The organism is Pedococcus sp. P2_E2, assembly GCF_056403955.1.
On sequence record NZ_JBFUEM010000003.1, the window covers coordinates 1 to 115,343 of the forward strand.

Annotated in this window: 89 protein-coding genes and 2 tRNA genes (1 of these 91 running past the window's edge); 30 read left to right on the top strand and 61 right to left on the bottom strand. The window is 70.4% G+C overall.

Annotation, left to right across the window (positions count from 1 at the left end; all coding sequences use genetic code 11):
• The 3 genes from AC1DWR_RS08340 to AC1DWR_RS08350 all read right to left on the bottom strand — a co-directional run.
• Positions 1-949: DUF222 domain-containing protein (locus tag AC1DWR_RS08340; RefSeq protein WP_477624238.1), on the bottom strand; the 949-nt coding region annotated here is incomplete at its 3' end.
• A gap of 140 nt (positions 950-1,089) precedes the next feature.
• Positions 1,090-1,320 (bottom strand): hypothetical protein, encoded by a 231-nt coding sequence (locus AC1DWR_RS08345; RefSeq protein ID WP_477614720.1) that lies wholly within the window; start codon positions 1,318-1,320, stop codon positions 1,090-1,092.
• A 52-nt stretch (positions 1,321-1,372) separates the two neighbouring features.
• Positions 1,373-2,239, bottom strand: coding sequence for a Bax inhibitor-1/YccA family protein (locus tag AC1DWR_RS08350; RefSeq protein ID WP_477614719.1), 867 nt, complete (start codon positions 2,237-2,239; stop codon positions 1,373-1,375).
• A 237-nt stretch (positions 2,240-2,476) separates the two neighbouring features.
• Here AC1DWR_RS08350 and AC1DWR_RS08355 point away from each other — a divergent pair, with 237 nt between their 5' ends.
• Positions 2,477-3,268, top strand: a complete 792-nt coding sequence (locus tag AC1DWR_RS08355; RefSeq protein WP_477614718.1) for a hypothetical protein — start codon at positions 2,477-2,479, stop codon at positions 3,266-3,268.
• A 48-nt stretch (positions 3,269-3,316) separates the two neighbouring features.
• Here the strand turns inward: AC1DWR_RS08355 and AC1DWR_RS08360 are convergent.
• Positions 3,317-3,391: transfer RNA gene (locus AC1DWR_RS08360), tRNA-Leu, on the bottom strand.
• Positions 3,392-3,473: 82 nt separating this feature from the next.
• On the opposite strand from AC1DWR_RS08360, the gene AC1DWR_RS08365 reads away from it, so the two are divergent.
• From AC1DWR_RS08365 to AC1DWR_RS08380, 4 genes are read left to right on the top strand one after another with little or no spacing between them, the layout of a single operon-like run.
• A complete protein-coding gene (locus AC1DWR_RS08365; RefSeq protein ID WP_477614717.1) occupies positions 3,474-4,268 on the top strand; it encodes a prolipoprotein diacylglyceryl transferase in 795 nt (264 codons plus the stop codon).
• Entirely contained in the window at positions 4,265-5,851 is a 1,587-nt protein-coding gene (locus tag AC1DWR_RS08370; protein WP_477614716.1) for a radical SAM protein, read from the top strand. Before AC1DWR_RS08365 ends, AC1DWR_RS08370 begins: the two co-directional genes overlap by 4 nt.
• A complete protein-coding gene (locus AC1DWR_RS08375) occupies positions 5,848-6,153 on the top strand; it encodes a hypothetical protein (RefSeq protein ID WP_477614715.1) in 306 nt (101 codons plus the stop codon). Before AC1DWR_RS08370 ends, AC1DWR_RS08375 begins: the two co-directional genes overlap by 4 nt.
• 12 nt (positions 6,154-6,165) lie before the next feature.
• Positions 6,166-6,639 (top strand): hypothetical protein, encoded by a 474-nt coding sequence (locus AC1DWR_RS08380; RefSeq protein WP_477614714.1) that lies wholly within the window; start codon positions 6,166-6,168, stop codon positions 6,637-6,639.
• A 78-nt stretch (positions 6,640-6,717) separates the two neighbouring features.
• Here the strand turns inward: AC1DWR_RS08380 and AC1DWR_RS08385 are convergent, their stop codons facing one another.
• Complete coding sequence (locus AC1DWR_RS08385; protein WP_477614713.1) at positions 6,718-7,587, bottom strand: SDR family NAD(P)-dependent oxidoreductase; 870 nt, start codon at positions 7,585-7,587, stop codon at positions 6,718-6,720.
• On the bottom strand, positions 7,571-9,127 hold the full coding sequence (locus tag AC1DWR_RS08390; protein ID WP_477614712.1) for a flavin-containing monooxygenase: 1,557 nt from the start codon (positions 9,125-9,127) through the stop codon (positions 7,571-7,573). The genes AC1DWR_RS08385 and AC1DWR_RS08390 overlap by 17 nt, the downstream gene beginning before the upstream one ends.
• 55 nt (positions 9,128-9,182) lie before the next feature.
• Here AC1DWR_RS08390 and AC1DWR_RS08395 point away from each other — a divergent pair, with 55 nt between their 5' ends.
• Complete coding sequence (locus AC1DWR_RS08395) at positions 9,183-9,845, top strand: TetR/AcrR family transcriptional regulator (RefSeq protein WP_477614711.1); 663 nt, start codon at positions 9,183-9,185, stop codon at positions 9,843-9,845.
• Positions 9,846-9,870: 25 nt separating this feature from the next.
• Here AC1DWR_RS08395 and AC1DWR_RS08400 read toward each other — a convergent pair whose 3' ends face one another.
• The 7 genes from AC1DWR_RS08400 to AC1DWR_RS08430 form a co-directional block, all read right to left on the bottom strand.
• Positions 9,871-10,815: a Ppx/GppA phosphatase family protein gene (locus AC1DWR_RS08400; RefSeq protein WP_477615299.1), complete on the bottom strand. Its 945-nt coding sequence runs from the start codon at positions 10,813-10,815 to the stop codon at positions 9,871-9,873.
• A 5-nt stretch (positions 10,816-10,820) separates the two neighbouring features.
• A complete protein-coding gene (locus tag AC1DWR_RS08405) occupies positions 10,821-11,360 on the bottom strand; it encodes a DUF501 domain-containing protein (protein ID WP_477614710.1) in 540 nt (179 codons plus the stop codon).
• The gene (locus tag AC1DWR_RS08410; protein ID WP_477614709.1) at positions 11,357-12,025 is read right to left on the bottom strand and encodes an FtsB family cell division protein; all 669 of its coding nucleotides are present in this window, start codon (positions 12,023-12,025) and stop codon (positions 11,357-11,359) included. The genes AC1DWR_RS08405 and AC1DWR_RS08410 overlap by 4 nt, the downstream gene beginning before the upstream one ends.
• Positions 12,026-12,071: 46 nt before the next feature.
• Complete coding sequence (gene eno / locus AC1DWR_RS08415; RefSeq protein ID WP_477614708.1) at positions 12,072-13,361, bottom strand: phosphopyruvate hydratase; 1,290 nt, start codon at positions 13,359-13,361, stop codon at positions 12,072-12,074.
• 169 nt (positions 13,362-13,530) lie between these two features.
• Entirely contained in the window at positions 13,531-14,454 is a 924-nt protein-coding gene (locus AC1DWR_RS08420) for a pseudouridine-5'-phosphate glycosidase (RefSeq protein WP_477614707.1), read from the bottom strand.
• Complete coding sequence (locus AC1DWR_RS08425) at positions 14,451-15,602, bottom strand: PfkB family carbohydrate kinase (RefSeq protein WP_477614706.1); 1,152 nt, start codon at positions 15,600-15,602, stop codon at positions 14,451-14,453. The genes AC1DWR_RS08420 and AC1DWR_RS08425 overlap by 4 nt, the downstream gene beginning before the upstream one ends.
• A gap of 162 nt (positions 15,603-15,764) precedes the next feature.
• The gene (locus AC1DWR_RS08430) at positions 15,765-16,082 is read right to left on the bottom strand and encodes a hypothetical protein (RefSeq protein WP_477614705.1); all 318 of its coding nucleotides are present in this window, start codon (positions 16,080-16,082) and stop codon (positions 15,765-15,767) included.
• A 152-nt stretch (positions 16,083-16,234) separates the two neighbouring features.
• On the opposite strand from AC1DWR_RS08430, the gene AC1DWR_RS08435 reads away from it, so the two are divergent.
• The 5 genes from AC1DWR_RS08435 to AC1DWR_RS08455 all read left to right on the top strand — a co-directional run bounded on the left by AC1DWR_RS08435 (position 16,235) and on the right by AC1DWR_RS08455 (position 33,740).
• Positions 16,235-20,413 (top strand): nSTAND1 domain-containing NTPase, encoded by a 4,179-nt coding sequence (locus tag AC1DWR_RS08435; protein WP_477624239.1) that lies wholly within the window; start codon positions 16,235-16,237, stop codon positions 20,411-20,413.
• A 145-nt stretch (positions 20,414-20,558) separates the two neighbouring features.
• Positions 20,559-24,710, top strand: a complete 4,152-nt coding sequence (locus tag AC1DWR_RS08440; RefSeq protein WP_477624240.1) for an nSTAND1 domain-containing NTPase — start codon at positions 20,559-20,561, stop codon at positions 24,708-24,710.
• Between the two features lie 4 nt (positions 24,711-24,714).
• The gene (locus AC1DWR_RS08445; RefSeq protein ID WP_477614702.1) at positions 24,715-28,941 is read left to right on the top strand and encodes an nSTAND1 domain-containing NTPase; all 4,227 of its coding nucleotides are present in this window, start codon (positions 24,715-24,717) and stop codon (positions 28,939-28,941) included.
• Between the two features lie 17 nt (positions 28,942-28,958).
• Positions 28,959-29,483 carry a 2'-5' RNA ligase family protein gene (locus AC1DWR_RS08450; protein ID WP_477614701.1) on the top strand — a complete coding sequence of 175 codons (525 nt, stop codon included), beginning with the start codon at positions 28,959-28,961 and terminating at the stop codon, positions 29,481-29,483.
• A gap of 90 nt (positions 29,484-29,573) precedes the next feature.
• Positions 29,574-33,740 carry an nSTAND1 domain-containing NTPase gene (locus AC1DWR_RS08455; RefSeq protein WP_477624241.1) on the top strand — a complete coding sequence of 1,389 codons (4,167 nt, stop codon included), beginning with the start codon at positions 29,574-29,576 and terminating at the stop codon, positions 33,738-33,740.
• On the opposite strand, the gene AC1DWR_RS08460 is transcribed toward AC1DWR_RS08455, so the two are convergent.
• The 3 genes from AC1DWR_RS08460 to mfd are packed head-to-tail and all read right to left on the bottom strand — an operon-like array spanning position 33,698 to position 38,902.
• Positions 33,698-34,714, bottom strand: coding sequence for a MazG family protein (locus AC1DWR_RS08460; RefSeq protein ID WP_477614699.1), 1,017 nt, complete (start codon positions 34,712-34,714; stop codon positions 33,698-33,700). The genes AC1DWR_RS08455 and AC1DWR_RS08460 overlap by 43 nt on opposite strands.
• Before the next feature lie 30 nt (positions 34,715-34,744).
• A complete protein-coding gene (locus AC1DWR_RS08465) occupies positions 34,745-35,269 on the bottom strand; it encodes a SurA N-terminal domain-containing protein (RefSeq protein ID WP_477614698.1) in 525 nt (174 codons plus the stop codon).
• 36 nt (positions 35,270-35,305) lie between these two features.
• Positions 35,306-38,902 carry a transcription-repair coupling factor gene (mfd, locus tag AC1DWR_RS08470; protein WP_477614697.1) on the bottom strand — a complete coding sequence of 1,199 codons (3,597 nt, stop codon included), beginning with the start codon at positions 38,900-38,902 and terminating at the stop codon, positions 35,306-35,308.
• A 287-nt stretch (positions 38,903-39,189) separates the two neighbouring features.
• Between mfd and AC1DWR_RS08475 the strand changes: the two genes are divergently transcribed.
• Positions 39,190-39,840, top strand: coding sequence for a hypothetical protein (locus AC1DWR_RS08475; protein ID WP_477614696.1), 651 nt, complete (start codon positions 39,190-39,192; stop codon positions 39,838-39,840).
• Positions 39,841-39,919: 79 nt separating this feature from the next.
• Here the strand turns inward: AC1DWR_RS08475 and AC1DWR_RS08480 are convergent, their stop codons facing one another.
• Both AC1DWR_RS08480 and AC1DWR_RS08485 read right to left on the bottom strand, forming a co-directional pair.
• Complete coding sequence (locus AC1DWR_RS08480; protein ID WP_477614695.1) at positions 39,920-41,506, bottom strand: right-handed parallel beta-helix repeat-containing protein; 1,587 nt, start codon at positions 41,504-41,506, stop codon at positions 39,920-39,922.
• Complete coding sequence (locus AC1DWR_RS08485; protein WP_477624242.1) at positions 41,503-42,198, bottom strand: phosphatase PAP2 family protein; 696 nt, start codon at positions 42,196-42,198, stop codon at positions 41,503-41,505. Before AC1DWR_RS08485 ends, AC1DWR_RS08480 begins: the two co-directional genes overlap by 4 nt.
• Positions 42,199-42,411: 213 nt before the next feature.
• Between AC1DWR_RS08485 and AC1DWR_RS08490 the strand changes: the two genes are divergently transcribed.
• A complete protein-coding gene (locus AC1DWR_RS08490) occupies positions 42,412-43,560 on the top strand; it encodes a glycosyltransferase family 4 protein (protein ID WP_477614693.1) in 1,149 nt (382 codons plus the stop codon).
• Between the two features lie 39 nt (positions 43,561-43,599).
• On the opposite strand, the gene AC1DWR_RS08495 is transcribed toward AC1DWR_RS08490, so the two are convergent.
• The 21 genes from AC1DWR_RS08495 to AC1DWR_RS08595 all read right to left on the bottom strand — a co-directional run bounded on the left by AC1DWR_RS08495 (position 43,600) and on the right by AC1DWR_RS08595 (position 77,687).
• Complete coding sequence (locus tag AC1DWR_RS08495; RefSeq protein ID WP_477614692.1) at positions 43,600-44,823, bottom strand: glycosyltransferase; 1,224 nt, start codon at positions 44,821-44,823, stop codon at positions 43,600-43,602.
• On the bottom strand, positions 44,820-46,070 hold the full coding sequence (locus AC1DWR_RS08500; protein ID WP_477624243.1) for an O-antigen ligase family protein: 1,251 nt from the start codon (positions 46,068-46,070) through the stop codon (positions 44,820-44,822). The genes AC1DWR_RS08495 and AC1DWR_RS08500 overlap by 4 nt, the downstream gene beginning before the upstream one ends.
• Positions 46,067-47,743: a GumC domain-containing protein gene (locus AC1DWR_RS08505; protein WP_477624244.1), complete on the bottom strand. Its 1,677-nt coding sequence runs from the start codon at positions 47,741-47,743 to the stop codon at positions 46,067-46,069. Before AC1DWR_RS08505 ends, AC1DWR_RS08500 begins: the two co-directional genes overlap by 4 nt.
• Complete coding sequence (locus AC1DWR_RS08510) at positions 47,740-49,320, bottom strand: hypothetical protein (protein ID WP_477624245.1); 1,581 nt, start codon at positions 49,318-49,320, stop codon at positions 47,740-47,742. The genes AC1DWR_RS08505 and AC1DWR_RS08510 overlap by 4 nt, the downstream gene beginning before the upstream one ends.
• Positions 49,317-51,392, bottom strand: a complete 2,076-nt coding sequence (locus AC1DWR_RS08515) for an alginate lyase family protein (RefSeq protein ID WP_477624246.1) — start codon at positions 51,390-51,392, stop codon at positions 49,317-49,319. Before AC1DWR_RS08515 ends, AC1DWR_RS08510 begins: the two co-directional genes overlap by 4 nt.
• A complete protein-coding gene (locus AC1DWR_RS08520) occupies positions 51,389-53,572 on the bottom strand; it encodes a bi-domain-containing oxidoreductase (protein ID WP_477624247.1) in 2,184 nt (727 codons plus the stop codon). The genes AC1DWR_RS08515 and AC1DWR_RS08520 overlap by 4 nt, the downstream gene beginning before the upstream one ends.
• Positions 53,573-53,648: 76 nt before the next feature.
• Positions 53,649-55,565 carry an asparagine synthase (glutamine-hydrolyzing) gene (asnB, locus tag AC1DWR_RS08525; RefSeq protein WP_477624248.1) on the bottom strand — a complete coding sequence of 639 codons (1,917 nt, stop codon included), beginning with the start codon at positions 55,563-55,565 and terminating at the stop codon, positions 53,649-53,651.
• Positions 55,566-55,567: 2 nt separating this feature from the next.
• Positions 55,568-56,854, bottom strand: coding sequence for a glycosyltransferase family 4 protein (locus AC1DWR_RS08530; RefSeq protein WP_477624326.1), 1,287 nt, complete (start codon positions 56,852-56,854; stop codon positions 55,568-55,570).
• Positions 56,854-58,176 (bottom strand): nucleotide sugar dehydrogenase, encoded by a 1,323-nt coding sequence (locus AC1DWR_RS08535; protein ID WP_477624249.1) that lies wholly within the window; start codon positions 58,174-58,176, stop codon positions 56,854-56,856. Before AC1DWR_RS08535 ends, AC1DWR_RS08530 begins: the two co-directional genes overlap by 1 nt.
• Before the next feature lie 229 nt (positions 58,177-58,405).
• Positions 58,406-59,923, bottom strand: coding sequence for a lipopolysaccharide biosynthesis protein (locus tag AC1DWR_RS08540; RefSeq protein WP_477624250.1), 1,518 nt, complete (start codon positions 59,921-59,923; stop codon positions 58,406-58,408).
• Between the two features lie 34 nt (positions 59,924-59,957).
• The gene (locus tag AC1DWR_RS08545) at positions 59,958-61,073 is read right to left on the bottom strand and encodes a DegT/DnrJ/EryC1/StrS family aminotransferase (protein ID WP_477614683.1); all 1,116 of its coding nucleotides are present in this window, start codon (positions 61,071-61,073) and stop codon (positions 59,958-59,960) included.
• Positions 61,074-61,170: 97 nt separating this feature from the next.
• Entirely contained in the window at positions 61,171-62,295 is a 1,125-nt protein-coding gene (locus AC1DWR_RS08550; protein ID WP_477615297.1) for a DegT/DnrJ/EryC1/StrS family aminotransferase, read from the bottom strand.
• A gap of 49 nt (positions 62,296-62,344) precedes the next feature.
• Complete coding sequence (locus tag AC1DWR_RS08555; RefSeq protein WP_477624251.1) at positions 62,345-63,478, bottom strand: glycosyltransferase family 2 protein; 1,134 nt, start codon at positions 63,476-63,478, stop codon at positions 62,345-62,347.
• A 48-nt stretch (positions 63,479-63,526) separates the two neighbouring features.
• Positions 63,527-70,360: a DUF4082 domain-containing protein gene (locus AC1DWR_RS08560; protein ID WP_477624252.1), complete on the bottom strand. Its 6,834-nt coding sequence runs from the start codon at positions 70,358-70,360 to the stop codon at positions 63,527-63,529.
• Complete coding sequence (locus AC1DWR_RS08565; RefSeq protein ID WP_477624253.1) at positions 70,357-71,349, bottom strand: NAD-dependent epimerase/dehydratase family protein; 993 nt, start codon at positions 71,347-71,349, stop codon at positions 70,357-70,359. The genes AC1DWR_RS08560 and AC1DWR_RS08565 overlap by 4 nt, the downstream gene beginning before the upstream one ends.
• On the bottom strand, positions 71,346-72,440 hold the full coding sequence (locus AC1DWR_RS08570) for a Gfo/Idh/MocA family protein (protein ID WP_477614678.1): 1,095 nt from the start codon (positions 72,438-72,440) through the stop codon (positions 71,346-71,348). Before AC1DWR_RS08570 ends, AC1DWR_RS08565 begins: the two co-directional genes overlap by 4 nt.
• A 131-nt stretch (positions 72,441-72,571) precedes the next feature.
• Positions 72,572-74,131: a sugar transferase gene (locus tag AC1DWR_RS08575; protein ID WP_477624254.1), complete on the bottom strand. Its 1,560-nt coding sequence runs from the start codon at positions 74,129-74,131 to the stop codon at positions 72,572-72,574.
• A 334-nt stretch (positions 74,132-74,465) separates the two neighbouring features.
• The gene (locus AC1DWR_RS08580) at positions 74,466-75,122 is read right to left on the bottom strand and encodes a NeuD/PglB/VioB family sugar acetyltransferase (RefSeq protein ID WP_477624255.1); all 657 of its coding nucleotides are present in this window, start codon (positions 75,120-75,122) and stop codon (positions 74,466-74,468) included.
• Positions 75,123-75,181: 59 nt separating this feature from the next.
• Complete coding sequence (pth, locus tag AC1DWR_RS08585) at positions 75,182-75,784, bottom strand: aminoacyl-tRNA hydrolase (protein WP_477624256.1); 603 nt, start codon at positions 75,782-75,784, stop codon at positions 75,182-75,184.
• An 84-nt stretch (positions 75,785-75,868) separates the two neighbouring features.
• The gene (locus AC1DWR_RS08590) at positions 75,869-76,561 is read right to left on the bottom strand and encodes a 50S ribosomal protein L25/general stress protein Ctc (RefSeq protein ID WP_477624257.1); all 693 of its coding nucleotides are present in this window, start codon (positions 76,559-76,561) and stop codon (positions 75,869-75,871) included.
• Between the two features lie 151 nt (positions 76,562-76,712).
• Positions 76,713-77,687, bottom strand: a complete 975-nt coding sequence (locus tag AC1DWR_RS08595) for an EamA family transporter (RefSeq protein ID WP_477624258.1) — start codon at positions 77,685-77,687, stop codon at positions 76,713-76,715.
• An 87-nt stretch (positions 77,688-77,774) separates the two neighbouring features.
• Here AC1DWR_RS08595 and AC1DWR_RS08600 point away from each other — a divergent pair, with 87 nt between their 5' ends.
• Together AC1DWR_RS08600 and AC1DWR_RS08605 are read left to right on the top strand one after the other, a co-directional pair.
• Positions 77,775-78,329, top strand: a complete 555-nt coding sequence (locus tag AC1DWR_RS08600; protein ID WP_477624259.1) for a CGNR zinc finger domain-containing protein — start codon at positions 77,775-77,777, stop codon at positions 78,327-78,329.
• 124 nt (positions 78,330-78,453) lie between these two features.
• Positions 78,454-79,377: a hypothetical protein gene (locus tag AC1DWR_RS08605; RefSeq protein ID WP_477624260.1), complete on the top strand. Its 924-nt coding sequence runs from the start codon at positions 78,454-78,456 to the stop codon at positions 79,375-79,377.
• Between the two features lie 117 nt (positions 79,378-79,494).
• Here AC1DWR_RS08605 and AC1DWR_RS08610 read toward each other — a convergent pair whose 3' ends face one another.
• From AC1DWR_RS08610 to AC1DWR_RS08620, 3 genes are all read right to left on the bottom strand, one after another.
• Positions 79,495-80,475, bottom strand: coding sequence for a ribose-phosphate diphosphokinase (locus tag AC1DWR_RS08610; protein ID WP_477624261.1), 981 nt, complete (start codon positions 80,473-80,475; stop codon positions 79,495-79,497).
• Complete coding sequence (gene glmU / locus AC1DWR_RS08615) at positions 80,472-81,953, bottom strand: bifunctional UDP-N-acetylglucosamine diphosphorylase/glucosamine-1-phosphate N-acetyltransferase GlmU (protein ID WP_477624262.1); 1,482 nt, start codon at positions 81,951-81,953, stop codon at positions 80,472-80,474. The genes AC1DWR_RS08610 and glmU overlap by 4 nt, the downstream gene beginning before the upstream one ends.
• Before the next feature lie 723 nt (positions 81,954-82,676).
• Entirely contained in the window at positions 82,677-82,946 is a 270-nt protein-coding gene (locus AC1DWR_RS08620) for a hypothetical protein (RefSeq protein WP_477624263.1), read from the bottom strand.
• Between the two features lie 13 nt (positions 82,947-82,959).
• On the opposite strand from AC1DWR_RS08620, the gene AC1DWR_RS08625 reads away from it, so the two are divergent.
• Complete coding sequence (locus AC1DWR_RS08625) at positions 82,960-83,547, top strand: glycoside hydrolase family 12 protein (RefSeq protein WP_477614667.1); 588 nt, start codon at positions 82,960-82,962, stop codon at positions 83,545-83,547.
• 87 nt (positions 83,548-83,634) lie between these two features.
• Here AC1DWR_RS08625 and AC1DWR_RS08630 read toward each other — a convergent pair whose 3' ends face one another.
• Entirely contained in the window at positions 83,635-83,901 is a 267-nt protein-coding gene (locus AC1DWR_RS08630) for a PspC domain-containing protein (RefSeq protein ID WP_477614666.1), read from the bottom strand.
• Between the two features lie 292 nt (positions 83,902-84,193).
• Here AC1DWR_RS08630 and AC1DWR_RS08635 point away from each other — a divergent pair, with 292 nt between their 5' ends.
• Positions 84,194-84,817 carry a hypothetical protein gene (locus AC1DWR_RS08635; protein WP_477614665.1) on the top strand — a complete coding sequence of 208 codons (624 nt, stop codon included), beginning with the start codon at positions 84,194-84,196 and terminating at the stop codon, positions 84,815-84,817.
• Positions 84,818-84,884: 67 nt separating this feature from the next.
• A complete protein-coding gene (locus AC1DWR_RS08640; protein ID WP_477614664.1) occupies positions 84,885-85,661 on the top strand; it encodes a maleylpyruvate isomerase N-terminal domain-containing protein in 777 nt (258 codons plus the stop codon).
• A 4-nt stretch (positions 85,662-85,665) separates the two neighbouring features.
• On the opposite strand, the gene AC1DWR_RS08645 is transcribed toward AC1DWR_RS08640, so the two are convergent.
• A tRNA-Gln gene (locus tag AC1DWR_RS08645) sits at positions 85,666-85,747 on the bottom strand.
• A gap of 154 nt (positions 85,748-85,901) precedes the next feature.
• Between AC1DWR_RS08645 and AC1DWR_RS08650 the strand changes: the two genes are divergently transcribed.
• Complete coding sequence (locus tag AC1DWR_RS08650; RefSeq protein WP_477614663.1) at positions 85,902-86,879, top strand: acyl-CoA desaturase; 978 nt, start codon at positions 85,902-85,904, stop codon at positions 86,877-86,879.
• A gap of 9 nt (positions 86,880-86,888) precedes the next feature.
• Here AC1DWR_RS08650 and AC1DWR_RS08655 read toward each other — a convergent pair whose 3' ends face one another.
• Positions 86,889-87,665: an N-acetylmuramoyl-L-alanine amidase gene (locus AC1DWR_RS08655; RefSeq protein WP_477614662.1), complete on the bottom strand. Its 777-nt coding sequence runs from the start codon at positions 87,663-87,665 to the stop codon at positions 86,889-86,891.
• Positions 87,666-87,748: 83 nt separating this feature from the next.
• On the opposite strand from AC1DWR_RS08655, the gene AC1DWR_RS08660 reads away from it, so the two are divergent.
• Both AC1DWR_RS08660 and AC1DWR_RS08665 read left to right on the top strand, forming a co-directional pair.
• On the top strand, positions 87,749-88,348 hold the full coding sequence (locus AC1DWR_RS08660) for a TetR/AcrR family transcriptional regulator (protein ID WP_477615295.1): 600 nt from the start codon (positions 87,749-87,751) through the stop codon (positions 88,346-88,348).
• 10 nt (positions 88,349-88,358) lie between these two features.
• Positions 88,359-89,012, top strand: coding sequence for an O-methyltransferase (locus AC1DWR_RS08665; protein ID WP_477614661.1), 654 nt, complete (start codon positions 88,359-88,361; stop codon positions 89,010-89,012).
• Positions 89,013-89,047: 35 nt separating this feature from the next.
• Here AC1DWR_RS08665 and AC1DWR_RS08670 read toward each other — a convergent pair whose 3' ends face one another.
• Entirely contained in the window at positions 89,048-89,386 is a 339-nt protein-coding gene (locus AC1DWR_RS08670) for a VOC family protein (RefSeq protein WP_477614660.1), read from the bottom strand.
• A 68-nt stretch (positions 89,387-89,454) separates the two neighbouring features.
• Positions 89,455-90,276: a methyltransferase domain-containing protein gene (locus AC1DWR_RS08675; protein WP_477614659.1), complete on the bottom strand. Its 822-nt coding sequence runs from the start codon at positions 90,274-90,276 to the stop codon at positions 89,455-89,457.
• A gap of 63 nt (positions 90,277-90,339) precedes the next feature.
• On the opposite strand from AC1DWR_RS08675, the gene AC1DWR_RS08680 reads away from it, so the two are divergent.
• The gene (locus AC1DWR_RS08680) at positions 90,340-90,840 is read left to right on the top strand and encodes a MarR family winged helix-turn-helix transcriptional regulator (protein WP_477614658.1); all 501 of its coding nucleotides are present in this window, start codon (positions 90,340-90,342) and stop codon (positions 90,838-90,840) included.
• 98 nt (positions 90,841-90,938) lie between these two features.
• On the opposite strand, the gene AC1DWR_RS08685 is transcribed toward AC1DWR_RS08680, so the two are convergent.
• Complete coding sequence (locus tag AC1DWR_RS08685; RefSeq protein WP_477614657.1) at positions 90,939-92,753, bottom strand: ABC-F family ATP-binding cassette domain-containing protein; 1,815 nt, start codon at positions 92,751-92,753, stop codon at positions 90,939-90,941.
• Positions 92,754-92,763: 10 nt separating this feature from the next.
• The gene (locus tag AC1DWR_RS08690; protein WP_477614656.1) at positions 92,764-93,699 is read right to left on the bottom strand and encodes a 4-(cytidine 5'-diphospho)-2-C-methyl-D-erythritol kinase; all 936 of its coding nucleotides are present in this window, start codon (positions 93,697-93,699) and stop codon (positions 92,764-92,766) included.
• A 110-nt stretch (positions 93,700-93,809) separates the two neighbouring features.
• Between AC1DWR_RS08690 and AC1DWR_RS08695 the strand changes: the two genes are divergently transcribed.
• Together AC1DWR_RS08695 and AC1DWR_RS08700 are read left to right on the top strand one after the other, a co-directional pair.
• Positions 93,810-94,499 (top strand): response regulator transcription factor, encoded by a 690-nt coding sequence (locus AC1DWR_RS08695; RefSeq protein ID WP_477614655.1) that lies wholly within the window; start codon positions 93,810-93,812, stop codon positions 94,497-94,499.
• The gene (locus AC1DWR_RS08700) at positions 94,496-96,991 is read left to right on the top strand and encodes a DUF4153 domain-containing protein (protein ID WP_477614654.1); all 2,496 of its coding nucleotides are present in this window, start codon (positions 94,496-94,498) and stop codon (positions 96,989-96,991) included. The genes AC1DWR_RS08695 and AC1DWR_RS08700 overlap by 4 nt, the downstream gene beginning before the upstream one ends.
• 15 nt (positions 96,992-97,006) lie before the next feature.
• Here AC1DWR_RS08700 and rsmA read toward each other — a convergent pair whose 3' ends face one another.
• The 4 genes from rsmA to metG all read right to left on the bottom strand — a co-directional run bounded on the left by rsmA (position 97,007) and on the right by metG (position 102,150).
• The gene (gene rsmA, locus AC1DWR_RS08705; protein WP_477614653.1) at positions 97,007-97,876 is read right to left on the bottom strand and encodes a 16S rRNA (adenine(1518)-N(6)/adenine(1519)-N(6))-dimethyltransferase RsmA; all 870 of its coding nucleotides are present in this window, start codon (positions 97,874-97,876) and stop codon (positions 97,007-97,009) included.
• 132 nt (positions 97,877-98,008) lie between these two features.
• Entirely contained in the window at positions 98,009-99,136 is a 1,128-nt protein-coding gene (locus AC1DWR_RS08710) for a ubiquitin-like domain-containing protein (protein WP_477614652.1), read from the bottom strand.
• A gap of 286 nt (positions 99,137-99,422) precedes the next feature.
• The gene (locus AC1DWR_RS08715; protein WP_477614651.1) at positions 99,423-100,289 is read right to left on the bottom strand and encodes a TatD family hydrolase; all 867 of its coding nucleotides are present in this window, start codon (positions 100,287-100,289) and stop codon (positions 99,423-99,425) included.
• Positions 100,273-102,150, bottom strand: a complete 1,878-nt coding sequence (gene metG, locus AC1DWR_RS08720) for a methionine--tRNA ligase (RefSeq protein WP_477614650.1) — start codon at positions 102,148-102,150, stop codon at positions 100,273-100,275. Before metG ends, AC1DWR_RS08715 begins: the two co-directional genes overlap by 17 nt.
• A gap of 47 nt (positions 102,151-102,197) precedes the next feature.
• Between metG and AC1DWR_RS08725 the strand changes: the two genes are divergently transcribed.
• On the top strand, positions 102,198-102,947 hold the full coding sequence (locus AC1DWR_RS08725) for a hypothetical protein (protein ID WP_477614649.1): 750 nt from the start codon (positions 102,198-102,200) through the stop codon (positions 102,945-102,947).
• Positions 102,948-103,003: 56 nt separating this feature from the next.
• The gene (locus AC1DWR_RS08730; RefSeq protein WP_477614648.1) at positions 103,004-103,567 is read left to right on the top strand and encodes a hypothetical protein; all 564 of its coding nucleotides are present in this window, start codon (positions 103,004-103,006) and stop codon (positions 103,565-103,567) included.
• 112 nt (positions 103,568-103,679) lie between these two features.
• Here the strand turns inward: AC1DWR_RS08730 and AC1DWR_RS08735 are convergent, their stop codons facing one another.
• The 3 genes from AC1DWR_RS08735 to AC1DWR_RS08745 all read right to left on the bottom strand — a co-directional run bounded on the left by AC1DWR_RS08735 (position 103,680) and on the right by AC1DWR_RS08745 (position 107,479).
• Positions 103,680-104,534 carry a glycerophosphodiester phosphodiesterase gene (locus tag AC1DWR_RS08735; RefSeq protein WP_477614647.1) on the bottom strand — a complete coding sequence of 285 codons (855 nt, stop codon included), beginning with the start codon at positions 104,532-104,534 and terminating at the stop codon, positions 103,680-103,682.
• 156 nt (positions 104,535-104,690) lie between these two features.
• Complete coding sequence (locus tag AC1DWR_RS08740) at positions 104,691-105,368, bottom strand: response regulator transcription factor (protein ID WP_477614646.1); 678 nt, start codon at positions 105,366-105,368, stop codon at positions 104,691-104,693.
• On the bottom strand, positions 105,365-107,479 hold the full coding sequence (locus AC1DWR_RS08745; protein WP_477614645.1) for a sensor histidine kinase: 2,115 nt from the start codon (positions 107,477-107,479) through the stop codon (positions 105,365-105,367). The genes AC1DWR_RS08740 and AC1DWR_RS08745 overlap by 4 nt, the downstream gene beginning before the upstream one ends.
• Before the next feature lie 203 nt (positions 107,480-107,682).
• On the opposite strand from AC1DWR_RS08745, the gene AC1DWR_RS08750 reads away from it, so the two are divergent.
• The 3 genes from AC1DWR_RS08750 (at position 107,683) to AC1DWR_RS08760 (ending at position 109,903) form a co-directional block, all read left to right on the top strand.
• On the top strand, positions 107,683-108,318 hold the full coding sequence (locus AC1DWR_RS08750; RefSeq protein WP_477614644.1) for a hypothetical protein: 636 nt from the start codon (positions 107,683-107,685) through the stop codon (positions 108,316-108,318).
• A 168-nt stretch (positions 108,319-108,486) separates the two neighbouring features.
• The gene (locus AC1DWR_RS08755) at positions 108,487-109,086 is read left to right on the top strand and encodes a DUF4126 domain-containing protein (RefSeq protein WP_477624264.1); all 600 of its coding nucleotides are present in this window, start codon (positions 108,487-108,489) and stop codon (positions 109,084-109,086) included.
• 46 nt (positions 109,087-109,132) lie between these two features.
• Entirely contained in the window at positions 109,133-109,903 is a 771-nt protein-coding gene (locus tag AC1DWR_RS08760; protein ID WP_477614643.1) for a CPBP family intramembrane glutamic endopeptidase, read from the top strand.
• Here AC1DWR_RS08760 and rsmI read toward each other — a convergent pair.
• Positions 109,896-110,771 carry a 16S rRNA (cytidine(1402)-2'-O)-methyltransferase gene (gene rsmI, locus AC1DWR_RS08765; protein WP_477615294.1) on the bottom strand — a complete coding sequence of 292 codons (876 nt, stop codon included), beginning with the start codon at positions 110,769-110,771 and terminating at the stop codon, positions 109,896-109,898. The genes AC1DWR_RS08760 and rsmI overlap by 8 nt on opposite strands.
• 86 nt (positions 110,772-110,857) lie before the next feature.
• Between rsmI and AC1DWR_RS08770 the strand changes: the two genes are divergently transcribed.
• On the top strand, positions 110,858-112,414 hold the full coding sequence (locus AC1DWR_RS08770) for a dolichyl-phosphate-mannose--protein mannosyltransferase (RefSeq protein WP_477614642.1): 1,557 nt from the start codon (positions 110,858-110,860) through the stop codon (positions 112,412-112,414).
• A 50-nt stretch (positions 112,415-112,464) separates the two neighbouring features.
• Here AC1DWR_RS08770 and AC1DWR_RS08775 read toward each other — a convergent pair whose 3' ends face one another.
• From AC1DWR_RS08775 to AC1DWR_RS08790, 4 genes are all read right to left on the bottom strand, one after another.
• A complete protein-coding gene (locus AC1DWR_RS08775; RefSeq protein ID WP_477614641.1) occupies positions 112,465-113,301 on the bottom strand; it encodes a class II fructose-bisphosphate aldolase in 837 nt (278 codons plus the stop codon).
• Complete coding sequence (locus AC1DWR_RS08780) at positions 113,298-114,224, bottom strand: 1-phosphofructokinase family hexose kinase (RefSeq protein WP_477614640.1); 927 nt, start codon at positions 114,222-114,224, stop codon at positions 113,298-113,300. The genes AC1DWR_RS08775 and AC1DWR_RS08780 overlap by 4 nt, the downstream gene beginning before the upstream one ends.
• On the bottom strand, positions 114,221-115,228 hold the full coding sequence (locus AC1DWR_RS08785; protein ID WP_477614639.1) for an ROK family protein: 1,008 nt from the start codon (positions 115,226-115,228) through the stop codon (positions 114,221-114,223). Before AC1DWR_RS08785 ends, AC1DWR_RS08780 begins: the two co-directional genes overlap by 4 nt.
• Before the next feature lie 69 nt (positions 115,229-115,297).
• Positions 115,298-115,343, bottom strand: partial view of an ROK family transcriptional regulator gene (locus AC1DWR_RS08790; protein ID WP_477614638.1) — the 3' portion only. The gene runs 1,178 nt beyond the window's last position; the window shows 46 of its 1,224 coding nt (coding positions 1,179-1,224); its start codon lies beyond the right edge, outside the window; its stop codon occupies positions 115,298-115,300.

The window sequence follows — 115,343 nt, forward strand, 5'->3', positions numbered from 1 at the left end:
CGGTGCCCAGCACCACCGGCACGACCCCGGCGTCACACGCGATCCGGCGGACCGTGTCCGGCCCGATCAGGGTGCCCGCCTCCCCCGACCCGAACACGGTCGCGGCATTCGACCGGGCCACCAGGTCCTCCAGCGACACCGTCACGAACAGCTCCGCCTTGGGGGTGGTGGCCACCCCACCGGCCGAGGCCACCCCGCGGCGCAGCACCTCCACCAGGGCGTCCATCCGCCGCTGCCCCGACGGCCGCCGGTCCGGCTCACCCTGCGCCGGCCGGGGCGCCGACAGTCCCTGCACGGCGGCCTCGATGACCGCCTTCGCCTCGGCGTCGACCACCATCGCGTACTCGAACACCCCGGTGCCGTGCCCGGACGGCTGCGACAACGACCGCTGCTCATGCGCCCGGTCCTGCTCACCCTGGAACTCACCCTCGGCCCCGTACTCCGCCACCAGGCGTTCGCGCAGCCCGCGCACATCCTTGGGACGCCCCCACGACGCCACCTCGACCAGCCCGCCCAGCACCGGCCCGTCCGCCCCGGCGGCCAGGCGCGGCGGGAGCCGCTCGAACTCCTCCACCACCACCGCCGCCGTCACCAACGGCACCCGGGCCTCACGCACGGCGGCGGTCAACCCGGCATACCGGTCGTCGTGGGCGGCCTGCGCCACCCGCACCACCCGCGCCGACCCACCCGCCCGCAGGGACGGCGACCGCTCGAGGAGCCAGGCGTGCGCCCCGGTCCGGCCCGACCCGGCCTCACCCCGGTCGACCGCCTCGGCCAGCACCTCCACCCGGGCCGCGTCGGCCCGCACCCCCAGCTGGTCGAGCAGCGACGCGAACCCACCCAGCTCGGCCCCGCCCGCCGCCCACAGCTCACCCTCGACACCGATCAGGGCACGGCACGCCAGCTCCACCGCCGCGCGCCGCTCCTCGAACGACATCCCCCCACCCATGAACCCAACCTAACAACCAGGTCTGACACTCCACCGATCACGAAACCCGTTGCAGCGCAACCAGATACGGCAGCAGATACGGCGCCGTTACGGCACCAGTTGTCCACAGCCGAAGCCCCAAGGCAACCAGGCGTGCCGGGTCAGGCGAGTTCGCGGAGCAGCTCACCGAGGCGCTGGGCCAGAGGGGGCGCCGCCGCCCCGCCCGCCTCGCACGCGTCGTAGACCAGGACGGTCAGCTGGTCCATGACCACCGCTGGTCCGAGGTCCGGAACCGGGCCAGCGGCGCCGGCGAGGTCGGCGAGCAGCACCCGCACCCGCGGCATACCCGACAACGCGCGGTCCAGCGGCAGCTGCTGCCACCGCCGGACCACGCGTTGAAGTTGCGCCGAAACCTCCTGCGGGACAGGTGATTTCGGGGCCACGCTAGTTGCTGCGCAGACGCCCGAGCAGGCGCAGGATCTCGAGGTAGAGCCACACGATCGTCACGATGAGGCCGTGCGCCAGCAGCCACGAGTACTTCTCGGGAGCTCCAGCGGCAATGGCCCGGTCGATCGAGTCGAAGTCGACCGCGAGCATCGCCGCGGCCAGCCCGATGGCGAACAGCGAGATGCCGATGCCCAACGCGCCGGTGCCACCGATCCCGAAGGCGTGGTTGCCGATCCAGGCGTAGGCGAGGTTGATCAGCGAGAAGATCGCGTAGCCGATCACGGCCATGGTGACGATGCGGCGGAACTTCGCGGTGACCTTGATGAGCCCCGTCTTGTAGGCCAGCAGGGTGCCGGCGAAGACGGACAGGGTCGCGATGACCGCCTGGGCCACGATTCCGCGGAAGATGTCGGTCTGCTCGGGCGGGTCGAAGGCCAGGCTGTAGTAGTTGCTGATCGCACCGACGAACAGGCCCTCGACCACGGCGTAGGTGACGATGAGCGGCACGCTGATCGTCTTCTTGAACGCGATGACCAGACCGAGGACGAGCGTCACGGCGATGCCGCCCAGCATGAGGCCGATGCCGTAGCGGGGGGTCAGCTGCCAGCCGACGACAGCCATGACGAGCACGATCGCGAACAGGCCGGTCGTCTTCATGACGACGTCGTCGATGGTGAGGCGCTTGGTCTGGACCGGGCCGGCGGCGGGCTGGTTGTAGAGGTCCTGCAGCTGCTGGCTGGTCATGCCGTCCGTCGCGGCCATGCCGGCCGGAGCCTGCTGGGCGGGTGCTCCACCGCGGCCGAACCCGGCGTAGCCCTGACGGGATTCCTTCTCGATCCGGTCGAACACCGGGTTGCTGGCCATGCGTGTCTCCTTGGAGGCGTAGGGCGGTCCTGCGGTCGGCCGCTCACCCCAGAGTACGTGCGGGGACACCCTGGAAGTTCCCATCCACAGGGTCGAGGCCAGCGCCGTGGTCCCATTTTCGCCATTTGGGTGACCTGTCCACCATTTGGGTGACGTGCCCTGATCCTTCTGAGGGACGTGGTGTGGCCGGGAGAGTGCAAATACTGGATCGTCCCCCTTTGAGAGCAGGTGAGAGCCATGTCCTTCGACGACGAGCCGGCACCGTACACCCCGGGCCGAGTCATCCTCCTGGTCCTCGCCTGCGTTCTCGCGCTGGTCCTGCCCTTGGTCGCGATGCGCCAGGTCTTCGGCGGCGACGACGGAGCCAGCCCTCGCCCCCCGGCTCCCACCACGGGGTATGCCGCGCCCCTCGGGGCCACCACCCCCGCCACCTCCAGCCCGTCGGCTGCCACGCCCAGCCAGACGCCGGCGGCCGTACCGACCGCAGCGGTGGGGCTGGCGGCGGCCGCTGAGACGTGCCGGCTGGCCAACCTGCGCCAACAGGCTCCGCTGAGCGCGGCAGAGGTGTCCCTGGCCCAGTTCGACAAGCACATCGACGCCATGAACCTGCTGGTCGCCGGCAAGATCTCCCTCTCGGTGGCGACGACCTTCTGGGACGAGACCCGCGTCAAGGCGACCCAGAACGCCAAGGCCTTCCGCCAAGCCGACAAGGAGCTCGCAGCGAACGCGGCCGTCTGTCCCGCGCTCGATCCGACCGTTGCCAACGCCGCGCCATATGGGGAGGTCGTCGCGATCAAGAGCTGCGGCAGTGCCATCACGGCCCGCAGCAAGGCACTCGCCAAGGCGCGCTCCGCCGTGTCCACGTGGGAACACCACGTGCACGACATGGAGATGCTGCGCATGGGTCACCTCACTCCTGCCCAGGCGACAGCCGCGTGGCGCAAGAACTGGAAGACCGGCGAGAAGCAGCTCGCCGCTTTTGACAAGGCCGCGGCGCAGGCCACCAAGATCCCGTGCTCCCTGGACTGACGGGGCTGGACTGACGGGGCTGGGCTGACGGGCGCCAGCCGCAGACGGTGCCCCCGACGGGGATCGAACCCGCACCTGTGGCGATTTTAAGTCGCCTGCCTCTGCCAGTTGGGCCACGGGGGCGGGCCAAGTATGCCGCGCGCGCGCCGCCGCCGTTCCGTGGTTCATCCGTGCCACGCTTGGCCCCGACCAGAAGGGGGCGGCCGTGTTTCCGACACTCGGGGACCTGCTCGGGTTCGAGCTCGACGTCGACACGCACGCTGTCTTCGTCGCGCTCGGGGTGCTGACGGCCATGGGCATCTTCGCGCTCGAAGCGCGACGGCGTGGCGCGACGGACGAGCGGCTTCTCGTGGTGGTCACCGGCGGGCTGGTCGGCGGTGCCGTCTTCATGCGCCTCGGCACCTGGCTACAGCACGTCGACCTGCGAGAGAACGCCTCGCTGGCCGAGCAGTGGGCCTACGGCAACCGCAGCATCCTGGGCGGCCTGGTCGGCGCCTGGGCCGGCGTCCACGTCGCCAAGCGCCTGTGCGGCTACCAGCCGCGCACCGGTGACCTGTTCGCCCCCGCCGTGGCCCTGGGGATGGCCGTGGGGCGGGTCGGCTGCCTGCTCACCGAGCTGCCCGGGACTCCGACCGGCACGTCCTGGGGGATCACCCTCGACCACGCCGCGGCGGCGCGCACGGGCGGGCCGGCCGGCATACCCCTGCACCCGTCCTTCGTCTACGAGATCGTCTTCCACGCCGCCGCGTTCGCAGCGATCTGGTGGTGGCTCCGCCACCGGCCGGTGCCGAGCGGCGAGCTGCTGGTCTGGTACGTCGCTGCCTATGGCATCGCCCGCTTCCTGCTCGAGTACGTCCGGGGCAACGAGGTCGTCTGGCTCGGGCTGACCCGACCCCAGCTGTTCCTGGCGGTGACGGTGCCGTTGGTGCTCGCCCGCATCGTGGTGCAGGCGCGTCGTGGCGCCTTCCGGGGCCTGCGGCACGAGACAGTGGTCGCGTGAGCACCCGCACCGGTCCCGGTATGCCGTTGCGTGGCGACCGCATCCACCGTTACGTCAACGCCTTCTGCCCGCTGTGCCACGAGGAGCGACCAGACCGTCCGCTGGCCGAGGTGGTCCGGCTGTCGGGGTGGCTCGTGGAACGGGACGGCCGGATCTGGCTGGAACGCGGCTGCGCCTCGCACGGCCTGGTGCGCACTCTGTACGACGAGTCACCGGAGATCCTGACCTACCTGGAGCAGTGGACCGCGCCGACCAAGGTGCACACGCCGGATGTCGTGGGCAACTTCGCGCCGGTGCCTGCGGCCTATGCCGACGGTTTGCCGGAGATGCAGACCCAACACACCTGCATCCTGCTCGAGGACCTGCTCGACCACTGCAACCTCAAGTGCCCGACCTGCTTCGCCGCGTCGGCGCCAGCCCTGGCCTCGGTGGTGCCGCTGGCCCAGGTGCTGGCCTCGATCGACGCGCGCCTCTCCCGTGAGAACGGTCGAATCGACGTCCTCATGCTCAGCGGGGGCGAACCGACGCTGTACCCCTGGCTGGCCGAGCTGCTCGACGCCGTCGCGGCCCGACCGATCGTGCGAGTGCTGGTCAACACCAACGGCCTGACCATCGCCAGGGACGACGCCATGCTCGACCTGCTGCGGCGCCACCGCGAGCGGGTCGAGGTCTACCTGCAGTACGACGGCGAGTCGGCCCAGGCGTCCACCCACCACCGGGGCGCGGACCTGCGCCGGTTCAAGGAACAGGCGATCGACCGCCTCTCCGGCGCTGGCGTCTTCACCACCCTGACGATGACCGCGGCGCTGGGGGTGAACGACGACGAGATCGGGTTCGTGGTCAAGCGTGCCCTCGACACGCCGCACGTCGGCGGGGTGACGATCCAGCCGGTCTTCGGCTCCGGGCGCAGTGCCGGAATCGACGCGCACGACCGGCTCACGCACACCGGGGTGCTGGCCCGGCTGGAAGGACAGACCGCGGGCGTGGTGACCTGGCGCGACCTGACCGCGCTGCCCTGCTCGCACCCGCACTGCTGCTCGGTGGGCTACCTGTTGCGTGACGACTCGGGCACGTGGCGTTCGCTCGTCTCCCTCGTCGGTCACGAACGCCTCAAGCAGTGGCTCGACCTCGAGCCCGACGTGCTCGCCAACCGGATCGCCGACGACGCGCTGCCGGTCTCCTTGCGGACGGCGGTGAAGCAGTCCCTGCTCGACCTGCTCTCGGAGCAGTCATCGCTGTCCCACCCGTCGATGGCTGACATCTGGCGCGACGTCTGCAGCGGCTGTGACCTCGGGATCGGCACCCTCGCGACGCTGGCTGCGGGACGGCTCCCGGGCCAGCGCGAGAAGCTCCGGGCGCTGCTCGGCGAACGCGTTCTCCGCATCACGGTGAAGCCGTTCATGGACATGAACACGATGATCGAGGAGCGGCTCACCCAGTGCTGCGTCCACGTCGCGACGGTGAGTGACGAGGGCGGGCACCAGTGCGCGCCGTTCTGCGCCGTCCAGGCGTGGCGTCCCCTGTCGCAGCAACGGATCTCGACGGCGGCGGGGCTGCCGATGGCTCAGGGGGCCAGGTCATGACCAGCGGACGTGACCCGCGCCAGGTCTCGCCACCCCACGCCGACCAGTCGGCCGCCGAGCCCGCGCCGCCGTACGACCCGTTGCGGCTGTGTGTCTTCGCGACGGTCGCGCTGCTCGGCTGGGTGCTGGGGCCCGTGGCGCTGCTCGGCTTCGCGGTGCTGGCCATCGTCGGCTATGCCCGCGCCCGGCGCGACGGGCTGCTGCGCTCCAAGTGCAAGCTCGGCGACACCCGCCTTGTCCTGGCCTACCTGGTCTTGCTGGCTGTAGCCGCCTGCACCGGCATCTACCTGTGGATCGTGTGAGAGGGACCGGTCATGTCAGAGCAACCACCAGACAACCCGTACGGACAGCAACCTCCGGCCAACCCGTACGGCCGGCCGCGTGGGGGTGGTCCCGGCGGCCAGCCCGCGGGCCTGCCGCCGCGCCTGCCGCCGGGGCAACCGCCCGCCCGCCCGCCGGGTGAGGCGTGGAAGCCACCGCGCCGCGGCCGGTCCAACGTCTTCAAGTTCTGGATGGGCGTGCTGCTCTGCCTGCCCGTGCTGTTCGTCGCCGGCGCGCTCCAGGCGGTCCCGCGCGCCGTCGGCGATGCCCTGTCGCTGCCCCCGGAGGTGGGTCAGTTCTCCACCCTCGGGCTCGACCTCGGGCTGTTCGCGGCGTTCATCGCCGGCCTGGTGGTGGAGAAGACCCGCTTCATCGTGCTGGGAGTTGTCGCTGGGATCGCGGTGCTGTTCGTGCTCGCCGCCGGGGCCTGCGTCCTGCTGCTCGTCGGTCTCTCGAACGGCAACTGACGCACCTGCACCGGCCAGCCGCGCGCACCCTGCGGCCCGCCGCGTGCGCGTGCCGCGCCGAGCTCCTGCAGGCTGACGTCAGGCGCGCGACGCAGCCTTGTCCGCGGACCGTTCGACCAGCCTCCGGGCGCCGCCTGCCTGTGCCTGGATGAGCGCCCGGGTCAGCCCTGGCACGTAGCGCAGCCCTCGCCAGGTCACGTGGGCCATCGCCCCCACAGGGATGACCGCCTTGTTGGCCGCAAGCCCGTCGACGGCTCGGGTCGCCGTGCGCTCGGCGGTCAGGAACCTGGGCTGGAGCAGGCGGACCCGCGAGCGCACGCTGCTGCCGCCAAAGCTGGCGGGCGCCTCAAAGAGGTCGTCGAGCATCGGGGTGTCGACGAAGCCGGGGCACAGCACGCTCACCCGCACGCCCTGGCTCGCGGCCTCCGCGCGCAGGGCCGTCGACAGGCCGACGACGGCGTGCTTCGTGGTCGTGTAGGGCAGCATCGCCGGCGCCGGGATGAGCCCGGCCAGTGACGCGGTGTTGAGGATGTGTCCGCTCCCCTGCGCACGCATGACCTCGTATGCCGCCGTGACCCCGTTGATCACGCCTCGCAGGTTGACGTCCAGCGCCTTGGTCCAGTGCCGTTCGTCGAGCTCCTCGAGGAGCCCACCGATGGCGACTCCGGCGTTGTTGACCATCACGTCGAGCCGTCCGTGGTCCGTGACCACCTGCTGCACGAGTGCCCTGACGGCCGCCCCGTCGACGACGTCGAGCGTGGCAGCACTGGCTCGGGCGCCGAGCTCGGTCGCGGTGCGGGCGGCTGCCTCGCCGTTGACGTCGGCGATGACCACGTGACTGCCCCTGGCGATCAGCTCGGCCGCGATGGCTCGGCCGATCCCCGAGGCCCCACCCGTGACGATGGAGACCTTCGGCTCGAAGGTGTGGCGCTCAGATCGCTTGTGCATCAATGGAATCCCTTGACTGTTCGGCGGGTGGCCGCTCGGAGGACTGCTGTTCGGCGGGCGGCTCTTCGGAGCGTGGCGGCGCGGAGGGACGCTCGCCTACTCGGGCGAAGTGAGAACCATCGACGGAGCGGGTGCGCCACCAGTAGCCGACGGTGGTCCCAGGCCACAGGCTGGTGTTGTTGCCGAACCGGTCGAGGTACCAGCTGCGGCACCCTGTCGCCCACACCGTGTGCCGGGACCGGGACAGCATCTCGCGGGTGAAGGCATCCTGCGCCTGTTGGGTCGTGACGCGCGCACCACGACGCCCCTGCTCGATCGCCTTCAGGACGTAGCCGGTCGCGAACTCGATCATCGTCACGACGCTGTTGTGGCCCAACCCGGTGTTGGGCCCGAGCAGGAGGTAGAGCTCGGGGAAACCGGCGACGGTGATGCCGAGGTGGGTGTGCATCCCCCCGCTCCACGCCTCGCTCAGCGTGCGACCGTCCAACCCCCGGATGTCGATGCGGTCCGTGCTGCCGCTCACGTCGAAGCCAGTGCCCAGGACCAGGACATCCACCTCGTGACGACCCTCGGAGGTGACCACGGCACGCGGCTCGACGCGCGTGATCGCCTGGGTGACGAGGCTGACGTCGTCGCGGGCGAAGGTCGGCCAGTAGTCGTTGGACAGCAGGATCCGTTTGCAGCCGATCGTGTAGTCGGGGGTCAGCCGCGCCCGGGTCGCCGGGTCAGGCACCGCACGGGCGAGCTCGCGCAGCGCCAGGCGCTGGACGAGCCTGGCCAGGCCCGGCAGCCGCACGAACATCGGCGCCCGCGCCTCCAGCGCCCAGTAGGTGCGCCAGCGCACCAGTCGTTGCACCGCGGGCCAGCGGGCGAACAACCGCTGGCGTCGAGGGCTCCACTCCTGGTCGTGCTTGGTCAGCGTCCAGGCGGCCGTGCGCTGGAAGACGGTGGTGTGTGCGGCGCGCGGCGCCACCTCGGGGATCAGCTGCACGGCGCTCGCACCGGTGCCGACGACAGCCACCCGCTTGCCATCCAGCTCGGCCTGCGCCGGCCACTGCGCCGTGTGCATGACCTCGCCCTCGAAGGCGTCGAGCCCCTCGATGTCGGGCAGCCTGGGCTCGTGCAGGGCACCGACCCCGAGGACCAGCGCGTCGCACGTCCACTGCCTTCCGTCGGCAGCGGTGAGCCTCCACCGCCTCGCGTCCTCGTCGAACTCGGCCGCCCGCAGGTCGGCACCGAACTCGATCCGGTCGCGGACGGCATACCGATCGGCGACGTCGCGCAGGTAGCCCCAGATCTCCGGCGCGGTCGCGAAGTCCCTGGACCACGAAGGGAACTGGGCGAACGAGAAGGAGTAGAGCCGCGAGGGGACGTCGCAGGCACACCCGGGATAGCGGTTGTCGCGCCAGGTGCCGCCGACGTCGTCCGCCTTCTCGAGGACGACGTAGTCGTGGTCGGCGCGCTGAGCCAGCCGGATCGCCATACCGAGCCCGGAGAAGCCGGTCCCTATGATGGCCACTCGGTGGTGAGGGGTCGCCATGCGGCCAACTTACCATCAGTAAGTTTGAGCCCTCCCGGGGTACAGTTCGCGAGTGATGAAGACCTCGGCCGCCCCCCGGGCACCGCGCGTGCGGATGCCCCGCGCCCAGCGCGAGGAGCAGATCCTTCGGGTCGCCGAGGAGGTCTTCGCCGAGCGCGGTTTCCAGGCAACCACCATGGAGGACATCGCGGAGCGCGTCGGCGTCACCAAGCCGCTGATCTACGAGTACTTCGGCTCCAAGGAGGGCCTGCTCTCGGCGTGCATCACCAATGCCAGGACCCAGCTGCGGGTGGCCACCGAGGCGGCCTGGCTGGGGGTCGGTGACGAGGCGCCCCTCGAGGTGGTGTTGCGGGCGGGAGTCGCCGCCTTCTTCGCGTTCATCGACGAGCACGCCACGGCCTTCGTCCTCATCCAGCAGGAGGGCGTGGTGGCCACGCAGGCCAGCCCGCTCATCGAGAGCATCCGCGAACAGCAGTCGGCCGCGACCATGGCCACCTTCCGCGCCGCACCCGCCCTGGCCGGCGTCCCCGACCACCTGCTCGAGGGCTACGTCGAGGTGATCATCGGTGCGTGCGAACGGGTGGCCGTGTGGCGCATCCGCCGCCCCGACGTGTCCGCGCAGGACGCCACCGAGATCGTCGTGTCGACGGTCTGGAGCGGCCTCTCCGACTTGTTGCCGGCAGGTCGTCAAAAGAGGCCCGAAACCCCCGCCCCGTGACCACGAGGACGCAACAAGTCGAGGTTCACTCTGCGACGGAGAGGGCGATCCCGTCGAGGATGTCGTGCTCGGAGGTGATGACGCGCTCCAGGCCGAGGCCGGCCAACCTGCCCACCACCTCGTGCCAGATCAGCGCCCCGGCACCGATGACGTCGACGCGTCCGGGGTGCATGAAGCCCAGGGCCGCCCGCTCCGCGCGCGTCATGTGCAGGAGCGACTCGCAGGCGGCGAGTACCTCGGTGGACGTCAGCTCGCTGAGGTGGATCCGCTCGGGGTCGTAGGTCTCGAGTCCCAGGGCATGGGCCGTGATGGTGGTGACGGTCCCGGCCAGACCGACCAGCGCGCTCACCCCGCTGAACTCGACACGTTCGGCTGCCAGGTCGATCGCGGCGTTGATGTCGCTGACGGCTGCGGCGATCTCGGCATCCGTGGGTGGGTCGGACCGCAGATGCCGCTCGGTCATCCGGACGCACCCGATGTCGACCGAGCGCGCGGCCTCGACAGCGTCCGCGCCGCGGACGAACTCGGTGGAGCCACCTCCGAGGTCCACCACGAGATAGGGACCGGGTATGCCGTGTGCCCGCAGCTCGCCCGTCGATCCCCTGAACGACAGGGCGGCCTCCTCGTCACCGGAGATGACCTCGGGCGCGATTCCGTAGTGGGAGAAGGACTCTCGGACACCGGCAACGAACTCGGCGGCGTTGGACGCATCCCGGGACGCGGACGTGGCCACGAAGCGGACCCGCTCCGCGCCCAGCTCGCGGCACTGAGCGGCATACTCGCCGGCCATCGCCAAGGTGCGCTCCATGGCGACCGGGTCGATGCGCCCGGTGCGGTCCACGCCATAGCCGAGGCGCACCACCTCCATGCGGCGCAGCACGTCGACGAGGGATCCGGTCTCGGGGTCGACGTCGGCGACGAGCAGCCTGATCGAGTTCGTGCCGCAGTCGATCGCCCCGACCCGGGTCACCGCACTCACGCCCCGTCCGCGGGAAGAGCACCGCGCACAGCGGCGAGCTCCTCGTCGGGCACGCACGAGCCGGTCGCCCACCAGTCGTCGAGCATCGCGAGGGCTTCGTCGCCGAGCAGGTTCACGCCCGGCCCGACCGCGAGGGAGTGCGCGATGAGGACGTGCAGGCACTTGACCCTGGTCGGCATGCCGCCCGCCGAGATCCCCTCGATCTCGGCGACCTGTCCGAGCTCGGAGCGCCGCGCGAGGTAGTCGTCGTGGGCTGCGTCATAGGCGGCGGCCAGGTCGGCGTCCTCGGCGAGCCGGTCGGTCATCTCCTTCATGACCCCGACGGACTCGAGGGTCGAGATGGCTCCGGTCAGCTTGGGGCAGGTGGCGTAGAAGGTCGTCGGGAACGGGGTGCCATCCGGCAGGCGCGGCTCGGTCTTGAGGACGTCGGGTGCGCCGCAGGGACAGCGGTGCGCGACGGCCGCGACGCCTCGCGGCACCCTGCCGAGCTGGGCCTGCACGGCAGCCAGGTCAGCCCGGGTCGGCTGGTCGCTCACTTGGCCGAGCTGGTCGAGCTGGTCGTGCCGTTCGCGCCTGCGCCCGACGACGCTCCGGGCCCGGCGGTGCCGTTCGCGGCCGGGCCGGCGTCGGCGACCTGGACGGACTCCCACAGCCGGCCGTACCAGGGGTTGTCGTTCGAAGCCGCCGAGGCCTTCGCGACCCCCGGCAGCGCCTTGGTCGAGGGCTTGCCGTCGATCACGGTGTAGGACTTCTCACCGACCTTGACGAACTTCAGCCGCTCCCGCGCCTGCTGCATGACGTACTCGTCGTCGTTCCAGCGGGCCTGTTCCTTCTGCAGGTCGCTGACCCCCTGGCGCTGCTCGGTGACCTGTCCGCGAAGGGCGTCGATCTCGCCCTGCTGCCGCAGGTAGGAGCGCAGTGTCGGGACGAGGGTCACGGCGAGGAGGACGAAGATCGACGCGAGCACGACCACTCGCAGGACGCCCCGCGAGCTGCGTCGCTCGGGAGACACCGGGGCCCCTGCGACCTTGCGCGCAGCCCCCGAGGCGGTGGCCCGTGACCGGCCCGGTCCGGCGCCCGGTCGGGCCGAGGTGGACCGTGGCGCACCCTGACGGGCGGCCCGGGGCGACCCGGCGCGCGCCGGGGCAGGCCGGCGGACGGGCTTGCCCAGCCCGCTCGTGCCGTGTCCCGAGTCAGCCATCGTGAGTTCCCCTGGTGTCTTGTCTGGTGTGCCTGCCAGCCGGCCGTCAGGCCTGGGCCACGAACCTCGGGAAGGCGCCGGCACCGGCATACACCGCGGCGTCGTCGAGCTCCTCCTCGATGCGCAGCAGCTGGTTGTACTTGGCGACCCGCTCTGACCGGGCCGGCGCGCCGGTCTTGATCTGGCCACAGTTGGTGGCAACCGCGAGGTCGGCGATGGTGACGTCCTCGGTCTCGCCCGAGCGGTGGCTCATCATGCAGCGGTAGCCGTTGCGGTGGGCCAGGTCGACGGCGTCGAGGGTCTCGGTGAGCGAGCCGATCTGGTTGACCTTGACCAGCAGGGCGTTGGCCGTGCCCGACTCGATGCCACGCTGCAGGCGCACCGGGTTGGTCACGAACAGGTCGTCGCCGACGAGCTGGACGCGGTCGCCGAGGCGGTCGGTCATGGCCTTCCAGCCGTCCCAGTCGTCCTCGTCGAGCGGGTCCTCGATGGACACCAGGGGGTAGGAGTCGACCAGGCCGGCGTAGTAGTCGACCATCTCGGCAGAAGACTTCGCGGCACCCTCGAACTGGTAGGTGCCGTCCTCGTTGTGGAACTCGCTCGCCGCGACGTCGAGGGCGAGGGCGATCTGGGTGCCCGCCTCGTAGCCCGCCTTCTCGATCGCCTCGAGGATGAGGTCGAGGGCGGCCCTGTTGGAGTCGAGGTTGGGCGCGAAGCCACCCTCGTCGCCCAGGCCCGTGGCCAGGCCGCGCTCCTTGAGCACGCCCTTGAGCGAGTGGTAGACCTCAGCACCCCAGCGCAGCGCCTCACGGAACGACTCGGCGCCGATCGGGGCGATCATGAACTCCTGGACGTCGACGTTGGAGTCGGCGTGGCTGCCACCGTTGAGGATGTTCATCATCGGGACGGGCAGGACGTGCGCGTTCGGGCCACCGAGGTAGCGGAACAGCGGGAGCCCGGCGGACTCGGCGGCGGCCTTGGCCACGGCGAGCGACACCCCGAGGATGGCGTTGGCGCCGAGCTTGCCCTTGTTGTCGGTGCCGTCGAGACCGAGCATGACGCCGTCGATGAGCCGCTGCTCGCTGGCCTCGTAGCCGACGAGCTTGGGGTTGATGTCGTCGAGCACGGCATCGACGGCCTTCTGGACCCCCTTGCCCAGGTAGCGGTTCTTGTCGCCGTCACGACGCTCGACGGCCTCGAACGCGCCAGTCGAGGCGCCCGACGGAACAGCCGCGCGTGCGAGGGTGCCGTCGTCGAGGGCCACCTCGACCTCGACCGTGGGGTTGCCGCGGGAGTCGAGGATCTCGCGGGCGCCTACTGCGTCAATCGTGGCCACAGACTTCTCCATCGTGGTGCCGGATGAGTACCCGATGAGGCTACCCGCCCCCGGCCCACCCATCGACGACCGACCCGCACCGTGGACGCACGCCGTGGAGCCGGCCCCACGGCATACCTCCGGCTTGTCCCACCTATGTCGGGTGATGTGGTGGGGTGAGGGGGGTGGGTCAGGCGAGGCGCTGGTATGCCGCCGCGAGCGCGGCTCCCAGCCGGGCGTTGTTCCGCACCAGCGCGATGTTGGTCTCCAGGCTGGCACCACCCGACAGCTCGACGATGCGGCCGAGGAGGAACGGGGTGATGTCCTTGCCGTGGATGCCGCGCTCGTCGCACTCCGCGAGCGCCTGGTCGATGAGCACACCGATCTCGGCAGCCGGGATCTCGTCCTCGGCGGGGACCGGGTTGGTGACGGCGATTCCTCCGGCGAGGCCGAGCGACCACTTGGCCTGCATCATCGCCGCGAGGTCCTGCGCCGAGTCGACCCGCATCGGGGCAGCGTGGCCGCTCTCGCGCGAGTAGAAGGAGGGGAACTCGTCGGAGCCGACGACGACGACCGGCACACCCAGCGTCTCGAGCGACTCGAGGGTCAGGCCGATGTCGAGGATCGACTTCACGCCCGCGCTGACCACCGCGACGTCGGTCTGGCCGAGCTCCGTGAGGTCGGCCGAGATGTCGAAGCTCGTCGCGGCTCCGCGGTGCACTCCCCCGAGGCCGCCTGTCACGAAGACGCGGATGCCCGCGAGGGCGGCAAGCCGCATCGTGCTGGCCACCGTGGTGGCGCCGTGGGCCTTGCGGGCCACGACATAGGGAAGGTCGCGGATGCTCACCTTGGCGACATCGGGGTGGGTGGCGAGGGTCTCGAGCTCGTCGCGCGTCAGGCCGATGCGCGGTATGCCGTCGAGGACCGCGATCGTCGCCGGCACCGCTCCGCCGTCGCGGATGATCTGCTCGACCTCGAGGGCCATCTCCACGTTGCGGGGGTAGGGCATGCCGTGGCTGATGATCGTGCTCTCGAGCGCGACGACCGGCCGGCCGTTCGCGAGGGCCTCGGCCACCTCGGTGGTGAGCTGGAGCGAGGGGTGGGGGGCGTTCATCGGTTCTCCTTGGACTTGCGGCGCAGCGCCTTTCTGAGCTCTGCGTCGATGAGGCGGGCGGTGAGGTCGGGACGGACGGTCTCGGGGCTGGCAACGGTGAGCGCGGCCGCCATCTGCCCGAACCGGGCCGCGTCGGCTGGCGCGTCACCCCGCATCAGGGCGTGCACGAAGGCCGCTGTCATCGAGTCGCCCGCGCCGGTGACATCCACGGGCTTCACGGGCGGCGCGGGAAGGGTGACGACGGTCGCGCGTCCGGTGTCACCCAGGCTGCTGAGCAGGCTGCCGCGTACGCCGCGGCGCACCCAGACGTTGGTGACGCCGACGTCGTGGAGCCGTCGTGCAGCACGCGTGATGTCGGCGCGGGTCTGCGGCACGGCCTCCCCCACGATGGCGGACAGCTCGTCGAGGTTGGGCGTCAGCGCCAGCAGGGGGCGCTGCGGCGACAGCAGGTGCGCCAGCGGCCGGGCCTTGGCCACGCTGACGGGGTCCATCACCACCGGGACCTTCACCGCCGCAGCGAAGTCGAGCAGCCAGGCGGCGGGCGCCTCCGGGATGTTGCCGTCCAGCACCAGGAGGTCGGCATGGCTGAGCAGGTCGCGCGAGCGCATCAGCTGACGGACGGTCAACCGGTCGGTGGCCCTCATGTTCGACACCGCGACCACCAGCTCGCCAGAGGCGTCGAGCACGGCGAGGTAGCTGCCGGTGGGGTCGTCCGAGGCGATCATGTGGTCGACGACCACGCCWGCGGCACGGGTGGCCGCGACGATCTCGTCGCCGAAGGCGTCGTGGCCGACCGGGGCCACGAGGTGCGTCGGGCTGCCCAGCCGGGCGAGGTTCTCCGCGATGTTGCGCCCCACGCCCCCGGGGGTGCTGATGGCCGCTCCGGGGTTGGAGGTGCGCAGCTCGATGGCGTGGCTGGAGTGGGCCTTGATGTCCATGTTGGCGCCGCCCACCACCACCACGGAGTGTGCCTCCGGGCGAACCACGTAACCCCGCCCGAGGATGGCTCCCTTGCGGGTGAGGTTGGACAGGTGCACGGAGACGGCTGCCTTCGTCGAACCCGTCCGCTCCGCGATGGCTGCCGCGTCCAGGAGGGGCTCAGCCCGCAGCAGGTCGACGATGTCCCGTTCGCGTTCGGTAAGGGTCATGCTTGGAATATTAAAGCATCCTTGGTTCTCCAAGCAAATGTCTCCCAGCACGTGGTAGGAAAGCAGACCTCTCGAAAGCAGTTGGTCCACCACCAGGTGGGCCGACACGCAGGTGGCCCGGCATCTCAAGGATGCCGGGCCACAGGGACCTCTGGTGGCGACTCAGGCGGGGTGTGCCAGGTGACCGTGACTGCGCCGCGAGAACGCGGCGGCACCGGCACCGGCCAGGGCAAGACCGGCAAGCAGGCCGGCGCCCAGCTGCAGGTACTCGACGGTGCCGCCGTCGCCTCGGGTCGGCCCGGAGCTGGTGTCCACGAGGGTGGTACCCCCCTCGTAGCAGGAGGTGGAGCAGTACTGCTCTGTCGGATCGCCGTTTCCGGGGACCTCGCGGGCGCTGGCCGGACCGGCCATCGAGAGGGCGATGAGTCCGGTGGCTCCGAGGATGGAGGCCGACCGGCGAATGCTGGTGGTGTGCGACATGGTCCTGATCCTTTGCTTGAGCTGGTGCTTCGTTGCCGGACGGGTTGTCCACGACCTTTGTCGCATCGACCGGTACCGAGGCAGCGCCGACCGGGTATCAGCCGGGTATCGGGACCGTTGACGGGGTACCAGTGGAGGGTCACATTCAAGGTGTGCGCATCGCGGTGCTCGGCCCCCTCGAGGTCGACGAAGGACGGATCCTGCTGGCCCCCCGGGACCAGGTGGTCCTCGAGGCCCTGGCCGCCCGCCCCGGTGAGACCGTGCGGGCCGAAGCCCTTGCGGACGCCCTGTGGGGCGAACACCTCCCGCCCTCGTGGCCCAAGGTGGTCCAGGGGTGCGTCTCCCGCCTGCGCAAGGCGCTCGGGTCCCCGGCGATCACGACGTCCGGCGCGGGCTACCGGCTGGTCCTGCACCGGGACGACTTCGACCACCTCTGCTTCGAGGACCTGCTGCTGCGCGCCGGCCAGCTGCTCGCCACCGGCGAGCCGGAGCGTGCGCGGTACGCCAGCGGGCAGGCGCTCGGCCTGTGGCGAGGAGACCCACTGGAACGGCTCACCGAGTGGGAGTCGGGCCGGATCGAGTCGGAGCGGCTCGGCGAGCGCCGCCGCGACGGGGAGGACCTCTATGCCGAGTCCGCGATCCGGGCCGGGCGCCACCAGGAGGTGCTCGCTGAGCTGCACCGCATGGTCGCCCAGCAGCCCACCCGCGAACGTCGGTGGGGGCTGCTCGCCCTCGCGCAGTACCAGGCGGGCCGACAGGCGGAGGCCCTCGGCACCCTGCAACGCGCCCGCGCCACCCTCGTCAACGAGTTCGGCCTCGACCCGGGACCACAGCTCGCCGAGCTCGAGAAGGCGATCCTGCGTCAGGACCCGGCGCTCGTTGCAGCCGATGCCGTACCAGCGACAGCCGCGGTCTGTCCCTACCTCGGACTGGTCGCCTACGACGTCGGTGACGCCCCGGCATACTTCGGCCGCGAAGCGGATGTGGTGGCCTGTCTGCAACGGCTCGACGAGGTGGGCGTCCTGGCCGTGGTGGGGCCATCCGGATGTGGCAAGTCGTCCCTGATCCGGGCCGGCGTGGCCTCGGCCCTGGTACGCGACGGCCACGCCCTCACGATCGTCACGCCCGGAGCCCACCCCGAGGAGGTCCTGGCCCTGGCACCGCCCGGGGCAGGCGCCGTGTTCGTCGTCGACCAGTGCGAGGAGGCCCTGGCCCTGGACGAGACGGCCGCCGAGCGGGAGGCCTTCTTCGCCGGGCTGGTCGCCTTCTCCGGACAGGGGCGACTCGTCATCTCCCTGCGCGCCGACCGTCTCGGCGAGCTCGCCGCCCACCCCGAGTTCGCCCACCTCGCGGAGAAGGGGCTCTACCTGCTCGGCGGCATGGGCCCGGCCGCGCTGCGGAGCGCCATCGAGGGCCCCGCGGCGCAGGCGGGGCTGAGGCTGGAGCCGGGGCTGGTCGACCTGCTGGTGCGCGAGGCCGAGGGTTCGCCCGGGGCCCTGCCGCTGCTCTCGCACGTGCTGCGCCAGACGTGGCGGCGCCGCGAGGGCGACACCCTGACCGTGCAGGGGTATGCCGCGACCGGAGGTGTGCGCGAAGCCGTCGCCCAGTCCGCCGAGCGGCTCTACCGCGACCTGACCCCGACCCAGCAGGGCATGCTCCGCGACCTCATGGTGCGGCTGGTCTCGTCGGACGACGCCGGTGAACCGGTCCGCACCCGGGTTTCGCGACGGATCGCGGCCTCGGACGACGAGCACACCGCGGTGGTCGAGGCGCTGGTAGGAGCTCGGCTGCTGAGCAGCGACGGCGACACCGTGGAAATCGCCCACGAGTCCTTGGCCGTCGCGTGGCCGCGGCTGCGATCGTGGCTGGACGACGACGTCGACGGACTGCGGATCATGCGCCACCTCACCGTCGCCGCCGAGAGCTGGGACGAGCTCGGGCGACCCGACAGCGAGCTCTACCGCGGGGTCCGGCAGGCCCGGGCCGCCGAGTGGCGACGAGGCCACGACCCGGAGCTGACTCCCGCGGAGCGAGCCTTCCTCGACGCCTCGGCCGAGCTGGCCGAGACCGAACAGCGCGCCACGGAGGAACAGGTCCGCCGGGAACGCCGCTCCAACCAGCGGCTTCGCGCCGGCCTCGCAGCGGTCGCCGTGCTGCTCGCGGTGGCGATCGTCGCGGGCGCGCTGGCGAAGACCGCCGCAGACAAGGCCGACCAAGAGAGTGTGCGAGCCGAGCAGCAGTCGCGGGTGGCAGACGCGCGGCGCCTGGGCTCCGAGGCGTTGCGAAACTCCGCACCAGACCTCGCTCTGCTGCTCGCGGTGGCCGGGGCCCGACTCCATGACTCCCCCGACACACGGAGCAACCTCGCCGCCGTCCTCGAGCGCGCGCCCGAGCTGATCGGCGTCAGCAAGGTTCTCCACCCGATTGCCCTGACGGTGCGACCCGACGGACGAGCCGTGGCCGTCACGGGCTGGGACATCGGAGTGACCCTTGTGAGCACCGAGACCCGCAAGGAAGTGGCACGCAACCACGACATTCCCCTCTATGGCGTGCGTTTCAACCCGAACGGCACCCAGCTCGCCGCTGCGGTCAACGTGAGCATGCCGAGTGGTGAACGCCGAGTCGACCCCCTACCCCTCCGGATGCTCGACCCCCGGACCGCGGCCCTGGCCCCCACGCAGCTGGGCGGCATGCCCAAGGGACGAGTGGTGCATGAGCAGCTCGCCTTCAGCAACAGCGGCCACTGGCTCGTGGCCGGCTTCATCCACCCGACCCAGCTGGACGAAGAGACGTCGCTCAGGGTGTGGGACACCCACAATCTCGCGCATGCGGCGGCGGCGTTCACCGTCCCGTTCATCGTCGGCCGCCTCACTGTCAGCGACGACGGCACGAGGGTCTACGCCTCGGCGGGCGACCGGGTCCTCGCCCTCGACGTGGCCGCGGGTCGCGAGATCAGATCTGCGCCGGGCGACGGGGACGTCGCCCTCAGCCCCGACGGTTCGACCCTGGCGGTGGTCCGGGGAAGCCAGATCGCGTTGCTCGACCCGACACGGCTGACGCTGAAGTCGGTGATCGAGGAGGAAGCCGGCATCGGCGAGCTCGCGTTCTCACCGACGGGCGACCAGCTCGGCTACGAGGTCGGCGACGACACCCTGGTCGTGCGATCACTCGCAAACCCCGACGCGCCCGGCGTGCGTCTCAGCCCGAAGAGAGGCCCGGGCGGGATCGGCTTCAGCCCCGACGGGCGGACGCTGTACAGCAGGGGCGATGACCGGCTGCTGATGTGGGACCTCGTGGGCGACCGCCGCTTCGTGCGCTCCGTCCTCGTCGAACCGCAGCGGCACTCGGACAGAGTCGGCACCATGGTCTCGCCCGACGGGCGGACCGTGGCAAACCTTATCGGCGGTGAACCGGAGTCGTTCGCCGTCCAGTTCCTCGACGTCAAGTCCGGCACCCGGACCCCGCTGTCCGCCTTCCGAGAGAGCAGCACCTACACCGCCGAGCTCTCCTGGCGGCCGGACAGCCGGGTGCTCGCCAGCGTCCAGAACGACCAGTGGGTCGACCTGTGGGACGCAGTCACCGGGCGGGCTGCGGGCCAGCACCGCGTGCCCGACCGCTACGGAGTCGTCGAGTCGGTGAAGTTCAGCGGCGACGGCACCCGACTGGTGGTGGGAACACACCACGGCTGGGTCTACACCGTCGACGCCAGCACCCTGGAGATCGTCGGCAAGCCTGTGCAGGTGAAGGCTGACGTTCCCGTGCGTGGCATCGCCGCGAACGCCGAGGGCGCTCGGGCGCTCGTGTGGATCGACCGCAAGCTCCGGCTGCTGGACCTCCTGCAGGGGCGAGTGCTCGAGATCGCCGATCCTGGCCTTGACGTCCATGAATGGGAATGGGTCCCCGACGGCAAGACCGTCGTCGTGGTCGGCAGCGACCCGTCCCGGGACGGCCAGGGCACGGTTGCCTTCCTGGATCCGAAGAGCCTCTCGACGAGGTCCAGGACAACGGGACCCAATATTGCCGCCGGGGGGGCCATCCAGTTCTCCCCCGATGGAGAGCGGTTCACGACGTCCGGGTCAGGCCGGGTGGGGCTCTGGGACGTGCGGACGCGTGACTCCCTCGGTTTCGTGCCCACCGAGGGTGAAAACCACGCAGGGTTCGCCCACGGGACCTCCGAGATACTCATCGCCTCGGTGGACGGGGAGGTCTCGATCTGGGACCCGCGGCCCGAGGCAGCACGAGAGGCGGCGTGCCGCATTGCCGGGCGGGACCTGACAGACCAGGAGCGGCGCAGCTACCTCCCAGGCCGCGAACGCGTGAAGGTCTGTTGACCCGCTTCTGACGCAGGGCCGGGGCGATGAGCGACGTTCGCCCGACTCCCGCCCGGCTCAGCGGTTTCGGCGCCCCGAGCCTGGCGGTATCACGGCGGTAACGCGGCGGTTGACGGCGGACCAGCATGGGTCGACCGTCAGGGGTATGGGTATCGGCGTCCTCGGCCCACTGGAGCTCGACGGAGCGGAGTCCGCTCTCGGGCTGCGAGACCGCGTCGTGCTGCAGGCACTCGCTGTGCGCCACGGACTGCCGGTCAGCGCCGACACCCTCGCCGAGGCGCTGTGGGGCGAGAGCCCTCCGAGCTCCTGGACCAAGATCGTCCAGGGATGCGTCGTCCGACTGCGCAAGGCACTGGGCGCTGACACCATCGAGACCTCGACCCAGGGCTACCGGCTCCAGGTCCACCGTGACCACCTCGACCACGTCCGCTTCGAACACCTCCTGGACCGCGGCCGTCAGCTGACGGGCGCCCGCGAACCCGACCGCGCGGCATACCTATTGCGTGAGGCGCTCGAGCTCTGGCGAGGCGAGCCCTTCGCCGAGCTGGTCGAGTGGGCGCCGGGTCGGGCGGAAGCCGAGCGGCTCGTCGAGCTGCGGCACGACGCCGAGGACCTGCTCACCGAAGCCCAGCTGCTTGCCGGGAGGCACGGCGACGTCCTGGGTGAGCTGCACCGCATGGTCACCCAGCAACCCACCCGTGAGCGGCGGTGGGGCCTCCTCGCCCTCGCGCAGTACCAAGCCGGCCGCCAGGCGGAGGCCCTTGCGACGCTCCAACGCGCCCGCGCCACCCTCGTCAACGAGTTCGGACTCGACCCGGGACCACAGCTCGCCGAGCTCGAGAAGGCGATCCTGCGCCAGGACCCCGCACTGGTCACCCAGGGCGCCGCACCCGTGACGGAGGCGGTCTGTCCCTACCTCGGACTGGTCGCCTACGACGTCGATGACGCCCCGGCATACTTCGGCCGCGAGGCGGACGTGGTGGCCTGTCTGCAACGGCTCGACGCGGTCGGCGTCCTGGCCGTCGTGGGGCCGTCCGGATGTGGCAAGTCCTCGCTGATCCGGGCAGGGGTGGCCGCGGCGCTGGTGCGCGACGGCCACAACCTGAAGATCGTCACGCCCGGAGCCCACCCGGAGGAGGTGCTGGCCCAGGCGCCCTCGCGGCCCGGCGCGGTGTTCGTGGTCGACCAGTGCGAGGAAGCCCTGAGCCTGCCGGAGGCCTCCCCGGAGCGCGAAGCGTTCTTCGCGGGACTGGTCCAGTTCGCTGCCCGTGGTCGGCTCGTCCTCTCGCTGCGCGCGGACCGGCTCGGGGAGCTCGCTGTGCATCCCGAGTTCGCGCACCTGGCGGAGAAGGGGCTCTACCTGTTGGGCGGCATGGGAGCTGTCGAGCTGCGCAGCGCGATCGAGGGTCCTGCCGCGCAGGCGGGGCTGAGGCTGGAGCCGGGGCTGGTGGACCTGCTGGTGCGCGAGGTCGAGGGGTCGCCGGGGGCACTGCCCCTCCTGTCTCACGTGTTGCGCCAGACGTGGCGGCGCCGCGAGGGCGACACCCTGACCGTGCAGGGGTATGCCGCGACCGGAGGTGTGCGCGAAGCCGTCGCCCAGTCCGCCGAACGGCTCTACCGCGAGCTGTCCGTGAGTCAGCAGGGCATGCTCCGCGACCTGATGGTGCGGCTGGTCTCGTCGGACGATGCCGGTGAACCCGTGCGCACCCGGGTTTCGCGACGGATCGCGGCCTCGGACGAGGAGCACACCGCGGTGGTGGAGGCCCTGGTGGGCGCTCGACTGCTCAGCAGCGACGGCGACACCGTCGAGATCGCCCACGAGTCCTTGGCCGTCGCGTGGCCGCGGCTGCGGTCGTGGCTGGACGACGACGTCGACGGACTGCGGATCATGCGCCACCTCACCGTGGCCGCCGAGAGCTGGGACCAGTTGGCACGACCTGACAGCGAGCTCTACCGCGGGGTCCGGCAGGCCCGCGCAGCGGAATGGCGACGAGGCCACGACCCGGAGCTGACGCCTCCGGAGCGGGCCTTCCTCGACGCCTCGGCCGAGCTGGCCGAGACCGAGCAGCGCGCCACGGAGGAACAGGTCCGCCGGGAACGCCGCTCCAACCAGCGGCTCCGTGCCGGCCTCGCAGCAGTCGCGGCACTGCTCGCGGTGGCGATCGTCGCCGGCGCACTGGCCAAGACCGCCGCAGACCGGGCCGACCAGCAGTCGACCGTGGCCGACGCACGACGTCTCGGCGCCGAGGCGATCCGTGCGCCCAACATGGACGTGGCGCTGCTCCTGGCGGTCGCCGCGACCCGGCTCGACGACTCCCCCGACACGCGAACCAACCTCAGCGCCGTGCTGGACCGCTCGCCCGACCTCACCGGCACGGCGGGGGTGCTCTCGCCGAATGCGGTATCGGTGCGGCCGGACGGGCGGACCGTGGCAGTCGGCGGAAACACCACCGGAGTCACCGTCTTCGACGCCGTCACTCGAGCCGAGGTCGCTCGCAACCACGACCTGCCCGCCCGGGCGGTCCGCTTCAACCCCGACGGCTCCCAGCTGGTGGCCTCGGTCAACCCCTGGACGAAAACAGGGGAGCGTAGCGTCGACCCGGTCCCCCTGCGGATGCTCGACCCCGAGACGGCCGCGCTGTCCGACACCCAGCTGGGCGGCATGCCCATCGGACGGGTGGTCCACGGCAGCTTCGGCTTCAGTCACAACGGTCGCTGGCTGGCAGCAGGGTTCATCCACCCGGTTGAGACGGACGAGGACACCTGGTTCCGGGTGTGGGATACCCGGGCCCTCGATCGCCCGGTGGCGGCCTTCACTGCCCACCTGCTGACCCAGGCCGGACTCGCCGTGAGCGACGACGGCAGGCGCCTGTTCTCGAACGCCTATGACAACAGCATCCATGCGTTCGACGTGAAGACCGGCCGGGAGTTCGGCGCCATGTCAGCCAACGGCGCGTTCGCCCTCAGCCCCGATGGCTCGACTCTCGCCGTGGCCCGTGACAACCAGCTGGCCCTGCTCGACCCCAAGTCGCTGAAGGTGCGGTCCGCGATCGACGAGGGTGGCGAGGTGGACAGCGTCGTGTACTCGCCCAAGGGGGACCTGCTCAGCTACATGGTCGGCGAGACTCTCGTGGTGTCACCGGTAGGCATTGCTGGAGGAACGCACGTCCGGTGGGATGGGGTAGGGGGCTCTGCGGAGTTCAGCCCGGACGGACGGACCATCTGGACCACGCGGGGCGAGCTGCTGATGGCCTACGACCTCGTGGGCGATCGCCGCTTCGTGCGCTCTGTGTCCGTCCAACCGCATCCCGCCTCGGCACGGCTCGAGTACCCGGCGGTGTCTCCCGACGGGCAGAAGGTTGGGTACCTCGTCTCCGACGGCGAGGAGTCGTTCGGCGTGCAGTTCCTCGACGTGTTGTCGGGGACCTGGACTCCGCCATCGGCGTTGAGACCGAGCAATGCGTACTTCTCCGACCTCGCGTGGCGGACGGACAGCGCGGTCTTGGCCAGCGACTGGAACGACAAGTGGGTCGACCTGTGGGACGGGGTCACCGGGAAGGCTGCGGGGAGGCACCGGGTGCCCGACCGCTTCGGAGTCGCCGACTCGGTCAGGATCAGCGGAGACGGCACACGACTCGTGGTGGGAACGCACAAGGGCTGGGCGTACTCCGCCGACGCCACCACGCTGCAGATCCTCGGCAAGCCCGTTCAGGTGAAGGCCGACCTGCCCACCTATGGCCTCGCCACGAACCGTGACGGCACGCAGGCGCTGGTGCGGGTCGACAACGAGGTGCGGTTGTTGGACCTCATGCAGGGGCGGGTGACCAAGACTGCGGAGCTCGACTTCTTCCCCGAGTTCTGGGCGTGGACGCCCGATCAGACGGACATCGTCGTCGTCGGGAGCCTCCAGTCCATGGGCGGCGGTGCCATCGTGCTCCTGGGCCCGAGCGACCTGTCCATCAGGGTCAAGAAGTCCGGGCCGAACCTGATCTGGGGCGGGATCCATTTCTCACCAGAGGGAGATCGGTTCATGACCACCGGGCTGGACCGCGCCGGCCTCTGGGACGTGGCGACGGCGAGCCTGTTGGGCTCGGTCGGTATCGAGGGCACCAGCTACGCAGGGTTTGCCCACGGCACCTCGGAGGTGCTCATCGCCTCGCCGGACGGAAAGGTCTCCCTCTGGGACCCACGGCCCGAGACCGCGGTCAAGGCCGCCTGCCGGATCGCGGGACGCGACCTGACCGACGAGGAATGGCGCACCTACCTGCCCGACCGCGAACGCGTGAAGGTCTGCTGAGACAGTGGGAATCGGCGTCCTGGGTCCACTGGAGCTCGACGGAGCGGAGTCCGCTCTCGGGCTGCGAGACCGCGTCGTGCTGCAGGCCCTGGCCGTGCGTCACGGCCGACCGGTGAGTGCTGACACCCTCGCCGAGGCACTGTGGGCCGACGACCCTCCGACCTCGTGGACCAAGGTCGTACAGGGCTGCGTCGTCCGGCTGCGCAAAGCGCTCGGCGCCGACACCATCGAGACCTCGACGCAGGGCTACCGGCTCCAGGTCCACCGTGACCACCTCGACCACCTGCGATTCGAACACCTCCTGGAGCGGGCGCGTCAGCTGACGGCTGGCGGCGAACCGGACCGCGCGGCATACCTGTTGCGTGAGGCGCTCGAGCTCTGGCGAGGCGAGCCGTTCGCCGAGCTGGTCGAGTGGGCGCCCGGGCGCGCGGAGGCCGAGCGGCTGGTCGAGCTGCGGCACGACGCCGAGGACCTGCTCACCGAGGCGCAGCTGCTGGCCGGACACCACCGCGAGGCCATCGCGCCGGCGCTGCGCCTCGTCCACGAGCAGCCGATGCGCGAGCGCCGCTGGGGGCTGCTCGCGTTGGCGCAGTACCAGGGCGGCCGCCAGGGCGACGCCCTGCAGACCCTGCAGCAGGCCCGCCGGGTGCTGGTCGACGAGCTCGGCCTGGACCCCGGTGACGACCTCGTCGCGCTCGAGCGGGCCATCCTCAACCAGGACCCCTCCCTCGCCGTCGCGGCAGCCATCCCCGAGGCGACGTCCGAGTGCCCCTACCTGGGGCTGGTGGCCTACGACGTCAGCGACGCCGCGGCCTTCTTCGGGCGGGAGGAGGTGACGGCAGCCTGTCTGCGCCGCCTCGACCAGGCCGGCGTTCTCGCCGTGGTGGGACCGTCTGGATCGGGCAAGTCGTCGCTCGCCCGGGCCGGCGTGGCCGCCGCCCTGGAACGCGACGGCCGGGTCGTGCACGTGCTCACACCGGGCATCCACCCGATGAAGGCCCTGAGCGGCGTCCCCACCCGTCCGGGCACGGTGCTCGTCGTGGACCAGTGCGAGGAGGTGCTCGCCGTCGACGAGGCCTCGCCGGAGCGATCCGAGTTCTTCGCGGCCCTGGTCGAGTTCGCCCAGCGCCACCCGCTGGTGGTCACGTTGCGCGCGGACCGGCTGGGTGAGCTGTCTCCCCACGGCGACTTCGCACGCCTCGTCGAGTCTGGCCTCTACCTGCTGGGCCCGATGACCGAGCCCGACCTGCGACGGGCCATCGAGGGCCCCGCCGCCCAGGCGGGACTGCGGCTCGAACCGGGGCTGGTCGACCTGCTCGTGCGCGAGGTCGTGGGGCAGCCCGCCGCACTCCCGCTCCTGTCCCACGTGCTTCGCCAGACGTGGCGCCACCGCGAGGGCGGCACCCTGACGGTCGAGGGGTACGCCGCGACGGGTGGCCTTCGCGAGGCGGTGGCGCAGTCCGCAGAGGGGGTCTTCCGCGCACTGGACCCGGAGCGCCAGGCGATGCTCCGGGACCTGATGCTGAGGCTGGTGACACCTGACGAGGGCGGCGACCCGGTGCGCACCCGGGTTCCTCGTCGGTCGGTCACCGGGGACGAGCAACACCAGAAGCTGGTGGAGCAGCTGGTCGGAGCTCGGCTCTTGGCCACGGACGGTGACACCGTGGAGATCGCGCACGAGTCTCTCGCGGCGGCGTGGCCGCGCCTGCGGTCGTGGCTGGATGAGGACGTCGACGGGTTGCGCACGCTACGCCACCTCACGGTCGCGGCCGAGAGCTGGGACGAGCTCGGTCGCCCCGACAGCGAGCTGTACCGCGGCGTCCGCCAGGCGCGCGCGGCTGAATGGCACCAGCGGGCCAGTGCCACGCTGACGGACATCGAACGTGACTTCCTGCACGACTCCGCTGCGCTGGCGGAGAAGGAGCAACGGGCCACCGAGGCGCAGGTGCGGCGGGAGCGGCAGCTCAACCAGCGGCTCCGCCTCGGTCTGGCGGCTGTCGCGGCCCTGCTGGCCGTCGCGATCGTCGCCGGGGCTGTGGCGTTCACCGCCCGGGACAAAGCCGACCGCCAAGCCGCGGCGGCGTCCGCGAAGGCGCGTGCCGCGGACGCCCGTCGTCTCGGTGCGGAGGCACTGCGGTCCGACGAGGTCGACCGGTCGCTGCTCCTCGCCGCGGCGGGGGTCTCGCTGGACGACTCCGTGGACACGCGGACGAACCTGCTGGCCACCCTCGACCGCGCCCCGGCGCTCACCGGAAGCGCTCGAAGCGCCGGCAGGATCTTCCACCTGGCGGTCAACACCGCAACGGACCAGGTGGCGGTCATGGCCGCTGACGGCACCGGACTCGAGCTCTATGACGGACCGACCCTGCGCCGTGTCTCGCTGCCGGAGAAGCTCGTCGGCGGATCGGTCGTGGCCCGACCGGATGGTCAGGGCTACGCGGTGACGATCTCGGGCGACCTGGTCGAGGACGGGAAGGAGCCGCCCGTCCTGCTGCTGGACCGAACCGGCGCCCGGTCCGCGGTCCAGCTGGGGGGCATCCCCGCCCGGTACCAGGTCCTCGACATGGGCTTCCCCCGCCGCTGGTACCTCGGCTACTCCCCCACCAGTCGATGGTTCGCGGTGTCCCTCGTGCGCATGCCGGAGGACGGACGCACCCTCACCTTCGTCTGGGACCTCAAGTCCCCCAGCCGGCCGGTGGCACGGCTCGAGCTCGGGTGGGTGGGCAGCGCGGCGACCATCAGCCCGGACGGGCGCACCTTGTTCTCGGGCGCCTACGGCCTGGACCTCGTGCCCGGTGGAAAGGGCCGCCTCCTCGTCACCGACCTCCCCAGCGGGACGACGCGCCGGGCCCTGGCCCCGGCCGACCTCGCGGTCCGTCAGCTGGACGACGTGCTGGCGCAGAGCCCGGACGGCCGGACCCTGGCGGTGGGTGCCGGTGTCGAGGTGGTCCTGGTGGACACCGCCACCCTGAAGGCGCGAGCTCACCTCTCCGGACAGGGCGCGACCCAGGCCCTGGCCTTCTCGCCGGACGGCACCCACCTGGCGGCGAGCGGCGACCGCCTGACGGTGTGGGACCTGAGTGGTGACGATCCGGTGGAGGTGCTTGCCCAGGACGGGGACGCCGACGACCCTGCGTTCAGCCGCGACGGGAAGACCCTCTACACCAAGACCATCGGGGGACTCATCCAGGCGTGGGACCTCGCCGGCAGCCGCCGCTTCCTCCGGGCGGGGCCCAGTGAGCATCTGGACTGGCCCGACTACTGGGGCCGGTTCTCCCCTGACCGGTCCAAGGTCGCCTACGTGCGAAACGGACCTCGGTTCCGCGTCCGTGACGTCACGACCGGCAAGCTCGGTCCGGAGGTCGCCCCCGCCATGGCGCAGGGGGGCTACATGGACATCGCCTGGCACCCCGACAGCACCATCCTCAACATGACCTCCGGTGACCCGTCGGTCCGGACCTGGGACAGCACCACAGGCCGTCAGCTCGCCGAACGACGGCTTGCACCCGCTCCGTCCGACGAAGCTGCCGCCGTCGCCTTCTTCAGCCTCGACGGGAAGTACCTGCTCGTCGGCAGCAGTGCGGGGCGGCTCCACGTGCTCGACGCCCACACGCTCGTCCCCACCCGAAAACCGATCCAGGTGTACAAGAAGGCGAAAGGCGAGCCTGATCCGCAAGCCGTCGAGAACTTCGTCCCGAGCGGGGACCACCACACGGCATACCTCAACGACGCCATCGTGGACTATGTCGCCGGGACGGTCCGTCCGATGCCGGACCTCGGCTTCCCGGTGGTGGACCTGTATCCCTCGCCCGACGGAAAGCGCTTGATCGTGGGCACCGGCCCGACCGGGACCGGGTTGCTCGACGCCACGACGATGACGTGGATCTCCCGACCGAGCGCGGCCCAGGCCGGGCTGGTGGGTTACCTGACTTCGTGGAGCGAGGACGGGGCGCTGGTCGCCAGTGTCAACGACGGCCACCTGAGCTACTGGGACGGACGGAAGGGCACCTTCCTCGGCACGGCGAGCGTGCCGTCGCCAGGGGCCCCGGCCTTCTCCGCGGACGACAGACGACTCCAATTCGCGGGCGACGACGGCTCCCTCCTCAGCTGGGACCTCGACCCCCGCTCGTGGGTCGCGGCAGCCTGCCGGCTCGCAGGACGCGCCCTGACCGAGCAGGAGTGGCACAACTACCTGCCGGAACGCTCGTTCCAGCCGGTCTGCGCCTCCTGACCAAGCAGAATGCCAGTGTGGCGCTCGCCGTCTGCCTCCTCTTCGACCCGGACACCGACCGGGCGATCCGACAGCTCTGGACGGCGCTGGAGGACGCCGGGATCGGCACGTTGCTGAGCCACACCCACCAGCGCCACGTGCCACACCTTTCGTATGCCGTGCTCCGCACCTTCGACGTCGAGGCGGTGGCCGGGGTTGTCGGAGGTCTTGCCGGTGGCCCGGCCCTCGACCTGCGGTTCGACGCCGTGGGGCTGTTCACCCGTGGGCGAGGCGCACTGTTGACGCCGGCCACCCGGGCGCTGCTCGACCGCCACCAGGCCGTGGTCACGGCCGTCAACGGCACCGGGGCGGATCTGCACTGGCACTACCGGCCGGGGCGATGGATTCCCCACTGCAGCCTCACCACCGGGACCAGCCAGGAGCTTCTGCCCACCGCCGCTGTCCGCGCCTTCGACGTGCTGCCCCTGGTCGGGCGGGCGGAGTCGGCAGCGCTGATCGACAGCGGCACCGGCCAGCGCTGGCCACTCGCCACCCTCCCCTGACCCCTTGCCGGTGTCGCCCTCGTGCTCCGCCGGTGTCAACCCGGTGTCAGGCCTGTTGACGCCACCGTTGGGGAGGGTCACTGTCGGGACATGCGCATCGCGCTGCTCGGATCCTTGCAGGTCAACGACGGTCGGACGACTCTCGGTCCGCGCGACCGCGTCATCCTCCAAGCCCTGGCCACCCGACCCGGCACCGAGCTCAGTGCCGAGGCTCTCGCGGAGACGCTGTGGGGCGAGGACCTGCCCGGGACCTGGCAGAAGGTCGTGCAGGGCTGCATCGTCAGGCTTCGCAAGTCCCTCGGCGCGGAGGCGATCCAGACTTCACCGCGTGGCTACCGCTTGGTCCTGCACCAGGACGAGGTGGACCACCTCCACTTCGAGCACCTCCTCTCTCGGGCTCGCGAGCTGCTGGCGAACGGGGAGCCCGAGCGGGCCCTCTACGTGTCGGGACAGGCCCGGGAGCTCTGGCGCGGGGAGCCGCTCGTCGACCTCGCGGACTGGGGCCCCGGCAGGGTCGAGGCCGAGCGGCTCGTCGAGCTCTGGCGCGACGCCGAGGATCTCCACGCGGAAGCGGGCCTGAGGTCCGGTCGCTACCAGGACGTCCTCGGAGACGCCCTGCGCATGGTCGCCGAGCAGCCGACCCGCGAACGGCGCTGGGGCCTCCTGGCCCTCGCGCAGTACCAGGCGGGCCGACAGGGGGATGCCCTCCAGACACTGCACCGCGCCAAGGCAACCCTCGTCAACGAGCTGGGCCTCGACCCCGGCCCAGAGCTCGCCCAGCTGGAGCAGGCGATCCTGCGCCAGGACCCTTCGCTGGCCGCCGAGACGGTCCTGCCGCCAACCAGTGCCGAGTGCCCCTACCTGGGCCTGGTTGCCTACGACGTCGCCGACGCCCCGGCGTTCTTCGGTCGCGAAGCCGACATCTCCGCCTGCCTGCGGCGCCTTGACGAGGGCCACGTCCTCGCCGTGGTCGGGCCTTCTGGATGTGGCAAGTCATCCTTGGCCCGTGCCGGCGTCGCCGCCGCGCTGGAGCGGGACGGACGCAGGGTCAGGGTGTTCTCTCCCGGCATTCACCCCACCGACTCACTGGCCGCCACGAACCCCCGCGCGACCGACGTCCTCGTCGTCGACCAGTGCGAGGAGGCTCTCGCGCTCGACCCCGACTCGAGCGAGCGCACGGAGTTCTTCGACCAGCTCGTCGCCTTCGCCACGCGAGGGCGCGGCGTCCTGGTCATCTCGATCCGGGCGGACCGGCTCGGCGAGCTCTCCGCTCACCCGGAGTTCGCCCGACTCGTCGAACGCGGGTTGTACCTGCTCGGTGGCATGACCCAGCCCGACCTGCGGCTCGCGATCGAGGGGCCAGCAGCGCAGGCGGGACTGCGGCTCGAGCCCGGCCTCGTCGACCTGCTCGTCCGCGAGGTCCAGGACGAACCGGCTGCCCTCCCGCTGCTGTCCCACGTCCTGCGCCAGACCTGGAAACGACGCGAGGGCCAGACGCTGACCGTCGCCGGCTACACCGCCACGGGCGGTATCCGGGAGGCGGTCTCCCAGTCGGCCGAGGGCCTCTTCCGCGACCTCACGCCCGGGCAGCAGGGAGTGCTCCGCGACCTCATGGTGCGGCTCGTCGCCCCCGACGACCTCGGCGAACCGGTGCGACAGCGGGTCCCACGCCGTTCGGTCGCCACCGACGAAGACCACACCCTGCTGATCGAGCGGCTGGTTGGCGCCCGCCTGCTCAGCACCGACGGCGAGACAGTGGAGATCGCCCACGAGGCGTTGGCCATGGCGTGGCCGCGGCTGCGGTCGTGGCTGGACGACGACGTCGACGGACTGCGCATCATGCGCCACCTCTCGGTCGCGGCAACCAGCTGGGACGACCTCGGCCGCCCCGACAGCGAGCTCTACCGGGGCGTGCGCCAGGCGCGAGCAGTCGAGTGGCGCGACGGTGCCAACCCGTCCCTCACCACCGCAGAGCAGGACTTCCTGACGGCGGGGGCCGCTCTTGCCGACACCGAACAGCGTGCGACCGAGGAACAGGTGCGACGCGAACGCCGCTCCAACCAGCGTCTCCGCGCCGGGCTGGCTGCCGTCGCCGCCTTGCTGGCCGTCGCCATCGTGGCCGGGGCGCTGGCCAAGACCGCCGCGGACCGGGCGGACCAACAGGCCCTCGTGGCCGACGCCCGACGCCTCGGGGCCGAGGCGCTGCGGACCGACGACCTCGACCGCTCCCTGCTGCTCGCCGCCGCGGCGGTCACGCTCGACGACACGGTGGACACCCGGAACGCGCTGTTGGCGACCCTGGACCGGGCCCCGGCGCTGATCGGCAGCGTGCGCAGCAGAGGTCGCGTCTTCAGCATGGACGTCAACAACTCCACCGGCCAGGTCGCGACCGCCGCGTCCGACGACGTGGGGCTCGAGCTGCGCGACGGCCGGACCCTGGACCCGGTCTCCACCCCGGCGAAGATCCTCGGGGTCGCGGTGGCCGCCAGCCCGGACGACGGTCGCTACGCCGTGTCGATGTGGACGGACCTGGTCGAGAGCGGCGGCGAGCCCCCCGTCGTCCTCCTCGAGAAGTCCGGAGCTCGGTCTGCCACGCAGCTCGGCGGCTTCCCGCCCGGGTACCACGCGTTCCAGAACCTGGGGTTCAGCCCCAACGGCCGCTGGCTGGTGGTCTCCATGTCGCACCTGCACGGCGAGAAGGGAGACGTCACCGCAGTGTGGGACCTGCGCTCGCCGGCCCAACCCGTGGCAACCCTGCAGCTGGGCGACGGGGTAGTCCCGAATGTCAGTCCCGACGGCCGCACCCTCTACTCGACCAACCCGGGCGGCGGACGGCTGGTGGTGACCGAGCTCCCGAGCGGCCGGACGCGACGGGTGATCGAGGCCCGTGATCTCGGCGTGCGCCAGCTCGAGGAGTCGCTGGTGCTGAGCCCGAACGGTCGGCTGCTGGCCGTCGGTGCCGGGGTGGAGACCGTCCTGGTGGACACTGCCACGCTCCGGCCGCAGACCTACCTGTCCGGACAGGGCCCGCGGAGCGGAGTGGCCTTCTCCCGCGACGGCACGCGGGTGGCGGCCGCGGGAGACCGGCTGGTGGTCTGGGCGCTCGAAGGGCACGGTGCCCGCGAGATCCTCGCCCAGGACAGCCCCGTCGGCAGCCCACGGTTCAGCCTCGACGGGCGGACCCTGTACACCAGCACGTTCGCCGGGCTGGTCCAGGCCTGGGACCTCGAGGGGGACCGGCGGTTCCTCGCCTCGAGCGCCGGGGAGTCCCCGGGCATGGGCGAACCCCTTGTCCGCGTCTCCCCCGATGGCGACAAGGTGGGCTATGTCGAGGGGGGCCCAGCGCTCCGGATCCGCGACGTCGCCACGGGGAAGCTGGGTCCGTTGATGCGGCCCGAGATGCGCCAGCGGAGCTACATCGACCTCGCCTGGCACCGCGACAACAAGACCCTGAACATCACCACCGGTGATCCCGTGGTCCGCACGTTCGACGCCGCCACCGGCCGGGTGCTTGCCGCACACCAGCTTGCGTCGACGGACTCGAGCGAGGGCGCCGCGATCGCCTTCTTCAGCCCCGACGGGAAGTACCTGCTCGTCGGCAGCACCACCGGGAGGCTGCACGTCCTGGACGCCCACACCCTGGCGCCGGCACGTGAGCCAATCCAGGTGCGCGAGCACAAGCCGGGCCCGCCGGAGGGCCTGGCCCTGTCAGGGTTCATGCCCAGTGGCGACCTCCACAGCGTCTACACCAACGACCTCATCGTGGACTACGTCACCGGAAAGGTCTGGCCGATGCCCGACCTCGGCGCCACCGTGCAGCTCGTGGTCCCCTCGCCGGATGGCAGCCGCCTGCTCGTGGACCTGGGCGACGCCGGTGTCGGCCTGCTCGACGCCGCCTCCTTGACATGGATCTCCCGTCCCAACGCCGCGCAGGCGCACCTGGTCGGCTACTTCACCAAGTTCAGCGACGACGGCACCCTCGTTGCGAGCGTGGCCGAGGGCAAGCTGAGCCACTGGGACGCCCGCACCGGGGCGTACCTCGGCTCCGCGACGGTGAATGAGGATGGCGACCCTGCCTTCACGAAGGACAACAGCCACATCCTCTTCGCCGGAAGCAGCGGGACCGTGCTCACCTGGACCATCGCCCCCCAGTCCTGGTTGGCCACGGCCTGCCGACTGGCCGGGCGTCCGCTCACCGAGCAGGAGTGGCGCAACTACCTGCCGGACCGCCCGTTCGTGCCGGTCTGCTCGTCCTGACCGAGGTCGCGCAGCGCCTGCCGCAGGACCTCCTCGGCCGAGACACCCTGAGCCCGCGCCTCGGCGACAAGGGCGAGCAGCCGTGCCGCCAGGTCCCCCTCGGGGTCACCCACCGCGGACAGGTCGCCTCCGGTCCGCTCCCAGCGAGCCAGCACCTTGTCGGCGGCGAGCAGGCTGGGCAACGACCTGGGTATGCCGTGGAGCAGCCCTTGGTGCCCGTCCTCACCGCCACCGTGCGGCGCCTTCTGCGCGCGCTCCGCGGCCTTGATCTGCTCCCACGCCTGCTCCACCTCGGCGGGGGTGGAGGCGTCGCCGTCGGCAAAGACGTGGGGGTGCCGGCGGACCAGCTTCTCGATGATCGCGCCGGCGACGTCGTCGACGTCGAAGGGCTCGGTGTCGTGCTCCTGGGCCACGCGAGCCTGGAAGACCACCTGGAGCAGCACGTCGCCGAGCTCCTCGCGGATGTGGTCACGGTCACCGGACTCGATCGCCTCGGCCGCTTCGTGGCTCTCCTCGATGAGGTACTTCACCAGCGACTCGTGGGTCTGCTCGGCGTCCCAGGGGCAGCCGCCGGGCGACCGGAGCCGGTCCATGACGGCCACGAGGTCGAGCAACCGCGAGCCGGGAACGTCCCACGACGCCACGAGCACCTCCACCTCCGGCGGCGCACCCAGCCGGGACACCTCCGAGGCGATCGCGTCGGTGAGCCCCGGGTCCCCGTGGGCCGAGGACACCCAGACGACGTCGGCCGGCTGTGCAGCGGCATCCATGAGGGTGCGCGCCAGCTCGGGCGGGGCGACGTCACCGAGGTGACGCACCGGCATACCCGCCTCTGACACGGCGTCGGCCAGTGGTTCGCTCTTGTCGCGCGCGAGGATCTGGTCCGCGGCGTCCAGTGCCTGCCACGCGGCTCGGGTGAAGAGGCCGGCTGCGATCCGCGGACTGCCGACCAGCAGGGTCAGCCGACCTGGCACCTGACCCGGCACCTCACCCGGCACCTGGTCTCAGCCCGCGGGGGTGGTGGCGGGTGCCGGCTGCGTCGGCTCGGCCTTGATCCAGTTGGGCTGGCTGACGTCGAAGCGGACGTTCTTGGCGTCGAAGGTGCCGTAGCGCGGGTTGAGCGTCACCTTCGCCTTGGAGGCGAGCTCGACGACCTTGCCCTGCTCCACGCTGGTCAGCTGCTGGGACGACAGGCTCGACTTCACGAGCTCGAGGGTGGCCGGCACCGGGTCCACGATGTTGGCGATGGCGGCCTTGGCCGCGGAGTCGGACAGGCCCTTGCCGGACTCCTCGGCGACCTGGTTGATGAAGGAGGCCATCACCAGGCTCGAGAGAGCGCTGGCCGTGTTGAGCGACGAGTCGGGGTAGGCCTTGGTGATCTGGGTGGTGGCCTCCTGGACCTCCTGCTCGCTGATCCGGTGTCCGTTGACGACCGCGGCGGTGTCGGCGGTCGCACAGCCGGACACGGCCAGCACCCCGACGACGACTGCCGTCACGATCGACCCACGCAGCGCACTCAATGCCTTCACGGACTACATCCTTCACTCGGTACAACGTGTGGTGGCTCAGCGGGCCGAAACCGTGTCCTGACCGGTGGCGACCCGGGCGGCGTCTGCGACGCTGCCCAGCAGCACGCCTCGGATGAGGTCACTGGCCCACTGCAAGACTGCCGTGTCGCGCAGCGGTTGGCCACCCACCCGAGCCGTCATCGGCTTCGGCACCAGAATGGTATGCAGCGCGTCCTTGACGAGCGACTTCGGGTAGAGCCGCTGCAGCCGCAGCTGCGCCGACTCGGGGAGGTCGACCGGCCCGAACCGGACGAAGTTGCCCTGCACCGAGATGTCCGCGACCCCTGCCTGCCGGGCCACCGTGCGCAGCCGAGCCACCTCCATGAGGTTGCGGACCGGCTCGGGCAGCGGGCCATAGCGGTCGACCAGCTCGGCCTCGATGTCGGCGAGCGCCTGTTCGTCGAGGACGCTGGCCAGCTTCTTGTAGGCCTCGAGGCGCAACCGCTCCCCAGGGACGTACTCGTGGGGAAGGTGGGCATCGACCGGGAGCTCGATCTTGATCTCGCCGGGCGCCGTCTCGCCGTCACCCCGGAAGTCGGCCACCGCTTCTCCGACGAGGCGTACGTAGAGGTCGAAGCCCACGCCGGCGATGTGCCCGGACTGCTCCCCGCCGAGCAGGTTGCCGGCGCCGCGGATCTCGAGGTCCTTCATGGCGATCTGGATGCCGGCACCGAGGTCGGTGTGGCTGGCCATGGTCTGCAGCCGGTCGTGGGCCGTCTCGGTCATCGGCTTCTCGGGTGGGTAGAGGAAGTAGCAGTAGGCCCGCTCGCGGCCTCGCCCGACCCGGCCGCGGAGCTGGTGCAGCTGGGAGAGGCCGAGGACGTCGGAGCGCTCGACGATGAGCGTGTTGGCGTTGGAGATGTCGAGGCCGGTCTCGACGATCGTCGTGCAGACCAGCACGTCGAACTTCTTGTCCCAGAAGTCGAGGACGACCTGCTCCAGCCTGTGCTCGCCCATCTTGCCGTGGGCGGTCGCCACGCGGGCCTCCGGCACGAGCTCGCGGATGCGGCTGGCGGCGCGCTCGATCGTCGACACCTTGTTGTGGACGAGGAAGACCTGCCCCTCGCGGAGCAGCTCGCGCCGGATGGCGGCCACGATCTGCTTCTCGTCGTAGGCACCGACATAGGTCAGGACCGGGTGCCGCTCCTCAGGAGGCGTGGCCAGCGTCGACATCTCGCGTATGCCGGTCACGGCCATCTCGAGCGTGCGCGGGATGGGGGTGGCCGACATGGCGAGCACGTCGACGGCGGTCCGCAGGGTCTTGAGCTGTTCCTTGTGCTCGACGCCGAAGCGCTGTTCCTCGTCGATGACAACGAGCCCGAGGTCCTTGTACTGGATCGTGCCGCCGAGCAGCCGGTGCGTTCCGATGACGAGGTCGACGCTGCCGTTGGCGAGGCCGGCGATCGTCTCGCGGGCCTCCTTGTCGCTCTGGAAGCGCGACAACGGGCGCACGACCACAGGGAACTGCTGATAGCGCTCGGTGAAGGTCTGCAGGTGCTGCTGGACCAGCAGCGTGGTCGGCACGAGCACGGCCACCTGCTTGCCGTCCTGGATCGCCTTGAACGCGGCGCGCACGGCGATCTCGGTCTTGCCGTAGCCGACGTCTCCGCAGATGAGGCGGTCCATCGGCACGGTGCGCTCCATGTCGGACTTGACCTCGTCGATCGAGCTGAGCTGGTCGGGGGTCTCGACGTAGGAGAACGCGTCCTCGAGCTCACGCTGCCAGGGGGTGTCCGGCGCGAAGGCATGGCCCTTGGTGGCCATCCGGGCCGAGTAGAGCTGGATCAGCTCGGCCGCGATCTGCTTGACGTACTTGCGCGCCCGGCCCTTGGTCTTGGCCCAGTCGCTGCCGCCCATCTTGTTGAGCGTGGGCATCTCGCCACCCACGTAGCGGGTGACCTGGTCGAGCTGGTCGGTGGGCACGAAGAGCCGGTCGCCCGGTTGACCCCGCTTGCCCGGGGCGTACTCGATGAGGAGGTACTCCCGGGTGGCGGCACCGATGGTGCGCTGTACCATCTCGACGAACTTGCCGACACCGTGCTGCTCGTGGACGACGTAGTCGCCCGGCTTGAGCTGGAGCGGGTCCACCTGGTTGCGCCGACGCGAGGGCATCTTGCGCATGTCCTTGGTGGAGCCACCCTGCCCCGGCGTGCCGGTGAGGTCGGTCTCGGTGATGAGGGCGAACTTGCTTGCAGGAGAGAGGAACCCGCTGCCGACGCTGCCCGTGGTCAGGTGAACCACGCCGTCGGAGAGGTCGGTCAGGTCGGCGTCGAGCCGCGCGGCGACGGACTCGTCGGCCAGCACCTCGGCGACGCGGCGGGCCAGCCCCGGCCCCTCCGTGACGACCACGACCCGCCAGCCGTCGGCGACCCAGCGCTGGAGGTCGGCGACGGCATCCGGGGTGCTGCCGCGGTACCGCGGCGCCTCCTCCAGGCCGGTGTTCACCACCACCGAGTCGCCCACGGCGAGCTCCTCGTCGGCGACGAACGGGCCGAGGTCCCACCACGGCATACCGGAGCCCTGGGCGTGGGCGCGGAGGTCGGCGAGGCTCCAGAACGACGCGGTGCCCAGGATCCCCTGCAGGTCGATCGGCACGGTGTTGCCGACGGCGGCGTTGGCCCAGCCGGCCTCGAGGAACTCCTGGCTCGTGGCCACGAGGTCGTGGGCGCGGGTGCGCACGCGTTCGGGGTCGCACAGGACCACGGCGGTGCCGTCGCGCAGGGTGTCGAGGACGCTCTCCATCCCGTCGACCAGGGCTGGGGCGAGGGACTCCATGCCCTCGACGGCGATGCCCTCGGCGAGCTTCGCGAGCAGGTCGACCGCTCCGGGCAGCTGGTCCATCAGGGCGGCGGCTCGAGCGCGCACCGAGTCGGTCAGCAGCACCTCGCGACAGGGCGGGGCCCAGAGCCCGTGCTCGGCGACCTCGAGGCTGCGCTGGTCGGCGACCTTGAACCAGCGGATCTCCTCGACCGTGTCGCCCCAGAACTCGACCCGCACCGGGTGGTCCTCGGTGGGCGGGAAGACATCGAGGATGCCGCCACGGACCGCGAACTCCCCGCGCCGCTCCACGAGGTCGGTGCGCGTGTATGCCGCGGCCGCGAGGTGCTCGACGACCTCCTCGAGGGGCGCGTCGTCGCCGGCCTTGAGGGCGACCGGGGCGAGGTCACCCAGGCCCTGCGAAACCGGTTGCAGCACGGCCCGCACCGGGGCCACGACGACGTCGAGCGGGCCGTAGGTCGGGTCGGAGGAGTCGGGGTGCTTGAGCCGGCGCAGCACGGCCAGCCGCTTGCCGACGGTGTCGCTGCGCGGGCTGAGCCGCTCGTGGGGCAGGGTCTCCCAGGCCGGGAACTCGGCGACGCGGTCGTGGTCGAGGAAGCACCCGAGCGCCGCGACCAGGTCCTCGGCCTCGCGCGTCGTCGCCGTCACCGCGAGGATCGGCCGACCACTGTCGCGGGCGAGCGCGGCGATGAGGGCCGGCCTGGCACCGGCCGTGACGGCCAGGTCGGCGACCTGCTCGCCCGCGCGGGCGACCGCGAGAGCCCGACCGACGGCGGCATCGGCACCGAGGAGGTCGAGCAGCGGGGCGAGGGTCATAACAAGGCTCCTGGAGACAGCTTGGCGGGGGCGCAGCGGCCGCGTGGGCAGCACGAAAGCCCCACATCAAACGACGTGCGGGTGGACGACGAATGGGGAGTGCCCACCACTCTAACCGCCGCCACCGACGGCCTCATCCAGCGACGACGACGCCTGGAACACTGGGGCGTCTACAGCATTCGCAGGTGTCAGGGGTCCCTGCGCGCTGGTTATGGTCGACGAGACCGTGGTGGGAGCCGCCGGGGCGCGGCGAGCGCGGCTGCCGGGGCACGAGGGAGGTTTTGCTGATGCGCAGGACTGCTTGGCTCCCGGTGGTTGGCGCCCTCGTCGTCGCCACGCTCACCGGCTGCACCGACTCCGGCTCGTCCACCGGGTCCGGAGCGACCGGTGCGCCGGCAGCTGCGTCAACGCAGGCGACAGCAGGCTCGGCCGCCCCCAGCGCGAAGGCGCCCGCCACCGGGAAGGCGTCCGCCACCAGTGCCCGGATCGTCAGGGACCCACGGGCGGCGATGCCTGTCATCACGCCCGGAAGGGTGGGGACGATCGGCTACGGCGCGCCCTCCGCGAAGGACAAGCAGCGGTTCGCTGCGGTCAGCAAGGCCTCGGCCCACGTGATCACCTCCTCGGCCATCCACTCGCTGACGGTCGCCGGCCGCGACGTGGGCGCTGTCGCGGTGTACACGACCAAGCGCGGAGTCGCGAAGAGCACGACCTTCCAGGACCAGTACGTCGTGCAGCTGCTCAACGCGGTCACCGCGTCGAAGTCGGCGCCGCGGTTCGTGAGGACGAAGGACGGGGTCATGGCCCTCACCACGGGTGCGCCCGCTGTGGCGGCCTGGTTCAAGGACGACCAGCTGACCCTCGTCTACAGGGACGGCACTTCACCGAACCTGGCCGCGCTGGCCCAAGGAGTGAGATCAGCCCCACTCAAGCAGTGAGCCCTTCGCCGCCCTGCAGGTTCAGCGCCGCCGTGCAGGTTCAGCGTGGAGCCTCCTTGCTGGAGCATCGGTGGGGACCTCACCGCATCGAGCTGCCGACGTCCTGTCCGTAGGGCTGTGCTCGCCAGACGTCCCAGGTCGCGGTGTTGCCCTGCGCGAGCACCATGAACGACCACGGGCCCACGTAGGTGTTGTCGAACCACTTGTTGTTCTGCGAGAAGGTGATTGCGCGCTGGACGACATCGCCGAGGTATGGCGACCAGTCAGGGGAGCTTCCGGAGTTGGAGAACAACCCCTGGTAGCCGCAGGTGTTCTCGACCGTGCAGGCTGCGCCGAGCCGGCCCGGGTCGAACGAGAAGGAGTTGTCATGGACCTGGACGTTCTGCGTCTTCCACCGACAGTCGCTGCGGTAGGGCGGGCGGCTCACCACGTCCTTCTTCGCACACTGCCCCACCGTCGCCTCCGGGTTCACCAGCGTCCCGTAGTCGCTGCTCGTGTTGCTGGGTGATCCGGCGAACCGATCAGCGTTCTCCCAGAGGACGACCCCACCCCAGTTGTCGATGAAGGTGTTGCGGGCGATGACGAAAGAGGCACCCACGGTGGGCTCGACGCGGGAGTCCTGGCCCGCCTCGGAGAGGTAGACCGCCCCCGCCGGGAAGCCAGGGTTGGCCGGCCCCTTGACCAGTGCATTGCGGATGAACGTGTTCGCGATGATCTCGGCGTTGTAGCTGATCTCGTACCACAGCGCTTCGCCGTCGTTCTCCGAGAAGTAGTTGCCCTGGAAGCGGAAGCCGACATTGTCGGTGTCCGCCCACAGTCCCACGCCCCGGTTGTCATGGACGTAGTTGTTGGTCACGACGGCACCTCGTGTGTCCCAGAACTTCCCCCCGGCGGTGCAGCCACAGCCGGGTTGACTCTCCTCCCAGTCGTCGGTGTTGTTGTCCGTGATCTCGTTGCGGTCGACCACGAGGTTCCGGCCACCGTCGGGTCGATAGGCGTTGAATCCGGACTGACCATTGCCTCGGATGCAGCTCAGCTCGAGGACGTTGTCGGTGCCCAGGAGCAACCCCGCCCCTGCATTGCCCTGCACCGTCACGTGCGAGAACACCCACCCGGTGGCGAAGTCGTGGTTGACCACGCCCTCGTTGAAGTTCTCGCCCGCGGAGCCGAACCCCTGGATCGTCAGGTAGGAGATGTGGACCCCCGCCTCCTGTCCACCAAAGGCATATTGGTTGAGGTGGCGACCGTCGATGATGGCCCCCGGCGCTCCCACGTAGCGGTTGCCGGCCTTCGGGTGGACCTGGTTGTACTGCCCGTCACCGAGATGGTGGGTGCCTGCGGCCAACCAGAACGTCGTGCCGGGGTCGTTGCTGTCGGTCACGGACTCGAGGTCGTCGGACAGCCCGACGACCACCGCACCCTGGGGCGCTGCGGCCGGGCCGCGCAGGAGCACGGAGTCGCACACCGCCACGGGCGGGCGGGCAGGTGCCTGCGTGGGCGCCACAGGCGCGGCACCTCCCGGGGGCCCGACGCCGGCCGGCTGGGTGGTCGACCCGTTGGCCGGCCGTGGTCCGACCCCGGCTCGGACGTCGCGCGGATGGCTGGCGGAGAGTGATCCCACCAGCAGGACGCCGACCGCCATGAGGACGAGTCTCGACCCTGTCACCGCGAATCCTGCGAATCCCGCGGAGACCCAGGCCGGACGCCGGGACGCGGGCGCAGCAGGAGGACCGAGCTCAGAGCGGAGCTCACGGCGAGCCCGACGAGGATGCCGCCGACCACGTCGGTCAACCAGTGCAGGCCGACGAAGAGCAGCGGGACGGTCACCACCATGGCGACCAACAGCAGGACTGCCCACTCCCAGAGGCGAATTCGCACCCGGAAGAGCATCAGCAGGCCGAAGATGCAGACCGTGATGGCCGCAGCGTGCCCAGAGGGAAAGCTGCCCCCACCGACTCCGAAGGCTCCCCCGGTGTCTGCTCGCTGGACGACCACCTTCGTCACGATGGTGATCAGGGCCGTCACGACTGACAACACGGCGACGACCGTCAACGGGCGCCAGGAGCGCCGGCGAACCGCGAAGAGGACAGCCACGACAGCGAGAGTGGAGAAGACGACGCGCGGCTCCAGTCCGTCGACGAGGTCTGCATTGATCCGCTGGGTACGTCCCCAGACCCCGCCCGGCCGGAAGAACCAGTAGACGCTGGAGTCGACTCCGCGAGTTCGCGCAGTCGTCACGAGTGCCGCGAGCGCCAGGTAGGCCAGTGCCGCCCCCATGGCGAGCGTCGATGACACGGCCGCCGCAGATGACACCGACGTCGCGGCGCCACTCGCCGAGCGGCTTCCCCCCTGTGTCATCCGGAGACCTCCCCACCTGGACCTCGAACCGGCAGGTTCCAGGGTGCACGGGGTCCGTGTCACCTGACGATCGAGTACGTGAAGTCTACCCGCCAGGGCAGCAGACTTCGCTGGATGCGGGTGGCGGCCGACCCGGCGTTCGGAGAGAATCGCAGACCGGGCGCCCGGCCCGGAACACCACACCACTCAAGGGGACTCGTGCAGCCAGCTCCAGTGCCGGAACCCACGATCGTCCTGGCGACCCTCCTGCGTGAGGCGGGGGGCTCCGGGGTCCAGAGCCACGTTGCCACCGTTCGCTCGTACGCACGGTCCAGCGGGCGTGCCGCCACCGTGGTGACACCGTTCTCCCAGAGGTCCCTGACCCGCATGCCGGTGTTCGGGGCACGCCTGGTCCTGGGTCGGATGAGCGGACCGTTGGGCGTGTGGTGGTACCGGCAGTGGCACGAGACCTACCTCCGGGGCGGGCTGTCAGCGCGCCTCGCCGAGACCGCCGGACCAGCTGTCGTGTATGCCCAGTGCCCGGTGTCCGCCAGTGCGGCGATGCGCGTGCGCAATGACGAACCCGTAGTCATGGCAGTCCATTTCAACATCTCGCAGGCCGACGAGTGGGCGGACAAGGGCGAGATCCCCAGAGCTGGTCGGACCTACTCGTCGATCCGGTCGTTCGAGGCAGACGTCCTGCCTCGGCTCGACGGCGTCGTCTACGTCTCGCAGTTCATGCGATCCCTGCTGGAGGAGCGGCTGCCAGCGCTGCGCGCGGTCCCAGGCGTCGTCATACCCAATGCCGTCGACATCGTGGACCGGCCACCCGTCACCCCGATCGCGGACCTCGTCACCGTCGGAGCACTGGAACCGCGCAAGAACCAGGGCTACCTTCTCGAGGTCCTGGCGGCCGCCGCCGAACGCGGCCATCGCTACACGCTCACGGTCATCGGCGACGGTCCGGACCGTGCCGGCCTGGAGAAGAGGGCCGCACTCCTCGGCCTCACCACCCAGGTGACCTTCGTCGGCTACCAACCCGATCCCCGGCCGATGGTCGCGGGCCATCAGGTGTACTGCCACGCCTCGCGCATGGAGAGCTTCGGGATAGCTCTCGTGGAGGCAATGGCCGAGGGTCTCCCCGTCCTCACGGCGCCTGTAGGGGGCATCCCCGAGATCCTCAGCCCCGGATTGGAGGGTGACTTCTGGCCACTCGACGACCCGGGCGCCGGCGCTGACCGGCTCATCGCCGTCATGTCGGACCCCGAGAGGCGCGTGGCCATGGGTGTCGCCGCCAAGGCACGCGCCCGGACCGAGTTCACGACGGCGGTGCAGGGCCCCAGGCTTCTCGACTTCCTCAGCGGAGCCGTGGTGCGCGACTGACCGGCCGTGGCGACCAGGCCGCGTTGACGGGGCGACGCGTCAGCGGCCCTTCGAAGCCACCCTGGGGGGCGCGGTGACGGGGTTGGCGATGGCGAAGTCGTAGATCTCCAGCAGACGCTCGAGGCTGCTCTCCGGCTGGAAGCGGCGCTCGTAGGTCGCGCGTCCTTGCAGGCCCATGGCGACGAATCGCTGCGGATCCCGGTCGATCTGGGCGAAGGTCCCCGCAAGCGAAGCAGCATCTCCGGCTCGGAACAGGACGCCGTCGAGCCCCTGCGTGATGAGCTCCGGGAAGGGCCCCATTGCCGGGGCGAGCGATGCGACCCCCGCCGCCATCGCCTCGACGGCCACCAGCCCGAAGGTCTCCTCCGACTGTGAGGTCACCACACTCGCCACCGACCGGGCCAGCATGTCGCCGACCTGCTCGCGCGACACCAGGCCGGCCAGCTCCACGGTCGGGTGCCTGGCGCCCCAGGCCTTCACCTCCGCCTCCAGCGGACCCCCGCCGACCACCGTCAGTCGCAGTGCGGAGTGGGGGTTTTCGGCCCGGAAGGCGTCCCACGCGCTCATGAGGAGGGGTACGCCCTTGGCCGCGTCCAGCCGGCCGACGTAGGTCACCACGTGCTCGCGCTCCTTCGTGCGAAGCTCGCCGCCGACGACGAAGTTGTGCTTCACGAAGACCCGCTCCGGGGGGAGGGCGAGGTCCTCCATCAGGTTCTTCTGCGACTCCGAGATGAAGACGTAGGCAGCAACGAGACGCTGCCACGCCGGGCGATGGATGAGGTTGGCGGCGACGATCGGAAGCGTTGCCAGACGCGACCCTCGGTAGCAGCCGTGCAGGAGGGCTGGCCCCCCGCGCCCGGCTGAGCAGTCATGGCACGGTTCGCCGTCGCGGAAGAAGCCACCCCCTGCGCAGAGGAGCCGGTAGTTGTGGATCGTCGCGACGACAGGCACCCCGGCATCGCGGCACGCATACAGGACCGAGGAGCTGATCAGGGGAAAGGTGTTGTGGACGTGCACGACATCCGGTCGCGTCGCCACGATGTGGGCCGCCAGGTCGCGCTTGACCTCGCCGTTCCACAGCGTCGTGGCGGGGAGTGCTGCCTTGCGCGGCAGCGACCACCCGGCGATGTCGTCGCTGTGCCGTTCGAAGAGCTCGACGTCGTGGCCGGCGGCGCGGAGCGCGGCTCCCTCCTGGTCGACGACGATGTTCTCCCCACTCGGAGCCGCTGACCGGTACCGACCGTGGATGACCAGGATCCTCATGTGGCCCCTCGACGTGCAGGACGAACGACCAGGGACGCCGCAACCACGAGGTCGAGCAGGTATGCCGAGGCGTCACCCAGGCCGGTCTCCGTGATCGAGGACAACACGCAGTACGTGATCAGGAACAGGGCGATGGCGCGCCGCGGACCCCGCGGGTGGGTGACGGCCATCCCCAACAGCACGCACAGGAAGGTGACGAGCAGGACCACGCCGAACCATCCGAGGTCGAGATACGTGGCCACCCAGCTGCTGTCCACGGACAGACCGGTGAAGGACTTGTCCGACAGGCCCGATCCGAAGAGCTCCTGGATTCGTGGGCGGCTGGTGTTCGACACTGCGGTCCACACCGTGGCCCGACCAGTCAGGTCAGTCGCCTGCTCCGCCGACTGGCCGCGAGCAGCCCAGCGCAGCACCTGCGGGGCAAAGAGGGTGGCGCCGACGATCACGGCGACGAGTGTGGTCACCGAGGTCCGCCGGACGCGTGCGTGCCCGAGGAAGAGACTGCCCGCGGCCACGATGAGCCCCGTGATGGCACCGAGCAGGGCAGTGCGGGTGTGCGTACCCAGGAGACAGGCCGTCGAGAGCACGACGGCCACCAGGGCATGTCTCCCACCGATGGTGCGGCACAGCCACAGCACGACCGACGTGCCGAGCAGCACTGCTGCGTAGTGCGCCACGGCGGTCGGCCACATGGGCCAGATCACCCCGGACAGGCGTCCTTCGAAGGCGAACGCCTTGCCGGGCGCGATCAGGGCTCCGAGGGCAACGGGGATCAGGGCTCCCCACAGGCAGAGGCGGTGGACCCGCAGGAGCAGGAGGTCCCGAGCGCCCCACCAAGGGGACAGCAGCCACAGGCAGGCCACGAAGCCGACCAGTCGCATGGCGCGATAGGTCGACCCCAGGAAGAAGACGCTGTGGATGCTGACGGCCAGGGCCACCACAGCCATGACGGACAGGAGCACCAGGAAGAGGTGCGGCCGGATGACGATCCGGGGATTCACCAACAACGCCAGCACCACGGCGAGGATGAGGGAACCCTGCGCGATGGCTTGGGTGACTGGGCCCGGGATCGGCACGATCGTCGACACCCCTGTCGGCGTGAGGACGTTGCAGAACAGGGCCCCCCACGCCAGGAACAGGAGTCTCGGCACTTCCGAGGCGCGGGTCCGCAGGGACGAGGTCGGCCGGAGCTCATCCGTGCGAGGCCATGGCCTGACCCAGCGGCCCGCCGTTGCGGTAGTGCTCACCGCTGGCTCCCTGCCATGGACCCCGAGTCATGGGAGCCCTTGAGGCCGAGGCTCTCGTCGGTGTCGTCGGACCCGACCATCATGGCGAAGGGGAGCTCGAGACCGGCCGCCCGGACCAGCTCCGCCGTGGTCTGCAACAGCTCCGGGGAGGACTGGCCGGCGGTGATGAGCGGCACTGCCCGCCCGACCCATGACGCGAGGTTCTCGGCATCGATCCCCGGGTCGACGTCGGCCAGGACGAGGACGACGTCCGCCGCGGCCCACGACTCACGCAGGGACTCCTCGGTGGGAAGGGCTGCCGAGTCGCCGCGAGCCGCGCGCAGAGGCCCGCGTGCCAGCCCGACCGCCCCGGTGGGACGGAACACCGTCGGCGAACCAAGCGCCCGAGCTGCTTCGGAGGCCTCCCTCGACGCCATGCGGGAGGCGCGCCTGGCAAACCGCCTGGACGACAGGTGGGCGACCAGCGCTCCGGACGGGCTGAGGTCGACCAGCAACACAGCCCTTCCGAGGGCATCGAGCTGGAGTGCCAGCGCAGCCATCACCTCGGCGGCCACCCCTGCGTTGCCGATGGCGACCATGGCCACGACCTGTTGCCGGTCGTCGACCCACCCGGCTCGGACCGGGGCGGCAGGCAGCGCCGCCAGGGTGGTGTCACTGCGGTCCGGCAGCGCTGAGGCCAAGCCGTGGACGAGCGTCGCAAGGTCACGCGCGTGCCACGGCCCTGAGATCCACCGCAGGGGCGCGAAGCGGCGTTCCGTGGGTCCTCGCGAGGCAACGCTGTACCGAACCGGGGCGCCGAGGGCGAGCGCCACGTCCTGGCGGCGTCGCACCCTGGTGGACGTGAGAGCCCGGAACAGCACGAAACCGACTCCCAGGGCGCTTCCCGCGATGAGACCTGACGCCACGTTGAGGACCAGCAGCCTCTTGAGGGACCGTCTCTCGACCGTCGCGGGGTCGATCACGTGCGTGGACGCGATGGCGGCGTCCGCGCTCAGCGAGGCATCCTCCAACGCCGACTGCAGCTCGACGATCTGCGAGTTCAGCTGGGTGCGACGGGTGAGGATGTCGGAAGCCTGGCTCTGCCCGTCCGCGCCTTTCAGGAGCTCCTCGTTGTAGGAGGCCGTGAGGGTGGTGACCTGGGCTCGGAGGGTGTCGATCCGGGACTTGTACCCGTCGATCAGGCCACGACTGAGGGACTTCAGCTGCTGGGCACGGAATGTGAGGTACTGCTCGGTCAGGGCATCAGCCCGGGTCACCGCCGACCCGTCGTCCGGTGCCGAGACAGAGATGGTGAGCACCTCGGGGGTGACCGGTTCGGCAGTGATGGTCGACTGAAAGGCCTCCGGCGACATGTCCAGCGACAGTGCCTTGACGGTGCGGGAGGCCACCTCTCGGGTGTTGAGCAGGCTGAGGTCGGTCGCCATGGCCGACTGCGCGTCGAGGTTCGCGGGGTGGGCCATCAACACCATCACGGTGCCCTTGCTGGCCGGGGGTACCAGCACGATCACGGCGAGGCCGAGCGCAGCCCCGAGCACGGCGAGGACGCTCCAGGTGCGCCACGCGCGGCGGAGGGAGTTGCGCAGGTAGTGCCAGGTGCCGAGAAGCGGTCGCGGTGCGCCGGTGATCTCGAAGTCGCGGTCCTCATCCTCGATGCGCCAGGAGACGTCGATCATCGGAGCCTCCGGCGAGCCCTCAGGGCGGTCGCCTCGGTCGTGGCCGCGGTGCCGGTCATGAGCGACGGGAGTGGCACCTGGGCTGCGCGTTCCGAGGGCAGGAGGCGTCCCGTGGTGCGGTCCAGGGGGTCAGGGTCGACGACGACGATTCGAGCGATGGAGTTGCCCGAGTCGTCAGCGGCGAGCGCAACCCTGGCGAGGTCCTCCGCCGTGGCTGATCCTGCTGTCACCGCGAGCAGGATCACGGCCTTGCCCACCCCCAGGCGCAGCTCAGGACGCTGACGGTCGGCCACGGCGATGTGCACCACGAGGTCCGCGGAACGCTGGGCGTGGCCGCTGCCGTCGACCGACAGCCTGGGACGCGGTTGCTCATCGTGCGCGAGGCCCGCGCACGCAACCCGGAGCGCGTTCGCCGACTCATGCATCTGTGCGGTGAGCAGCTGGGTCTGGAGACCGGACGATGCCGCGAAGGACGCGAGCTGTGGACCGACCGCCAGGGCCTTGACGTCTCCGGACAGCGTCAGGAAGACGACTCCCGTCGGCCCGGTGTCATCGTCGGAATCGGGTGCGAGGCTTCCCGGGTGGCCCGGCGTCACGAGGCGCACCAGCTGGCGCAGGGTCCACGTCTCGACGTTGTGCGGCGCGTAGCTCTTGAGCAGTCCGGTCCACCCCGCGACGGAGCGCGGGGCATGGCTCTCGATGGACGCCACGACAGGGATTCCGACGGCATCGGCGATCTGGTCCCGCGAACGAACGGCCCGCTCGCGACGGGATCGCAGCACGAGGATGAGCAGGACCAGGAGGGCACCAGCTGCGGCACCCCCCACCCCGAAGAGGGCAGCGCTGACAAAGGGCGACGTGGTCACGGCCGGCGAGGCTGCTTCGATCAGGGTGGCAACGGCACCGGGCTGGGCAAGGGACTGGTTCGCGGTCTCCTGTTGGAGCTTGTCGACCTGAAGCACCAAGTTGCCCTGTTGCGCTGTCAGCTGCGCGCGCGCAGCCGCGTCCGCCTTGCCCGCAGGCGAGGACGGGGACTCGCCGGCAAGTCGCACATCGGTCTTCTTGATCTCGGAGTTCACCGCCGCGAGGCTGGCCTGCAGCGCGGCGACTCGGGTGGAGAGGGCGCCTCTGGCCTGCGCCTGCACCGTGTTCGCCGCGGCCTTGAGGTAGTCGAGCTCCGCCTGGGCGACGGCGCCGGACAGTGCCCGCGCCTGCTCAGGAGTGGTCCCGGTTGCCGTGATGCTCATCAGGTCCGTCGTCGCGGCCTTGACGGTCACCCGCTTGGCCACCTGGGTTGCGGTGAGTGCGGGGGTGACTGCCTGTCCGGCAGGCCCGAGCACCGCTTCACTCTGGGCGATCTGCACCTGGGTGTCGATGCCGTGGGCGGGGAGTGCGACGGTCGACCCCTGCGAGGCCACGGGGAGGAGAACCTTGCTCGTGCTGCTGTACTCCGGAGGACGCATCGACAGGGCGACACCTCCGTCGACCGCCCCGATGGCGGCCGCGAGCGCGAGGATCCACGCGCGACGGCGGGCGATCGCCCAGGTCGCTCTCAGGTCGAGGGCTTGTTCGCTCACGACTCCTCCTCACCGGGCGACGAGAAGGAGGCGGCCCGCACCGCCGCGGCACTCTCGGTGAGATCGAGACCGGTCTGCAGGGTGAGTGCGCCCGTCCACGAGCCGGAGCCCACCAGGGTGGTGGTCGGCACCTTCTCCCCGAAGCGGGGGGAGTACCACCCCAGGACCGGGTCCACCTCACCGCGGTGGCTCGACCACGTCAGCGACTGAGGCAGGCGGAGCAGGGCGCGGCCAGGACCCGACTCCCCCGTCCAGGACAGCTGCGCCCCTCCGTCAGTGAGCCGCGCCCGGACCTCCGGTCCAAGGTGCCACGCCAGGCGCAGGGTATGCCGCGCGGACGCGGACCCCGTCAGGGTGTCCGTGACGCGGAGCGCGCGCTCGACCGGGTCCAGCGTCACCGTACGTTCGTGACGAAGTCGAGGATCAAGTCGCGCATAGCCGGCGTGGTGAGCCGTCCACGCCTGCACCGGGCCGTCCGGCTCGAAGTGGTCGACCACGGCGTCGGTCTGGCTGCTCCAGAGAAATGGCCCGCCTTCGACGGACTGGCTGACGCCGTCCACCTCGATGGTGTTGTGCGCGGCAGTGGAGCGGAAGTACTGCCGCCAGACGGGGTCTCCGTGGTAGCAGAACGTCCCGGGATCGACGAGCAGCTCGACACCGTCGCAGCGGACCTCGACCGACAAGGCGTCCGCGTGGGCATGCGCCGCGATGGACAGGAACCCGTGTGGGCCTCCATCACAGCGACACCAGATCTCGGGCCCCTGGCCGGCGGGGGTGCGGAGCACGTAGAGGCCCGCGTCGCGAAAGGCGAGCGGGGCGCTCGCGGCCCGCTCAGGCAGTGGGGTGCTCTCGGCGCCCGCGGCCGTCGACGTGCCGGCGGCGACGGCGCGGAGCACGGTGCTCTGGACGCCGGCCACCGTCGGCGGCCACCAGCCAAGAGGCCCGACGACGGCACCACCCGCTGCAAGCAGGCTTGCCCATGGATCGACGTTCGGGCCGTCGACCACCAGGGCGCGACCCTCGTCACCATCGCCCTGTCGAGGTGGGCGCCCACTCGCGTCGAGCATGGCGGCCGCAGCGTCCAGGGACGACACCAGCAACGACCTGGTCGAGGGGCTCAGAGGGTGGCCCGCACGACCCGCCTCGGCCAGCGACACCAGGCCCAGCTCGGTCACGAAGCGGTGGTAGTCGGAGGCCTGCTCTCGGTTCAGCCCACTGGAAAAGGTGTTGGCGGCCAACGAGTTCTCCAGCTCGACCGTCGCGCGAGTGCGCCACTCGTCGCTCTCGCGGAACCAGGGGAAGGCACAGGCCGCGACCAGCTGCCCGGCTGCCTCGGCAACCAGGTGGTTGTTGGCCGACGACCCAGTGCTTCGGAAGGCGGCGAGAAACTCCTGGTGCCACCTGAGCTGCTGGAGGGCGTCAGCGTTGTCCTCGAACAGCCCGGCTGCCCCCGGCCAGCCGTCCAGCAGCCGTCGCACCCATGCCCAGCTGATGAGCCGGACCCCGATCTCGATACCGCTGGTCCAGTGCACCCCGGAGAGGAAGGGGTTGGCGGCCCACCACGACCTGAGCTGCCGAGCCACGGTGTCGGCGTACCGCTCGTCGCCGGTCAGCCACCAGGCGGCCGCGAGGACCGTCAGGTGGTGGTGTCGCGACAGCTCCCACACCGACTTGATGTTTCCCGTCACGCCTTCGTCGCGGTGGTCGATGCGGAAGGCCAGCACGTCCTGGGGAGCGCGGCGACCCGTCACCGGGTCGTGGAACCAGTCGGGGTCGAGGATGTCGCGACGGCTGGTGCCCAGCACGGCATACTCACCTCGCAGCAGCCGATCGGCCGCGGTGACCACCGCGTCCCGAGCCGCTGCCGGCACCTGTCCCCTCACGTCCGGCTCCAGCGCACTGGCAAACCGACGATCAGGCAGGAGTCCCGCGACGGTCCCGGGCGCTGCGCCCAGCTCCACCCGCCGGCGCGCCCACAGCGCCTGGCGTCCCCGGTCTGCGACTCGCTGCAGCACCTCGTCTGGCGTCATTCCGCGCAGCCGACGCAGGTACCACTGCGCGGACCTGCTCATGGTGACACTGCCTCGTGGGACACAAGGCTCTGGCCGACGGCGATCGTCGCCCGGGTGGTCGCCACCAGCGACTCCAGCGAGATGGGCATCGGGCGACCTGCGACCACCGCGTCGACGAAGGCGGCCACCTCCGCGCGCTGTCCCTTGTCCTGACCGGCATACGAGCGCTTCACGTCCTTGCCCGCGCGGCTCCAGAGGGTGGCGCGGGAGAAGTTGTCGAGACGGGCGTTGCTGCCACCACCGGAGACGTCCAGCGTCTCCTTCGGGAACCGGCTGTCGCCATCGGTCGCGTAGGTGATGCTCGCGAGCGAGCCGTCGGCATACGTGAGCAGGACGTGCAGATCCGCGCCGTTGGAGGTCTGCTGCGCCATCACCCGCACCGGGTCGTGCCCGATCCAGGCGCTGAGGGTGTCGATGAAGTGCCCACCCTCACCGAGGAACCGTGAACCCTCGAGCTCCTCGTTGAGGTACCAGCTCGTGGCGTCGAGGGATCCCGCGTTGACGAGGTAGCGGGCACTCATGGGTCCGGTCGGACGGCCGAAGCGTCCGCGCAAATCGGTGAAGAGGGGCGCGAAGCGGCGGTTGAACCCCACCATGACGCGGTCGTTACCGGTCCTCTCCACGACCTCCAGGATGCGGTCCACCTGCTCGGGCGTCAGGGCCAGGGGCTTCTCGACGAAGACGGCCTTGCCCTGCTCGAGCGCCCGGCAGACGAAGTCGGCGTGCGAGTGGTGCCGCGTGACGACGAACACCGCGTCGATCGTCGGGTCCTCGAGGACCACACTGGCGTCGGTCGTCAGCGCCTCGAACCCGAACTTGCGCTGCGCGTTGACGGCGGACAGCGAACGAGTCGTCGCCACGGTGGCCAACGTCGCCGCCGGGTGCTTCGCGAGGTGGGGCAGCAACATGGAGCTGGCGTAGCTACCGGCACCGATGAAGCCCAGCCGCGCGGTGGCTCCCTCGAGCCGCGTCCTCGGAGCGGACGAGCGCGGAAGGGTCACCGTGCGGGTGAACAACTCACCCGTGGAACCGTCGGCATCGACCGCGGGGCGCGGGTACTCGAACAGGAAGCCGATGCCGCGCATCGATCCGGTGCGCATCTCCTCGTAGACCGATGGCGCGTCTGCGATGGGCCGCGTCCCGGACACGAGGGAGGCCACCTCGAGGGACTTGCCCGACAGGAGGTCGAGGAAGCACTGGAGGTTTCGACGCTCGGTCCACCGCACATAGCCGGCGGGGTAGTCGATGCCCTCGAGCTCGTACCGGTCGTCGTAGCGGCCGGGACCGTACGAGCGCGAGAACCGGACGTCGAGCTCCTTCTCGTAGTAGGCGTTCCACGGCAGGTCGAGCTTGGTCTTGCCGATGTCGACGACCCGCGCGCGATCCCGCGCGAGGCGGGCGGCCAGCTCGACGGGTCCGTTGCTGTCGCCGCCGGCGGCGAGGAACACGTGGTCGGCGCCAAGCCCGCTGGTAGCCGCCAGGATGGCCTGTTCGACGTGGGCCGCACCGTCGTCGTCGGGGGCTCCGCACGTCAGGGCGCCGGCGGCCTCGGCCATCCGGCACCGCTCCGGCACCGTGTCGACGCCGACCACCCGGACGCCGGAGGCCACCAGCAGCCGGACGACCAGCTGCCCGATGAGCCCGAGCCCGATGACGCACGCCATCTCCCCGAGCTGGGCCTCACTGCGCCGGACACCCTGCATCGCGATGGCGCCCACGGTCGCGAACGCGGCGTGCTCCGGCTCGACCCCGGCGGGCACGGCGACGCACAGGTTGACGGGCACCCAGTTCACCTCGGCGTGGAGCGCGAACTCGTTGCCGGCCGCGGCCACCAGGTCCCCGACGGCGAACTCCTCGGCACCAGCCCCCACCTCCACGACGACGCCGCAGAGCGAGTAGCCGAGCGGGGTGTAGCTGTCCAGGGTGTTGATGGCCTTCTTGTACGTGGCAACCGGACCCTGCTGCGCCACCGAGTCGAGGACCTTCTTGACCTGGTCCGGCCTGGCCCGCGCCTTGCCGATCAGCGAGAGCCGGGCCTCGGTGACCTTCATCATCTCGGTCCCCGTGGAGATCAACGAGTACAGCGTCCGCACGAGCACCCCGCCGGGCTTGCACGCCGGAGCCGGCACGTCGAGCACCACGAGCTCACCGGAGCGATAGTTCTGGGCTACCTGCTTCATGTCCTCTTCCACATCCCTGCGTTCTGACCGGGCCCCTGCCCGTGGCCTCCCCGGACGGCGGGAGACAACCCCCTGCTCACCCCGCACTCACCCCTGCCGACCGCACGTTGCGGTACCACTGCTCCAGGCACAGCAGCTGCCAGATCTGCTTGGACTCGTCCCGACGCCCGCTGCGCTGGTCGTCCACGAGTCTCGACAGCGGTTCGCGACGCAGGAACCCGGTCTGGACCAGCTCGCCGCCGAGCAGCACGTCATCGACCAGCTCCCGCAGGTCGTTCGTCACCCAGGCCCGCAGCGGGACCCCGAAGCTGGCCTTCGGACGGTCGATGATCTCGTCGGGCAGCCAGGCCCGGGCGGCGTCCTTGAGCGCCGCCTTCTGCACGCGTCCGCGGATCTTGTCCGACCCGGGCAGCGCGAACGCCGCGGCGAACACGACGGGATCGACGAACGGCACGCGCACCTCCGTGGAGGCGGCCATGCTCGCGCGATCCGTGTAGGTGAGGTTCAGCCCGACCATGAACATCCGCGAGTCGGCCAGGCACATGCGGCTGACCTGGTCGGCGAGGTCGTTGTCCTCGTAGACGGCGCGGTGGTGGTCGATCACCCCGTCGACCTGGCCCGCCAGGCTCGGGTCGAGCAGGTCCACCAGCTCGTCGCGGTCGTACATCGTGTAGCTGCGGCGGAAGGCCTCCTCCTCCGGCAGCTCGGCGAAGGTCAGGAACCGCTGGGCCCAACGGACGGTTCGTATGCCGCGTTGCCCGACGGCGACGGGCATGGCCCGGACCGCGGGGGCGATGACTCCCGTGCGCAGGGTGCGCGGCACCCGGCGGTAACGCGCAGTCATCAGCGTGGCCAGGTGCTTGCGGTAGCCGCCGAAGAGCTCGTCGGCCCCCATGCCGGAGAGCAGCACCTTGACGCCGGCGGAGCGGGCGGCATCGCACATGAGGAGCGTGTTGATGGCTGCGGGATCCCCGATCGGCTCGTCGAGGATGTCCACCATGCGCGGCAACAGGTCCACGATGTCGGGGCTGATCTCGATCTCGTGCAACCGGATCCCCAGGTGCGAGGCGAGCATGCGGGCGTAGCGCGCGTCATCGGGCATGGCCTCGAGCCGCTGGTCCTCCGGCCGGAAGGCGATCGTGTACGCCTCGATCGCCGCATCCGCCTGGTGGGCCAGCGCGGTGATGATGCTCGAGTCCAGCCCCCCACTCAGGAACGAGGCGACGGGGGCATCCGAGATCAGGTGGGCCTCGACGGCGGTCTTGAGCACTTCGCGCAGGTCCGTTGTCGGCCCGGTGGCGGCGGCACGGGCAGCTTCCTCGGCGGTGTTCCAGAACTCGCCGGAGCTCACCGAACCGTCCTTGTGGTAGGTCCGCCACGTTCCCGGAGGCAGCTTGTGGACGCCCTCGACCGCGTCGTACTCCTGCGGCAGCCAGTAGTAGAGCGCCGACGCCACCATGCCCGCCGCATTGACCCGCAGCTCCGGGCCGACGGCCGCGATGATCGCCTTGAGCTCCGAGGCGAAGACGATTCCCGCACCCCTGGGCATGACATAGAGGGGCTTGATGCCGAGCGGGTCCCGGACGAGGCTGAGGTCCCCGGTGCGCTCGTCGTGGATCGCGAACGCGTACATCCCGCGGAAACGGCGCAGTGCGCCCGGGCCCCACGCGCGCCAGGCCTCGAGGACGACCTCGGTGTCGGACCGGGTCGCGAAGCGCACCCCGCGGGACTCGAGCTCGCGGCGGATCTCCAGGAAGTTGTAGAGCTCGCCGTTGTAGCTCAGCGTCAGGCCGCCCCTGGCGAACGGCTGGTCGGCCGCGGCGGAGAGGTCGATGATCGACAGCCGTCGGTGACCGAGCACGACGGAGCTCTCCGGGTCGACCAGCTCCACCACACCGCGGGCGTCGGGGCCGCGGTGGTCGATCCGGTCGACCATCGTCGAGACCACCACCTTGCCGTCAGGCTGCTGGTACGCGCCCGCCACCCCGCACATGACTAGGCCTTCGCGCGGAGGAGCTCGGTGGGTGGCTGGGGCTCGGACGCGGATGACGTCTGGCTGCGTGGGGCGGGCAGGCGACCGCTCAGCTCGTCGAAGACCGCGACGTACCCCACGCGCTGGTGCTCCCAGGCCAGGTGCTGCTCGACCCGTTCGCGGCCACGGCGGCCCATCACTTCGCGCTCCTCGGGGTTGTCGAGGAGCTCGACGATGGCGCGCGCGTAGCCCTCGACGTCTCCGGGCTCCACGTAGCGCGCGGCGTCCTGCGCCGACACCCTCGTCTCCCTGAGCTCGAAGGCGACGACCGGCAGGCCGAACGCCATGTACTCCATCGTCTTGTTCATCGTCGAGACGTCGTTGAGCGGGTTCAGCGGATCCGGCGATAGGCCCACCTCGGCGGTGGAGAAGACGGCTTTCACGGTCTCGTCGGGGACCCGGCCAGGCATGTCCACGTAGTCGGCGAGGCCGAGCCGGTCGCGCTGCGCGACGAGGTCGGGGTAGCAGTCACCCTTGCCCATCAGGGTGAAGGAGATGTCGTGCCGCCCGAAGGTGTTGACGATGACGTCGGCAGCCTCGAGGACGATGTCCACCCCGTCCTGGGGGCCCATCACACCGATGTACGCGACCAGGTGCTCCCGGCCCCGTCGCTGCCCCGGGTCAGGCTCCTGGCGGCGCAGGCGCTCCGGGTCCGGACCGGTCCGGACCACGGTCACGTGCTCGGGCGCCTTGTGGCCCCGCGACCTCGCGATCGCGGCATACGAGTCGTTGGTCGAGGTGACCCGGTCGGCTGCGCGGAACGTTTCCCGCTCGAGGCGCAGAAGACCTCGCAGGAAGGGCCGCGGACCGTCAGGAAACCGCGACTCGAAGAGCTCAGGGCAAAGGTCATGGTGGTCGAAGACGAATCGCGAGCCGTCCAGCAGCCGCAGCACCCTGGCCAGCGGCCAGAAGATGTCCGGCGGGTTGCAGGCCTGCACGACGCGGAAGGTACCCCGCCTCCTGGCCTTGAACGCCAGCCAGGCGGTGGCCAGGAACGAGTAGGCGTACTCGATGAAGAACCCCACCGCGCCGCCGCCAGGGGCGTAGGGAGGGTAGGCCAGGATGCGTACGCCGTCGATGACCTGTTCGCGGCCGGTGCCGTCACCGGTGGGGCAGATCACGCTGACGTCGTAGCCGGCCCGGACCAGGCTCTGGCACTCCAGCCACACCCGCCGGTCGAAGGGCACCGGAAGGTTCTGGACGATGATGAGCACCCGCGTCGGTGACGCGGGCGAGCCGTGGCGCCGCATCACCAGTTGACCCCCTCGTATGCGGGGAGCTGCTCGACCGCCTCGCCCAGCCTGCCGTTGAGATCGATGACCACACGCGGGTCGGCCATGGTGAGCGCCTTCAGGGTCGCGGCATCGGACGACGAGACGATGACGACCTCCGCGTCCGCCAGGGCCTCCTCGGGCGTGGCGGCAAGGAGCCGGTTCACGTGGGCCAGCTTGCTCTGGAGGTGACGCAGGTTCGCGCCGATCAGCTTGTCGGGGTTGACGATCGGGTCGTAGATGCGGACGTCGAGGCCCTTGCCCACGAACCGCTCGGCCACCTCCAGGTTGGGGCTCTCGCGCAGGTCGTCGGTGTCCATCTTGAAGCTCAGGCCGAGGAGGCACACCCGGCGGTACCCGGTCTGGAGGACCCGGTCGACGACGGAGCGCACGAGGATCTCGTTGCTCGTCATGGTGGACCCCACGAGCGGGATCTCGACACCGGTGTGCCGGGCCATGCTCTGCAGGGCACGCAGGTCCTTCGGCAGGCACGAACCGCCGAAGGCGAAGCCGGGCCGCAGGTAGGTCGGCGCGATGTTGAGCTTGCGGTCCTCGCAGAAGATCTCCATGACCCTGCGGGCATCCACGCCATAGGGGGCGAACACGCGACCCATCTCGTTGGCAAAGGTCACCTTGACCGCGTGGAAGGCGTTGCAGGCATATTTCAGCGCCTCGGCCGTCGCCACGTCGACGTGGTGGATCTCCTGGCCGAGGAAGGCGAAGAGCTCGGTGAGCGACGCCCGCGCCTGCTCGTCATCTGTTCCGACGACGACAAAGGGAGGTGCGAAGAAGTCCGCCATGCCGGAGCCCTCGCGCAGGAACTCGGGACACATGGCGGTGCGCACGGACCAGTTCGCGGGCACGCGGCCTTCCACGAACTCGGGAGCCACCACAGTGGCGACGGTGCCGGGCGGCACGGTCGAGCGGACGACGACGGAGTGGACGCCCGAAGCCGGCGGCTGGGCAACCTCCATCGCGACGCGCAGGTCGGCGAGGGCACGACTGATGTACGTGAGGTCGGTGTCGCCTCGCGGCGACGACGGGGTGCCGACGCAGATCAGCGACACGTCCGCCCCCTCGACCGCGAGCCTGGCGTCGGTCGTGGCCTGGAGCCGACCCGCTGCCACGGCTTCCTGGACCATCGTGTCGACGCCGGGCTCCACGACAGGGCTCTGCCCGCGGTTGATGGCGTCCACCTTCAGCGTGTCGACGTCCACGCCGAAGACCTCGTGACCGCGCGAGGCCAGTCCCGCCGCCGTGACGGTGCCCACGTATCCCAGACCGAACACCGCGACCTTCATGCCGGCCTCCCGGTCCACATCCCTCGGATCACTGTCATGCGGGCCTCCCTCGGTAGCTGCCGCATCGTTCGATGCGTCCCCTCCACTGCGTTTTCAATACAACACCTGCACACACATGACGCGGGTCGTCCGGATTGGCCAGAGCCCTCTGGGTCAAATGGTGGAGACCGCCCTCCGGGGGGCACCGGGCGCGCGCCCGGCGATGTGGTTCTGGGTGGTCCTCACGACGTCAGGAGGACACGACCTCGTCGAGCCGCATCAGCCGAACGACCCGACGCGTGTACTTCAGCGGCGCTGGGAAGATGCCGAGGGCGTCGCGGATGATGCTTCCCGCCGCGAACCGCAGGACCGCGAGGTTCACCACCAGGGTGCCGAGGACCGCAAGAGCCAGCCCGGCACGCGGGTCCATGCCCGATACGGCGCGCATCAGCAGCGTCCCGACGAGCATCGCCGACACGGTCGGCACCAGGACCGTCAGGAAGGGCTTGGCCACGACCCGGGTCGACAGCGCCAGCATCCGCCCGACGATGATCCAACGAGCCACGGTGGCGAGCACCGCGACGACCACGAAACCGACCGCCACACCAGCCAGGCCCCAGCGGACCGCGATGACGGTCGTCGCCAACGTGGCCGCGTCGACGACCACCGCGTACACGAGCCAGCGCCCCGGACGGCCGAGGCCGTAGAACAGGCCGTGGTCGAGGGCTGCGCCCAGAGTCACGATCCCCGCGATGGACAGGGCCTGGGCGGGCTTGACGCTGGCACCCCAGGCCTGACCGAACACCATGGGGACGAGCACCGGAGCCGTCACGACGATGACGACCATCAGCGGGGAGACCACTGCGTAGGCGATGCCCAGTGCCTTGACGTACGAGGCACGCAGACGGTCGGGCGCTTCACGCACCTTGGCGAAGACGACCGTCGACACGGGGACGAGCGAGACGGCCGTCAGCTCCTGGGCCACCTGCACCAGTCGTTGGGCGATGCTGAGCAGGCCCAGCGCCGCCGGTCCCAGGGTGACCGTGATGACCCAGCTCTCCGCCCAGAGCCGCGAGGCAGACACGAGGTCCACGCTCGACACCCGCACCCCGAAGGCAGCCATCTGGCGGAACTGGCGCGGCGACAGCCACAGGGCGGGCACCCATCGGGCGCCCCACCAGGCGAGGATGGCGATCACCCACTGGGTGACGACCACCTGGGCCACGAGCGCCCAGACGCCGCCACCGTTCAGGGCCACCACGACGGCGACCCCTTGTGCCAGCAAGGCGGCGACGAGGGTCTGCACCGCGACGGCGCGGAACTTCATGGCTCGCCGGAGCAGCGCGAGTGGCACGGCCGCCAGGACGGTCGGGACGACTGCGAGGACCAGGGCCCGCAGGACCTGGTCGAGCTCGGCGCTGCGGAAGGCCTCCGCGAGCAGGGGCGCCAGGGCCCACAGACCGGCACCGAGGACGAGCCCTGCTGCCACCGAGGCCCAGAAGGCGGTGCTCAGGCTCTTCCGGTCGACCTCTTCGGCTTGCAGCAGGTAGGTGGAGAAGCCGAGGTCCGCGAGGAGGTAGATCGTGGGGATCACGGTCATGGCCGCCGCCACCACCCCGAACTCGCGGGGAGAGACGTGCCGTGTCAGCACCACGAGGGTGGCGAAACCACTCGCCCTGACCGCCCACTTCTGCGCGGCCAGCCAGAGGACGCCGGCCGCGGCACGCTTGCCGAGGTCTCCCTCCAGAACCCGCTCCTCAACGCTCATTCGTCACGACACCGTCCGGGGTTCCCCGCCAGGCTCACGAGGCGCGGCTGATCGCGGTGAGCAGGACCTCGACGACACGTTCCTGCTGGCTGGTCGAGATGCCGGGGAAGATGGGAATGGACAAGATCTCCCGGGCGGCCCGCTCGCTCACCGGGAACTGGCCGGGTCGCAGACCCAGCTCGGCCATGGCCGGCGCGAGGTGCACCGGCACGGGGTAGTGCACTCCGGCTCCCACGCCTTCTGCCTGCAGGCGTCGCAGGACCTCGTCGCGGTCGGGCACCCGCACGACGTACAGGTGCCAGACGTGCTCGTTGCCGGGCAACGTGGTCGGGAGGCGCAGCCGTGGTGTCCCGCCGAGCATCCGGTCGTAGGCCGCTGCTGCCGCACGGCGCTCGCGGTTCCACTCCGGGAGGTGCCGCAGCTTGGCGCGCAGCACGACCGCCTGGAGCGTGTCGAGGCGGGAGTTGAAGCCGAACACCGTGTGCTCGTACTTGACCGGGCTGCCGTGGGACCCCAGGAGCCGCACCCGTTGCGCGATCCGCTCGTTGTCGGTGGTAACCGCACCGCCGTCGCCATAGGCGCCCAGGTTCTTGCCGGGATAGAAGCTCGTTGCCGCCGCGTCGCCGAAGGTGCCCGCCGAACGCCCGTACCTCGTTGCCCCTTGCGACTGCGCGCCGTCCTCGATCACCGAGATCCCCCGTTCCGCCAGGGACGGCGGGAGCTGCTCGAACGGCGCCACCTGCCCATAGAGGTCCACCGGGATCACCGCGCGCGTCCGATCGCTGACAGCGTCCTCGACCGCGGCAGGGTCGATCAGCAGGGCGTCCTCGTCCACGTCCACGAAGACTGGCCTGGCGCCCGCGCGCACGACGGCCTCGGCGGTCGCGATGAAGGTGTTCGCTGGAACGATCACCTCGTCCCCATGGCCGACGCCGGTCGCGCGCAGCGCCATCTCCAAGGCGTCGGTCCCGTTGCCGACACCGATGCAGGAGTGGCCGCCGATGAACTCGGCGTACTCGTGCTCGAAGGCAGCGACTGCCTTGCCACCGATGTAGTCGCCCGTGTCGAGCACGTCGGCGAAGCCCGACGCCACCTCTTCGGCGATGAGCGCGTGTTGCAGGGACAGGTCGACGAGCGGGATCGAGTTCACGGGTTCGGCCTCCTGGGCGCGGACGGTGGTGCCGGGTCTTCGACGGTGGTGTCGCGGTCTTCGACGGTGGTGTCGCGGTCTTCGACGGAAACAGGCATCAGGCCGCTCGCAGCCCGGCCGCTCGACGCACGGCGGAGACCACGACCTCCTGTTCGAGCTCGGTCATGGTGTGGAACATCGGGAGGATGAGGGTGTTGTCGGTCAACCGGTCCGTCACCGGCAGCTCGACGCGCGTGTGCTCGGCGTAGGCAGGCTGCCGATGGGCGGCCATGATCCCGGCGCGACCGGAGATCCCGTCGGCCGCAAGGGCCGTCAGGAGCTCGTTGCGGCTCAACGGGAAGCCGGCGTCCAGCTCGATCCAGAAGGACTGGAAGTTGGACTCGCCCCAGGGCGGGTCCTCGACCGTGCGCAGCCCGGGGACGTCGACGAGCATCTCCTGGTAGGCACGCGCGAGCTCACGTCTGCGTTGCACCATCGCATCGAGCTTCCCGAGCTGGACCAGGCCGACTGCTGCCTGCACGTCGGTCATCCGGTAGTTGAAGCCGACCTCGAGATAGCTCTCGATCACCGGCTGCCGGCTCAGGTGGCGGGCAGCGGCACTGACACTCATCCCGTGCTCTCGCAGCCGACGGGCCCGCTCTGCCAGCTCGGGGTCAGACGTGGTCAGCATGCCGCCCTCGCCCGTCGTGAGCAGCTTCCTGGGGTGGAACGACCACGCCACCAGAGCCGCTGCCGAACCGGTGGGCCCACCGCGGTAGCGGGAACCAGCCGCGCACGCAGCGTCCTCCACGAGGGCGATCCCCCTGCTGTCGCACAGCCGTCGCAGCGGCTCGACATCGGCCGGCATCCCGCCCTGGTCGACGACCACGACTGCGCGGGTGCGCTCGGTCAGCAGCGGCTCCACCGTCCGCACACTGAGGTTGCCGTCGGCGGCTTCCACGTCCGCGAACACAGGGGTCGCGCCGACATACACGGCGCAGTTCGCGGTCGCGATGAAGGAGAAGGACGGCACCACGACCTCGTCGCCCGGGCCAACGCCCAGGAGATGGAGGGACAGGTGCAGCGCCGAGGTGCACGACGACACCGCCACGCCGTGGGGCGCGCCCACATGCGCGGCGAACGCGGCCTCGAACTCGGCCACTCGCGGTCCCTGGGCGATCCACCCCGAGGCCACGGCCTCGGCGGCCGCTGCGGCCTCCTCCTCGCCCAGCCATGGCTTCATCACGGGAATCATTGGCACCCCTTCAGGCTGCTCCGAGGCGTTCCTCGTGTCATGGCGTGGGCCTCATCGCGCTGAGCGCGGGGGCGGCCGTGAGCCCTTGGTGCTTCACGGCACGGTTTCTCAACCACCACCTGCGGAACTGCTCGCCGAAGGACTGTTCGCCCCGGCGCTGCCACCAGGACTCCGCCTTGCGCGCGGCCGCGGCCGGGAGCACCAGGGGTTGGAGGTAGGGCATCATGCGCGTTCCGATGCGCCGTCGCAGCTGCAGGCTCTGGTAGACCGGGAGGGTCCTCGCCGCCGGCCAGCAACTCACAGCAAAGGCCATCAGGTCGTCCACGGGGGTCTCGGAGACGCGTCCCTTGTCGTAGGCCCGTGCAGCCGCCAGGAGCGCTTCGCGTGCCAGCTTCCGGTGGACGAGCTCTGACAGCCGGTCGGCGTCCACGACGTCCGGGCCGATGCTCGCCAACGCCGACTCGTAGGCCAGTCGGTACTGGTAGAGCGTCGGCAACGGGGTGTAGGCGGTCGACATGTTGCTTCCGTGCCGCCGGTAGTAGGCCTGGTCCACCCCGTGCAGGTAGCCGACGTCGGCCCGTGCTGCCAGGCGAATCCACATCTGCGTGTCGGCGAGGTGGGGCAGCCGCGGGTCGTAACCACCCACGCTCTGCTGCAGCGAGGTACGGACGACGACCTCCGGCGAGGACACGCCGCTCTGGGCTCGCCGAAACCGCTCTTCGAGCCACACCTGACCGGGCCACACCGACGAACCGCGCAGGGTGGCCCGGGCACGAGGCAACGGAGCGGCGTCGGTGAACCAGAGGACGTTGCCGTAGACGAAGCCCACGTTGGGGTGCGCGTCCAGCAGGTCGGCTGCACGCCGGAGCGCACCCGGAGCGAGCCGGTCGTCTGCCGACAGGAGGACGGTGTAGTCGCCGTCGGCCCAACCCAGCAGTCCCTCGTTGTAGGTGGCGATGTGTCCCCTGTTGGTCTCGTGGACGATCACCTCGACACGTGGGTCGCGAGCAGCGATGTCCAGCGCGACCTCGGCGCTGCCGTCACCGGATGCGTCATCGATGATGAGCACCTTGACGTCCACGCCTGGCTGGTCGTCCAGGCAGCTGCCCACGGCCTCCTCGAGATAGTGGCCGTACCTGTAGCACGGCATGACCACACTGACCGAACTCATCCTCGCCCCCTCGTTCACCGTGTCTCCAGTCGCCGTTTCCTCGAAGACCTATCCGCTCGCGAACACGACGTCGACCCAGTAGTTCGTCGCCTTGAACGAGCTGGACGGGAAGGCGCTGGTGCTGCCGTACCGGTAGACACCGTTGCCACCACTCGTTCCGTTCTTCAAGGCATGCAGCGGAGCACGGTCAACCGCAGCCGAGCTGAAGTAGTTGCTGTCCGCCGCATAGTGCCCCGCCGGGGCGAAGTAGGAGGCGACGTAGATCGTTCCCGCAGTCACGGCCACCGGGGTCGTGAAGTTGACCTGCTGCCAGCCCGAAGCCGTCTCGCCGCTGAAGGTCGCCGAGGCGAGCTTCGTCCCCGCCGTGGTCCACAGGCTGCCGATGTGGGTGCCGGTGTTGGAGGCTCCCTTGTAGAAGCGGATACCGGTGATGGACCCGTTGACGTCGGCCTTGAACTTCACGCCCACCTCCACCGCTGAGGCGTCGGTGATGCTCGCGGTGGCAGGGGTGGCCGTCGCATCCCAGATGGTGCAGGCGGTGCACGTGGAGGACCGCGGAGTCACCGCAGCGGAGACCGCCGAGGCCGGACCTGTGCCGACCGCGTTGGTCGCCGACACCGTGAAGGTGTAGGCCGTTCCGTTGGTCAGCCCGGACACCGTCGTCGTGGACGCGGGCGGGTTGCCGCTGACCGTGACCGGAGTCTGAGCAGTGGTCCCGATGTATGGCGTCACCGTGTAGCTGGTGATGGCGCTTCCGCCGGTGGAAGGCACGTTCCAGGTCACGACCGCCGACGCGTCGCCTGCCGTCGCGGTGACGGCGGAGGGAGCACCCGGCGGTGTCGCCGCGGCGTTGGAGAAGACGACGTCCACCCAGTAGTTGGTCGCGTTGAAGGAGTTCGACGGGAAGGTGCTGGTGGTGCCGTACGCGTACACACCGTTGCCTCCGCTGGCTCCGTTGACCAAGGCGTGCAGAGGACCGGCGTCCACGCCAGCGGTGCTGAAGTAGCCCCCGTCTCCGGCGTAGTTGCCGTCCGGGGCCAGGTACGAGGCGACGTACGTGGTGCCGGCCGTCACCGCGACGGGGGTCGCGAAGTTGGCCTGCTGCCACCCCGAGGCCGACTCACCGACGAAGGTCGCCGATGCCAGCTTCGTCCCCGACGTGCTCCACAGGCTCCCGATGTGGGTGCCGGTGTTCGCCGCCCCCTTGTAGAACCGGATGCCCGTGATGGACCCGCTGATGTCCGCCTTGAACTTCACGCCGAGCTCCACCGACGAGTCATCCGCGACGTCCACGTTGACCGGCGTCGTCGTCGAGGGCCAGAGTGTGCAGGCGGTGCAGACCGTCCCCGCGGTCGGGGTCACGGAGTTCGACGCGGCCGAGTCCGGGCTCGTGCCGATCGCGTTGGTCGCGGACACCTTGAACGTGTATGCCGTGCCGTTCGTCAGCCCGGAGACCGTCGCCGTCGTCGCCGGCGGGTTGCCCGCCACCGTGGTCGGGGTCTGCGCGGTGGTCCCGACGTAGGGGGTCACCGTGTAGCCGGTGATGGCACTGCCACCGTTGGACGGCGCCGTCCAGGTCACCGACGCGGACGCACTGCCTGCCGTGGCACTCACGCCAGTCGGTGCCGCCGGCGCGGTCGGCGCCGCAGTCGGGGTCACGGAGTTCGACGCGGCCGAGGCGGGTCCCGTGCCGACGGCGTTGGTCGCCGACACCGTGAACGTGTATGCCGTGCCGCTCGTCAGCCCGGACACCGTCGCCGTCGTCGCCGGCGGGTTGCCCGCGACCGTGGTCGGGGTCTGCGCGGTCGTCCCGATGTACGGGGTCACGGTGTAGCCGGTGATCGCACTGCCACCGTTGGATGGCGCGGTCCAGCTCACCGATGCCGAGGCGATGCCTGCCGTGGCTGTCACGCTGGTCGGTGCGGCCGGCGCGGTCGCGGGCGCATTGGAGAACACGACGTCGACCCAGTAGTTGGTCGCGTTGTAGGAGTTGGACGGGAAGGTGCTGGTGGCGCCATAGGCGTAGACACCGTTGCCTCCGGCGGCCCCTCCGTTGACCAACGCGTGCAACGGGTCGACGTCGGTGCCCGAGGCGCTGAAGTAGCCACCATCCGCCGCGTAGTTCCCGTCGGGGGCGAAGTACGAGGCGACGTAGGTCGTGTCAGCCGTCACCGCCACCGGGGTCGCGAAGTTGACCTGCTGCCACCCCGAGGCGGACTCGCCGACGAAGGTCGCCGACGCCAGCCTGGTCCCGGAGGCGCTCCACAGGGTCCCGATGTGGGTGCCGGTGTTCGCCGCTCCCTTGTAGAACCGGATGCCGGTGATCAACCCACTCACATCGGACTGGAACTTCACACCCACCTCTACGGACGAGGGGTCCGCGACGTCCGCGTCGGCCGGCGTCGTCGTCGACTGCCAGAGCGTGCACGAGGAGCAGGTGGGCGCCGCTGGCGTGACCGCCGCGGACGCTGCCGATGCGGGGCCCGTGCCCACCGCGTTGGTCGCCGACACCGTGAACGTGTAGGCCGTGCCGTTCGTCAGGCCCGAGACCGTCGCCGTCGTCACGGGCGGGTTGCCCGTGACCGTGGTCGGGGTCTGCGCGGTGGTCCCGACGTAGGGGGTCACGGTGTAGCCGGTGATGGCGCTGCCGCCGTTGGACGGCGCCGTCCAGGTCACCGACGCCGAGGCGTCGCCCGCCGTGGCCGACACGGAGGTCGGAGCCGCCGGAACCGTGGGCACGAACGGCGTCACGGAGTTCGACGCGGCCGAGGCGGGTCCCGTGCCGACGGCGTTGGTGGCCGACACCGTGAATGTGTATGCCGTGCCGTTCGTCAGCCCGGAGACCGTCGCCGTCGTCGCCGGCGGGCTGCCCGCGACCGTCGTCGGGGTCTGCGCGGTCGTCCCGATGTACGGGGTCACGGTGTAGCCGGTGATCGCACTGCCGCCGTTGGACGGGGCGGTCCAGCTCACCGACGCGGAGGCGTTGCCTGCCGTGGCGGTCACGCTGGTCGGTGCCGCGGGCGCGGTAGCCGCGCTCGGGGTGACGGAGCTCGATGCGGCTGAGTCCGGGCTCGTGCCGATCGCGTTGGTCGCCGACACCTTGAACGTGTAGGCAGTGTCGTTCGTCAGGCCGGACACAGTGGCCGTCGTCACGGGCGGGTTGCCGCTGACCGTGGTCGGGGTCTGCGCGGTCGTCCCGATGTACGGGGTCACGGTGTAGCTGGTGATCGCACTGCCACCGTTGGACGGGGCGGTCCAGCTCACCGATGCCGAGGCGTTGCCTGCCGTGGCGGTCACGCCGGATGGCGCCGCGGGTGCGGTTGCCGCGCTCGGGGTCACGGAGTTCGATGCGGCCGAGGCGGGGCCAGTGCCAGTGGCGTTGGTCGCCGACACCTTGAACGTGTAGGCCGTGCCGTTCGTCAGCCCGGACACCGTCGCCGTGGTCGCCGGCGGGTTGCCACTGACCGTGGTCGGGGTCTGGGCGGTGGTCCCGATGTAGGGGGTCACCGTGTAGCTGGTGATCGTGCTGCCACCGTTGGACGGCGCGGTCCAGCTCACCGATGCGGACCCGCTGCCGGCCTGGGCCGTCACGTTCCCGGGCGCGGCCGGAACAGTCGCGGCGGCCTTCCGGAAGTCGACGTCGACCCAGTAGTTCTCGGAGCGGTAGGTGTTGTTGGGGAAGATGCTGGCGGTGCCGTAGCGGTAGACGCCGTTGCCCCCGCTGACGCCATCCTGGAGCGCATGCAGCGGATAGCGGTCCACACCGGCGGCGGCGAAGAAGTCGTCCTCACCGGGATAGTGCCCGTTGGGAGCGAAGTACGAAGCCACGTACACCGTGCCCGCGGTGACGTCCACCGGAGTGGCGAAGTTTGCCTGCTGCCAGCCCGACGCCGTCTCACCGCTGAACGTGACTGAGGCCAGCTTCGACCCGGCCAGGGTCCAGAGGCTCCCGATGTGGGTTCCGGTGTTGGCCGATGCCTTGTAGAAACGAATGCCCTTGATCTGCCCGTTCACGTCGGACTTGAACTTGACCCCCACCTCGATGGCGCTCGGGTCGTTGTCGTCGGGCAAGGTCGGCGCCGCCGAGGTCGGCCAGATCGTGCAGGGGGCGCACACCAGCTCCGCGGGAGTGACTGCGTTCGATGCCGCGGAGGCGGCACCGGTCCCGATCGCGTTGGTTGCCGAGACCTTGAAGGTGTACGTCGCACCATTGGTGAGCCCGATGACCGTGACGCCCGCGTCCGCATCGGCCGCACTCACCGTCGTCGGTGTCTGGGCGGTCGTGCCGATGAACGGGGTCACCGTGTAGGTCGTGATCGCACTCCCACCGTCCGAGGGTGTGTTCCACGTGACCTTCGCCGAGCCGTCCCCTCCGGTGGCCGTCACGGCGGTCGGTGCACCTGGCGCGGTTGCCGGCCCCGTGTTCGGGCTGAAGGCCACGTCGACCCAGTAGTTCCGGGCACCGGTGCTGGCCGAGGGGAACGCACTCGTGGTCGTGGTGCGGGACACCCCGTTCGTCGTGGAGGACGAGTTGCGAAGCGCGTGGAGCGGGGCACCGTCGAGCAAGCTGTAGGCGTACGGGTTCGGGGACGGGTTGGGGTACATGTACCCGTCGTCCTGTGCCGTGTGCCCCACCGGGGCGAAGTAGCTCGCCACGTACGTGCTGTTCGCATTGATCTGGACGGGGGTGGCGAAGGTGACCTGTTGCCAACCCGAGGCGGTCTCCCCGGTGAAGTTCGCACCCGCCAGCTTGGTGCCCGACGCAGTCCAGAGGTTGCCGACGTGGGTTCCGGTGTTGGTGGTCGCCTTGTAGAAGCGGATCCCCGTGATCGAACCGGACACGTCCGACTTGAACTTGACGCCGACCTCGACTGCCGTGCCACTGCCGGAGTCGCTGCGAGTCGGAACCAGGCCGGCACCGAAGATGGTGCAGGTGCAGCCGACCGTCACGGTCCTGCCGGCTGACGGGGTCTCGAGGTTGCCGCTGTCGTCCACCGCGCGCACCTTGATCGTGGCGTTGGGGTAGCCGTGCACCACCCAGGAGTACGTCCAGCTGGTCGTGCCCGTGGCCATGTGCCACGTTGCCCCTGCATCGGTCGACACCTCGACGCCGGCCACCACGCCTCCCACGTCGGAGGCGGTCCCACTGATCGTGATCTTCGCGCCGTCACCCACGGTCGCGCCGCTTGCCGGTGAGGTGATCGTCGAGGTCGGCGCGGTGACGTCAGTCGAAGCCGTCGCGACCGTCAGCCCGGCGATCACGGCATACGGTTGCATGCCCATGTCGGCGAACAGGTTCACCGTCGCCTGTTGCATGTTCTTGTCCGGCGTGCTGCCCCCGGCCGAGTCCAGGCCGAAGGGCCACTGGACGGTGCCGGAGCCGAAGACCAGGGCACCGCTCGCCGCCCGGTAGAGGGTCAGGTTGTGTGTCGCCGTGGCCGAGGCCTGCGTCGTGCTTCCGTAGTCGGTGAACGACTCGGTGGAGGTGGAGGTGGTCGCGGACATCCGGAAGGTGCCTGCTGGTCGGAAGCCGTTGTCGGAGTCGACGTCCCACTCGTAGCCCAGGGTCCCCGCACCCGGCGCCAGGGTCTGCGTCTGTCCCGTCGTCAGGTTCGCCACCGCGGTGTTTCGCCAGAACCGCAGCTTGGAGTATGCCGCGGGCACCTTGATGTCGGTCGTCCCCGAGTTGACCTTGAAGAGCTGTCCGGTGAGCGCGTTCTGCGGCTTGCCGCCGTCGCCGGGTGGGCTGAAGCGAGGATCCTGCCACGTTCCGGTCCAGGCAACCGGGTCGCTCGGTGCGTCGTAGTGGGTGTCCTTGTAGCAGACGAGGGTGCGGTTGGCCGTGGCGCTGCCGTCGACGCTCGGCTCGAGGCGTGTCTTCCAGAACACCTCGTTGCCGCTGAAGAAGGCCAGGTTGACGCCCGCGTCGCGGGCCGCCTCGACGTTGGAGCGCTGGGTGCCGGTCCAGTACTCGTCGTGACCCACGGACAGGAAGGCCTTGTGCTGGGTCAGGATCGAGGTCGCTCCCGACAGCGACATGTCAAGACCGGAGGTGTACGAGACGTCATACCCGTTGGCCTCGAGGAAGCGGATCATCGGGTACTCGCTGTACATGATCCAGCTGCGCCCCTGGTCGTCCACCGCGGAGGTGAACGGCCGGTTGTAGGAGACCTTCGACGCGCCCTTGTAGGCGGCCGGGTTCCCCGTCGGACAGTTGACCGTGCCGCAGGTGTACAGGCTGTTGCCGCCGTACGTGTTGTAGGCCTGCCAGGTCTCGTCCGAGGTCTGGAACAGCATGTCGGAGTGGCTGGAGTCGTCGCGCACGACGAAGACGATGTGGCTCTCTGCCCCTCCGGTGCCCATCAGGTGCACGATGTAGACGCCGGACACGGCGGTGGCGGGCACGGCCCAGGAAGCGGACACAGCCCAGTTCCCGCAGTCGATCAGCCCGGTGGCGTCCGGGACGCTGACGCAGGTCGGCTGCGTCTGCGGCTGGGTGGCGCTGGGGGTCAGGCCCGCCGCGACCTTGCGTGCACCGTTGCCCTGGTAGTAGCCGAGCCGCAGGACGTCGAAGGTGTAGTTGGTCACGGTCGACTTGATCTTGAACTGGATGGTCTCACCGGGCTGGACGCTCATCTTCGTGGCGAACCCCTGGAGAGTGGCCGAACCCGAGCCACTGACGTCCCAGTCGCTGGAGGGAGTCCCCGTCTTGGTGTTCTCGCAGGCGACGACCTTGATTGGCGCCTCGCACGGTCCGGCGGCCGCCGCGGGGCCTGCCGCCGCCACCAGCACGGGCACGGGAAGCGCGACCATCAGGGTCGCGACCAGCGCGGCGACCCAGCCATTGCGCCGGACCGGCCCTCGGTGGTGACGGCGGTTCATGACCGGACCGTCCGGCCGGCAGCGACAGCCTCACGCTGCGGCTGCCACCACTCGACGAGCTCGCGCAGGCCGTCCTCGAGCTCGACCTCGGCTTCGAAGCTCAGGTCACGCCGGGCAGCGGACGTCGCGGCCAGACGCCGGGTGACGCCGTTGACCGCGCGATCTTCGCCGTGCTCCACGGACAGGTCGGAGTCCATCGCTCGCAGGAGTGCCTCCGCGAGGCCGAGGAGACTGGTCTCGGTGCCACTCGCGATGTTGTAGACACCCTCTCGGACGTCACTCGAGGCCGCCAGGAGGTTGGCCCGCGCGATGTCCCGCGTGAAGACGAAGTCCATGGTCTGCTGCCCGTCGCCGAAGATGAGAGGAGGCTGCCCGTCCGCAATGCGCTCCATCCAGCGGACCAGCACCTCGGTGTAGAGGCCGTGGACGTCCATCCGTGGCCCGTAGACGTTGAAGTACCGGAGGCCGACGTAGTCGAGCCCGGTCATCGCTCGGAAGCTGCGCACCATGCCCTCGTTGAACGACTTGGCGGCGCCGTAGAACGTGTCGTTGTTGTGGTGGTGGTGGCGCTCATCGGTCGGGAACGACTCCGCCAGCCCGTAGACCGAGGCGGACGAGGCGAACACGAGCTTGTCGATGCGGTGCTGCGCCGCCGCCTCCAGCACGTTGAAGGTCCCGTCGACGAGGACCTCGAGGGCGAGCCTGGGCTCCTCGGCACACTGGGTGATCCGGATCGCGGCCTGGTGGAAGACGAGGTCCTTGCCGCGCGTCAGGTCGTGCACCAGGTCACGGTCACGCAGGTCGCCCTCGATCAGCGTCACCGTGCCGGAGGGCATGGCATCCGCCAGGTTCTCGTGGCGCCCGCGCACGAGGTTGTCGAGGACGTCGACGTGCGCCACGCCCGCGTCGATGAGCTGGTCGACGATGGTCGAGCCGATCGTTCCCGCACCCCCGGTGACGAGCACCGTGGCTCCATCGAGGGCGCTCACCACGCACCTGCCGGACCGGCGCCCCAGGCGATCGACGCGAACTCGCGGCTCATCGGCATGCTCACCGGAGCCATGGCACCGGCGCGACGCTGGCTCTCGGACGCGGCCTCGAGCACGGACAGCACCCTGAGGCCCGCACGGCCGTCGGTCAGCGGGGCGCGCCCCTCCGTGATCGCCGCGGCGAACTCACTGGCCATCACGCCGAGCGCCTCGCGCTCCGGGAGGGCGGGTGCGTGCATGTCGCCCAACCGGTAGTTGACGTTGACCAGCCGCTTCTCGGCGGAGTCGGCCGTGTCCGACGTCAGGTCCAGGTCGACACCTCGGTCGTAGATCGCGAGTCGCTGCTGCGGGTTGAGGTCGTCCCAGACGACCGTCTGGCGGCTGCCGCCGATGACCATGTGCCGGATCTTGGTCGGGCTCAACCAGTTGACGTGGATGTTCGCGATGGCCCCGCCGGCCAGCGGCATGGTCAGGTAACCCAGGCAGGACCTGCCGTTGCCGATCGGGTCCGACCCGTGCGCGGACACCTCGAGCGGAGACAACCCCTGCGGGAGGATGAAGTCCAGGATCGACAGGTCGTGGGGAGCCAGGTCCCAGAACACGTCGACATCCGGTCGCACCAGGCCGAGGTTGATGCGCACCGAGTCGACGAAGAGGATGTCACCGAGCTCGCCACTCTGGACCAACGCCCTGAGGTGCTGGACCGCCGGCGTGTAGCAGTAGGTGTGGTCGCACATCAGCACCAGGCCGAGCTCCTCGGCCCTGGCGACCATGCGCTCGGCGTCGAGTCGCGTCGAGGCGAGTGGCTTCTCCACCAGGACGTGCTTGCCCGCCTCGAGAGCGGCGAGCGCCATCCAGCAGTGGGTGTCGGCCGGCGTTGCCACAGCCACCGCGTCGACGTCCGGGCGTGCCAGCAGCGCCTCGAGCGAGGTCTCGACCTCGACCGTGCTGCGGGCGCCAATGACCCGTTCGGCGCGTTCGCGGTCGACATCGCACACCGCGACGAGGTCCCAGTCAGGGCTCCCTCGGAAGCTCCGGACCAAGTTGGGACCCCAGTACCCTGCCCCGACGACAGCGATGCGCAGCGTCATGCGACAGCTCCTCTCGATCCAGCCCGGCCTCTGTGGAAACACTGCACCGGAGTGGGCTGTGGCGACTCGTACTTTTGCGGTAGCCCACTCCTACTGCACCCGTTCGGGTGCGTTCCAGCACGTGCACTCACCTAGTACGCCCCTGTTCCGCGGAAGACCGCTCGGGCCGTGCGGAAGAGGATCTGCAGGTCGAGGGCCAGGCACCAGTTGTCGACGTACCAGAGGTCGAGCCGCAGGGACTCGTCCCACGAGAGGTCGCTGCGACCACTGACCTGCCACAAGCCCGTGAGACCCGGCTTCACCCTGAGCCGTCGCACGGCGTCGGACTCGTAGCCCTGCACCTCGCGCAGCAGCGGCGGACGAGGACCCACGAGCGACATCTCGCCCCTCGCCACGTTGACCAGCTGCGGCAGCTCGTCGATCGAGAACCGACGCAGCACCTTCCCGACCCGGGTCACCCTGGGGTCGGACTTCATCTTGAAGAGGACGACGTTGCCCGCATCGCCCTGCATCTGGTCGAGGCGCTGCTCGGCGTCCACGCACATCGTCCGGAACTTGAGCATCTGGAACTCTTCGCCCCGGGCGCCGACGCGGGTCTGGCGGAACAGCACCGGGCCGGGCGAGTCCAACCGGATGGCCACGGCGATGGCCACGATGCCGGGCAGCGCCACGACCATCAGCAAAGCGGTGAGGCTCTTGTCCACGACCGACTTGACGACCCGACGGGCCCCGGACATCACGGGGCGCTCGATGTGCAGCAACGGCATTCCTGCCGTCGGTCGGATGGACAGGCGCGGACCGGCGACGCCGAGCAGGCCCGGCGACACGACCAGCTCGACGTCACGCTCCTCGAGGGACCAGGCCAGCCGACGCAGCTCCGGCCCGTGCAGGTCCGGGTCGCTGGACACGGCGACGACGTCGGCGTCGAACAGGTCGACCGCAGACATGGCCTCCTCTGGGTAGCCGAAGACCGGCACACCCTCCACCTCGGAGCGACTGTCGCCACTCAGGTCGAGGCCGGAGACGCACGCCGCGACAACGCGCAGGCCCTGCTCCGGCGCCCGCCTGATCTCGCGGATCATGGGCAGCACCGACTTCGCGTTCCCGATGATGACGGTCGCCTGGGTCTCCTCACCGGACGCGCGCCGCCGGTAGAGGTCGCCTCGGACCACCTTGCGTGAGCAGAGGCCGAGGACGAAGAGCGACGAGGCTGCGACCAGGCTGGCCATCCGGGGCACCTGGACGTCCGCCGCATAGGAGAGGAACGCGGCAGCCCCGATGAGGTAGACCGCCGACCGCATCACCGCCCGGTACTCCTCCGGACCCGATCCGGCGAAGCGGCGCTCGTAGCCGTGCGACAGTGCGAGCACCCCGAGCCACAGGACAGGGAGGGCCACCAGGACCACGACCCGCTCCAGGGCAGGACGGTCCTGCATGGCCACCACGGTCGTGAAGATGGCGGTGGCAGCGGCCACGGTGAGGTCGCCGAGGATGGCCCGTCGCCGATAGGCGACGTTCCACGAGAGACGCTTGACAGGCGCTTGAGGCGCTTTCGTCGTCCGGTCGGTCTCGCGCGGCTGCCCCAAGGAGACAGCTCGCCGAAGGCGTCGGGACAGGCCTGTGCCCGTCACCGCCTCGGCGTACTCCGTCATACCCATCTGGTGCCGTCCTGCCCCTGCAATCTCCGCCATGACCCTCTCCCCCGGACCCACCTTCAGAGGGCACCGTAGACCCGCAACGCGGACCTCCGACAGCCCCCAGAGGAGTCATCTGCACCCTGTGAAATAGGTTAAGGCTCAAGGGATTTCGTCAACTACACCGCGCAGGCGAGGGTGGCCTAGACAGGTCAACTACGACGCTGGGCGTAGCCGTCTCATCCGGTTGATGGAGCCGTCTGGGGGCCGTTCGCCCCGCCACCTTCCAGACGGTTCCGACAGCGTCCATTCGCCGTCGTGTGCGATGCGGACACGGCTGCCTGCGGGACCCGACGTGGGGCCCGACGGAAGGCCCGAGACTAGTCAGGGACTAGTCAGTGACCATTTTTTGCTCGCGGCCCAGAGCCCGCGCCGGAACACCCGCCCAGACCTCGCCGGCAGGCAGGTCGCGCACCAGGACCGCGCCCATGCCCAGGGTGCTCTCGGCGCCCACCGTCACCTTCTCGCGGACGCTCGACGCCATGCCGAGGTAGGCGGCGCGTCCCACGCGCACGCTCCCGCCCAGCGTCACCCCTGCGCAGAGGGTGGCGAAGTCCTCGATGACGTCATCGTGTGTCAGCGTGACACCGGGCATCACGACCACGTGGTGTCCCACGACCACCGCCGCTGTGAGGACCGATCCGGCCAGGACGACCGAGCCTGCTCCGATCGTGCAGGACTCGGGCACGGACACGGACGGATGCACGATGGTGGCGTAGCGGTCGTCCCCGATGCCCAGGTCTCTCAGCCGCCCGGCCAGCCGCTCGCGCACCACACCACGTCCGGCGCACAGAACCAACTGTCGATCATCTTGCGCCGCAACGGAATCCAGTCCACCCAGCACCTTGAGCCAGCCGCCCGCCAGCGACCCCCAGCGCGACTCGTCGTCGTCGACGCAGCCCTCGACGCGCACTCCGCAGGCACGCGCGGCCTCGGCGGCTTCCAGTGCGAGGCCGCTTGCCGCGACGAGGATCAGTTCCTTGCCCACCCCGTCACCGTAGATGGACTGCTCCGCACCGCGCAGCCACAACCGTCAGACCCGCGACCTCAGGCCGGGCTGTGGAACTTCTGCTGGGCCGCGACCAGACCGTGCGCGACGACCATCTCGACGGCATCCCCGGCCTCGTCCAGCAGGAACGGCAGCTCCTTGCGCTCGACGGTCCCGAAGTCGCGGAGCACGAAGTCGGCCGGGTCCATCCGGCCCGGCGGGCGGCCGATCCCGACCCGGACCCGCAGGTAGTCCTTGGTGCCGAGGGCCGAGCTGATCGAGCGCAGCCCGTTGTGGCCGCCCTCTCCCCCGCCCTTCTTGAGCCGGACGTCGCCGGCAGGGATGTCCAGCTCGTCGTGGACGACGAGGAGCCGGTCGACCTCCACGGAGAAGAAGCTCATCAGCGCCTTGACCGGTCCACCCGACTCGTTCATGTATGACGAGGGGACGGCGACGACCGCGGCCGGTCCGGGTGCCCCGCCGGGCAGCATGCCTATCCGCACCGTGGCAGCAGCAGCGCGGGCCTTGTGTGCTGAGAGCTTCGAGCCGCTGCGCGAGGCGAGCTCGTCGACCACCATGGCGCCCACGTTGTGCCGGTTCCCGGCGTACTTGGGACCGGGGTTTCCGAGGCCCACCACGAGCCAGGTGCCGTCGTCACTCACGGGGCGCAAGTATGCCGGAAGGCCAGGTCCCCCATGAACCACTCAGGGGACCTGGCCTTCCGGCATACAAAAGGTGAGCGGGACTCAGGCGTCCTCGGACTCGGCCTTCTCGCCCTCGGGGGCCTCGCCCTCGGCACCCTCGGCGGCTTCGCCCTCGGCGGCCTCGGCGTCGCCGGGCGCCTCGTGCTCGATGYCCGCCTCGGCCTCTGCCTCGGCCATCTCGGCGTCCAGCGCCTCCTGCGAGATCTGCTGGGTGATGTTGACGACCAGGGTGTCCGCGTCGACGACGAGGGTGGACCCGGCCGGGAGCTGGAGGTCGGACGCCTTGATCTGCGTGCCGGCCTCGAGGCCCTCGACGGAGACGACGACGTTCTCCGGGATGTGGGTGGCCTCGACCTCGAGCTGGACGGTCTGGGCGTCGACGGTGACGATGGTCTCGGGAGCGGCCTCGCCCTCGATGTGGACCGGGATGTCGACGGTGACCTTCTCGCCCTTGCGGACGACGACGAGGTCGATGTGCTCGATGACCGGCTTGATCGGGTCGCGCTGTACGTCCTTGGCCAGGGCCAGCTGCTCGTTGCCGTCGATGACGATCGTGAGCAGGGCGTTGGCGACCTTGAGGGCCATCATCGTGTCGTGGCCCGGGAGGGTGATGTGCACGGGCTCGGCGCCGTGGCCGTACATGACGGCGGGGATCTTGTGGTCGCGGCGAATCTTGCGGGCAGCGCCCTTGCCGAACTGCGTGCGCGTCTCTGCGACGAGCTTGTTGTCAGACACGGAAATCTCCTGTGCGGTGGGGGACTCGAGGATGCGGTGGGCCTCGACGCGGGGCGCAGCACGGAGACCACACCGCGTCGAATTACGGACGTGACCGGCCCCCAGGTGGTGGCAGCCGTGCAGTGTCCCTCGCCGAGGCAACCCGCAGAGTCTAGGCGACGCCTGCCGGGAGTGGGAAATCCACCTCGTCGACCGCCGCGGTGGCCCTGGCTGCGCGGTCACGACGCAGCTCCCCGAGCCGGACCGCAACCACCCCGCCGACGATGCAGACGCCACCGGCCAGCTGCATCAGGCCCGGGAGCTCGTCGAGCAGAACCCACGCGAAGAGCACGGCGAAGAGCACCTCCGTCAGGCCCACGAAGGAGGCGACCGTCGAACCCAGCACCCGGGCCGCCGTCACCCCGAGCAGGTATGCCGCGGCGGCCGCGACGAGAGCCAGCTCACCGATGGCGACCCACCACGGGGCCTCCCGGCCCATCAGCTCGACCGGAGCCGAGGCGAAGGTGAGGGGGATGACGCCGACGGCACCCAGCACGCCGAGGGCGACCGCGCCGGCACCCATCCCCAGACCCGCGAGGGCCACTGGTGGCAGGCTGCTCTCCTCGGCAGCAAGGACGAAGAAGGTGGCCAGCCCGGTGGCGGCGACCAGCCCCCACGCGACCCCGACGAGGTCGGGCCGAGCCTGACCGGAGAGGTCGAGGACCAGCACGAGGCCGAGGATCGCGAGGACGACGCCCAACCCCGTCAGGGCGCTGGGCGCCCTCCGGGTGCGCAGCCAGACCCAGAGGACGACGAGCACCACCCCGAGGTACTCCAGCAGGAGCGCGACACCCACGTCGAGCCGCTGCACGGCGTAGAAGTAGGCCACCTGGCAGCCGGCCACGGCGACAGCCCCGTAGGCGAGGACCGCCGGCAGGTTCTCGCGGACGAGGGACCACCGCCCGCGCAGGGCGAGGAACGTGGGCACCGCCAGGACGAGCGTGGCTCCCGCGACGCGGAGCAGCACGATGGCCCCGGAGCTCCAGCCCTCGACCAGCAGGGACTTGGCGAACGGCCCGCTGCTGCCGAAGGTCGCGGCGGACGCGAGGGCGAGCCAGAGGCCGAAGCCCGTCGACGGTGTCCTCATGACCTCACTCCGTCCACATCCACCAACCGTAACCAGCAAACCGTCTTATACTCCTGACAGTAGTGATCGGAACCGACAGGAGTCAAGATGCTGTTTGCCCATGACACGGAGGTGGCGCTCCGGGCGGCAGCCGCCCTGGTCAACACGGCGCCGACGCTGCCCACCGACACCGAGGACCTCGCCACGGTCGCTCACCTGGACGAGTTCGTGCGCGACTGGGAGTGGACGGGTTCGCACTCGGGTGACCGCGCGGAGCTCGACGCAGTTCGTGAGCTGCGCCCGCGGCTGCGGCAGCTCTGGACCAGCGACACCGATGAGGCGGTCGCCCTGGTCAACGCGCTGCTGGCCGAGGCGGGGGCACTCCCCCAGCTGGTCCGACACGGCGAGTGGTCCTGGCACCTGCACGCCACGCCCCCGGAGGCGCCGCTGGCCACCCGCATGGCCGTGGAGGCCGCGATGGCGATGGTCGACGTGATCCGGGCGGACGAGCTGGCCAGGCTGAGGGTCTGCGCAGCCGAGGACTGCGAGGACGTGGTCGTCGACCTGTCCAAGAACCGCTCGAAGCGGTTCTGCGACGGAGGGTGCGGCAACCGGGCCAACGTCGCGGCATACCGAGCCCGCAAGGCCGGCGCCGAGGGCTGAGGAGGCACGCGGGCTGCTGGATGGACGCCCGGCGTAGGACATTGGGGCGATCCCCTTGCGGTTGTGTGTTCCTACGCTCGGTTCCCTCAGTTCCCTCCCACCCCTTCGGCAGCTTGGAGCAATCATGCACCGCAAGGTCACCGCCCTCGTGGGGGCGGCCGCACTGGCCGTGGCAGCAGCGGTGGTACCCGCGCTGCCGGCATCCGCAGACGCTCCGTCCGGAGCCATCTTCACGACGCTGCCCGATGGCAGCGAGGTGAACTTCAACATCTACTCGTCCAAGGACCTCGTCTACCTCGACGGCGGACCCGGCCCAGGGGCACCGCAGACTGCGGCGGGCCTCGACGACGGCACCTACGTCTTCCAGATCACCGACCCCTCGGGCAAGGTGCTGCTGTCGACCGACAAGGCCGTCTGTCGGCAGTTCACCGTCGCCGGCGGCATCATCACCGGCGTCGTCGCCGCCGGGGGTTGTGAGCACGTCACCGGCACGGACGTCGACCACGGCGCCACGACCGTGAAGATGATGCCCTACCTGGACACCCCCAACAACGGTGGCGAGTACAAGGCCTGGGCCACCAAGGTCGCGGACTTCAAGGCCGGTTGTGTCGCGCTCGGGGAGAGCGACGGACTCAACGTCGTCAACTGCGGCAGCACGGGCGGCAACAAGCACGGGTTCGTCGGTGCCAACAGCAAGACGGACAACTTCAAGGTCGGCGAAGAGGTGCCGCAGGAGATCGACACCAGGTTCTACGACAGCACCGGACGGGTCCTGGACGGGCTGGGGATCACCTGGACCGACACGCACGGGGCGTCCAACAAGAAGTGGTCGTACTACGCACCGAGCCTGTCCGTGAACCACGAGGCGCACGTCGAGAACGTCGAGCCGGGCACCCACACCATCACCATCGCCAACCAGGCGGGGTGCACCGTCAAGGGTGTGACCACTGGCGGCAAGTGGATCGCGAGCGGCCCCGCCTCGGTGGCGGTGCGCGTGGCGAACACGTCGAAGTCGTTCACCACCTTCATCGACGTGACCTGCGGCTAGGTCAGTCCCTCAGAGTGACGAACACCAGGTCGGGCGGCACCCTCGGGAGCCGCCCGACTGCTGTTGCCAGAGGTCAGGCGTGGCCGTCACTGCTCTCAGGCGTGGCCATCACTGCTCTCAGGCGTGGCCATCAAAGAGGCTCGTCACCGAGCCGTCCTCGAAGACCTCCTGGATCGCGCGGCTGATCAGCGGCGCGATCGAGAGCACCGTGAGCTTGTCGAACTCGTGCGCCTCGTCGATCGGCAGGGTGTTGGTGACGATCACCTCGACGGCGCTGCAGTTCTTGAGCCGGTCGATGGCCGGACCGGAGAGGATCGCGTGGGTCGCGGCGATGATGACCCCGGCGGCGCCGTCGGCCATCAGCGCGTCGGCCGCCTTGGTGATGGTGCCGGCAGTGTCGATCATGTCGTCGACGAGGACGCAGACCCGGCCCTTGACCTCACCGACGACGCGGTTGGCCACGGTTTCGTTGGGGCGGTTGATGTCTCGCGTCTTGTGGATGAAGGCCAGCGGGGCGCCGCCGAGCCGCTGTGACCACTGCTCGGCCACCTTGATCCGGCCGGCGTCCGGTGAGACGACCGCGAGCTTCTCGTGGCCGTACTTCTTGGCGACGTGGTCGGCCAGGATCGGCAGCGCCATGAGGTGGTCGACGGGACCGTCGAAGAAGCCCTGGATCTGGGCCGTGTGCAGGTCGACCGCCATCAGCCGGTTCGCGCCGGCCGTCTTGAACAGGTCGGCCATGAGCCGGGCCGAGATCGGCTCACGACCGCGGTGCTTCTTGTCCTGCCGGGCGTAGCCGTAGAACGGCAGCACGACCGTGATCCGCTTGGCGCTGGCCCGCTTGAGGGCGTCGATCATGATGAGCTGCTCCATGATCGCCTCGTTGATGGGCGTCGTGTGGCTCTGGATGACGAACGCGTCGGACCCGCGGACCGACTCCTCATAACGCACGTAGATCTCGCCGTTGGCGAAGTCGTAGGCGCTCGTCGGCACGAGGTTGGTGCCGAGCATGCTGGCGACCTCCTCGGCGAGCTCCGGGTTGGCCCGCCCGGAGAAGACCATCAGGTTCTTCTCGGTGGTCTTCGTGATGCCGGTCACGCGTTGGCCTGCCCTTCCGTGGAGTCTTCGGTATGCCGCGTGGTTGCAGCTTCTTCGGCCGCCTTGGCGGTCTGCGTGCCGGCGCGGGCCCGGGCGACCCAGCCGTCGATGTTGCGCTGCCGGCCGCGGGCCACGGCGATCTGGCCGGGCTCGACGTCCCCCGTGAGCGCGGACCCGGCCCCGACGTAGGCCCCGTCCGCGACGTTCACCGGCGCGATGAGGACGGTGTCGGACCCGATGAAGCTGTGTCGACCGATCGTGGTCTGGTGCTTCGCGACCCCGTCGTAGTTGGCGAAGATGGTGCCCGCCCCGATGTTGGCGCCCTCCCCGATGACGGCGTCACCGGCATACGTGAGGTGTGGGACCTTGGCGCCGTCGCCGATCTTGGCGTTCTTGGTCTCGACGAAACCGCCGATCTTGCCCTTCGCACCCAGCTCGGTGCCGGGGCGCAGGTAGGAGAACGGACCCACGGAGGCACCCTCGCCGATCACCGCGAGCAGCGCCTCGGTGCGCTTGACCTCGGCGTCCGGGCCGACCTCCGTGTCGGTCAGCGTCGTGTCGGGCCCGATGGTGGCGCGCTCGCCGATGGTCGTGGCGCCGAGCAGCTGGGTGCCGGGCAGGATGGTCGCGTCGCGACCGATGGTCACGTCGCTGTCGATCCACGTCGTGTCGGGGTCGACGATCGTCACGCCGTCGCGCATCCAGCGCTCGGCGGTGCGGCGGTTGAGCTCCTTGCCGAGGCGGGCGAGCTGCACCCGGTCGTTGACGCCCTCCGTCTGCCACAGGTCGCCGATGAGGTGGGCACTGACGCGTCCGCCTGCCTTGCGCGCGATGGCGAGGACGTCGGTGAGGTACTTCTCGCCCTGGGCGTTGTCGGTGCCGACCTGGCCGAGGGCGTCGACGAGCACTGCCGCGTCGAAGGCGTAGATCCCGGAGTTGATCTCGGTGATCGCCTGCTGGGCGTCGGTCGCGTCCTTCTGCTCGACGATGCCCTCGACGCCCCCGTCGGCGCCGCGCAGGATCCGGCCGTAGCCGGTGGGGTCCTCGAGGTGCGCGGTGATCACCGTGACCGCACTCCGCGTGCCCACGTGCTCGTCGACCAGGGACCGCAGGGTGTCGCCGGCGAGCAGCGGCACGTCTCCGTAGGTCACCAGGATGGTGCCGTCGAGGTCAGCGGGCAGTGCCTGGAGCGCGCACTCCGTGGCGCGGCCGGTGCCCTTCACCTCGTCCTGGTCCGCGATCACGGCGTGCGGGTCGAGCTCGGCCACGTGGGCGGCCACGAGATCGCGTTCGTGCCGGACCACGACGGCCAGGTGCTCCGGGGCGACCGCGCGCGCGGCGACGATCGCGTGCCCGACGAGGGTGCGTCCCCCGATCCTGTGCAGGACCTTCGGGGTGGCGGACTTCATCCGGGTGCCTTCACCGGCCGCCAGGACGATGACTGCGGCAAGACGGTGCGATCCGGTGGGGGTGCTCACGCGCGAGACTCCAGCGATCTGGTCGGGTGCGACGGGGACGCCGTCATGCTACCCGTCGGTTTGACCGGCTCCCGACGGCCTGCGCGGACCCTTGCGCGCGGGTCCAGGGCACGCATCGCTTCGAATGGTGGGCTGACCACGAGGAATGTCCTTCGAACGGCGCCCTCGGCCTCATCCAAATGGACTGCATCGGCCTCATGCAACTTGCGTATGCCGTGAGCGTCCGCCATGGTAGGGCACTTCGGCTGTCCGCGCCGCGCCATGCAGGGTCCGCACGGCGGTCAGCTATTCCCCCCGAAAACACAGAGACACCCCCCCTGGAGACCCTGTGAAAATCTTGACCCTGCCCATCTCCGCCCTCGTCGCGACCGCTTTAGCCGGCGGTGCCTCGGTATCTGCGCTGGCCCTCCCCATGACGGGAGCCAGCTGGGGCCGAACGGGCCACCACTCCTCCACGTCCCGAACCGCCCCGGCGACGACCATGCCGGCGACCCAGGTCTCGACGACCGCGGCCAGCCTGAACGGCCAGGTCGGAACCCGTATCCGCGCCAAGGGCGCCTACTTCCAGTGGGGCACGACCTCCGCCTACGGAGCCTCGACCGCGCTCAAGTCCCTCTCGCGGAGCAGCAGCACCACCGTCCCGGTCTCAGAGCGCCTCGCAGGCCTCCGGAGCGGCGCCACCTACCACTACCGCGTGGTCGTGCCGACGACCAAGGGGACCGTCTACGGCAACGACGTCAGCTTCCAGACCGCGTCGACGAGCACCACGACTCCGACCAGCAGCACCACGACGCCCACCAGTAGCACGACGAGCAGCACCACGAGCACGTCGAGCAGCACCAGCACGTCGAGCACCTCGAGCACGTCGAGCACCTCGAGCACCTCGAGCACGACGAGCACGCCGCCGACCACGACCAGCAGCAGCACCGCGACCTCGCCGGCCGCGTGCACGCCGGCGTGGACGTCGTCCGCCTCGTACGGGTCCTGGAACAACAACGGCTACCTCGTGAACAACAACATGTGGAGCGGTGATGCCGGACCCCAGAGCATCTCGGCCTGCGCGTGGAACCGGTGGTCCGTGACGTCCAACCAGCCGGGCACCGGCACCGACGACTCGGTCAAGACCTACCCGGACACCCAGCGCCACGTCAGCTACCCGCTGTCGTCGCTCACCTCGCTGCCGTCGACCTTCAACGTGACGACTCCCGCAGGGGGAGGCACGGTTCCGGCCAAGGGGAAGCAGTGGAACGCCGCCTACGACCTGTGGCTCGACAACTTCGGCACCGAGGTCATGGTCTGGAACAACTGGACCATGAACTGGCAGTACTGGTACGGGGTCAACCACGGCGTCCAAGCCACGATCGACGGCGTCGCCTACCACGCGTACACCAACGGGTCCGGCCTGTGGTTCATCCGCGACAACGTCACCAACCAGGGCAGTGTCGACCTGGCGCACATCCTGAAGTGGGCTGTTGCCCAGGGTTGGCTGAAGTCGTCGCAGGTGCTCGGCGAGGTCGAGTACGGCTTCGAGGTCTCGTACACCGGCGAGCCGACGACCTTCACCCTGAACGACTACACCCTGTCGCTGCCCTAGCAGGCGGTTGAACGCCAGCACCGGTCATGACCACGCTCTCGTCGTGGGCATGACCGGTGCTGGCGTTTTCGTGTCCGGTGCTGGGGTTCAGGAGGCCGGGGCGGCGGCGGGGCCGGGACCCTGGTACGCCGGGGCGACCGTCGTGGCCTCGGAGGGCATGAGGATCCACAGGATCGGGTAGATCAGGATCTGGCTGCCTGGAATCACCATGAGCAGCAGCACGAAGAGGATCCTGGCCGGCCACGGGGCGATACCAAAGCGTCGTCCGAGCCCAGCGACCACGCCGCCCAGGACGCGCTCGCCGCGCGGTCGGACCAGGCCCTGCTGGGCAAAGGTGGAGTGGATGTCGTTCATGGGTGGAGCACTTCCTTCGGTGTCGCGCCGGGCCTCTCCCGGACTCCTCCACTGTGCGCTCTTGCGACCTCGCCGCCCATCGGGTGCAGCCCTGACCCGACCCCGGTTTGCCCGTCACTGCCCTCGGGGTCGGCGAACGGCCGGGTCAGGGTCGGGGCACTCGCCGGGAGCTGGGCTGAGCGCGGGTTCCTAGGTGCGGCGAAGGGTCACCACAGGTTCAGCACAGGTGCGCCCCCGAGGCTCGCAGCATCTACTCGGCCACAGTGGCCGTGAGCGACCCCTAGGAGCCACCATGGCCAACAGCAGGATCATCACCGGCGCGTGCGCCCTCGTCGGGGCCCTCGGGCTGGTCGCCACGGGCGCCGCCCTGTCCAACGCCGCCTCACCGTCCTCTGCTCCATCGGCCGCCGTCGGGTACGCAGCCAACACCGAGGCACCCGACGGCTCGGCGAACCCCAACAACGACACCCCGGTCACCGGCACCGAGCTCGCCAACGTCAAGGCAGCCGTCAAGGCCAAGGACTCGGCCGTCACTGTGACGTCCGTGCGCAAGGACCCCGACGGCTCCTACGACGTCTTCGGCACCAAGGCCGGTGCCAACGTCATGCTCGAGGTCAGCAAGGACCTCAAGACCATCACCACCAACGCCGGTGGCGGACGCGGGGGTCATGGCCCCGGCGGCGGCCCCGGGGGCGGCAACCACACCCCTGTCACCGGCACCGAGCTCGCGAACGTCAAGGCGGCCGTGAAGGCCAAGGACTCGGCCGTCACCGTCACGTCCGTACGCAAGGACCCCGACGGCTCCTACGACGTCTTCGGTACCAAGGCCGGCGCCAACGTCAGGCTCGAGGTCAGCAAGGACCTCAAGACCATCACGGTCGACACCGACAACCACGGCGGTGGCCCGCGCGGCTGAGGTCTCAGGCTCCCGCGGGCGGGAAATTCGATGTCGGTCACCCACGGCACAGTGATAGACAGCGCGAGTGAAGAACATCGTGGAGTACCAAGACCTGCTGCGGCTGATCGACGAAAGGTCAGCCGCCTTCTGCGCCGCGGTCTCCTCCGCGCCGAGCCTCGACGCGCAGGTGCCGAGCTGCCCCGAGTGGACGCTCTTCGACCTGGTCGAGCACCTGGGCGAGGGGCGTCGCTCGTGGGCAGCCACTGTCGCCGCCGGACCCGACGCAGCCGGAAAGTCCGCGGGAGACGGCGCGCCGGCGCCTCGTGACCGCGAGGCGCTGCTCGTCTGGATGGCCGAGTCGACGCAGCAGCTGGTGGACGCCCTGCACGATGCCGGCCCGGATCGAGGTGTCTGGATGTGGTGGGGCGATTCGCAGTCACCGCCGACCAGCGGTGCCGTCGCCCGGCACCAGGTGCAGCAGATGGCGGTGCACACCTACGACGCCCAGCTCACCGCGGACGCCGCAGAGCCACTCCCGGAGGAGGCGGCGCTCGACGGGGTCGAGGAGTTCCTGTTCACCTGCTGCGCCACGACGAGCGCCTGGCCGCACCAGCCGGCTGTCGTCGACTACCACGCCACCGAGGGCCGCTCCTGGCGCGTCTGGCTCTCCGCCGACGGCGCACGGGCGGCCCGCCTGCCCGACTCCGGCAGCGACGACCCGGACACGGTGGATGCCTCCGCCCGGGGCACAGCCAGCGAGCTGGTCCTCTTCTTCTACGGCCGCATCCCGCCGGAGTCCCTCGAGCTCGGCGGTGACCCACGGGTCTTCGACCAGCTCTTCGCCTGGGACCCCGGCGCCTAGGACCTGGCTCCCCGGGTAGGAATCGAACCTACGTCGCTTGTCCTGATTCAAAGTCAGGCGGGCCCTGCCAGCAGACCAACCGGGGAACGCCCCCTGCGGGGACCCGCCAAGGGTAGCCAAGCACGCGGCATACCTGGGCATCGCCGCCGACACCGATGACAACCTACGGTTCCGTAGGTTACGGTTTCGTACGTTGATGATGCCTCCGTGGCGACGAACCGAAGGAAGGTTCCCCCTGCGATGACGCCCCCCAACTCAGCCGCGCAGACCGCGCCCGCTCCCGCGCAGACGGCGCCGACCACCCAGGACCAGACGCCGTCCGTGGCACCCGAACGGAAGGCCCGAGGCGAACAGGTCGCGCTGGCGCTGTTCATCGGCATCCCGTTCCTGGCGCTGCTCGCGGCGGTGCCCGTCGCCTGGGGCTGGGGCCTCGGCTGGCACGACATCGTGATCGCCGTCGTCATGTATGCCGTTGCGGGGCACGGGATCACCGTCGGCTTCCACCGTTACTTCACGCACGGCTCGTTCAAGGCCAGTCGGGGGCTGAAGGTGGCACTCGCGATCGCCGGCTCCCTAGCCATCCAGGGACCGGTGGTGCGGTGGGTTGCCGACCACCGCCGCCACCATGCCTTCTCCGACCGCGATGGCGACCCGCACAGCCCGTGGCGCTACGGCGAGACGATCCCGGCACTGGCCAAGGGGCTGTGGTGGGCGCACACGGGCTGGCTCTTCGACGTCGAGCAGACGCCGCGAAGCAAGTACGCACCCGACCTGATGGCCGACACGGACCTGCAGAAGGTCGACCGGGCGTTCCCGCTGATCGTCGCCGGCTCGATGCTCCTGCCTGCCGTCGTCGGCGGGCTGTGGTCGATGAGCTGGCAGGGGGCGCTGACCGCCTTCTTCTGGGCGTCCCTGGTGCGAGTCTCCCTGCTGCACCACGTCACCTGGTCGATCAACTCGATCTGCCACACCATCGGCGAGCGGCCGTTCAAGAGCCGCGACAAGTCCGGCAACGTCTGGTGGCTGGCGGTCCTGTCGATGGGCGAGTCGTGGCACAACCTGCACCACGCCGACCCGACCTGCGCCCGTCACGGGGTCGAGAAGGGTCAGGTCGACTCGACGGCGCGGGTCATCTGGGCGCTCGAGAAGCTCGGCTGGGCCACCGACGTCAGGTGGCCGGTGGCCAAGCGCATCGACGCCCGCCGCCTCGCCGCCTGAGGTCTCGCGTCAGGGGGCAGTGGTGAGCAGCCGGCGGAATGCCACGACCTCCGCCTCCTGCCAGTCGGTGTGGTCGTTGCGCCAGCCCTCGCGGTCGCGAAAACCCTTGGTGTCGTTGGCCATCGCGTGCCCGATGACGTCGCTGTCCGCGATCGGGAACCGCCTCTGCAGGTCCTCGACGAGCGCCACGCCCGCGGCCACCTGCGCCCTGCGGCGGAGCACCTGCTGAACCGCCCAGCGGGGGTCGTGACCGCTGGAGGACTGGACGAACTCGATGCCGATGGCGAGGTGGTTCAGCCCCACCGTGTGCCGGCACATCACGGTCGGCGGCACGAGCTCGTGGATGGTCCCGTCCTGGTCGATGACGTAGTGGGCGCAGGTTCCCGGGCGCTCACCCCGGTTGGGCAGGTCCGCCTCGAAGAGCGAGCGAGCGGAGGCGTAGGTGTCGCTCTCCGTGTAGTGCAGGACGATCACGCTCGGATCCAGCCGCCAGGTGCGCGTTCCATAGTGGCGTTCCGCGTATGCCGCGGTCTCGGCCCTGCGCTCGGCACCGAAGGTCAGGTGGTCCGTCACGATCCGTGGCGCAGTGGGGACGTCGAGACCCGGCACGGCCGTGGTCACCGACGGGACCGGCGGTGAGGGAGAAGCGACCGGCGGTGGGGCGGACTCGGCAGGCCCCAGGGGCCCTTGGTCGAGAGCCACACCGAGGAGGAGCAAGGCGGCCACGGCGGCAGCCGACATCGCCAACCGCCGCGCTCCACCGGCATACCGGGCGTTGCCCTTCACGACCACCACGCTACGCAGGCGGCATGATGGACCGTGTGACCGACGCCCACGACAAGACCACCGCCTCCGGCTCCCGCTCCCGCATGACGGGCAAGCAGCGCCGCGAGCAGCTCATCCAGGTCGGTCGGAAACTGTTCGCGGACAAGGGTTTCGAAGGCACGACAGTTGAGGAGATCGCCGCGAAGGCCAGCGTGTCCAAGCCGGTGGTGTACGAACACTTCGGCGGCAAGGAGGGGCTCTATGCCGTCGTCGTCGACCGAGAGATCGCCGCACTGCTCGGGGGCATCACTGGCGCGCTGAGCGCCGAGCTCAACAGTCGCGAGACGCTCGAGCGGGCTGCGGGCGCCCTGCTGGACTACATCGAGAGCAACACCGACGGCTTCCGGATCCTGGTGCGGGACAGTCCTGCCGGTCAGTCGACCGGATCGTTCGCCAGCCTCATCTCCGACGTCGCGAGCCAGGTCGAGCACATCCTCGCGGCCGAGTTCAAGCGTCGCAAGCTCGATCCCAAGACGGCTCCGCTCTATGCGCAGATGCTCGTCGGCATGGTCGCCCTCACCGGCCAGTGGTGGCTCGACTCTCGCAAGATGAAGAAGGCCGACGTGGCGGCCCACCTGGTCAACCTCGCCTGGAACGGCCTCGCCGGACTCGAGAAGAAACCGGGGCTGCTCACCGCGGACTAGCCTGACGGGCATGCGCTCGTTCCTGGTCACCGACGCCGTTCGCGACTACGCCTCCGCGCACAGCTCGTGGCGGCCCGACCCGGTGGTGCGCCGGCTGCAGGAACGCACGCGCGCCCTCGGCGGGCCTGCCAGCATGCAGATCGGTGACGACCAGGGGCAGCTGCTCACCATGCTGGCCCGCCTCGTCGGAGCGCGGTCGGCCGTCGAGGTCGGGACCTTCACGGGGTACTCGAGCCTCTGCATCGCCCGCGGGCTGGCTGACGGAGGCACCCTGGTCTGCTGCGACATCAGCGAGGAGTGGACGGCGATCGGCAGGCAGTCCTGGCAGGAGGCCGGGGTGGCCGACCGCATCGACCTGCGGATCGCACCGGCGCTCGACACCCTGCGGGCACTGCCTGCAGACGCCACCATCGACCTGGTCTTCATCGACGCCGACAAGGGCGGTTACGTGGACTACTGGAACGAGCTGGTGCCCCGGGTCCGGCCGGGCGGCCTGCTGCTGGCTGACAACGTGCTCTGGAGCGGTGAGATCGCAGACGACAGCGCCGCCGGCGACAACCTCGACGCCCTCCGGGCCTTCAACGACCTGGTTGCCGCCGACGACCGGGTCGAGACGGTCGTGCTCACGGCCTTCGACGGACTCACCATCGCCCGCAAGCTCTGACACGTCGCCGATGCCCGCGGGGGCGGGGGTCGGCGTCAGGACTCGACGCAGAACTCGTTGCCCTCGGGATCAGCCATGACGACGAGCTCGCCGTCGCCGCCGATGACGGAGGCGCCCAGGGCCACCAGTCGTTCGACCTCGGCACCGACCGACCCCACGGCGCGCAGGTCGAAGTGCTGCCGGTTCTTCGCGGTCTTGCCTTCAGGGACGCGCTGGAACCACAGGGTGGGACCGCCCCACCCCGCGGGCTCGACCCACGCCCGGTCGTCGGTGCTGTCCTCGTCGACGTTGGAGCCGAGCGCGGCCGCCCAGAAACCGGCGACGAGCAGGGCGCTGGAGCAGTCGAAGGTCACGGATTTCACGAAGGAGGTCATACCCCGACCGTAGAACGTCTCGCGCTCCAGGGGCAGCAAGGAGCTCTGGCCCCGACCCTTTACCCGGTTCAGACCTCCGGTCCGCCACCGTCCCGGCGATGGGCCACGGCGAAGATGCGGCGGAACGGAAAGATCACGCCTATCGGCGTCCGCGGGTATGCCGCGCGCAGCCTCGCGTCGTAGTCCGCCAGGAACGCCTCGCGCCGGGTCTCGTCCGTCAGTGCGTCGAGCACGGGTCGCAGCCCGGTCCCGCGCACCCACTCCAGGACCGGGTTCGCCTGTCGCGCCTCGGGATCGAGGACATGCTGGTAGGTCGTCTCCCACCCGTCGACCTCGAGTCCGACACTCCCGAGCAGCTCGACGTAGGCGGACGGCTGCTCGACGGCCAGCCGATCGAGAGCGGGTCGGAGGAGGTCGGCGTCCGGGTGGTCGCGGGCGACGTCGCGCATCAGCGCGTGCGAGGGGGCGTCGAGGTTGCCCGGCACCTGCATCGCCAGCCATCCCCCGGGAGCGAGGGCAGCCGCCCAACGGGTCAGGAGGTCGAGGTGGCCCGGCACCCACTGCAGCGTGGCGTTGGTGACGATGACGTCCGGGGCCGCCCCCAGGGTCATCGGATCCCATTGCGCCACATCGGATTCCACCCACTCGATGCGATCGGTCACATCCAGGGACCGTGCCACCGCAAGCATCTGGGGGGAGTGGTCGACGCCCACGATGCGGGCGTCGGGCCAGCGCTCGGCGAGTGAGAGGGTCAGCGGACCGTTGCCGCAGCCGAGGTCGACGACCAGACGAGGATGCCTCGCACCGACGCGCGCCAGCAGGTCGCCGAACGGACGCGACCGGTGGTCGGAGAACTTGGCGTACTGCTGGGGATCCCACGTGGTGCTCATGACGGCGACCTCTCAACGGTTGTCTTGACATCAAGATACTTGACGGAAGGTAGAGTTGTCACCATGTCGACTCCCCCGCCCGACGACGTCGACCGGATCGTCGAGGCGTGGCGTCGTGAGCGCCCGGACCTCGACGTGGCGCCGCTGCAGATCCTGTCCCGCGTCTCCCGGCTGGCCCGACGGCTCGACCTGGACCGCGTCCAGGCCTTTGCCCGGCACCAGCTCGAGGGGTGGGAGTTCGACGTGCTCTCGGCCCTGCGGCGCGCTGGTTCGCCCTACCAGCTCTCGCCCGGCCAGCTGATCCGCCAGACACTCGTCACCAGCGGCACGATGACCAACCGCGTCGACCGGCTCGAGCGCCGCGGGCTGGTCGGTCGCACGCCCGACCCCCACGACCGCCGCGGCGTCATCGTGCGCCTCACGCCGACGGGGCAGCGCACCGTCGACGACGCCATGGCCGACCTGCTCGACCGCGAGCGCGACCTGCTCGCAGAGCTGTCGAGCAGTGACCGCGACGAGCTGGCCGCCATGCTGCGACGCCTGCTGTCCCCTTTCGAGGCCTGAGCCGACTCGGTCGAGAGTGCACGACACGCTGACGACCGGGCTGCCCGTTCAGCGTGTCGCGCACTCTCGACGCGGCCACCCCCAGGACGAACGCGAGCTCAGCCGACGATCTCGGCTGCGGCCAGCCACTCCAGCTCGAGCCCCTCACGCTCGTCGACGATCTCGCGCAGCTGGCCGTTCAGGGTGAGCACCTTGGCGTGGTCCGTCGCCGACTCGGCCATCTCGGCGTGGATCCGGTCCTCGCGCTGCGCCAGCCGGGCGAGCTGTTTCTCGATTCGCGCCATGTCCTTGCGGGCGTCGCGCAGCTCGGCTGGGCTGTTCGTGACAACCGGGGCAGGTGCCGCAGGTGTCTGCGCCGAGCTGGGTGGGGTGGGCAGCGTCGGCGCGGGGGCGGCTCGTCGCAGCTCGAGGTACTGCTCGACGCCACCGGGCAGCTCACGGAGCTTGCCGTCGCCCATCAGGGCGAGCTGCTTGTCGCACGCCCGCTCCAGCAGGTAGCGGTCGTGCGACACCACGAGCAACGTGCCCGCCCAGCCGTCGAGGACGTCCTCCAGGGAGGTCAGCGTCTCGATGTCCAGGTCGTTCGTCGGTTCGTCCAGCAGCAGGACGTTCGGCTCGTCCATCAACAGCCTGGTGAGCTGGAGCCGGCGGCGCTCGCCACCGGACAGGTCCGAGACGCGAGTCTGCTGGCGACCGCCGGTGAAGCCGAGCCGTTGCGCGAGCTGCGACGCGCTGATCTCCTTGCGTCCGAGACGGATGTACTTGCGGACGTCCTCGATCGCCTCGATGACGCGCCAGTCGGCATACCGCTCCAGCTCACGCACCTCCTGGGTGAGGTAGGCGAGCTTGACGGTCACGCCCTCCTTCCGCTTGCCCGAGGAGAGCGGGACCTGACCGGCGATGGCGCGCAGCAGGGTCGACTTGCCGGCGCCGTTGACGCCGACGATGCCGACGCGCTCGCCCGGAGCGAGGTGCCAGGTGACCCGGTCGAGCAGCAGCCGCTCACCGAGGGTCACCGACGCGTCGACGAGGTCGACGACGTCCTTGCCCAGCCGGGTCGTGGCGAACCGCATCAGCTCGACGTCGTCGCGCGCGGGTGGTTCGTCGGCGATGAGGGAGTTGGCCGCGTCGATGCGGAACTTCGGTTTGGTGGTCCGCGCCGGCGGACCGCGTCGCAACCAGGCGAGCTCCTTGCGGAGCAGGTTGTCGCGCCGCTCGGCGGTGACCGCCGCCATCCGCTCGCGCTCGGCCTTCGCGAGGACGTAGGCCGCGTAGCCACCGTCGAAGGCGTTGACCTTGCCGTCGACGACCTCCCACGTGGTCGTGGCGATCTCGTCGAGGAACCACCGGTCGTGCGTGATGGCGACGACGGCGTTGTCCGGGCGGGCACGGTGGCGCACCAGGTGTTCGGCGAGCCAGGCCACGCCCTCGACGTCCAGGTGGTTGGTCGGCTCGTCGAGGAACAGCACCGTGGGGTCCTGCACCAGCAGCGCAGCCAGTGCGAGGCGCCGACGCTCCCCACCGGACAGGGGCCCCACGAGCGCGTCGAAACCACCGACGGCCTCCGCACCGATCCCGCCGAGGAGCCCCGTGAGGACGTCGCGGATGCGAGGGTCGCCGGCCCACACGTGCTCGGCCAGGTCGCCGAGGACCGCTTCGTGCACGGTGTGAGCGGGGTCGAGGACGTCGTCCTGGGCGAGGACGCCGACCCGCGACACCCCCGCGTGGGTCACCCGACCCGAGTCGACCTGGAGGTGGCCGGCGAGGACCCGCAGCAGCGTGGTCTTGCCGCCACCGTTGCGTCCGACGACACCGATCCGGTCACCACCGAGCACGCCGAGGGAGACCTCGTCGAGCACGTGGGCGGTGCCGAGGGCGAGGGTGGCGCGCTCGACGCTGATGAGGTTGGCCATCTGCTGCCGCTCAGCCCGGCCGTGGGGCGCTGATGACGTGGGCTCCGTGCGCCGGACCGGTCGCGCGGCGGACGTCCTGCACCGCGCCCGACGCCGTCAGGGAGACCGCGAGGTCGAGGGCGGCCTCGTTGGACTCGGCGATGAAGGCGACCGTCGGGCCCGATCCGGACACGACGCCGCCCAGCGCACCGAACTCCAGCCCGGCGTCGAGGACGTCCCCCAGGGCCGGTCTCAGCGAAATCGCTGCTGCCTGAAGGTCGTTCGACAGGGCGGCACCCAGGGCGCGCGCATCGCCCGAGCGCAACGCCGTCATCATCTCGGCGCTCGGCGAGGGGTCGGGCACGGTGCGGTCACCCCTCAGACGGTCGCACTCGGCATACACGGCCGGGGTCGACAGGCCGTCCTCGCTGAGGGCGAAGACCCAGTGGTAGCTGCCCCGGGCCAGCACCGGCGCCAGCCGTTCGCCGCGCCCCGACCCCATGGCGGTGCCCCCACCGAGCAGGAAGGGCACGTCGCTGCCCAGCCCCGCCGCGATCTCCTCGAGCTCGGGACGGGTCAGGCCGGTGCCCCACAGCAGGTCGCACGCGACCAGCGTGGCCGCGGCATCAGCCGAGCCGCCGGCCATGCCACCCGCCACGGGGATGTCCTTGCGGATGGTGATGTGCACGGGTTCGTCGATGCCGCTCACCTCGGCCAGCCGCTGCGCGGCGCGGGCGGCGAGGTTGGTGCCGTCGACGGGCACGCCGAAGGACTGCGGCCCCGACACCGCCAGCCCCCACTGGGGGGCGCTCATCACGGTCACCTCGTCGAAGAGGTTGACCGCGTGGAAGATCGTGGACAACGGGTGGTACCCGTCCTCGCGGGGGGGCCCGACGAGCAGCTCGAGGTTGACCTTCGCCGGGACGCGCACCGTCACCGAGGACGGCGGCAGGGCGGCTGAGGTCATGGCCGCCACCCTAACGGGGTGAACGGGTTCGGCGCGGACCAGCACATCTGCACAGAACCTTCACACCATCTACCCCTCCCCCACCGGGACACTCTCCTAGTCTCGAGAACGTGAGCACCAAGCCCCGCGTCCTCGTCGTCGAGGACGAACCCACCATCGCCGACGCGATTGCCGCGCGCCTGGCCGCCGAGGGCTTCGACGTCGAGCAGGTGCACGACGGCCTCGTCGCCCTCGACCGCGCCGCAGCCTGGGACCCGGAGGTCGTGGTGCTCGACGTGATGCTCCCCGGCCTCGACGGCCACGAGGTATGCCGGCGGCTCCAGGCCGCGCGACCGGTGCCTGTCCTGATGCTCACCGCGCGCGACGACGAGACCGACCTGCTGGTCGGCCTCGGGATCGGGGCCGACGACTACATGACCAAGCCGTTCTCGATGCGTGAGCTGGTGGCCCGGATCAGGGCACTGCTGCGGCGGGTGGAGCGGGCCGCGGCGACGAGGCAGTCCCCTGCACCGACGGTGCAGGTCAACGGTTTACGCATCGACGGCGCCCAGCGGCGGGTGTGGTCCCGGGAGGACGAGGTGCACCTCACGCCGACCGAGTTCGACCTGCTGGCGTGCCTCGCCGCGCGACCCGGCACGGTCCTGACCCGAGAGGCGCTGCTGGCCGAGGTCTGGGGTTGGGCGGACGCATCGGGCACCCGCACGGTCGACAGCCACGTGAAGTCGTTGCGCCGCAAGCTCGGGGCCGACCTCCTGCGCACCGTCCACGGAGTCGGCTACGCCCTGGAGGTGGGCGCGTGAGGTACGACCTTCGCCCCCTCGACGCGGTCCGCTCCATCAAGGTGAAGCTGGGCCTGCTCGTGGCGGTCACGATCACCGTGGCGTCGGTGCTCGCCGTCGTCGGCACCCGCGCGGGGCTCTCGCCGTGGGCCACCGTGCCGGTCGCGGTCCTGGCAGCGCTCGGCATCACCCAGCTCCTGGCACGGGGGATGACCTCGCCGCTGCGTGAGATGACACACGCGGCCCAGCAGATGGCGCAAGGCGACTACTCCCAGCGCGTGCGCGCCACGTCCGGCGACGAGGTGGGCGAGCTGGCCCGCGCCTTCAACAGGATGTCGGCGACCCTCGAGCTGGTCGACCGGCACCGGCGTGACCTCGTCGCCAACGTCTCGCACGAGCTGCGCACCCCGATCTCCGCGCTGCAGGCAGTGTTGGAGAATCTCGTCGACGGCGTCTCGCAGCCCGGCCCGGACGAGCTGCGCCTCGCGCTCGCCCAGACCGAGCGCCTCGGCCGCCTCGTGAGCGACCTGCTCGACCTGTCGCGCGTGGAGGAGGGCGTGACGCCGTTGCGGTTCAAGGACGTGCGGCTCGCCGACCTGCTCGAGGAGGCCGTGGCCCAGGCCCGGGTCGACGGGTTGCGCTACACGGTGGTGGTGCGACCGGAGTCCCTCACGGTCCCGGCCGACCCCGACCGCGTGCACCAGCTGCTCGCCAACCTGCTCGACAACGCGTCCCGCCACAGTCCGGCTGGTGGCCTGGTCCGGGTGAGCGCCGAGCTCGCCGACGGCGACGTCCTGGTCGCCGTCGCTGACGACGGGCCCGGGATCGCGGCCTCGGACCGGCGCGCGGTGTTCGAGCGGTTCACGACCAGTGCCGCACACAACAGCGGCACCGGTCTCGGCCTCGCCATCTCCCGCTGGGTCGCCCAGCTGCACGGCGGGACCATCGCCGTCGCCGACAGTGACCACGGCTGCCGCATCGAGGTGACCCTGCCCGCGGACGTGACCCGTCCGATCACGACGAAGGAGCCCATCATGAGCACCCTGACCCCACCGGCCCCCGCGCCGCTGCCTCCCGCCGCACCACCGCACGAGGGGCTCGGGTCCTACTGGCCGGACGCACCACGGCGAGGCCCCGGCATCGTGGCCTGCGCCGTGGCTGCCGGTGTCCTCGCGGCCGTCGTGGTGCCCAACCGCAACCTCGGGGTCGGCACCACCCTCGTCTTCGGTGCCGTCGCCGCCACCGCGCTGGGGGCCCGCGCCCTGCGCCCCGGGTCTCGTCGGTGGAACCGGCTGGACAGCGTCGACGCGGCCCTGGTGGCCCTGCTCCTCGCGACCCTCTTCGTCAGGGACGCCGCGTGGATCACCATCCTCTGCCTCCTGGCAGGCCTGGCGCTCGTGGCCGTGAACTCGACGCGCGCTTCCTCGATCCTGGGTCTGCTGGGCACGGCGGCATCCGTTCCCCTGGCCTCCATCCGCGGCCTTCCGTGGCTCGGCCGCACGCTGAAGCCCCGCACCAGCGTCCAGGCCTGGATTCCCGCGGCCCGCGCGACGATCGTCTCGGTGGTTCTGCTCCTCGTCTTCGGCGCCCTGTTCGCCTCCGCTGACGCGTTGTTCGCATCCTGGGTCGACGCCATCACGCCCGACATCACCTGGCACGACCTCCCCGCCCGGATCGTCCTCGCGGTGTTCATCGCGGCCGGCACCCTCGCCGCGGCATACGTGAGTCTTGCTCCCCCAGCCGTCGACCGGCTGCGGCTGCCCCTGCGACCCAGCCGGCGGCAGTTCGAGTGGATGGCACCCGTGATGGCCGTCAACGCCGTCTTCGCGCTCTTCCTGGTCGCGCAGGCGACCGCCATGTTCGGCGGCCACGACTACCTCCAGCGCACCACCGGACTGACCTACGCCGACTACGTCCACGAAGGCTTCGGCCAGCTGACGGTGGCCACGATCCTCACCCTCACGGTCGTCGGCTGGGCCGCGCGCAAGGCCACCCTTGGGCGCGCCCGCGACCTGGCGCTGGGCGCCTTGTGCCTCATGACGATCGTCGTGGTCGTGTCGGCGCTCTACCGGATGCACCTCTACGAAGAGGCCTACGGCTTCACCCGGCTCCGGCTGCTCGTCTCGGTCTTCGAGGGCTGGCTCGGCGTCGTGGTCGTGCTCGTGATGGCCTCAGGCCTGGTCCGGGCGCGTGGCTGGCTGGTCCCGCTGGCGGTGCGGTTCGGAGCGGTTGGTCTGCTCGGGCTCGCGGTCCTCAACCCCGACCTCTACATCGCGGAGCACAACCTCTCCCGCACCAACGCGACGGCCCCGATCGACTACGCCTACCTCGCCGAGCTCTCGGCCGATGCCGCGCCCGCGCTGGTCGACCTGCGGAACCCCTCGGTCAGCTGCGACCCGGGAAGCGGACTGAAGACGGACGACTGGTTGTCGTGGAACATCTCACGGTCACGTGCCCGCGGACTGTTGGCCGCGCACCCCGGCGCTGGCATAGCGCGCTGCCTCGTGGGCTGAGCTCGCGGCGGGGAGCTAGGAGAGGACCGGGAGGGCTGAGCGGGCGGCCGCGATCGCCGCGAACTCGTCGATCCCGAGCTGCTCTCCCCTGGTCCGAGGCTCGATGCCGGCCGCACGCAGGCACTCCTCGGCACGGGGGGCCGAACCGGCCCACCCGGCCAACGCGGCACGCAGCGTCTTGCGTCGTTGGGCGAAAGCCGCGTCGATGCACGTGAAGGTGTCGCGCCTGCTGGCGGTGGTGGACGGGGCAGGCCGGCGCTCGAGGGCCACGAGGCCCGAGTCGACGTTCGGCACCGGCCAGAAGACGCTGCGGGGCACGGTTCCCGCGAGCCGGACCGCGGCATACCAGGAGGCTTTGACGCTCGGGACGCCGTAGGCCTTGGAGCCGGGGCTGGCGGCGAGGCGCTCGGCCACCTCGAGCTGCACCATGACGAGCACCCGTTCAAGGGTGGGGAAGGCCTCGAGGAAGTTGAGGACGACGGGCACGGAGACGTTGTAGGGCAGGTTCGCGACGAGCGCCGTGGGTTGGGGGTCGGGCAGCTCGCGCACCTGCATCGCGTCCGCCTGCACGAGCGTCAGCCGGTCCGCGTATGCCGGTGCGAGCCGGCTCACGGTGCCCGGCAGCGCCTGGGCGAGGTTCGGGTCCACCTCGACCGCCGTGACGTGCCCGACCTCGGGGAGCAGCGCGAGGGTGAGCGACCCGAGGCCGGGGCCGACCTCCACCACGGAGTCGGCGGCGCTCACCCCGGCCAGCCGCACGATCCGCTTGACGGTGTTGGCGTCGATGACGAAGTTCTGGCCCCACTGCTTGGTCGGGCGCAGCCCCAGCTCGGCCGCGATCTCCCGGATCTGGGCGGCTCCGAGGAACCCGCTCTGCTCGACCATGGCGCCGACTCTAGGGGACTCTCCCCCGCCCCACCTTTATCGGGTCATGGGACAAAGGTCCGCCTCACCCGACAAACGTTTTCGGGTGAGGCGGACCGTTCCGGGGTGAAGCCGGGAGTAATGACGTCCAGGTCAGGCGGCGTGCGCGCAACCCCACGGGCCGAGACCGGCCTTGGCGTAGTAGCGGTTGGCCACGGTGATCTGCTCCGCACGCGAGGCCAGGTCGGCACGCGGGGCGAAGTCGTCTCCACCGTTGGCCAGCCACGAGGAGGTCGCGAACTGCAGGCCGCCGTAGTAGCCGTTGCCGGTGTTGATCGACCAGTTGCCACCGGACTCACACTGGGCGATCCGGTCCCACATGGCGGCGTTGGACAGGTTGATGCCCGCGCCGGACGTGTTGCCTGCGCTGGGAGCAGGGGTGCTCGCCCGCGCCTTGGTGCCCACGGCGACCAGCGCCGCGACGGGTGCCTGCGTGACCGTCGTGGCGACGGCCTTCTTGCTCTCGACCTTGCCGTCGACCTTGACGATCTTGTAGGTGACGACCTTGGCGCCCGCGGAGCCGGCCTTGAGCGTCTTGGTCTGACCCTTGTAGAGCGTGGAGTCGCTCTTCCTGGTGACCGGTGCCGCGATGGCTTCGGTCGCCTTGACCTGCGTCGCGCTGACGCGCAGGACGGCGATCTTCAGACCGGCGGTGACGGCCGTGGTGGGGGCCGGGCTCACCCGGTCGTCGGCGTCCTTGGTGATGTGGAGCTCGGAGAGCACGTCGGCGACGGTGGCGCCGGTGCTCGTGACCGAGCGGTTCTTGCCGTCAGCGCGGACGACGACGTCCTTGGGCGTGGTCACGGACAGGGCCAGGCCCTGACGGCCGAGCGACATCGAGCGAGAGGCCGACAGCTTGGCCGAGTCGGCACGGATGCCGAGCTCCTGCAGCGCGGCAGCCACGGTGGTGGCGGTGGTCCAGTAGTCCTGCGTGCGACCGTCGATGGTGACGGTCAGCTTGCGGCCGTACCGGACGACGATCTTCTGGCCGTCGGCGAGCTGGGTGCCGGGCGCCGGGACGACCACGTCGTGCTCACGAATCGCGATGTCCTGCTTCTTGAGGACGTCGCCGACGGTGCTGCCGAAGGCGTGCACCGTCGAGGCCTTGCCGTCGACCGAGAGGGTGACGGACTTGTCAAAGTGCGAGACGCCGACGGCGCCAGCGATGAGGCTGGTCACGACCGCGGCTTGGGCGATGCGACGAACGGGACGGGTGATCACGATGCTCCAGAGTTCGTACTCCCCGGGCATCGGTGTGGCGGCGCGTCCTGTGCCCGGAGGTGCAAGGGGCAAAGAATGAGGGGCCGCTCCGAGCCGCCGTCGTGGCGGTTGAACAACCCCTGATCGCGTCGCCGGAGTGTCCGACCCCGGCCAACAGTCATCAACCATGACCGCCTTTTCGGCAAAGGTCAAATTTTGATAACGGTACGTTCAGCACTTGGCCAAGTCACAAGCGTGGCATTCGCCCGGCCTGATACCGGCGATCCCCGCCCCCGAACTGGAGGGCTCACCAGGGGCCGTAGACCGCCTCGGACGTGTCGCTGACGGCTTGGCAGAGGGTGGGCACGGCGACGCCGAGGACCCCCGCCATGGCCCGGATCGTGTGGGGCACGAGGTAGGGGGCGTTGGTCGCGCCGCGCCAGGGCGCCGGCGTGAGGTAGGGGGCGTCGGTCTCGACCAGGACCCTGTCGAGCGGGGTCACCGAGAGTGCATCGCGCAGGCCCTTGGCGTTCTTGAACGTCACCGTGCCCGCGAACGAGAGGTAGTAGCCACGCTCCGCGCAGGTCCTGGCCATCGCCATGTCGCCGGAGAAGCAGTGCATCACCGTTGTGGCCGGCGCGCCCTCCTCCTCGAGGATGCGCAGGACGTCGTCGTGGGCGTCGCGGTCGTGGATCTGCAGGGCCTTGCCCGTGCGCTTGGCCAGGTCGATGTGCCAGCGGAACGAATCCTGTTGCACCCCAACACCTTCAGGGCCTGTGCGGTAGTAGTCGAGACCTGTCTCGCCGATGACCCGCACCCTTGGGTGCGCAGCGAGCTCCTCGATCTCCGCGTATGCCGCCTGGAGACTTCCAGCCTCGGCCAGCCTGGGCACCTCGTTGGGGTGGAGGGCAACACCACCCAGCATGGCCGGGTGGCGGTCGACCATCTCGACGGTGAACCGGGCACCAGGCAGGTCACACCCGATCTGGACCAGCCGGTCGACACCCACGGCCGCGGCGTCGGCGATGACCGCGGCGACGTCAGGAGCCTCCTCTCCATCCCGCGCGATGTCGAGGTGCGTGTGGTTGTCGACGACCGGGATCGGGAGCGGGTCCGGGGCGTCGGGCACCCTGGTGGGGCCGCTGCGCTGACCCGGGTCAGGCGTCGCCGTCACCGTTGCCCCCGGAGCCCTCAGCGGGGTCCTGCGGGTCGGCCTCCGGAGCCTCCGGAGCGTCGTCACGGAGTCGCTCGAGCTCCTCGTCCACCACCGCTTCGTCGAGCTTGGTGAAGATGGGTGTGGGCTTGACCACAGTGGCCCCGACCTGCACCGGAACCGACTCCCACCGCGGCGTCCGGGTGTACTCGCCAGTCACCACCGGGTAGCTCCGGTCGGCATCCTCGGGGTCGAGCCCGGAGACGTCCTGCAGCACCGGCATGGGCATGAAGGTGCCCTCGCCGCCGAAGGTCGCGTGCACCGCGTTGGACGACGACGGGAGGAACGGCGCGAGGATGCGGTTGAGGTCGGCCACGCACTGCGTCAGCGTGTGCAGCACGGTCGCCAGGCGCTCGCGCTCGTCCTCGCCCTTGAGCTTGAACGGTGCGGTGTCGGTGACGTACTTGTTCACCTCGCCGACGGTGCGCATCGCCTCGGCCACCGCCGCCTTGATCCGCTGCCTGGCCAACAGGTCCCCGACGACCCCGAACGCCGCGAGCACCTTGGCCCGCACCGCCTCGTCGACCGGCTCCAGCACGCCGGGCTGCGGGATCTCGCCGAAGCTCTTGGCGACCATGGAGGCCGTGCGGTTGACGAGGTTGCCCCACCCCGCGACGAGCTCGGAGTTGTTGCGCTGCACGAACTCGGCCCAGGTGAAGTTGGCGTCCTGGTTCTCCGGGCCCGCCGCACAGATGTAGTAGCGGATCGCGTCGGGGCCATAGCGGTCGAGGACGTCGCGGATGTAGATGACGTAGCCGCGCGAGGTCGAGAACTGCTTGCCCTCCATCGTGAGGTACTCGCTCGACACGACCTCGGTCGGCAGGTTGAGCACCCCGAACTCACCGGGCTCGCCCCCGCGAGCCCCGCGACCGGCATACCCGAGGAGCTCGGCCGGCCAGATCTGGGAGTGGAAGGTGATGTTGTCCTTGCCCATGAAGTAGTACGACAGCGCCTCGCTGTCGTTCCACCACTCGCGCCACCGCTCGGGGTCGCCCTGGCGGCGGGCCCACTCGATGGACGCGGACAGGTAGCCGACGACGGCGTCGAACCAGACGTACAGCTTCTTGGCCGGGTTGTCGCGCCAACCGTCGAGCGGCACGGGGATGCCCCAGTCGATGTCGCGGGTCATCGCGCGGGGGCGGATGTCGTCGAGGATGTTGAGGCTGAACTTGATGACGTTGGGCCGCCACGTGCCGCTCGCCTCACGGCCCTCGAGCCACTCGCGCAGCGCGTCGGCCAGCGCCGGCAGGTCGAGGAAGAAGTGCTGGGTCTCGATGAACTCGGGCGTCTCACCGTTGATCTTGGACTTCGGGTCGATCAGGTCCGTGGGCTCGAGCTGGTTGCCGCAGTTGTCGCACTGGTCGCCGCGGGCCTCGGGGTAGGAGCAGATCGGGCAGGTGCCCTCGATATAGCGGTCCGGCAGCGTGCGACCGGTGGAGGGGCTGATCGCGCCGCTCGTGGTCTGCTCGACCATGTAGCCGTTCTTCCAGACCTGGGTGAACAGCTCCTGCGCGACGGAGTAGTGGTTCGCAGTGGTGGTGCGTGTGTAGAGGTCGTAGGAGCAGCCGAGGTCGGCCAGCTCGGCGGCGATGATGGCGTGATTGCGGTCGACGAGCTCGCGCGCGCTCACGCCCTGCTGGTCGGCGAGGACGAGGATCGGGGTGCCGTGCTCGTCCGAACCGCTGACCATGAGCACGTCGTGGCCCGCCATCCGCATGTAGCGGCTGAACACGTCGGAGGGCACGGCGAACCCGGCCACGTGGCCGAGGTGCCGGGGGCCGTTGGCATACGGCCAGGCGACTGCAGACAGGACTTTGCTCACGTGCGAATCCTAGGGGTGGGTGCCAAACGGGTTTCCCTCCGTTCGGTATGCCGCCCGCTCACCACGGCGCGCGCCGGTATGCCGCCGGCGTGACCCCCACCCTCCAGCTGAGGTCGCTGGCCGCTCTGACCATCTGTCCCGCAGAGGCCCTCATCACGCACCACACGGCAGCTCGGCTCTGGGGTGGGATCGCGCCCGACTCGTCCGACATCCACGTGACCGTCCCGCGTGTTCACCGCCCCAAGGTGGCGGGCATTCGTCCGCACCGTGTCGTCGCCATGCCGTCGAAGGCGACCCGACGCGGCCTTCCCGTCACGTCCGCCGAGAGGACGTTCCTGGACCTGGGCCGGTCGTGCAGCCTGGTCGATCTCGTGGTGCTCGGCGACTCGCTGGTCAGAGCGGGCGCCACCACACTCGACGCGCTGGTTGCAGCGGCCGCGAAGTGGGGCAGCTCCCACCAGTCGTTGGTATGCCGCGCGGCCTCCTTGGTCCGTGAGCGCGTCGACTCTCCGATGGAGAGCCGACTGCGGATGCTCTTGGTCCTGGCCGGCCTACCCGAGCCGGTCGTCAACTTCGAGGTGGTGAACTCCGATGGCCGGGTGAAGTACCGCATCGACCTGTCTTTCCCTGAGCACAAGGTCGGCATCGAGTTCGACGGGCGCCACCACATCGAACGCGTCGAGCAGTGGGAGGGCGACCTGGTGCGCCGCGAGGACCTCGAGGCCGACGACTGGAAGTTCGTGGGCACTCGCCCGAAAGTCGGGGGCCACCCCGGCCGGTGTAGTGGCTTTCCCTGATGTGGGCGACGGGCGCGCTGAGGACCGTGAAGGGATCAGCCAACCCGGGAGGAAACATGCACGTTCGCTTCAAGGTCATCGCCACCCTGGCCGCCACCGCCGTCCCATTCGTCGTCGCCGCACCTGCGCAGGCCGCGCTCTACAGTCACGACCGCTTCGCCTTCACCTTCGCCGAGACCTTCGACGAGTGCGGCATCACCATCGACCACACGGCTTCAGGTCACGCGGGCTTCTCCATCCGGACGATCAAGGGCACCGACGAGGCCTACCTCGGCTGGCAGAACCTGTCCGCCGTGGACACGTTCACCAACTCGGCCAACGGTCGCTTCTTCACGATCAGCGACCGCAGCACGTTCCGCGAAACCCGGGGCACGCACGTCGAGGGCAACATCTGGGCCTTCGACTCCAAGCTCTCGGGCGCCTCGTTCACGGTGCGCGACGACTCGGGTCAGGTCGTCGCCCGCGACTCCGGCACCCTGCGCATGGTCACGATGTACGACCTGCTCGGCGACGCACAGCCCGGTGGTGAACAGGTCGGCGACCCGGTCATCACGGCGATGAACGGCCGGTTCACCGAGGTCGACTTCTGCGCCGACCTGGTCGGCCCCCTCCTGGGCTGAGCGACGTCGGCTGAGCGACGTGGGCTGGGCGCCACCGCTGGGACGCACGATGCCCCGGTATGCCGCGCGGGCGGCATACCGGGGCATGGCTGGCAGGGGGTGCCGGGCCAGGTCAGCTCTTGCGGAGGATGTCCCGCAGCACGGAGGGGTAGTCGGTGATGATGCCGTCGACGCCCCAGGAGATCCCTCGGCTCATGTCGCCACCGAAGTTGACCGTCCACACGTGGATGTCCAGGCCGAGCTCGTGGGCCCGGGTGACGATGCCCTGGTCGATGTTGCCGAGCGCGGGATGGACCGAGTCGAGCCAGGTGCTCGCCGCGACGAGCTGCTCGTCGGTGGGGCGGGTGTAGTAGAGCAGCCCGACCGGCACGTCAGGCGCCAGGTCGTGGTAGGCGCGGAGCCACCCTTCGTCACCGGCTTGCATGATGACCCGATCGGCAGCCAGCGCCTTGGTGAAGGCCGGGATCGAGCGCAGGTTCTTGTCGATGTCACGCTCGATGCCGGGGAAGGCCCACGGGTCCTTGGCCTCGAGCAGCATGCCGGCTCGGGAGCCGACCGCCTCGACCCACTCGCGCAGGGTGGGCACCTTCTGGCCGGCGTACTTGGCGCTGAACCACGAGCCGGCGTCGAGCTGCTTGATCTCCGCGAGGGTGAAGGTGGACACGTTCCAGGGCGAGCGGTCGGGGAAGACCTGCTCGACGTTCGTGGTCCGGGCCAGGGTGAGGTCGTGCATGATCACCAGCGCGCCGTCGCTGGTGCGCATGATGTCGTTCTCGATGTAGTCCGCACCCTGCTTGAGGGCGAGCTCGACCGAGGCGAGGGTGTTCTCCGGCGCCATGGCGCCGGAGCCACGGTGGGCGATGACGGCGACCTGCGGCGAGTCGGCTGCGGTGGCCGTCCCGGGCGCGATACCGAGCACTGCGGCGGCTGCCGCCAGCACGAGGGCGATTCTGTGCGTTCCCTTCATGGGGTCCACAACTCCTTCGGTGTGGTGGATTGTCCGGATGTAAGCGGTTACATCCAGATTCCGGGAACCCTTCCAGAAGGAGAGCCGATCCGGGGAGATACCCCCGCGCCAATCGGTGAGCGGTCGTCGCCGAGCACCCGAGGGACCGCCGGACGGTCAGTCCCGCTGGCCCATCCCGGCGTCGCGGGCCCGGATGATGACCTCGGCGCGATCGGTGGCCTGGAGCTTGGACAGGATCGCGGACACGTTGTTGCGGACGGTCTTGGGCGCTAGGTAGAGCTCGGCCGCGATCTGGCCGTTGCTGCGCCCTGCGGCGATGAGGTCGAGCACCTCGCGCTCTCGGTCGGTGAGCATCGGGAACTCGGGGGCCCGGTGCTGCGAGGACGGCGACAGCAGGTCGCCGATCCGTGCGGCCAGCGACGCGCCGAACACCACGCCTCCCCCGGCGACCGCGATGATGGCGCGGACCACCTCGTCCTGCGCGGCCCCCTTGACGAGGTAGCCGCGCGCTCCGGCCCGCATCGCCGACAGCAGGGTCCCGTCGTCCTCACCCATCGTGAAGACGAGGACGCCGACCGACGGTTGCGCGGCCAGGACCTGACGGGTGGCCTCGATGCCGTTGACGTGGGGCATCTGGATGTCCATGACGATGACGTCGGGACGGTGTTCGGCGGCCAGGGCCACGGCTTCGGCGCCGTCGGCGGCGCGCGCGACGACCTCGATGTCGGGGTGCGGTGCGAGGAGGGTCGCCAGGCCGTCCCTGAAGATCGGGTGGTCGTCGGCGATCAGCACCCTGACGGCGCCGCCAGCCGGGGTCTCACGGTCGTCGCTCATGCGCCCCCACCCGTCGGCAACCACGCCCGAACCGTCGTGCCGCCGCCAGGCGGGCACAGCACCTCGTAGCGACCACCCAGCTCCTCCACCCGCTCACGCAGCGACCGCAGACCCACCCCGGCGACCACGTCCGCCGCGATGCCGCGGCCGTCGTCGTGCACCTCGACGGCGAGATCGGCCGGACCGGTCGCGAGCGAGACGGTGCAGGTGCGCGCGTGCGCGTGGCGGGCCACGTTCGTGAGCGCCTCCGACACGATCCGGTATGCCGCGACCTCCACGGCCGCGGGCAGGCCGGCGACGTCGTCGGCGCGGACGGAGACGTCCAGCCCCGCCGCGCGGGTACGGTCCGCCTGCTGCTCGACAGCCGCGAGCAGGCCAAGGTCGTCGAGCGCCGGCGGCCGCAACCCGTGGACCAGCCGTCGCACGTCGGCGAGCGCCTCAGTGATCTCGGCTCGGGACTGCACGACCAGCCGGTGCGCAGTCTGCGGGTCGGTCGCCACCGCGTTGCCCGCGGCATCCAGTCGCATGGCCACTCCGCCGAGCACCGGGCCCAGGCCGTCGTGCAGGTCGCGACGGATCCGCCTGCGGTCCTCCTCCCGCGCCAGCACCAGCTGCTCGCGCGACTCCTGGAGCTCCCGCGCCAGCAGGCTGCTGCGCACGGCGATGGCCGCCTGCCGGACGACGTCGACCAGCAGCACGCGGTCGCGGCGCGAGAGCATGCCGCGGATCCCCCCGTCGGGCAGCTCGATCGACCCGATCCGCTCACCCCGGTAGGAGATGGGGAACGAGCGGCTCGCTGACGGCTCCGTCCCGTGGGTCGCCGCGAGCCCCTGGCCGCCGGGCCCGAGGACCTCGACCCGCACGAACGGCACCCGGAACGCCTCTGCCACCGTCGCGGCCAGCATCGGCAGCTGCTCCTCGAGACCACCCGACTCCTCGAGGCGCTCGGCCAGGGCCGAGACGACCTCGTACCGCTCCCCCCGCCTGCCCAGCACCCGGCGGCGCACCTGCGCGGTGAGCCACGACCGCAGTGGCCCGTACGCGGCGACGGCCAGCACGAGGACGAGCACGGTCACCTGCCGCTCCTCGAAGCGGTCGCCGAGCAGCGAGGCGGCCGCCGCCACGACAGCCAGATCGAGGAGGACGAACAGGGCGGCGATGCCGCCATAGACGAGCGTGCCGCCGACCAGGGCGTCGACGTCGCCGGTCTCGGGTCGGACCACGCCGATGACCACGGAGACGCTGGTCGCCACGAGCGCGAGCACCAAGGCGGCGAACCCGACCGGCCCGTTGAGGTCGAGCAGCATGACGCCGCCGGCCAGCAGGCAGACGATCGCGGCCCACAGCAGCCAGCGCAGCTGGGTGCGCTCGACGCCGGTGGAGCGTGCGTGTCGCGCGAACACGGTGGCGGCAGCCAGCGGCATCGCGAGCATGGTCAGCACCTGACTGACGTGGATGGTCGCCGTCGCAACCGACCCCGACAGCGGCAGCGCGATCTGCGGCAGGAGCGCCACCACCTCGTCGGGGAGACGGCCGTCGTAGATCACGGTGTCGGGCGCGAGGACCAGGCTGAGCGGGAGGGCCAGCGACATGACGAGGGCGGCAAGGCCGACCCACCGCCACCGCCCGGACGGCAGGCGACCGGTCGGGTAGAGCACCAGCACCAGCGGAAGCGCCACGAGCAGCAGCGACCCGGCCTCGGAGACCACCCAGTAGGCAAGTCCCGTGAGCGGCAGTGGCGGCCGGTCGTGCAGTCCCACGACGGCATACGACTCGCAGAAACCGTCGAGCGCCCAGAAGGCGCCGGCGCCGGCGAGGACCAGTCCCACCACGTGCCACGGGCGGAACGCGAGGATCGCGGCGCCGCACAACCCGACGAGGGCGCCGATCGCCCCGCTGACGACGCCCCGCTCGGAGACGTAGAGCGCGCGCTGGGCGTCCGTGGACTGCGCGTCGAGCACCACGCAGCCGACCACGAGGGCCACCAGCACCAGCACGAGCAGCGCGGGCACGAGGGCGTGCCGCGGGCCGGCGTCGACGCCTCGCGAACCCGGTTTCCCGGGCGCGCGCGGGCTCGACGCCTCGGCGCGCAGGGCTGGCACAGCGGTCACCTCGCCAGTGTGCCAACGCCGGTGTCCCGCCGTCAGGGGATTGGTGTCCCGATCTGTCGGGACACCTTCTGGGACCGGAGACGGGACGCCGACCCCTGCCGCCCGGGTCGCGGGGCGCCACAGAGTTCTCGGCAACGGCACCGACCACGTGCCGGCCGCACCACCACAACCACAGACACCACCACCCAGCAAGGAGACCCACCATGTCGGTCACGAAGACCTCCGCCCCCGCTCGCTCTGACGTCGCCGCCGCGACCACCCAGGTGCCCGAGGCGACCAACCCGCGTCCGTACTTCCGGCACGGCACGATGCTCACCGTCGGGGCCCTCGCCTGGTCGAGCATGATCGTCGTGTTCGGGCTCAACAGCGAGACGACTGCCTACCAGTACGCCCACAACGCGAGTTCGTTCCTCTTCCAGGTCGGAGTCCTCAGCCTGGTGCGGGTCCTGTGGCGCACCAAGGCCATCGGCTCCGGCAAGGTCGCCCGCAGCGTCCTGCGCATCCAGACCGGTGCCCTCGCCCTGGCGATGGCCTCCACGGCCTCGGACTTCTTCGGGCTGACCAACCTCGACAACCCTGCGTCGCTGGCGCTCGACATGTTCTGGCCGATCTCGATGCTCGGCATGTTCCTCATCGGCATCCGCATCGCCATCGCGGGCCGCTGGAAGGGCTTGTCCCGCTTCTACCCCCTGGTCGCCGAGAGCTGGGCCGTCGTGACCGTGCCCGCGATGGGCATCTTCGGTGAGGGCGTTGCCCGCTGGGTCGGCGCGGCCCACCTCGTCGTCGGCTACGCCGTCCTCGGCCAGATCGTCGCCCGCAAGCGGGCCGACGGCAGCTGAACCCACCTCCACCTCTATCGGTATGCCGCGCGCGGAACTCCGCGCGCGGCATACCTGCGTCGGGTGGCTGGAGAAGGTGACAGCGGCGGAGGCGGAACCGCGCATTTCGCACCGGCGTCGAGTAGACATGTCTTCACAGGTGCGCCGCACCCGCACAGGAGGTGGCCGATGATCGCCGCACTGACCGGCATGGGGTTGTCCGCGGCAGCGGGGCTCAACGCCTACATCCCGTTCCTCGTCGTGGCGCTGATCGCCCGGTTCACGGACTTCATCACGCTGCCGCAGTCGTATGCGTGGATCGAGTCGTGGTGGGCGATCGGGATCGGCGCGGTGCTGCTGCTCACCGAGGTGGTGCTCGACAAGATCCCCGCGATCGACACCGTCAACGACGCGGTTCAGACGTTCATCCGGCCGAGCATGGGTGGCCTGATCTTTGCCGCCACGTCGGCCGCCGAGGGCCTCGACCACTCGTCCTGGATGACCAACAACCCGTGGGTCGGCGTCATCCTGGGCGTGGTCACCTCAGGTCTGGTGCACGGTGGGAAGACGGTGGCCAGACCGGCCATCAACGCCGGCACGCTCGGGTTCGGGGCGCCGGTGGCGTCGACCGTCGAGGACGGTGCGTCGATCGGGCTGAGCCTGGTGGCCGTGTTCATCCCGGTGCTGGTGATCCTGTTCCTCGTCCTGCTGGCGTGGCTGCTCGTCTGGCTCTGGCTCAAGGTGCGGCGATGGCGCAGGAGACGAGATCGCCGCGCCGCACTCGTATGAGCCCACCCGTCAGGGTTCGTCCAGCCCGCAGCAGCAGACTGGGCGCATGACCGTCGCCGCCGAAGCCCCCACGCGCCGATCCCTCGTCTCCGAGACGGTCCTCGTGCTGGGGGTCAGCCTGGGCGCGAGCGGTGTCTGGGCCCTGCTGTCGCTCGTCAACAAGCTGACCCAACCCGTGGCGCTGAACCGCCAGACGACGGCCATGAACTCCTCCGTCACGCCCGACCGGCCGTGGCTCGACCTGACCTACCAGCTCGTGGGCATCGTCCTCGCCCTCGTCCCCGTCGCCCTGGCCTTGCACCTGTTGTCGCGCGACCGCCCGGACGCCCGGCACGCGATGGGCGCGGACCTGCGCCAACCGGGACGCGACCTGCTCCGTGGCGCCTTGCTCGCCGCCGCGGTGGGGCTGCCGGGGCTCGGGCTCTACGCGGCGGCAAGGGCGCTCGGGCTCAACACCACGATCGCCGCGGCGAACCTCTCGGACCAGTGGTGGACCATCCCGGTGCTCGTGCTGGCCGCCGTGCAGAACGCCGTGCTCGAGGAAGTCGTCATGATCGGCTACCTCTACACCCGGTGGCTCCGTGCCGGCTGGTCGCTGCCCGTCGTCATGGTCACCTCGGCGCTGATCCGCGGGTCCTACCACCTCTACCAGGGCTTCGGCGGGTTCGTCGGCAACCTCGCGATGGGGCTGCTGTTCGGCTGGGTCTACACGCGCACCCGACGGGTCGGCCCGCTCGTCGTGGCCCACACCCTGCTCGACGTCGTCGCCTTCGTGGGTTATGCCCTGCTGAAGGACCACCTCGCCTGGCTCAGCTGAGAGCCGGCTTCCCCCGCGAGACGGCCGCGTCGTAGAGCGCCTTCTTCTTCAGGCCCGTGGTGGCCGCCACGTCGGAGCAGACGTCCTTGAGCCGCTCACCGCCCGCCACCCGCTCCTGTATGCCGGGCAGGGCCTCCTCGACGGTCGTCACCGTCGGCGTCGCCCCGGCCACCACCACGGTGATCTCGCCCCGGACCCCGTCGGCCGCCCAGGCCGCCAGCTCGGCGAGCCCTCCGCGGCGGACCTCCTCGTAGGTCTTCGTGAGCTCCCGGCAGACCGCCGCGCGGCGATCCGGGCCGAAGGCGTCCGCCATTGCGACGAGGGTGGCATCGATGCGGTGCGGCGCCTCGAAGAAGACCATCGTCCGCCGTTCGTCCGCGAGGGCAGCCAGGCCGCGCGCCTTCTCCCCCGCCTTGCGCGGCAGGAAGCCCTCGAAGCAGAACCGGTCGACCGGCAGGCCGGAGACGGCGAGCGCCATGAGCACCGCGCTCGGGCCGGGCACGCACGTGACGCGGATCCCCGCGGTGACCGCGGCGTCGACGAGCCGGTACCCGGGATCCGACACGGACGGCATACCGGCATCGGTCACCACGACCACCCGCGCGCCGGCGCGGAGGCGCTCGACCAGGTCAGGGGTGCGCGACGCCTCGTTGTGCTCGTGGTAGCTGAGCACCGAACCGGCCGGGGAGATGCCGAGGTCGGAGCACAGCCGCCGCAGCCGGCGCGTGTCCTCCGCCGCGACGATGTCGGCGGTGGCGATCTCCTCGGCGAGACGGGGGGCGGCATCGCGGGGGTCGCCGATCGGAGTGGCTGCGAGGACGAGGACGCCGAGGCCCGAGGTCGCGCCCGAAGTCGCGGCCGTAGTCACGCCCGAGGTTGCGGCGGGAGTCGCGGCGGAGGTCACGTCGCCATCCTGTCAGGGGCGCCGTAGTTCCTGTGCATACGATGGCGCGCATGACCCGGATCGAGCTGCTGCGATCACGGCTGCTCGGATTCAGGCCATCGGACACCCTCTGGGGGTGGCTCGGCCCGCTGTTCTTCGCGGTCGTGGGCGGTGGCATGCGGTTCTGGTCGTTGGGCCGTCCGCACCAGCTGGTCTTCGACGAGACGTACTACGTCAAGCAGGGTGTCTCGATGCTCGAGTACGGCGTCGAGATGCGCGTGCCGGGCACCATCAAGAAGCCGGACGAGCTGTTCACGCAAGGCACTCCGGATGTCTTTGGGACAGAAGGGGATCTGGTCGTCCACCCACCCGTGGGCAAGTGGATCATCGCGGCCGGGGAGCACCTGTTCGGGCAGACGTCGTCGTTCGGCTGGCGGTTCTCGGTGTGCGTGCTGGGGACCCTGTCGATCCTGATGATCGGGCGTGCCGCGCGACGGATGTTCGGGTCGTCACTGCTCGGCACGATCGCGGCGTTCCTCGTCGCCTTCGAGGGCCACCACTTCGTCCAGTCACGGACCGGGCTGCTCGACCTCATCGTGATGTTCTGGGCGCTGGCGGCGTTCTGCGCGCTGCTCATCGACCGTGACCGGTCCCGGGCCCTGCTCGCCGAGCGCGCGGCAGGGCTGTCGAACCATGCGCTCGCCTCGGGGCTCGGTCCGTGGCTCGGGGCCCGTCCGTGGCGCTGGGTGGCGGGCATCTGCCTCGGCCTCTGCGCCGGGACGAAGTGGTCGGGGCTGTTCTTCCTCATGGCGTTCGGGCTGATGACGGTCCTGTGGGACATGGGGGCCCGTCGTGCCGTCGGGGTGCGGCACTGGTTCTCGGGAATGGTCGTGCGCGACGGACTGTGGGCAGCCCTGGTGATGTGCACCACGGCTCTTGCCACCTACCTCGCGTCGTGGGTCGGCTGGTTCGCGTCCAGCGGCGGCTACGACCGTCAGTGGGGCAAGATCCACCCGTCGCACGACACTCCGTGGGTGCCCGATGCGCTGCGTTCGCTGTGGCACTACCACCAGGAGATCTACAAGTTCCACGTCAACCTGCACGACAACCACCCGTACCGGACCAACCCGTGGTCGTGGGTCATCCAGGGACGTCCGACGTCGTTCTTCTACGAGGGCCCGAAGCGCGGGGTGGACGGCTGCCCGGTCGCCCAGTGCTCCAAGGCGATCACGTCGATCGGCACCGTCTCGATCTGGTGGCTCGGCGCGGCCGCCATCCTGGTGCTGGTCTTCTACTGGCTGTTCAAGCGGGACTGGCGCGCCGGCGGAATCCTCGCCGGGCTGGCTGGCGGCTACCTGCCCTGGTTCGGGCTCGAGGAGCGCACCATCTACTCCTTCTACACGGTGGCGTTCGAGCCGTGGATCATCTTCGCGGTGGTGTTCGTGCTGGGGCTGGCCCTGGGGAAGCGCACCGACTCGTGGCGACGCCGGGAGATCGGCCTGTATGCCGTGGGCGCCTACTGCGTGCTGACGCTGGCGATCTTCGCGTTCTTCTGGCCGGTCTACACCGCGCAGGTGATCCCGCAGAGCCAGTGGTCGCTGCGGATGTGGTTCCCCAGCTGGGTCTAGCGGATCGGCTCGCACGTGGGTCGGGCAGGTGGGTCGGACAGCTCAGCCGGTCACTCCCCGGCGAGCAGGCGCAGCAGCCGGGCGGCCTCGGCCTCGACCGCTGCCCGGCCGGCACCGAGGTAGCGGCGGGTGTCGACGACGGTCGGGTTGTCGGCGAGGTGCTCGCGCACGGCCGCGGTGAAGGCCGAGTTGAGGTGCGTCGCGATGTTGACCTTCGTCATGCCGTGGGCGACGGCTGCAACCAGGGACTCGTCCGCGACGCCCGAGGAACCGTGCAGCACCAAGGGAACCGGCACGGCGGCACGGATGCGGGCGATCAGGTCGAGGTCGAGTGTCGCCGTGCGGCTCGTCATCGCGTGCGACGAACCCACCGCGACGGCCAGGGCATCCACCCCGGTGTCAGCGGCGAAGGCGGCGGCGTCCGCCGGCTCGGTGCGGACCCCCGGCGCGTGCACGCCGTCCTTGCCTCCGATCTCGCCCAGCTCGGCCTCGACCGAGACCCTGGCGGCGTGGCACCGCACCACGACTTCGCGGGTCGTCGAGCGGTTGCTCGCGTCGTCCAGCTTCGACCCGTCGAACATCACCGACGTGAAACCCAGGCCGATGGCCTCGTCGACCAGCGCCACACTCTCGGCATGGTCGAGGTGCAGCACGCACCGAGCCGATGACGCCTCGGCAATCGCCTTGGTGGCCAAGGCGATCGGCGCCAGAGCCCCGTGGTAGCGAGCAGCGTTCTCACTGATCTGGAGCACCACCGGCAGGCCGGTCTCCTCGGCGGCGCCCACGAGGGCCTCGGCGTGCTCGAGCTGGATGACGTTGAAGGCTCCGACACCGCGGTCGCGGGTCGATGCCTCGGTCAGCACGTCGGCGAGGTTCACCAGGGTCATCGAACGTCCTCCACGAGGGTTTGGGTCTCCAACCGGGAGATGTCCGTCGGATCCACCACGCCGGCGACTGGCTGGAGCACCGCTGCCCCCGACCATGCCACGGCATCGCGCAGGACCAGGTCGTGCGGGCGACCTTCGGCGAGGCCGGCGGCGAGGGCGGCGACCACCGCGTCTCCGGCCCCCGTCGGGTTTCCGGCAAGCGAGGCGTCCAGGCGTGCGTGCACCGCGGCGCCGTCCGCGGCATACCAGGTCAGTCCGTCGGGGCCGGCGGAGACGACCACGTCACGGGCACCCAGGGCGCGCAGCGCCGCGACGCCGGCGACCACGTCGTCGGCCCCCGTGGCTTCGGCAAGCTCGACGCGGTTGGGCTTGACGATGTCGGGCCCGGCCTCGAGGGCCCTGCGCAGCGGCTCGCCGTCGGCATCGAGGATGACAGCGGCCCCGGCGTCGCGACACAGACGAACCAAGACTGAATAGCCGTCGTCGGGGATGCCGGGAGGCAGGCTGCCGGCCAGCACCACGACGGACGCAGCGGTCTCGGCCAGCAGGTCGCCGATGTGGTCGAGCAGGGCGCGCCAGGACTTCGGCGACTGCTCCGGCCCGGGTTCGTTGAACACGGTCGCGTCGCCCTCCGAGGCCGAGACCACCGTAAGGGTGCGCCGCGCCTCGCCGTCGGCGTCGGCGAAGGAGTGGCGCAGTCCTCGGGCTTCGAGGTCCGCCCGGATCCGTGCGCCCGTCGCCCCACCGGCGCACCCGGTGACCACGACATCGTGGCCGCACGCGACCAGGACCGAGGCGACGTTGACTCCCTTGCCACCCGCGCGCTCGGTGACGGCCCGCACCCGGTGACTGGTATGCCGCGTGAGCGCGTCGACCTCGTAGGTCACGTCGAGCGCGGCATTGGGGGTGACGGTGAGGATCACAGGGCGTCCCAGATGAGGCAGGCGGCCCCGAGCGACCCGGCCCGGTCGCCGAGGGCGGCCCGCTCGATGGCCGGGGGACGCTGGAAGGTGAGACGGGCGGCGACGTCGTCGCGCAGCGGCGCGAGCAGCACCTCGCCAGCCTGGGACAGCCCACCTCCCACGAGGACGAGGTCGATTCCCGTGAGGGTGACCGTCATGACGACCGCCCGGCCGAGCGCGCTGATCGCATCGGCCCAGACCGACGAGGCCAGGGCCTCCCCCGCCGCGGCGCGGGCGGCGATGACCTCGGCGGAGATCGCCTCGGAGGACTCTGCTGGGGGCTGCACCTGGGACTGCGGCTGGGACTGTCGTCGGGAGCGCTCGGCGTAGGTCCGCTCGATCGCGCCGGCGGAGGCCAGCACTTCGAGGCAGCCGCGCTGGCCACACGGACAGGCGGGCCCCGACGGCTCGACCACGACGTGACCCAGCTCGCCGGCCCAACCGTCGCCGGAGACCACCGCGCCGTCGAGCAGGAGGGCTCCGGCGATGCCGGTGCCGAGGGGCATGAACAGGGCCTGCCTGCGGCCGCGCGCGCCACCGAGACGCGACTCGGCCAGCAGGCCGGCCCGGACGTCGTGCCCCACGACGACGGGCACCTGGAGCAGGGACTCGACGCCGCCGCGGATGTCGAGGTCCCGCCAGCCGAGGTTGGCGGAGTAGACGCCGATCCCGCGCACCTCGTCGACCAGGCCGGGGACGACCACACCGCACCCCACGAGGCGCACCGCGTGGTCACGGGGAGCGGCGGCCAGGAGCTCCTTCACCGTGGCGGCGACCACTCCGCCGAGGTCGGCCCCGATGTCGCTGGGGGTCGGCGTCGTCGTCTGGACGACCACGCCGTAGTCGCGGTCCACGAGGGCGGCCTTGATCCGGGTGCCCCCGATGTCGACGGCGGCCACCACCGCAGCGGCAGCGGCAGCGGGGAGCTTCTGGGACTGCCCCGCCATGGTGGACCTCGCGCTCATTGATTCATTCGGTGCCTGAATTATCTCGTCAAGCCACGGTCGGATGTCAAGGCCCGATGTCAGGGCATGTCAGGGCGCGACCACACTCGGATCCTGAAAGACCGTGTCGAGCGAG

Excerpts from the sequence above, each read along its gene's own strand:
- AC1DWR_RS08350 (WP_477614719.1), bottom strand. The coding sequence starts at position 2,239 with ATGGCCAGCAACCCGGTGTTCGACCGGATCGAGAAGGAATCCCGTCAG.
- AC1DWR_RS08355 (WP_477614718.1), top strand. The coding sequence starts at position 2,477 with ATGTCCTTCGACGACGAGCCGGCACCGTACACCCCGGGCCGAGTCATC.
- AC1DWR_RS08375 (WP_477614715.1), top strand. The coding sequence starts at position 5,848 with ATGACCAGCGGACGTGACCCGCGCCAGGTCTCGCCACCCCACGCCGAC.
- AC1DWR_RS08380 (WP_477614714.1), top strand. The coding sequence starts at position 6,166 with ATGTCAGAGCAACCACCAGACAACCCGTACGGACAGCAACCTCCGGCC.
- AC1DWR_RS08385 (WP_477614713.1), bottom strand. The coding sequence starts at position 7,587 with ATGCACAAGCGATCTGAGCGCCACACCTTCGAGCCGAAGGTCTCCATC.
- AC1DWR_RS08390 (WP_477614712.1), bottom strand. The coding sequence starts at position 9,127 with ATGGCGACCCCTCACCACCGAGTGGCCATCATAGGGACCGGCTTCTCC.
- AC1DWR_RS08395 (WP_477614711.1), top strand. The coding sequence starts at position 9,183 with ATGAAGACCTCGGCCGCCCCCCGGGCACCGCGCGTGCGGATGCCCCGC.
- AC1DWR_RS08410 (WP_477614709.1), bottom strand. The coding sequence starts at position 12,025 with ATGGCTGACTCGGGACACGGCACGAGCGGGCTGGGCAAGCCCGTCCGC.
- AC1DWR_RS08420 (WP_477614707.1), bottom strand. The coding sequence starts at position 14,454 with ATGAACGCCCCCCACCCCTCGCTCCAGCTCACCACCGAGGTGGCCGAG.
- AC1DWR_RS08430 (WP_477614705.1), bottom strand. The coding sequence starts at position 16,082 with ATGTCGCACACCACCAGCATTCGCCGGTCGGCCTCCATCCTCGGAGCC.
- AC1DWR_RS08440 (WP_477624240.1), top strand. The coding sequence starts at position 20,559 with ATGGGTATCGGCGTCCTCGGCCCACTGGAGCTCGACGGAGCGGAGTCC.
- AC1DWR_RS08455 (WP_477624241.1), top strand. The coding sequence starts at position 29,574 with ATGCGCATCGCGCTGCTCGGATCCTTGCAGGTCAACGACGGTCGGACG.
- mfd (WP_477614697.1), bottom strand. The coding sequence starts at position 38,902 with ATGACCCTCGCCCCGCTGCTCGACCTCCTCGGTGCCGATGCCGCCGTC.
- AC1DWR_RS08475 (WP_477614696.1), top strand. The coding sequence starts at position 39,190 with ATGCGCAGGACTGCTTGGCTCCCGGTGGTTGGCGCCCTCGTCGTCGCC.
- AC1DWR_RS08485 (WP_477624242.1), bottom strand. The coding sequence starts at position 42,198 with ATGACACAGGGGGGAAGCCGCTCGGCGAGTGGCGCCGCGACGTCGGTG.
- AC1DWR_RS08495 (WP_477614692.1), bottom strand. The coding sequence starts at position 44,823 with ATGAGGATCCTGGTCATCCACGGTCGGTACCGGTCAGCGGCTCCGAGT.
- AC1DWR_RS08505 (WP_477624244.1), bottom strand. The coding sequence starts at position 47,743 with ATGATCGACGTCTCCTGGCGCATCGAGGATGAGGACCGCGACTTCGAG.
- AC1DWR_RS08515 (WP_477624246.1), bottom strand. The coding sequence starts at position 51,392 with ATGAGCAGGTCCGCGCAGTGGTACCTGCGTCGGCTGCGCGGAATGACG.
- AC1DWR_RS08520 (WP_477624247.1), bottom strand. The coding sequence starts at position 53,572 with ATGAAGCAGGTAGCCCAGAACTATCGCTCCGGTGAGCTCGTGGTGCTC.
- asnB (WP_477624248.1), bottom strand. The coding sequence starts at position 55,565 with ATGTGCGGGGTGGCGGGCGCGTACCAGCAGCCTGACGGCAAGGTGGTG.
- AC1DWR_RS08530 (WP_477624326.1), bottom strand. The coding sequence starts at position 56,854 with ATGCGGCGCCACGGCTCGCCCGCGTCACCGACGCGGGTGCTCATCATC.
- AC1DWR_RS08535 (WP_477624249.1), bottom strand. The coding sequence starts at position 58,176 with ATGAAGGTCGCGGTGTTCGGTCTGGGATACGTGGGCACCGTCACGGCG.
- AC1DWR_RS08540 (WP_477624250.1), bottom strand. The coding sequence starts at position 59,923 with ATGAGCGTTGAGGAGCGGGTTCTGGAGGGAGACCTCGGCAAGCGTGCC.
- AC1DWR_RS08550 (WP_477615297.1), bottom strand. The coding sequence starts at position 62,295 with ATGAAGCCATGGCTGGGCGAGGAGGAGGCCGCAGCGGCCGCCGAGGCC.
- AC1DWR_RS08555 (WP_477624251.1), bottom strand. The coding sequence starts at position 63,478 with ATGAGTTCGGTCAGTGTGGTCATGCCGTGCTACAGGTACGGCCACTAT.
- AC1DWR_RS08560 (WP_477624252.1), bottom strand. The coding sequence starts at position 70,360 with ATGAACCGCCGTCACCACCGAGGGCCGGTCCGGCGCAATGGCTGGGTC.
- AC1DWR_RS08570 (WP_477614678.1), bottom strand. The coding sequence starts at position 72,440 with ATGACGCTGCGCATCGCTGTCGTCGGGGCAGGGTACTGGGGTCCCAAC.
- AC1DWR_RS08575 (WP_477624254.1), bottom strand. The coding sequence starts at position 74,131 with ATGGCGGAGATTGCAGGGGCAGGACGGCACCAGATGGGTATGACGGAG.
- AC1DWR_RS08595 (WP_477624258.1), bottom strand. The coding sequence starts at position 77,687 with ATGAGGACACCGTCGACGGGCTTCGGCCTCTGGCTCGCCCTCGCGTCC.
- AC1DWR_RS08600 (WP_477624259.1), top strand. The coding sequence starts at position 77,775 with ATGCTGTTTGCCCATGACACGGAGGTGGCGCTCCGGGCGGCAGCCGCC.
- AC1DWR_RS08605 (WP_477624260.1), top strand. The coding sequence starts at position 78,454 with ATGCACCGCAAGGTCACCGCCCTCGTGGGGGCGGCCGCACTGGCCGTG.
- AC1DWR_RS08630 (WP_477614666.1), bottom strand. The coding sequence starts at position 83,901 with ATGAACGACATCCACTCCACCTTTGCCCAGCAGGGCCTGGTCCGACCG.
- AC1DWR_RS08635 (WP_477614665.1), top strand. The coding sequence starts at position 84,194 with ATGGCCAACAGCAGGATCATCACCGGCGCGTGCGCCCTCGTCGGGGCC.
- AC1DWR_RS08650 (WP_477614663.1), top strand. The coding sequence starts at position 85,902 with ATGACGCCCCCCAACTCAGCCGCGCAGACCGCGCCCGCTCCCGCGCAG.
- AC1DWR_RS08660 (WP_477615295.1), top strand. The coding sequence starts at position 87,749 with ATGACGGGCAAGCAGCGCCGCGAGCAGCTCATCCAGGTCGGTCGGAAA.
- AC1DWR_RS08665 (WP_477614661.1), top strand. The coding sequence starts at position 88,359 with ATGCGCTCGTTCCTGGTCACCGACGCCGTTCGCGACTACGCCTCCGCG.
- AC1DWR_RS08670 (WP_477614660.1), bottom strand. The coding sequence starts at position 89,386 with ATGACCTCCTTCGTGAAATCCGTGACCTTCGACTGCTCCAGCGCCCTG.
- AC1DWR_RS08675 (WP_477614659.1), bottom strand. The coding sequence starts at position 90,276 with ATGAGCACCACGTGGGATCCCCAGCAGTACGCCAAGTTCTCCGACCAC.
- AC1DWR_RS08680 (WP_477614658.1), top strand. The coding sequence starts at position 90,340 with ATGTCGACTCCCCCGCCCGACGACGTCGACCGGATCGTCGAGGCGTGG.
- AC1DWR_RS08685 (WP_477614657.1), bottom strand. The coding sequence starts at position 92,753 with ATGGCCAACCTCATCAGCGTCGAGCGCGCCACCCTCGCCCTCGGCACC.
- AC1DWR_RS08690 (WP_477614656.1), bottom strand. The coding sequence starts at position 93,699 with ATGACCTCAGCCGCCCTGCCGCCGTCCTCGGTGACGGTGCGCGTCCCG.
- rsmA (WP_477614653.1), bottom strand. The coding sequence starts at position 97,876 with ATGGTCGAGCAGAGCGGGTTCCTCGGAGCCGCCCAGATCCGGGAGATC.
- AC1DWR_RS08725 (WP_477614649.1), top strand. The coding sequence starts at position 102,198 with ATGCCGCCCGCTCACCACGGCGCGCGCCGGTATGCCGCCGGCGTGACC.
- AC1DWR_RS08730 (WP_477614648.1), top strand. The coding sequence starts at position 103,004 with ATGCACGTTCGCTTCAAGGTCATCGCCACCCTGGCCGCCACCGCCGTC.
- AC1DWR_RS08735 (WP_477614647.1), bottom strand. The coding sequence starts at position 104,534 with ATGAAGGGAACGCACAGAATCGCCCTCGTGCTGGCGGCAGCCGCCGCA.
- AC1DWR_RS08740 (WP_477614646.1), bottom strand. The coding sequence starts at position 105,368 with ATGAGCGACGACCGTGAGACCCCGGCTGGCGGCGCCGTCAGGGTGCTG.
- AC1DWR_RS08750 (WP_477614644.1), top strand. The coding sequence starts at position 107,683 with ATGTCGGTCACGAAGACCTCCGCCCCCGCTCGCTCTGACGTCGCCGCC.
- AC1DWR_RS08755 (WP_477624264.1), top strand. The coding sequence starts at position 108,487 with ATGATCGCCGCACTGACCGGCATGGGGTTGTCCGCGGCAGCGGGGCTC.
- AC1DWR_RS08760 (WP_477614643.1), top strand. The coding sequence starts at position 109,133 with ATGACCGTCGCCGCCGAAGCCCCCACGCGCCGATCCCTCGTCTCCGAG.
- AC1DWR_RS08770 (WP_477614642.1), top strand. The coding sequence starts at position 110,858 with ATGACCCGGATCGAGCTGCTGCGATCACGGCTGCTCGGATTCAGGCCA.
- AC1DWR_RS08775 (WP_477614641.1), bottom strand. The coding sequence starts at position 113,301 with ATGACCCTGGTGAACCTCGCCGACGTGCTGACCGAGGCATCGACCCGC.
- AC1DWR_RS08785 (WP_477614639.1), bottom strand. The coding sequence starts at position 115,228 with ATGAGCGCGAGGTCCACCATGGCGGGGCAGTCCCAGAAGCTCCCCGCT.